Raw genomic sequence first — 115343 nt, 5'->3', positions numbered from 1 at the left:
TCCATTAACCGTTTATCTGGAAGGAAATCTTGTTCTGAACACCAGCGACTTCAACCGCTTCGCCGTTAACCACTCGAGGCTTGTATTTAAATTTAAGTGCAGCATCAAGCGCAGCTCTATCAAAAATAGCTTCAGGTTCGGCCGTCACTACTTTTGGATCTCTCACTGTGCCTTGCTTGGTTACCACAAATTCAACGATGACATACCCTTCTATGCCTCGGGATAAAGCGCGACGCGGATATACAGGTGCAACTTTAACGATTGGCAAATATTCACCATCACTAGATTCAAGCGCTAAACCCCCTGCTAAGTCGACTTCGGCTTCAACATTTGCACTAAAGTCAAAGTCTCCACCTGCAGCATCTAAGTCATTGCTTTGCATTTGCGGTGAGTCCATCGGTGGTGGCGGCTCTTTAGGTGTGGGTGGTTTTTGTGGCTTACGTTCTTTCTTTTGCACCGTTTCTTCTTTTTTCAAACGGACAAAATCCAGCACGTTACCTTTTACTGGTTCTGTCATAGCTCCTTCTCCACCTTGAATTAGCGCCTGCATACCCAAGAACAAGAAGAAAGTAACAACGCCAGCAATTATCAGTGCTATCAAATAACGCATATTGCTACCTATGATTCCTGTGCTGCAATTGAAACATCAAATGCACCTGCTGCCCTCGACGCATCCATCACCTTGATAAGCATTTCTGTGGTTGCCTTTTTGTCTGCTTGGATAACAACACTGCCTTGCGGGTTTTCAGCCTTCAAACGCTCAATATTTGCCTGCACTGCTCGAACATCTACCTGACGCTTGTTGATCCAAATTTCACCTTTATCAGAAATCGCAACCAAGATATTTGCGCGCTGCTTCTTTACAGCAGTTGCTGCTTCTGGTCGGTTAACATCTATTCCCGCTTCTTTGACGAAAGATGCGGTAACGATAAAGAATATCAGCATGATAAAAACCACGTCCAACATAGGCGTCATATTGATTTCTTCTGCTTCTTCTTCTTGAAAAACTTTCGCTAATGGAGCTCTCATAATTCTTTCCTCTGCTCATTCGACCTAGTGGTCAAGTAACATTTTGTCTTCTAACAGTTCTACTTCACGCTTCGTTTTACGCTGTAAATAGGTCGATGCGAACACCCCAGACAGAGCGCCAACCATGCCAGCCATTGTTGGGATTGTGGCCTTTGACACCCCTGATGCCATAGAGCGCGCGCTTCCTGTTCCAGTAATCGCCATCACATCAAATACTTCAATCATGCCAGTTACCGTTCCTAATAAGCCCAGTAAAGGGCACAATGCAACCATTACGTTTATGTATGGTAGATTCGCGTTGAGACGAATACCTGCGCGAGAGATCTGGGCTTGGCGAATTTGCTCAGCGTTCCAACTGTTTCTTTCGTCTCTTGCTTTCCAAAGTGTCAGCAACTCATTTTTGTACGTCTTATATCGTCCGAAAACGAACATAAACCTTTCGAGGATCAGCAACCACATCGCAAAGATGATTAGGCCGATGACCAGCAGAACCTGGCCACCTGTGTCTAAAAACTCTCGTAGCGCATTGATTGCTTCAATCAATAGCACCACGATTACGCTCCTTTTTCACTGCGCTCTGCGATAATACCCGCGCTTTGCTCTTGTAAAATCAACAGTAAATTGCGTGAACGTGTATTCAAGATTGTGTATAGAAATACGGTAGGGATAGCGACCACAAGACCTAACACAGTGGTTACCAGTGCTTGAGAAATACCACCTGCCATTAGTTTCGGGTCACCCGTACCAAACAAGGTGATTGCTTGGAAGGTATTAATCATACCCGTTACTGTACCAAGTAGACCTAGCAATGGGGCAACCACTGAAATTATCTTAATTAATGTCAGGTTGCGAGTAATCTTTGGCATTTCACGTAAGATAGCTTCACTTAGTTTTAATTCCAACGTGTCATACGCCACATCAGGATACTGATCTTTTACTTTCATAACGCGGCCCAATGGATTGTCATCACGTGCCGTGGTGTCTTTAAGCTGGCGATTAATTTTCGCGCCCATAAGCATCAGGGAAATAAAGCGTTCAAGGGCGATTAATAGCGCCAACACACCGACACCTAGAATCACGTAACCAACCGCACCACCTTGATGAACCTGTTCTTCTGTATTTGGTGCTTGAACAAGTAGGCCAAGAATTGAACCGCCCGTTGGGTCAAGGGCAAAGTCAACAACACCATTGCTTGCATTTTGTAGATCAGTAGCCGTGGCGGTGAAACGAGACACTGGCTGACGAGTTAGTTCAGACAATGTGTTGGTCGTTGGGTTGTATGATAAGTATTTACCATCTGAGATCAGGTTAAAAGCGCCCACTCTTAACACTTCTTTATTGACCTTTTCGCCACCAGCAACGATAACTTCTGTGTTGAATCGCGAAACTTTACCCTGCTCTGTCATTTCACGTTGCAGTTCATACCACACTTTTTCGATGTCTTCGATTGACGCCAGACGAGAAGTTGAGCCCATTTTCTGTGCCATTTCATCCATAAAGTCGCTACGGCCAGGGATTTGTGCCGACACTACTGACGTTTGAAACTTCGTGCTTGAATCTCCTGCAACCTGTTGTAGCACACCAAAAAGCTCTTTGAGTGAGCCCATACGCTTAGACAGGGTATCGGTTAGGTTTTGTAATTTGATTTCATTTTCTTCAAATTGTGTTTCTAAACGCTCAGAACGGGCTAACTCACCATTACGCTTTTGTGTAAGTGCGTTTAACATGGCAATTTGTTGATCCTGCTTGGCTTTAAACTCAGCTTCTCGTACTTGGTTTTGTTGAGTTTGAGCTACTTGACCTTGTTCAAGAGTTTTTAGCAGCGAATCTAAATCCAATGCTTGTTCAGCCATTGCTGAAGTAGACAATGCGAATGTTGCAGCCAAGATGGCCTTTTGACTAAATTGCTTAATAAATTTCATCTTGAACCTCTTACTCTGAAGCGTGTACTGGAAGCGTTAACATGTCTGGGGCTAGTTGCTTGCGTGCTATACGAAGCCCTTTGTTGATTTGGCTGATACTGGTGTCATCAAGCGCAACAAATTTCTTGCTTTCTTGGTTCCAGCTACCGGCTTGCGAGCCATCTCTTGTTACGTACAGTAATTCCATACGGCCGATGCGAAGAAAATCGACCTCTCGTTCTTTACCATCTATGTCGAGTAAAGCGGTATAAGCTTCAATAGTACGGCCATAGTCAACTTCAACTTGATATGCTTCAAGTACACGACGAAACTTTTCACTTGATGTAACATCCGCACGTTCCATCATTTCCTTTATTGATGCGATACGCGCTTGGCGTTCTTTTGGTAAAAATGGGATGTCCAGCGCCACAAACTGCTCGAGGCCGGTGATCATTCTTAGCATTAAAGGTGTGATTTGGCGTTCAATAACCGAAACCTGATCCATAGAAGCATTAATTGCGTTCATCTCATCAAGCTGATTACTGATTTGCTTGTCTAATTGCGCGTTGTAAACCGCCAGACCATCAATTTCTTTGTTGAGAGTTTTGAACTTTTGTAAACGCGACTGCATTGAGTCAGCTATCGAATCGATCTTTGTTTGAGTTTTCTGTGCAGATTCATTAATTGCACTACTTTTATCGATGACCTGGTTTAAGTCATTGGCTTGAACGCTGGTCGCTGTTGCAAGTAAACCTGCTAATAACAGGGGGTTAACGCACTTCATCGCATACACCTTAAGTTTTGCTAGTAATTAAATTGGGTGCAGTTTAAGGGGGTTTAATTACAAACGTGTTGCGCAAAAAATACAGAAAAATGACAACTGTAATAATTTATACTTCTTGAGAGGTAAAAATGTTTTATTACCACACTCGCAATAATGTATGAAGTTATAAAACGAAAAAGCCGAAGTCTCGCTGACTTCGGCTTATATGAACTTTAAGCAATAATGTTCATGAAATTTAAACTTTGAACTTCATGACCATCTTTTCCAGCTCATCAAATTGCGTTTGTAGCTGTCTGCACTCTCCTAGTGTTGCTTGAAGATTTTGTGACCCCTGTACCGACAAATCGCTGATATGATGAATATCGCTGTCTAATGATTGGATCACCGTATTTTGCTCCTGAGTAGCACTTGCAACTGCGTGGTTTACGCCGTCAATGGAATCAATAGCATGGCTCACTTCATGCATCTTTTCACCGGCTTGCGTTGCCTGAGATGCGCTTTTAGCTGAGTCTTCTAGCGATGATTTCATTACCGCAACAGCAGAAGCCGAACCTTGCTGCAATTCGATTATGGTGTTTTCTATTTCTTGTGTAGACTCTTGTGTACGCTGTGCCAATTGTCTTACTTCATCGGCAACAACCGCAAACCCACGACCCGCTTCACCAGCTCGAGCCGCTTCTATCGCAGCGTTCAGGGCCAGTAAGTTAGTTTGTTCACTTACTCCTTTTATCACTTCTAACACTTGTCCGATACTCGCCGAATGCTTATCAAGGCTATCAACCGTCGATTGCGCTTGTGCCATTTTGTCACTCAATGATGCTATTTCTGATATGTTGGCATTAAGTGCGGTTTGACTATCCACGCTCAATTTATTTGCTTCTGTTGCCAACTCAGAAGCATGGCTAGCATTGTTAGAGATCTCAACCGCACTGGAAGATAATTCGTTAATGGCCGTTGCAACATTATCAGTACGCTTAGTCTGGTCGCTGTACATGCTTAAGGTTGATTGGGTTTGGGCAATCAAGCTCTCGACAGAATGCTCAAGCGATATCGTTGAGTCTTTCACCTGTGATATGGAGTCATGGATCTTTTCTATGAAAAGATTGAAATAATTTGACAGTTCACCAAATTCATCATCGTTTTCAACAGCTAGCCTACGTGTTAAATCGCCTTCACCTTGAGCAATATCTTTAATTGCGTCGTTCAAGTGCACAACTGGTTTCATTAAATACTTGAGCAGCAGTTGTAGCATAACAATAATGACCACTACACCGAGCAGCATGTATATCGCAGCCATATTTCTAAATGACGACACAGATGAGTAAGCTATCTCCTTGTTGATCACAACACCTAAATACCAATCAACGTTTTTGATGCCTTTCATTTTTACGAAGGAGATCAGTCGCTCAGTACCGTCAATTTCTTCTTCTGTAAATGTTTCTTGTAAGGGCAGTGATTTACCAAACAAATCTGACATATGCTTGTCATTTAGCTTGGTATTGGGATGGGATAAAATACGCCCTTGAGAGTCCAATAAGAACCCGTAGCCGAAGCCCAAAAAGTCAATCTCATTGATGATATCGGTAATTGTTGCCATATCAATGTCACCACCAGCAACACCTAGAAGTTGGCTGCCACTACTAATGGGCACAACCGCTGAAATAGTCAATTCATTGGTTGTAACGTCAATATAAGGATTTGTAAATGCAGTGCCATTTTTTTCTTTTGCAAGCTGATACCAAGGGCGTGTCGTCGCGTCGTAGTCAGGTGGTAGTACGATACTTGGATCATCTAAAATAAACTCACCATCTCGCATTCCGATGTATACGTTCTTAAAATCCCCTGCGTTATCTGCCGTTCTCAAACGCCTCAATATTTGGTCGCGAGAGTCTGATGAGCGATGTCCACTGGCAACTGACCCCACAATATCCAATCTGTCATTGAGCCAATTTGCAATGTTCTGAGAGACCGATTGAGAAATTTCTTGTAATACCAGCGTGAGTTGTTGCTGAGTTTGGTTACGCATCACAATAAAATTGTTGATGGTAAACAGCCCTAATACCAACACCAAAATCAGCGAGGCCGCGATGGTGACTTTAGTGGTAAACTTTAACGATTTAAACATTCTGAGCCTATTATTATAAATTGTACGCCTAAACCCGTTGCTATTATCTATGTACAACGTCTGAGAATCACTCGAGCCTAGTCTCGCTTGCCCGAATTACTTCTGATCAAATCAGCTTGTGTTCATATTTAACAAAATTAAACTGGTTTGTCTTATCGTATCGGTCAGTATCTGAGATTATTTAGCAAATTTAGCCAAACAGTAAACAACCGATGAAAAATCCAACAACTTGTTCTGTGTTTTAGGATCGAACCGTAAGAGTATAGACGTAAAAGAAAACCTCAGCGTGACCTACTGCGCTTTACTTTAACAACTTTGAATACTACAAACAGACTCATATGCTGAATACCTAATGTTTGCAGCTAGCTGTTTTTACAACTGAGGCGTGTTTTTTGGCACTGAGATTGGTGAGCACAGGGTCGTGACTCGATTATATTTAAGGCATTTATAACTGCAACAATTAGAACGTTCCAATACATCAAACGACACTCTTGATATGAATACGTATTCATCAAACTTTCAAAGATATGTTTTTTGACAATAAAAAAGGCAAGCGAATGCTTGCCTTAGTTAGGGAGGTATTTTGTAATTAATTAACTTTAGTCTTCCACTGCTGCGCCCACTTCACAACATTTAAACCATACCAAGCGATGTACAAATAACACACTAGAGGAACGATAAAGCTGACTTGAATATTAATTGAATCTGCGAACATTCCTTGAAGTAGTGGCACAATTGCGCCGCCTACGATAGCAAGACATAGCCAACCTGAGCCTTTACTGGTCAATGAACCTAGCTCTTCAATCGCCACGGAGAAAATCGTGGGAAACATAATGGAGTTGAACAAGCCAATAGCAAGTACTGCCCACATTGCTAAATGCCCTTCAGTTAACATTGTGGTGCTCAGTAACGCTACAATACACAACGCATTAAACATCAGTGCCTTAGAGGGTGCTACTTTTTGTAATGCTGCTGAGCCGATAAACCTACCAACCATTGCACCACCCCAGTAATAGCTGATTAGCTTAGCAGCTGCATGCTCTTCAAGACCTGCAATATGCGGCTGTGCAAAGTAGTTGACTAGAAAGCTACCAATCGCAACTTCTGCACCTACATAACAAAAAATGGCACCAACACCCATAACTAAATGCGGTGCATCAAATAGGCTATGATCTTTAGCCTTGCAGCTTTGCTCTTGAGTATGGGCTTCAATGGTCGGTAATTTTAGAAAAGCAAATACGATTGCGATAGTTAACAAAGCGCCAGCAAGCATCAAATAAGGTACTTTGACAGACTCAGCGCCAGCTTCTGCCGCCATAGTACCTGCGGCTCCAAAAAACAATAACCCACCTACATAAGGTCCGACTGTGGTGCCCAAAGAGTTAAGCGCTTGTGCCAAGTTTAAACGGCTAGATGCGGTTTTAGCTGGCCCAAGTGCTGCCACATAAGGGTTTGCTGACACTTGTAATACAGTTATCCCTGACGCCAGTACAAATAGTGCACCTAGGAATAGCCAATATTCATGAACAGCTACAGCGGGGTAGAACAACATACACCCAACTGAGGCAACGACTAAACCCGTTAACACGCCGTTTTTATAGCCCAGCTTTTTGACCAATGCGCCAGCTGGTAAAGATACGATGAAGTAGGCACTGAAAAAGCAAAACTGGATCATCATAGCTTCGGTGTAGTTTAGGTCGAATACACTTTTTAATCTCGGGATCAAAACATCATTGAGTACGGTTATAAAACCCCATAGAAAAAATAATGTGGTCATTGCACTTAACGGTAACAAATAGTTTTTGTTTTCGTCATTACCTTGTGCAACAAAGCTTTGATTTGTGTTTATATCACTCACAAGAAAAACTCCAATAAAAGGGATAAATCGATTTTACACACTGTAACAACAAAATCACAAATGTTTTTCTGGACCGTTCCAATTTCAAAGTAGCTACATTCACGCCAATTTTATCCTTACCACTTTAAATTTTTGAACCGTGATCTGATGCAGCATTCCCTCTTAGCGAATAAAGCAAAGTGCTTTTTTGTCACATACAGTATGATAGAATCTCCAAATACTGTTGGTTTTATGACATTTTTCCTCGAATCGACTCGGTGTTCCTGAACAAAAGTATTTGTTATTGTCCATATACAGCGCTTTACCATAGCGTATGCTATCAAGCGCTGTGCATCGTCCTTTTATAAGAGCAATAAATATGAGTGTTATCTGTTTTGGTGAAGCCCTAATAGATTTACTGTCTGATGACAAAGCCCCTGAATCATTCACAAAATACGCAGGTGGTGCTCCGGCAAATGTCGCTGTTGCAGTGGCAAAACAGGGAATTAAGGCCAGTTTTTGTGGCATGTTTTCTAACGACAGCTTCGCAGAGTTTTTACTCTCTGAGCTTCACAATTATGGTGTCGATACTCAATATAGCCACCGTACAGATAAAGCAAAAACAGCGTTAGCATTTGTGTCTTTAGATGAGCGTGGTGAACGCAGCTTTAGCTTTTATCGCTCACCTTCAGCTGACTTGCTTTTTAGAGCACAAGACTTCACGCCCGAGGTTTTTATCAACCATCGCATCTTACATGTTTGTAGTAATAGCTTGAGCGAAGCCAATATTTATAAGGCAACCATCTATGCTCTTAGCCAAGCTAAAAGCCACAGTATGGTGTGTAGTTTTGATATAAACCTAAGACTTAACTTATGGCCATCGCAAAGATATATCATTGACCGCCTATGGCATGTCATTGCTTTATCGGACATTGTGAAATTATCGCAACAAGAGTTGGACTTTTTGCACCAACATAGCCACACAGAGCATGGGCAAAATAAGACTATTGACGCAATACTCGCTACCAACACCAAGTGTATCATCGTTACAGATGGTGCCAAACCAATCAAATGCTATACCAACTCATGTCAGTTTCAGGTTTTACCGCCCAAAGTGGAAGCAATCGATACAACCGCAGTTGGTGACGCTTTTGTTGGTGGTTTTCTAAGTCAACTTAGCAAACACGAAAGCCCCTCAATGGCACTGACTTGCGAACCCTTCTTAACCAGTGCGATTAACTATGCAAGTCGATGTGGCGCATACGCCGCAACTATAAAGGGCGCGTTTAGTTCAATACCAAGTGGTGAACAAATACTCGATGAGAGAACACCGTAATACTTGCTCTCGCAGACGTAATTATTTTAAGGGCAGCTTGTTAAGTTCAATCGCAGTCAAATGTGGGCCAATCGGCCACATAATCCTCAAACTCATGTTCCATATCAACTGTGTTGTCTTTAGTAACGCGGCCTCTTACGCTAATACCCTGTTCGTGCATTTTATCTTTACTGCCATTGTTGAGCAGTGGATGCCAGCTTGCAAGGCCCCTGCCCTCATGCAAGCGTCGGTAACTGCAACTTTGTGGCATAAAAAATATATCTTTTAAATTTTCTTTGGTAAGTTTTACACATGAGGGAACAAGCTGTTGGCGTTCACTATAGCGTGTACAACCACACGTGTTTTCATCAATGTATTGGCAAACGAGGCTGGTATAAATCAGGCTCTCACCTTCACGTAAAAAGTCGGTGCTCGCAAACGCTTCATCATCTTCGTGATCGCTATCAATGAAGGTATTTAGACAACATTTTCCGCACCCATCACAAATGGCTTCCCACTCCTGCTGGTTCATTTGCGCTAACGGTTTGGCCTGCCAAAATGGTTGGTTGTTCATACTAAATACTTCATCATTACAAGATCAATGCAAAGTTTACTTAAATCGTCGCTAATTAGCAAAGATCACGCAAATTCATAGGCAAATGATTTAGGCAATTTGAACTCTATCGTCACGCCTCCAAGTGCGCTGTTGTAAGATGTAATTTCGCCATGATGCGCGTCTATCAACTTTTTACATATAGCCAGACCCATTCCCTTACCACCTAGCGTACTGTTACGGGATGGTTCTTGACGGAACAAAGGCTCAAACAATAACTGGTGTGCATCAAAAGTGAGCGGCTCGCCTGAATTTTCAATACGTACAATTAGGTTTTTCTCAGTCTCTATAAAGCTCAATTGTATTTGTACTGAACTACCACCAAACTTTAGTGCGTTAGCAATGGCTTCATCGATCACTTGCTTAATTGCTTTTGTATCCATACTGATAGTGCTGTGGCCATTGAGTTCACTGTGTACGCTAAAACAGTGATGATGGCTGTCTATCGTTCTGCTACAACTGTCCGTAACTTGTTGAATAAAAGGCTCCAACTGAATAGGTTCAATGTTCAATCCATAGTGCAAATCTTTTGAGTCACTGACCAGCATCAAAGTATTAATAAACTCATTCAACTCATCGATTTTATCGTGTAGCTTTTTATATGACTCATGTACATTATCCACAATATTATGTTGTAAGGACTCAACTTGAATCTTCATTACCGTTAACGGTGTTCTCAGTTCATGGGATAAATCAGTAAACAGGCGCAGCTCATTTTTCTTACTTTGCTCGGAATTTTGTAATGACACCTGTTGCTCTTGCAATACAGTTTCATTAAGTGAACTCACTTGCTTTTGCAGGTGATAAACTAGTTGGTATTGTACTGACTTATGCTGCACCGCCATGGCAACCGTAAACAGACAGACCTCTATTAGATAGCCAACTTTGATATACGTCGATATATCAAAGTTGGCGAAAATATTACCAAAGCTCGCACCTAAGATAGCTAAAATATTCACAAACAGTACATGATTGAACAAGCTCACCGCAAAAATTTTGATGCCCGGCGCATGTTGCTTCATACACCAGTAACAAGTGTATAAAAATACCGGAATGATCAATGAACTAGCAAGAAGATTGTAGAAAACTGACTGTAGCCACAACGCAACAGGAACTAGGGCGCAGTAAATCAGCAATGATCCGATGTAAATTTTATCCAATGTCGGATGATGATACTTAAGCTGCAAAAAGCTACGTACAAAAAGAATATGGAGTATTGGTACTAACACCATCAAAACAATGGAAAACATGTTAGAGAACTGCCCAACTTCAGGCCAAAAGTACTGATATGTAAACCCAGCCATATCAATCACAATAAACAAAAACATACTGGTCCAAATCGCATAAAATACATTTGTTAAATTACGATTGAAGAACAGGTTTACAATAACAATCAATAGAATTGCTAAAACTATTCCTACGATTATGGCGTTGTTTAACACGCTCATTTGCATAGTCTGGATAAAGTTTTTGGGGCTATGAATGCGGATGTTTGCAGGTGCGTTTGCAAAGGTCTGGTACTTAATATAAAGCGTTTTGCTCTGCTTAGGGGAAATTTCTATTGGAATATACAGTTGTGGGTGCTTAAATGGCCTGTCAGTAAATTTACTTGATTCATTTAGACTTATTATCTCACCGTTTTGTGATTGCCAATACATTTCCAGCACCGGTAAACGGGCAAAGCCAAATGACACATACCAAGTTGGCTCCTGAGTATGATTAGTTATATCTACCTTAGCCCACTTCCAGTAACCTTTTGGGTTCGGCTTTTGTATCTCATACGGCTTTAGTAAATGAGATAGAGGCTGTAATTGCTCTACACTTCTAATTTGCTTGTTATAGTCATGAAAAAACAACCCATACTTTTTCAGCTCATACTCGCTTTGACTTGGGGACAGCTCTAACGCATCAGCCATGACCAAAAAACTGGTAAAGCAGTTGAGTAAAAGCAAAATAATATAACGTAGTTTCATACACTAAAGTAGATTAACTTGATTAAGCACAGCCTAACGAAAGAAAATGTAGTAAATATGGAGAGATATGTATTACTGATTAATATTTTACAAAACAAGTAATACTAAAGGACTATCCACGAACGAAATCTTGCTATTGTTATATACAAAAAAGGCGCGTATTTCACGCGCCTTGAGACAAACTTCATAATAACCGTTATTCCAATGTTACGCTTGCTGAGTCTGTTGGCATGATTGCTTGAGAGCCATCATCATCTACAACCGTAGCAGTCACGTTATTCACGTGAGGCGAGCTGGTCACAACTGCAGTGAATTCACAGCTATAGGTGTCTCCGGTTTGTGTAGCAGGTTGCATAACTTGTGGCACTGAACAGGTTGTTGACTGAATGCTACCTGCGACAACGGTAATATCACCAAACATATCATCTGTTAGTTGCGTTACCGTCAGTGCTTCTGAGTCAGAATCATTCGATACGCTAACCTGATATGTCACAACCGCTTGAGTTGCTGTTTTTACAAGGCTAGCCGCTGGCGGTGTATTGAGGATATTTACCGTTGCATCATCCACTGCAGATACAACTTCTCCATCGTCATCTAGGCCGGAAACAGAGACTACATTGGTAACAGATGTGTTGCCATTTCCAGCAACATAAGTGGTCAAGTTACACGAATATGAACCGCTTGGTGCAATAACTTGCGGTAAGCTACAAGTACCTTGACCTGCAATTGAGCCAAGCTTGTCATCATCAGCTACATCGATTGTTACTGAATCAACTAATGAAGTATTGTTGATAGTGTAAGTGTAAGTAACATTCGCCCCAGGTTCATCGAATGACGATGGAGAAGCCGTTTTAATCACTTCAATGCTAGATGGCGTATTGAGAATAATCACGGTTGCTGAATCACTCGCACTCACCGCATTACCTTCGTCATCTGCGCCAATTGCTGTGATCGTATCGGTTTCTGAGTCACCTGCATTACCGCTTACTTGAGCTGAGAATGTACAGCTGTATTGAGCCCCCACATTTATCACTTGCGGTACAGCACAGTCACCTTGACCATTTAAGTCACCATGAATGTTATCTACCAAAGATGTGATAGTGATTGGATCCGAACTTGCTGCACTGGTATTATCAATCACCGTTGTGAAGCTAACCAACCCTCCTGGTTCTGGTAATTGAGTAGGTGACGCAGTTTTTACTAATGTAATACTTGGTGCAGAATCAATAATAGCGACTTGCGCGGTATCGTCACCACTTAATGCATTACCGTTGTCGTCAACACCACTTGCTGTAACAACATCTATTTCCACATCGCCCGCGTTACCCACAATACTGGTTGTGAATTGACAAGTATACGTATCAATACCACCAGGGTTACGGTCATCCGATGGGATCACTTGAGGCACACTACATGTGGTACTCAAAATGTCATCGTGGCCTGCCGTCGTAATATCACCATAAATGCTATCCGTTAATACGTTTAGTGTTACATTATTTTGTGGGTCAATACCGACATTGGTTACAGATACAGTGAATGTAGCGTTACCGCCTGGCTCGAGCAAGGTTTCAGGGGTCACTGATTTGTTGACTAACAACTCTGCCGGTGGCACTGCGATTGGAATATTAAAGGTATTATCACACTTACATTTTGATGGAGAACCTGGATATGCGTCGCTTGGATTAACACACAGCTCGTTTGCACCAGACTGACGCCAACTCGTACAATAAGGCAGATTTAACTGACCATCATTATCTGGGTCCACACAGGTAGCTGTCAGCGTAAATGTCGGTGACAGTGGGTTGAAATCTGGCTTGCTGATATCGCCACACTCATCTTGTACACCCGATGGACCAGTGGTTCCCGGGAATGGATCATTCGTACCATCTAAATCAAGCCAAGGTGGAGTTGGTGCAAATGGCAAAGTTGAAATACTACATTGACCACTTTGTGCGCCGTCATTGTTTGGATCGCCGTCAGTTACAAAGTAAATACCTATGTCATGACGCTCTTTTGAAGTTGTTTCGATATCAAATGTTGCTGTGAATTGCACTGTATCTCCTTGATACGCACAGCCATCATCTAATATTTCCAACATCGGAGTACCATCTGGATTACTCGACACCCCAGCCACTTTTACGTCATTTGCTGTACATTGCACTGCAAAACCTGCGGTCTCTTCCATACAACCTGCAAACTCAGTACCTAAAGCATGCGCGCTATTAAAAGAAATAGCACTTATCAAAGCAAATGTACTTAATGCGACACTTTTCAGGCATGACCCCGATGTTGTCCACTTAGGCTTGCTCACAAAACAATTTATACCTTTAAACATTTCATATACTCCTTCACTAAACCATTTGTATACCAGACCTTTACCTCTGGTAGGGATCTTTAATGACCATTAAGCGGGATAGCTCAACAGCATCAAATATTCCCCACGCTCATAGACTCGACCACCAAACGCGCAGGAAACAATACTTTATTACTAACTGAGTGATTCTCTATGCTTTAACCCTCACATGCGAATAAAGAATTAGATAGCTTTGCTAACGCATTAGGTAAAAACAAAATATTCAGTTAGCGTTCATCTATATAAAGCATAGATCAACACACTATAAATACATTTTTTTTACATTTGGCACACAAAAATGAACAGAACTGCTGATAAACAAACAGAAATTTGAGATTAAAATGCTGTAAACTGAATAATGCTGCACTTTTTGCAACTCAATGTGCATAACTCAACACTTTGTTTTATCGCAGCAAACAACTTAATATTTACAATAAATTTATTTCGATAAACGATACGCTTGAAGACGCCTCTATGTGGTAACGCCCTATTTAGGGACAATGAAAATATTTATGTTTTTTTTGATTTAAAACAAAAATAACACTAAAGGATTAGAATTGATTATTAAAAAGGTACACCCAAGTACAAGCGCAAACCTTAGCCAACGCTTTTCATCAAATTAAAATAAGTCAAACGACTTTGGCGTTTCCGTACTTTGAGTACCTACTTCATTGAAAAAAACGCATAAGTGAAATATTTCTGTAACAATCTCATGTTTAAATCCGCGTCCTTGAAATAAAAACATCATCAAATTGTCATATTTGATGCAGGACAATGAGAAAATCTATGCGAAACTCCGCACACTCTGGCTTATATAAGTTCTTAAACTGGGCAGCTATCGTTTTATTGGTTTACGCCGTTTTGGTAGCCGTTGGTACAGTCAGCGGTGGCTTTAAGCTTGCCTCTGGTGGCAGCGATGGCGCCAAAGAAATCTTTGCATTTGCAACAAACCCATTTGTCGCACTACTGCTCGGAGCGCTTGCTACAGCTTTAGTACAGTCTTCATCGACTGTGACCTCTGTCATCGTTGGTTTAGTCGCAGGCGGCCTACCTATCGCTATCGCAATTCCTATGGTCATGGGTGCAAACATAGGCACAACCATCACAAACACGTTGGTTTCGATTGGTCACATCAGATCTAAAGATGAGTTTCAACGTGCTTTTGCAGCATCGACTGTTCACGACTTTTTTAACCTGATTGCTGTCGCTATCTTCCTACCGCTAGAAATCATGTTCGGCATACTACAAAAACTAGCCGCTAGCTTGTCTCATATGTTTGTTGGTGACGCGGACCTGTCGTTGAAAAGCTATAACTTTATCAAGCCTCTAGTTAAGCCGACTGTAGGTGTAATCAAAGATGCCCTGAGCTTTCTAGATGGTAAATTACTGGGTGTAGCGATGGTAATTGCAGGTATCGGCCTTATTTTATTCGCTGTAACTGCGCTTGGTAAACTGCTTAAAAAGGCGTTAGTAGGCCGTGCAAAAGACATACTTCATAGCGCATTAGGACGTGGGCCTCTTGCTGGTATTGGTTCAGGTGCAGCAGTTACAATAATGGTGCAATCGTCATCAACAACCACCAGCTTAATGATCCCGCTTGCTGGCAGTGGTGTATTCACTACGCGTCAAATTTACCCATTCACTTTGGGCGCTAATATTGGTACAACTATCACAGCTCTACTTGCAGCTACGTCAATCACAGGACCTGCAGCTGAAGTTGCATTAACTATCGCTTTAGTCCACGTGATGTTTAATGTGCTGGCAGTTGCGCTTATTTATGGCATTCCAGTGCTAAGAGAGCTGCCACTAACATGCGCAGAAAAACTTGCCCAAATTGGCGCTAATAACAAAAGTGCAGCGCTGGGTTATGTACTTGGGTCTTTCTTTATCTTACCTGGCATCATCATGATCGCCGTAAGATAACGCCAATTTAGCCAACTAACGCCGCGCTCTAGCGGCGTTTTTTAATCTTTCCTTACCTAATCTATATCCAGTTTTTATTTGTTCAAAAACAAAACCATGGTACTTTAGCCAGCCCGAATAATGGGACAATAAAATCATCGAAAAGGAAAAAAGAATGAACAAACACAAAGCCTTTGGATTTGGGCTAGTAGCCGTATGTGCATCGGTATGTAGCGCTAGTTTTGCACAAAGTTTGACGGAGCAATACCCTGTAAGTGAACACATCCAGCTAAGCGACGGTACGCTTGTGTCAATGCCTTTCCATGTGTCTGGCAATCTAACCACTGCATTTTTATCAATTATCAACACCAAACAATCAGCTAAATTTATAGCTAATAAAGCGTTCGAACCCATTGAGATAGAGTGCGATGGTAAGGGCACTAATCAAAGTATTGGTGTGCTATATTTCCAAGATATTACATCCAGCCCTGTTGGTGCATACGCTGAAACCGTCAATACAATTGCCGTAAAACGTAAATCAGCGCCTGAACTTGAGCTACCATGTTTACCTGTTTACGCCAGCAATCAAGAGAAGATGTCGTATTTATTGGCTGCACAACAGATCATGGCACAGGCAAATTCGGTCAATATGCAACAGAATTTACCCTCTGACTATGCAATGTATAATCAGGATCTAGAGCTCAATAACCCCTCGGCTATTCGTGCTGGTATCGAAATTTGGGGCTACCCCAAATCACTAGCCGATTTTAGTTATCGCATAAGCGAACATTATGTTGATCTACAAGTGACCAATATTCCTGATTACACTCCTGTCATCGAGTTAAGTTACTTGAGAAAGGTGGGCATGCAAACCCCACTTTATAGTGTTGGCGATAACGTTTTACCACAGCGTTTTCAACCAAGCAGTGATAAACATGCTCAATTGCCTGGTATTTTGAGTTCGGAATCTGGTTGGGTACAACCTTTCATTGGTTATTTCTGGGCAGGCCACTCTAGTAGTAAAACAGCCAAAGCACTCAGAAAAACTGAGTTTTATCCTGTCGCAGTCGTTGAATATACCCAAGTAAAAGGCACAGCTTTGCCGCTTTACACAAAATAATGATGCATTGGGACTTAAAACTTTAAGTCCCTTCTTTAAATATCCCGTTCGCCCATTCTTACAACTCTACCTCTTTTGCCTTGAATACTTTCCATAGCGCAAAAAATACTACTTGATCTCAATCAACGCTCTCTATATATTAAAGTTTCAATAATTACTGAAACTTTAGAAATATGATTTTATCTCCGAAAATTGAAAACTTTGTACTTCATTGCGGCGAGATGGGAAGTCGCTGGGGCTTTAACCGCACCATAGGACAAATGGTAGGCCTACTAGTCATTCACGAACAACCTTTGACCGCTAATGAGATAGCCGAGTCACTAAAAATCAGTCGAGGCAATGTCAGCATGGGTATCAAAGAATTGCAGTCTTGGCAGCTAGTCAAAGTGACACATATTCCCGGCGATAGGAAAGAATACTATGCGCCCAGTGGCAGTATCTGGGACCTTGCTAATCGTGTTTTTGAAGAACGCAGGAAACGCGAGATTGACCCAACACTTTCACTTTTACGCGATCAGATCCTTGATGGCCCCAACTCTGCGGAGGAGGAATACGCACAAAACCAAATCCAAGCTATTCATGACCTATTAGAGACCGTTACAAAATGGTCAGCAGAGTTACAACGTCTATCCCCAGAGCAATTGCAGACACTAATGAAGCTAGGTTCTTCTGTTGGAAAAGTGATTGATTTAAAGGATAAGTTACTTAAGAAATCTTAATCGCCGAGGTGCGTCATGCTTGATACCTTGCTGTTGTCGCGAATTCAGTTTGCTGCAAACATTAGTTTTCACATTTTATTTCCCACCATTACCATCGCGTTAGCATGGTTTTTAGTTTATTTTAAAATTAGATACGACCAGACCCAACACCCTGTATGGCTCCGCGCTTATCGCTTTTGGGTTAAAATTTTTGCCCTTACCTTCGCCCTTGGTGTTGTCAGTGGTATCACCATGTCATTTCAATTCGGCACAAACTGGCCAGGCTTCATGGAAAAGGTGGGTAATATTGCTGGCCCGTTGCTTGGCTATGAGGTGTTAACGGCGTTTTTTATGGAAGCCACATTTCTTGGCGTCATGCTATTTGGAATGAAACGTGTTTCTGCAAGAGTTCATACACTATCAACGGTAATCGTTGCAATAGGCACCAGTCTCTCAGCATTTTGGATTCTATCTCTAAATTCTTGGATGCAAACACCATCTGGGTTTGAGGTACGCGATGGTGTAGTATTCCCAACCGACTGGTTTTTGGTCATATTTAACCCTTCATTCCCCTACAGGCTTTCACATACGCTGCTAGCCAGTGGCTTAACCGCCGCATTTCTGATTGCAGGTGTTAGCAGTTATAGACTGTTAAAAGGTGATGATAAAAAAGCGCCTCAGCTGACCCTAAAAGTGTCATTAACTGTTGCTGCACTGCTTGCACCGCTACAAATGTTTGTCGGCGATTTACATGGTTTGAATACCTTTGAGCATCAGCCACAAAAAGTAGCTGCAATGGAAGGCGTTTGGGAAACTGAAAAAGGCGCCCCCCTCCTCCTGTTTGCTATTCCTAACGAACAAACCAAATCTAACAATTTTGAAATCGCTATTCCCAATATGGCGAGCATTATTTTAACTCATGATAAAAATGGTGAAATCAAAGGACTAAATGAATTTCCTGATGCGACTCCACCTGTAAAGCCTGTCTTTTTTGGTTTTAGAATTATGGTGGGCATGGGTATGTTAATGATTGTCGTTGCACTATATTTTCGCTTTACGCTGTGGCGTAATAATACGCTTGCGCCTTGGCAGCTTAAGACACTCATCGCCATGACCTTTTCTGGATGGATAGCCACACTGTCTGGGTGGTATGTAACAGAAATTGGTCGCCAACCCTACCTCGTATCTGGTGTGCTACGCATTGAAGAGGCCGTCACTCAAGTGGCCAGCGATAATGTGCTTATCTCCCTCATAGCTTATTTAACTGTGTATGTGCTGCTACTTATCGCCTACGTTCGAACGCTTTTCTACACTGCTGACAAATCTGTTGAAGTTGAAGAATACCAAAAACCCTCCATTGAGGAGAATGTTTATGCTTGATGCACAAATGCTGTCTTTCGTTTATGCCTCGCTGATGGCGCTGGCTATTTTACTCTACGCTGTATTAGATGGTTACGACTTAGGCGTTGGGATCTTACTGCCAACGGATAATGAGCACCATGCTGACTCAATGATTGCGTCTATTGGTCCATTTTGGGATGCCAATGAGACTTGGTTAGTGTTGGCAGTTGGCTTGGCACTTATCGCCTTTCCCGCTGCCCATAGCATGATACTGCAAGCGCTTTATTTGCCTATCACGGTTATGCTTATAGGTCTTATTATTCGTGGGGTTGCCTTTGACTTTAGAGCCAAAGCAAAAATTAAACGTAAGTCTATGTGGAACAAACTTTTTAAAATCGGCTCTATCATCAGCGCTTTCACACAGGGTTATATGCTAGGTTTGTACGTTATGTCATTTGAACAAAGCGTGCTTGCCTTTATATTCGCATGTCTCAGCGGTATTGGTGTAGTGGCTGCCTATGCTTTAATTGGCGCTGCGTGGCTCGTTTTAAAAACACAAGACGAATTACAACTAAAAGCCATCGCTTGGTGCCAGCTTGCAACACGTATGGCCTTTTTTGGTGTCATGGCAGTATCTGCAATCAATCCTATTATCAACCACAGTGTTTACGTACGTTGGTTTGAGTCAGAGATCCTACTGCTATTACTTCCTATGCCCATAGTCTGCCTTGTAATGTTTGTATTGCTTGACCGCGTATTATGGAAATTAAAGCACCAGCCTAGCGTTGGTAGTTGGCTGCCGTTTCTGATCTCTTGCGTGATCTTTATTTTATGTTTCTTTGGCTTACTTTACAGCTTCTACCCTTATGTTGTGCCGGGAAAGCTCACTATTTTTGAAGCCCTTGCGGCACCTGAATCTCTACGATTCTTATTCTATGGCGTTGTAGTAGTCGTTCCGACCATTTTGGCTTATACAGCGTTTTCGTACCGAGTTTTTTGGGGAAAAGTTCAACCACTTTCATATTACTGACATCGAAGCTTAGTAAAAGAACATATAGGAATTCATTACACACTTGTAGGCATTTAAGCCGTAACAAAAAGGCAGCATGTTGGAATGCTGCCTTTTTTATGTCAAGTGAGCGTACGAACAGGCCATACCGCGCCTGTGAGTTTTATAACTTCGGATACGCTATTCTGTCTGATAAGTATCCAACGCTTGTGGCGAAGTAGTATGAACGGTTCCAGTGCATTAATGCCTTGTAATTATCATACGCTAGATACATTCGACCATTGATATCATCAGGCATTACAAGTGCGGCTGTCACGTCGACTTTCGGTAAATCCGTGCCATCAGCGCGACGTAAACCCAATGCTTGCCAATCAGCCAAGTTACGCTCTGACTCTTTCCAGTAATCAAGCCACTCTTTGCGGGTTTTTGTACCACGTTTAAGAATATATTTATTATCAAAATCATCTGGAAGCTTAACCTGTCTACCCCAAGTCAGATTGTCGTCCCAACCAGCCTGTTTTAGGTAGTTTGCGATTGAAGCAAACGCGTCAACCTCAGTTGTCCAAATATCCTTTCTACCATCTTTATCGTAATCAACCGCATATGAATTGAAAGAGGTTGGCATAAATTGAGTTTGCCCCATTGCCCCGGCCCAAGAGCCTTTAAAATCTTCAAGAGTAATATGACCGGCTTTTAAAATGTCTAGCGCAGCCCATAATTGGCGCTTATACATAGCTTCACGACGGCCATCAAACGCCAACGTCACCAGCGCGCTGATAACAGGGTATCCACCTTGGATACGGCCGAAATTACTTTCCAGTCCCCATAGAGCAACAATAAAACGAGCTTGTACTCCATATTCGTTGGCAATTTTTTCTAGAATTTCTTGATGTTCTTTATATAGCTTACGCGCTTGATTTATTTTCCATTTTGGAACGCGTTTAGGTAGATAGGTTTCTAATGTTTCAACAACTTCAGGCTGGTTTTTATCATTGGTAATGACCTTCTTCTTAAACTTTGCTGTCGAAAATGCTTCGTCTATCAAAGCTTGATCATATCCTTTGGCTTGCGCTTCTACTTTTAACTCAGCGACGTATTTATCGAACTTCTCTTGTGTATTCGCCCAAACAGAGCTAGATAAGCACAATGCACTCACTAGCACAGTTAACTTTTTAATCACTGGACACTCCATTTTGTTTTTTAAATTGATCTAGAAGATTGTCTTCTGGTGGAGGAAGTTGTAAGTAAAATCCTTCACTACTTAACTTGTCCTTAACCAAGGCAATATCTGCGATGCCTAGCTTATCTCTTTTTGATAAATCAAACATCATAACAAACTGTGGACGGCCAAACATGTCCATTAATGGTTCTGGCACTTTAGTAAAATCATCGCGCTTTTCTACATAAAGGTAGGTATCAGCTTTTTTTGAGCTTTTATATACAGCAGTGAGCATTATAACCCTATAAATTCTTGCTTATGTCTAAACGGCACTATACCATGACACTCATTGTATTTGGAAAGTTTTGCGACTTACAAACGTTTATAATACGGGGCCAAAATAACAATTACGCCCTAACAGACTCATTTTTTATTCCACATAAAAAGAATTGATCAGAGACTGTTTAAAGTATTAAGTATGCATTTTATAGAGCGCTTATGTCAGAACAAACATTTGAGTTAAAAGGGAACCTTTTTACCCTGTCTGTGTTGCACTTGTTCTCGGTTGACATCCAACAACTTAGCAAGGCACTAGACGAAAAAATATCTCAGGCACCCAAGTTTTTTATCGGTGCACCGATAGTCATTAACCTCGCCAAATTACAGGATGCCGACGTTGACTTTGTAACGTTGAAACAAACACTGATTGACTTACAGCTCAATCCCGTGGGTATCTGCAACGGAACCGAACAGCACAATGAAGCAGCTAAAGCCGCCACATTATCAGTTTTAAATTACAGTAAAGATAATGCTAAGCCTATCGCTGACAAAACGAGCAACGCTGAAGTGGTAAAAGTTGAAAAAGAAGTTTATTTACCGCCACAAACCGTTCACGCCACCGTTCGTTCAGGTCAACAAATATATGCTAAAAACAGAGACTTGATAGTTATGGGTGCGGTAAGTCACGGTGCAGAAGTAATAGCGGATGGAAATATTCATATTTATGGTACTTTGAGAGGCCGAGCAATTGCAGGAGCTCAAGGATACGATGACGCAACAATTTATTGTCAGCGTCTTGAAGCAGAATTGGTTTCTGTAAATGGTAGCTACTGGATCAGTGATTCTTTACAAGGAGAACATTGGGGACAGGCAGCACAAGTAAAACAAAAAAATGATTCATTAGAAATAACAGCTTTGGTCAAAGGATAAATCACATGGCAAAAATTATTGTCGTAACTTCAGGTAAAGGCGGTGTAGGCAAAACTACGTCTAGCGCAGCTATTGGTACTGGCCTTGCACTTAAAGGCTACAAAACAGCCATCATCGATTTTGATATTGGCCTTCGTAATCTTGACCTGATAATGGGGTGTGAACGCCGAGTCGTTTATGATTTTGTAAACGTTATCAATGGTGAAGCAAATTTAAATCAGGCGCTGATCAAAGATAAGCGCGTTGAGAAGCTATACATACTTCCCGCATCGCAAACGCGAGATAAAGACGCACTGACCAAAGAAGGTGTTGAACGTGTTCTAGGCGAAATGAAAGACAACTTTGACTTTATCATCTGTGACTCGCCAGCAGGTATCGAAGCCGGTGCAATGATGGCGCTTTACTTCGCGGATGAAGCGATTGTAACCACCAACCCTGAGGTGTCATCTGTTCGAGATTCAGACCGAATTTTAGGTATTTTGCAAAGTAAGTCAAAACGCGCTGAGATGGGGTTAGATCCGGTTAAAGAGCATCTACTCCTTACCCGTTATAATCCTGAGCGTGTTGCAAATGGTGAAATGCTATCTGTAGAAGACGTGCAAGAGATCCTGGCAATCGACTTACTCGGTGTTATTCCAGAGTCAAAAGCGGTATTAAACGCCTCTAACTCGGGCCAGCCTGTTGTGCTTGATGGCGAATCAGATGCAGGTCAGGCATATAGCGATGCCATTAATCGTTTATTGGGTGAAATTATCGATTTTCGTTTTCTTGATGTCGAGAAAAAAGGTTTACTAAAACGGATTTTTGGAGGTTAACGTGTCTTTACTTGACTATTTTCGTTCGGAGAAGAAAAGTAGCGCATCGCTTGCCAAGGAGCGTTTGCAGATCATCGTTGCCCATGAGCGTTCAAAAAGAGGCACACCAGATTACTTGCCACAACTCAAGCAAGACATTCTTGATGTGATCCGTAAATATGTAAAAGTTGACTCTGATGCAGTAAACGTACAGTTTGAGCAAAATGAAGATGATTTAGCTGTTTTGGAGCTTAACGTCACATTACCTGATGACGATAAAGAATCGAAATAACCAGATGGTCATTTACAAAATCTACCTGCCGATGCGTTCGTCGTTATCAGCAGGTAGATATTAGGTCTGACGGATTGTTCAATTAAACATCCCAATCTTTGAGTTCTTCCTTAACTAATTCATAGCGCCAAGGCTGCAACAAATCAGGTTTTAGCAAGCAAGCTCGCTCTTCTGCTGTTTTTTTCCAGTTCCAGCTGATCAATTGATTGATTTGCTTTTTGGAAGCTAATACATCGGCTGGTATAGCATTATTCTGAGCAATGTGTTTAATCTTAGTACTTAGCTCTTTTGCCGCTTTTTTATAGTTTGGATAATCGATTAAACGTAATAATTTTTGCGGACACTGTGGCTCTGATATCGATTTTCCTCTTTCTATACACGCTAAGATTTCTTTTCCTGAGCGGTTTACTTCCATCGCTTCGATACCTGGAACATTGCGCAAACCATTAAGCGAAGTTGGGCGACGTTTTGCAACCTCCACCATATTATGTTCTTTAAGCACAAAACTCAGTGCTAAGTTTTTCCTCTCTGCCTTGTTACGTCTCCAAGCTGCTAACTCTTTTAGTACCGCTAAATCTCTCGGTTTCAACTGCCAAGCATTTTTTACATCTAGGTAGACTTGATCATCAGGTACCATAAAAGCACGTTTCTTGGCGACCAATTCACTTTCAGCTATCACAACGTCAATCAAGCCGCTTTCACTCACTTGCTTGTAGATGAATTCAAAACATGGCATCAAATAAAATACATCTGATGCAGCATAGTCCAATTGCTTTTGAGTCAAAGGCCTTTGCAACCAATTGGTGCGAGACTCACTTTTGTCTATTTCAACTTCCAAAATAGTGTTAACCATATTGGCAAACCCAACACAATTGCCCTTCCCTAACACTTGAAGCGCAAACTGAGTATCAAAAATTGGGGATGGCACAAATCCGGCAAACTTTTGAAATACTTCAATATCTTCGGAAGGTGAATGCAATACTTTTAGTATATTTGGGTTTTTGAACACCTCCCACAAAGCTCCTAAGTCCAACTCCAAAAGAGGGTCAATCAAAGCCAAGTGGTTTTGGGAAAATACCTGGATCAATGCAACTTCAGGGTACAAAGTTCGACGACGCATAAACTCCGTATCTAAAGCGACAACCTGGGCATTGGAGATACTATCGACAAACTTGTTTAGCTCATTTTGGGATTGAATAACTTGGTACTGCACTGCGTCTCCTAGACATATTTTTGTTATAAAAAAAGCCGGCTAATGCCGGCTATTCTTTATTCTTTTAAGGCCCTGCGTAGGATTTTACCAACGTTAGTTTTTGGTAGCTCATCTTTGAACTCCACCAACTTGGGTACCTTATAATTAGTCAGATTATCACGACAATGTTTAATTATATCCTTTTCCGTCAAAGAAGGGTCTTTTTTCACGACAAATACTTTAACTTGCTCACCACTGACATCGTGAGGAACGCCAACCGCAGCCACTTCCAACACACCATCATGCATAGCAACAACTTCTTCCACCTCATTTGGGAAGACGTTAAAGCCTGAAACGATGATCATATCCTTTTTACGATCAACGATATAGAAGAACCCTTCTTCGTCATAGGTCGCAATATCACCCGTTGCGAACCAGCCGTCTTTCAAACATTCGGCAGTCGCATCTGGGCGATTATAATAGCCAGCCATAACTTGTGGACCCTTTACGCACAGCTCGCCCGCTTCACCTAACGCAGCTTCCTCGCCATTTTCCAACACGATTTTTAGTTCCGTGCTTGGTGCTGGCAATCCAATCGAGCCATTGTAACCATCTAAATCATAAGGGCAAATCGTAACCAATGGCGCGCACTCAGTTAGTCCATAGCCTTCCATTAGTTTGCTACGTGTAACTTTTTGCCAACGCTCTGCAACTGGGCGCTGAACCGCCATGCCACCACCTAGTGACATTTTAAGGTGTGAAAAGTCTAGCTGGTCGAAACCTGGGGTGTTTAGTAGTCCATTAAATAATGTATTTACACCAGTGATTGCGGTAAACGGGTACTTAGCCAGTTCCTTAACAAATGCAGGCATATCACGTGGGTTAGTGATCAGGATATTGTGTCCACCGTACTTCATAAAGGTTAAGCAGTTCGCAGTTAGTGCAAAAATATGATACAGCGGAAGCGCCGTGATGACGATTTCTTTACCGTTATCCAACACTTTATCTAAACAGCCTGATACTTGCTCAAGATTGCCGACCATATTGCCATGAGTAAGCATTGCGCCTTTTGATACACCGGTTGTACCACCAGTATATTGCAAAAAAGCCAGATCATTTAAATTCACATCTGGTACTTGATATGCGTTAGGATCTGCATTAACAACATCTTTAAATGGAATCACCTGCGGTAAAGAAAACTCTGGCACCATCTTCTTAATGTGTTTAACAACAAAATTAACAAGGTGCTTTTTAACTCCCCCCATCATATCGCCTATCTCAGTTAACACAATGTGCTTAACTTGAGTTTTGGGCAATGCTTTTTCCAGCGTTTGTGCAAAATTAGCAAGGATGAAAATAGCTTTGGTTTCTGAGTCGTTAAGTTGATGTTCTAGCTCGCGTACCGTGTATAGTGGGTTAACATTAACAACCGTACATCCAGCACGTAAAATGCCTAAAATTGCTAGTGGTGTTTGCAGTAAGTTTGGCATCATTACTGCAACTTTATCTCCTTTGCCTAGTTTCAGTGTGTTCTGAAGATAGCTTGCTACAGCTTTAGTTTTTTCATCAACTTGTTTATATGTGAGTGTCTTTCCCATGTTGCTGTATGCGGGTAAAGATGCGAACTCGGTAAAACTTTTGTCAAACAATTCAAGCAATGAGTTGTAATGCTCTGGGTCAATAGTTTCAGGCATACCCTCTGGGTAGCGCTTTAGCCAGATTTTCTCCACTCTTAGCTCCTGTGTTTTAGTTATTTTTTTGATACGTTACCTTAATCTATATAAGGCGCTTTAACAATTGAGCAAATACTCTAATCCGGTGATATTCCCACATTTAGTCGAAATATACAATTATGTTAATGTATTTCTATTCAGATGCTGTTCAATCAAACTAATACATTCTTGGGGATTGTCCATATGGCAATGATGTCCCCCTGAAACTTCTTCAACCCTTATCTGTTTGAACCCATCCATGAATTGCCCACAATTATCTTTAACAAAATCATAGCCCTTCTCACTGACAATCAATAGGCTAGGGGTAACCACTTCTTCTAGCACCGCTTTGGCATGCGCCAAAGAAAATCGCATTGCCGAAGCAGTCTTAAGTCTAGGATCAATCGTTAAGTAAAACCCACCTTCCACTTGTTGTGAGTTTCTTTGCATGAGAAGCGCAGCATCTTTTTGATTAAGGCCCCCTGCTTTACTTCTGGCATTGACCAGTGTTGCAAAGTTTGCATAAAGCCGTTTTTTAAATTTATCACTTGCTTGGCGCTGCTCAAAGGCCTGCAAAATTTGCTGTTTGACTTCTTGTTCTGGTGTACACACCAGCCCAAAGCCTTCTATCATAGTTAAACTTTTAACCCGTTGTGGATACAAAGATGAAAACAATCCACAGATCATTGCTCCCATAGAATGCCCAACCAAGTGGCAACGCTCTAACTCTAAAACATCAAGTATATTCAATAAGTCATAAACATAGTCTACGAAATAATAATGTGCATCAGCAGAGCGCCATTGCGACTTCCCATGCCCTTTTAGATCAATTGAAACCCATTGATATGAATCACTCGCTTTATCAAGCATGGGTGTAAAACTGTTGCTGTTATCAAGCCACCCATGAATACAAAGGACAACTTCACCTTTGTTGTTTGTGGTTTGAGCCGCCATCCCTATTCTGTGTAAGGCATCTATCGCATTTTTCATCCGAGTCACATAAATCTAATATTGTATTGCATACAAATACTTTATCATTACAACTTATAATACGTACAACATTGAGATAAAGATATCTACTTCCATGTATCGATTAGTCAGCCATGCTCTGATGTGGCTGTCATTTTATCTCATTTGTGAATTTTTGAATTAGATCGTTGTATGATATTCAAGATAAACACGGGAATACAAAGGATATTTAAATGAAAAGATCACTCAGTGTGCTTGCCACAAGTATTGTTTTGAGTACCAATGCGTTTGCTGCATCAATGCCAAAGAATATCATTTATATGATCGGTGATGGTATGGGCCCAACCTACACTACGGCATATCGCTATTATATGGATGATAAGAAAACCAAAGAGGTTGAGCCAACCGTATTTGATTCGATATTAGTAGGCATGGCTCACACATATCCAGATGATGATACGGTTGTGACAGACAGCGCAGCCGGCGCAACAGCGCTAAGTACTGGTACAAAAAGTTACAACGGTGCTATAGCGGTAAATACTGAAAAAAAACCTTTAAAAACCATGCTAGAACTGGCAAAAAGTCAAGGTATGACAACGGCGCTTGTAGCAACTTCGCAAATTAATCACGCAACCCCAGCGAGTTTTGCTGCACATAACGAATCTCGTCGCAACTATGATGACATCGCTAATGATTATATTGATAACAAAATCTCCGGTAAGCTACCCGTCGACTTGATGCTAGGTGGCGGAACTAAGTATTTTATTCGTGAAGATAGAAACTTAGTTGAGGAATTTAAAGCCGCAGGTTACGCCTATAGCGACAATATTGATGAGCTTGCCAATATACAGTCCATTCCAGCTCTTGGGCTTTTCGCGCCTGTGGGTATGCCATTTGCGATTGACCAGCACCCTGACCGCTTAGAAAAAATGACTAGTAAAGCTCTGTCTTTGCTGAACAATAAAAACAAGCAAGGCTTTTTTGTCATGGTAGAAGGCAGTCAAATCGATTGGTGTGGCCACGCTAACGATATAGCCTGTGCTATGCACGAAATGCACGATTTTGCCAATGCTATAAAAGTCGCAAAGCGCTACGTTGACGAAAACCCTGATACATTACTCATCGTTACCGCCGACCATTCAACAGGTGGTTTGACGCTGGGTGCTAACGGTCAATATCGCTGGGAAAGTGATGTAATTAAAGGTGTAAGTGCTTCCGCAGAAACCATTGCGAAGCAAATGTTAGCCAGTGATGATATTGCGCCAATTTGGAATACGTCAACAAAGTTACCTTTTGATAATCAAAACAAACTATTGCTTGAACAAGCTAAATCTCAAGGGGAAAAAGAGCTCGCGCAAGCCATAAAGACTATTATTAGCAAAGCGAGTTTCACAGGTTGGACAACCAGTGGGCACACGGCAATCGACGTGCAAGTATTTGCTTATGGTAAAGGTGCAAGCCAGTTCATTGGCTCTCAAAATAACACCCATATTGCGGACAAATTAATTTCATTTATTGAAAAGTAACCAATGATTAGAGGCGGTTACTCAAATCGTCTCTGATTTTGCTAACAGCTCAATTGCCTCATCGATTGGCATTGCTTGGTGGTATAAGAACCCCTGAACACAATCGATATTGGCAGCTTTTACTACTCGTTCTTCTTCCCTTGTTTCAACGCCTTCTGCAACAGTTTTAAAACCTAGCTGAGTACATAGCTGAGCTAAATGTTTATACAAGGTTTCTGATTTAAGGTTATTAGACTCAGGTAATAAACTTCTATCTAGTTTGATGGTGTCAATATTGAGCTTTGACAGTACTGACAAACAAGAATAGCCTGTGCCAAAGTCATCCATTGCACAGCGAATATGATGCCGCTTTAAGTGATTAACTACCTCTATAGTTGTAGCGAAATCCTCAATATAGCTAGACTCCAAGAGTTCAACTTCAACTTGTTCTTCAAAACGAGAAAATGCTTTCACAATCCGTTTATATCCGCCGTTTAGTAGGTTGTCGGGGGATATGTTAAAACTAACCTTTGGCGCGTATCCGGCACTTGCAAACCGTTCAAGGTCAACTTCAAGCTGATCTATCACATAGTTATCGATGACATCTAGTAAATTATGCTTTGCTAACGTGTCTAAAAACCACGGGCCTTGCACTGAGCCATCGCTATAGGTTAGTCTTAACAGTGCTTCAAACCCTATGACTTTATTCGTTTTTAGTGCTATTTTTGGCTGGTAGTAAAGTGTTAACGCACCTTTATTCAACGCGTCCGTCACCTGTTTTAAGCTGTGATGTTCTAGCTGCTTTTCACTATGGTGAATGGCAAACATACTTTCTGCTTTGTCTTCGATTTGGCGTCCAGCCGAATAGCGTTTTACCAGCATATCCAATGCCTTCCCTGACATGCTTTGACGTTGATAGATTTTAAGAAAAGGATAATATATAGCGGCATTCGCAAGCACTAACACCAACTGTAATAACAATGCGCTATAGCTTTGCGTTAATAACCACGCGTTGATAAAAATGGGCGTAAACCAAGGAACTGATTGGTCTGGTATTACTGTAATCACTCCCAATGACAAACAGTAGTAAGCAACAATAGCGTTCAACATAGGTGCCAATAAAAATGGCAATAGTATATATGGGTTAAATACAATAGGCAGCGCGTAGATCATAACCTCACTGATATTGAATACCGCCAGTGGCAAAGATATTTTTGCAATATGCTGCTCATGACGAGCTTCTTTTAATAAAAAACTCGCAATGATAATCCCCCACACGCAGCCAGTGCCGCCAAGTAGAACAAAAACAGAGAAAAAATGATAGTTTTCGACCGATGACCCCAAAAGGTAATGCGTAAAATGAGTAGGAGCTAAAATTTGATAGGTATTATCTCCATGTACGCCTAAAAACCATAACATATGTGAGCTTAGCAGCTGCATAAACAGCTTACCCAGAGCGCTCAACTCTACTTGCGCATTTGATAGGGTTTGCGCAAACCACGTGGCAGTATTGTCAATATATGGATATAACATCAGCGTGATAGTGGTGACTGCCATATAGGGAAAGATTAAATTAATATGTTTTCTTAGGAATAAACTAATAGAACTGACATTAACGATTCTAAATAATTTTATTTGCATTAAATAAGACAATAAATAATTGCAAAATATTGGCATAAACAAGGAATATAATACACCTTGTGTATGGTCAATATGAATACTGTTATTCTCAATATACATGTAACCCGTTGTCGCGGTAAAACAAGTTATTACCAAAATAGGCGCTGCAATAGTATGAACTTTCAAGTTTTTAGCTAAATGGTAAGAGAATGAGATCAAACTAAGTAAAGGAAACAGCCCCCACACAAGTTGATTAAACTGGTTCAAGTATTGGTGTTCAAAACCTTTTGCCGCTATATCAAGCCATTGATTTAAAAGTGTGATTAAAGAGGCAACAATAAAGAAAGGGATGAGTGCAATATACCCCTCTCGTAACGACAATATCATGGTGTTAGCAGATATCTTTACTGCTAGGCGGTTAAACTTGTTTAGTATTGAAGTAGACAAATACAAGACTCGTTTTTTTCTTTAAACAATACCTAGTTTTTTAAAGAATACAAATAGAAGATTTCAATAAGCCTTGAATAATTTTCATTCGTTCAGGCGTATACATTTACGCCTATTAAGCTTTCAATATCGCTGCGACGCTGCTGATTATTGATTGCCATATATGTGCCTATTGCCTTACTGGTCTTAAAATTTGGTTGGTCATATATCGTTGAGGTAAATTCATTTTGCAGTTTCTTTGCAAGCTCAATACCTTTCTCAGATGTTTTGACAAAGCTTACATTTTCGACTGGGTTCGGTACAGACTCAGCCTGCTCACGGGCTTTTTTTATTGCCGGCTTAAGCTGATACGTGTGCTGATTTTGTAAAATTAGTTGCGTCTTCATTGTCTGCACCGAATTAACGACTACTTTAAAAATATAAGATTATTCGCGACCTGGCAACTTTTTCCAAGTTACAGTATCTCTTACATAGTGCGGTTGTGCATCGGCAGCCTTTACGGTCAAGCCATGACTAAACGCAATATCACCAAGTTCAAGCATATAAAAGGCATCTGGTAACCTAATGTCATTGCTAACGACAAGGTTGCAAGGCCCTGCAATTTCAGGATACGCCTGCCAAGCAGTACCCACGGCATTGATAGCGGTCTCGTAATGTTTCACATCCTCTGGGGAGCATACAACTTCGTCCCCAAGTAAATTGATACAACCATCGCTTGCGAGTTCGTACTGAGCAAGATATATCTCCCCCATCCGAGCATCAATACCACTTATAACCTGTTCGACTTTCAACTCACGCACAGCCTGTAGCGCCATTGCTTCTAGTGTTGACACACCCACTAGCGGTAAATCACACGAATAGGCCAATCCCTGCGCTATCGCTACGCTTATGCGAACGCCAGTAAAACTGCCTGGGCCGCGGCCGAATACAATGCCATCTAGGTCTTTTAATTGGCAGTTTGCTTTATCTAGCATCTGTTCAATCTGTGGGAGAATTTTTTGGCTATGCTGCTGCGGACATTCCTCAAAATAGCGATAGGTCTGTCCATTAAAGTACAGAGCCAAGCTCAAAGCTTCGGTTGATGCATCAATTGCTAACAAATTATGTTTCATATTATTTTATATTCTCAAGAAATGTCGTTGCGGTTTCCAGACTGCGTGTACGTTTCATCGCTGGTAAACTCTTTAAAAATGTCTGCCCGTATTTTCGCGTAACTAGCCTATTATCGCAAATGATCAGCACACCTTTGTCAGATTTATCACGGATCAGGCGACCAACACCTTGCTTTAAACTTATCACCGCTTGCGGCAGTTGGATGGTTGTAAAGGGCTCTTTGCCCTGCATTTCTGCATCAGCCATACGAGCTTGCAATAACGGATCATCTGGTGACGTAAAAGGCAACTTATCGATCATCACGCAACTGAGCGCATCGCCTCGTACATCAACACCCTCCCAAAATGACGCAGTGCCTAGCAACACCGCGTTACCATGTCTAACAAATTGCTCTAAGATAATGCGCTTTGACGACTGTCCTTGCATAAAGATAGGATACTCAAGTGCGGTACTGAGCCCTTCGTAAACCAGGTGCATCACGCGATAACTGGTAAAAAGCAAAAAAGTCCTGCCTTTTGCGGCATCAATAACTTGCTTAGCTATTTTCACCAGAGTGTGGGGCATCAAATCATCACCACTTTCGGGCAGATAACGGGGCAAACACAATATGGCTTGATTTTGATAATCAAACGGGCTGGCGACAATACTTTGATGTTGAGGCTTTAAACCCAAACTCGCGTTGAAATGCGCAAGTGAATCATCTACTGATAGAGTCGCTGAGGTAAACACAAAGCTTGCTTTGGTTTTTGCAACAATTTCTTTAAACTTAGCCGAAACATCAAGGGGCGTTATGTGAATCGCAATGTACCTGCGAGACGTTTCGTACCAATAGCTATAGCCTGTTTGCGACACATCAAAAGCGCGCTCCATCTGTCCTTTAAACTTCAATACACGCTCAAAAGGGTGTTCTATTTTATCACTGCGATCTAAGCAAGTTTTCAAGACCTGATATAAAAAATCGAGATCACTTATCACTCGATGCAACGCATCGCATACCGGCTTATTTGCTAAAGCCGCTCGCCAATCGCCTCGACCACCATCAGCTCCAAACGATATCCGCAGGTCTGCAACACTGGTTTCTAACTTGTTTAGTGTTTTACCAAGTTGCAGCATATCAGGTATATCTGATCTGTAAATGAGACGAATGTCATTGATAAGGTCACCAAGTTGTTTTGTACTAAATGACTCTCCGAAGTAATCGCTGGCTATCTGTGGCAACTGATGCGCTTCATCAAACACATAGTTATCCGCCGTTGGCATCAGCTCAGCAAAACCCGAGTCCTTGACCGCCATGTCAGCAAAAAATAGATGGTGATTTATCACCACCAAATCGGCTTCCATCGCTTTTATTCGCGCTTTTCGAATATAACAACTGTCAAAATCTGGGCATTCTTTGCCCAAACAGTTATCCGCTGTAGAATTGACATACGGCAGAACTTTCGCATCTTCCTCGATGCCAACACAATCAGCTAAATCCCCACTGTCAGTTTCAGTAGCAAACTTAGCGACCATTGCTAGCTGATGCATGATGTCTGGGTCGTCACTTGGCACATGCGCCACATGCTGAGATAACCGGTAGGTACATAGATAATTCGCTCGCCCTTTGAGCAAAGCCGTTGTCTTTGCAACTTTCAACGCTTTTTGTAAGGTAGGTAGGTCACGGTGATAAAGTTGCTCTTGCAGTGCTTTTGACCCTGTCGAAATGATTGATTTTTGTTTGCTTAACAGTAAAGGCGCTAAATAAGCAAACGTTTTGCCCGTACCTGTTCCAGCTTCAACAACACATTGACCATTGTCCGCAATGGTTTTTTCTATTGCCTGAGCCATTTCAATTTGCGGTTGCCTTGGCGTGTAGCCACTGAACTGCTGAGCAAGTGGACCTTGTTCAGAAAAAACGTGTTGAATAGACAAGATTAAGATTAATTATTGAATTTGCCACGATTGTAAAGAGTAAACACACTAAGGGCAAGCCACCAAGCTTTTTCAATGTTTGTAACTCATGCCCAAGTGTCTAAATGCTTCTCGTCATCGTCTTCTTGCTCATTCTTTTTGGCGCTTTTGCCTTTTTCAGCCAATTCTTGCTCTTTTTGCTTTTTGCGTTGCTCTTGCAGAGCAGCTTTGCGCAATTTGACTTTTTCGATCGCGCCATCTTTCACGCCCGCAATATAAAACATTGGCTTATGATCTACTTCTAAGCGAACGATGTTCCTTAGAAACGGTGTAAATACATCCATAACAAGTTACCTCGTCATCTAAAATCTACCTATATTATCGGCAGTTATAAGATATGCTTTAGCAACGTGTAAAAAGTGCTTGCACTGTGTTCTATTTTTATGGTTTGCTAATAGCACAATTTAAGCATAACTAATTTTTTAAGAGTTAACCATGTTCAATACACTGACAGCCGTACATCATCACCATCATTCAACGGGATAACCTGTCAGGTATTTCGCTGGTGGGTTATTCCCAAAAGGAACCTCCGGCGAGTCACACACAAAGTAATTTATTTTCGCCCCGAGGTTCCGCCTCGGGGTTTTTAGTTTTAAACATTAGGAAAATAAATTATGAATAACAACAGATTACGTATCGCAATTCAAAAGTCAGGACGCCTTTCTAAAGACTGCCAAGATTTACTCAAGCAGCTAGGTGTTAAACTCAACCTTCGTGAACAACGTCTTATAGCGCACTCCACTAACATGCCGATCGATGTACTTCGTGTACGTGATGACGACATTCCCGGCTTAGTCATGGATGGCGTATGTGATTTAGGTATCGTGGGTGAAAATGTGTTGGTAGAAGCACAGGCTGAACGTTCTGGCGGCACTCAAAACGCCGAAGTTATTAAACTGTCTAAATTAGATTTTGGCTATTGCCGCTTAGCGCTTGCGTGGCCCCAAGAGTTGGGCCCACAAGACAAATCATGGTTCGAGGGTAAACGCATCGCCACCACCTACCCAGAAATATTAAAGCAATACCTACAACGCGAGAACATTAATGCCAGCGCGGTCATGCTAACTGGCTCTGTCGAAGTTGCTCCTCGTGCAGGTTTAGCCGACGCCATTTGTGATTTAGTCTCAACAGGTGCCACTTTAGAAGCCAACGGCTTAATGCAAGGTGACACTATCTTAGAATCAAACGCGTGTTTAATTCAAAATCCTAACCTAAGCGACAACGATAAGTTAGCCCTGATTGACAAACTTATGCCGCGCTTAAAAGGTGTTAAACAAGCTAAAGAAAGCAAATACATCATGCTACACGCGCCAAAAAACAAGTTGGACGAAATTTGTGAATTACTGCCAGGCACAGGACAACCCACATTGCTCGCACTAGCTGGTAGCGATGAATATGTTGCCTTACACATGGTTAGCACCGAAACCTTGTTCTGGGAAACGATGGAAGAGCTCAAAGCGCTAGGCGCAAACTCTATCCTAGTTATGCCAATTGAAAAAATGATGGAGTAATATCGTGATCCGTTGGAATGAGGTCAGTCAACAAACGCAACAAGCGCTACTTACACGCCCTGCTGTGAATGCGAGTAAAGCAGTTGAAACAAGCGTGCTGGAAATAATTGACGAAGTGAAAACATGTGGTGATCAGGCATTGCTTAAATATGCTCAGCTATTCGATAAACGCACTAACGCGCGTCTTCGCACACCGATGCAGGAAATAGCAGATAGCGAAAAGCAACTAACGAGCGAACTGAAAGCGGCCATCGATCAAGCATACAGCAACATTAAAGCGTTTCACCAAGCTCAGTTACCGCAAGACATTAAACTGCAGACAACAACAGGCGTTGAGTGCGAACTAAAATATCAAGCAATCGACGCAGTTGGGTTATATGTACCAGGCGGTAGCGCCCCGCTGCCTTCTTCGGTGCTAATGCAAGGTGTATGTGCACAATTGTGTGGTGCGAAAACCATCGTTTTAGCAACCCCTGTTAATGGTGATAACGCCATTAACCCAGCTATTTTGTATGCCGCCAAGCTGTGTGGTATTTCCATCATCGTTGAAAGTGGTGGTGCAGGCGCTATCGCCGCAATGGCGTTGGGCACCGAAAGCGTACCAAAAGTAAACAAAGTATTTGGTCCTGGCAATAGCTATGTAACTATGGCGAAACAAATTCTCAGCCAAACACAAACTGGTTTTGCTATTGATATGCCAGCAGGTCCATCTGAGGTATTAGTCATTGCCGATGAGCGTGCGAACCCAAATTTTATTGCCGCAGATTTACTCTCTCAAGCTGAGCATGGCGCTGACTCGCAAGTCATCTTACTGACCAACAGTGCGCAAATAATTGAACAAACAAAAGCTGCCATTGATAAACAGTTACAAAATTTGAGCCGCCAAAGTATTGCAGCGGCGGCACTACAAAATAGCGCTCTCATTTTGGTTGAGTCAGTTGAGCAGGCTTTTGAAGTCTCGGCTCAGTACGGACCAGAGCACCTAATTTTACAACTGGAAGATGCAGCCCCATTTATGTCGTTAGTAAAAAATGCAGGATCTGTTTTTGTTGGTGACTACACACCAGAATCAGCAGGAGACTATGCCTCTGGTACCAATCACGTGTTGCCAACTTATGGATACTCGAAGGTGTATTCAAGTCTTAATCTATTAGATTTTTATAGAACCTATACCGTACAAAGTATTACCCCACAAGGGCTTAGAAACCTCAGTAGCGCTATCTTACCTTTAGCCAACGCCGAAGGGCTGGATGCACACGCAAACGCCGTGAAGGTTCGTTTGGAGACAATACAAAATGACTAAGCAAACATTTCCTAGTAGCCTGCTACCAGAAAACATAAATGCGTTAGCCGCATACAGTTCAGCGAAAAGCCAAAAGCTTACAGGCTCAACTTGGCTTAATGCCAATGAAAGTCCGTATTCAAAAACCATCGAGCTGAGCTTGTCTGATCTTAATCGCTATCCAGACCCACAGCCTGAATCTGTGATCCAAGCCTATGCACAATATGCTCAACTAGACAAAGATCAAGTCGTTATGACCAGAGGCGCTGACGAAGGCATCGAGTTGCTGGTGAGAACCTATTGTAAAAGTGGTGAAGACAGTATCGCGTTATTCTTGCCCACTTATGGCATGTATAAAGTAACCGCAGATAGTCACAATGTGACAATCAATGCGTTAACCCAAGAGCTGCTACTACAAGGCAGCAGCGAACAAATCGTTACCGCTGTGGGTAACAGTAAACTGGTGTTTATTTGTAACCCAAACAACCCGACAGGCAGTACTACTGAACTTAGTAAAATATCAGCTATTGCCAAGGCGCTAGAAAACAAAGCAATTGTCGTTGTAGATGAAGCCTACATAGAGTTCTGCCCTGAACAAACAGCATCCTCTTTACTCCAAGACTTCGACAATATCGTAGTGCTGCGTACCTTATCCAAGGCGTTTGCACTGGCAGGCCTCAGAACAGGTTTCATGCTTGCCAATACCAAGCTGCTCGCCCCTATTCGTAAAGTGATTGCGCCCTATCCTGTATCTCGTGTGGTTGCCAAAATTGCTGAACAGGCGCTTCAAGCGGATGCAATCACACAAATGCGCCGCCAAGTGACCATTTTAAACCGCGCTAAAACCACTTTGGTGCAATGGCTCAAAGAATGCTCGGCAGTGGATAAAGTACTTGATGGACAAGGTAACTTTGTCACCGTACAGCTTTCCAACAAAGCAGATATAGACAAAGCAATGCAAAGTGGGCTGATCATGCGACCATTTACCCTGTACGAGCAAGATAACTGGTTACGAATCTCCATCGGCAATGAGCAAGAACTAGAACAAGTAAAGAATTGGCTTGATGCGTTAAACGCACAGCAGTAGAGGATCAGATATGAGCACACCTTACCTATTTATTGACCGAGATGGCACTTTGATTGAAGAGCCGATTATTGATAAACAAGTTGATAGCTTAGAAAAACTCAGCTTACTCCCCAACGTTATTCCCGCATTGTTGCAACTACAGGCTGCGGGCTATCGACTGGTGATGGTATCGAATCAGGATGGACTTGGCACCGATAGTTTTCCGACTGCGGATTTTGATATCGCACAAGATAAGATGATGGAGATTTTTACCAGTCAGGGGATTTCATTCGACGACGTGTTGATCTGCCCTCACTTTGAGCAAGACAACTGCCAGTGCAGAAAGCCTAAAACTGGGCTGCTTACAGAACTGATGCGTTCCGGTAAAGTTGACTTAGCACGTTCATACGTCATTGGCGATCGCCAAACAGACATAGGACTCGCGCAAAACCTATGTATTGAAGGTATCTTGTATGAGAATAACTGGCCCGCTATTGTCACTAAATTGACCACCCAAAACCGCCGTGCCAGTGTCACTCGTGATACCAAAGAGACGCAAATATCTGTCGCTGCAAACTTAGATCAAAGCGCCAACGGGCAGATAAACACCGGCCTTGGTTTTTTTGATCACATGTTGGACCAAATCCGTACACACGCCAATATTGGTTTGAATATAACAGCCAGTGGCGACTTACACATTGATGAGCATCACCTTGTGGAAGATGTGGGCATCGCATTAGGTCAAGTATTAAAGAGCGCATTAGGGACAAAATCGCAAATCGCTCGATATGGTTTTTCACTGCCAATGGACGAATGTAAGGCGGAGTGTCAATTGGATTTGTCGGGTCGCGCTTCGTTCGTGCTCAACGCAAACTTCAGTCGTGACAAGGTAGGCGATTTAGATGTGCAAATGGTTGAGCACTTTTTTAAGTCGTTAGCAGAAAACGCTCAAGTCAGTTTAATTCTGTCAGTATCGGACGGCAATTGTCATCACCAAGTTGAAGGTCTGTTCAAAGCCTTCTCAAGGGCACTTAGAATGGCAATCGCAAAAGATTTACAACAGCAAACCGCAAGCTCTAAGGGGTGTTTATGATTGCCATTATCAATACTGGGTGTGCCAATATCAACTCCGTTCGATTCGCCTTCGAACGCTTGGGAGTGACACCTGAGGTGATCACCGAGCCTGCTCAATTGAGCCATTTTGAACGCGCCATTTTGCCAGGTGTTGGCCATGCAAAAGTCGCGATGGAGCGACTCAAACAAGGCGGCTGGCAACAAGCAATCGCAGAATATCAACGCCCTTTGATGGGAATTTGTTTAGGCATGCAGTTGCTATGCGAGCATACCAATGAAGGAGATGTTCCGTGTCTAGGTATGATCCCCGGCAATGTTGAGCTATTAGAAGTCGGTGATTTGACTTCACCACATATGGGGTGGAACAACCTAGCAAAGATAAAACCACATCCTTTAACTCAAGGACTCGACGAGACTCAACAAGTATATTTCGTCCATAGTTACGCTCACACAATCAACAACGCCACCTTAGTCGAAGGAGAATATGGTAATAAATTCTCTGCCATTGTCGCGAAAGATAATTATGCGGGTATGCAGTTTCACCCTGAGCGCAGCGCTAAAGTTGGCGCAAAACTTTTACAGAATTTTATAGATTGGCAACTTGCCTAAGGATTGTTGATGATAATTCCAGCATTAGATGTACTGCAAAACCAAGTCGTTCGATTGTATCAAGGCAAATACGATACCGCCCAATTTTATCCGTTTGAGCTGGCCTGTCGATTACAAGAATACCAAAACAGTGGCGCGCAAAAGCTTCACCTCGTTGATTTGGAAGGTGCAAGAGATCCAAACAAAAAGCAGTGGGAACAAATCCAAGCCGCAACTAAAGCATTGAATGTACCCTATCAAGTTGGTGGCGGTGTACGTCGATATGAAGACGTCAAACAATGGCTAGATGCCGGAGCTGCTCAAGTTGTTATCGGATCCATGGCGGTAGACAAACGCCAAGAAGTCGCACAGTGGCTCAAAGAATTCGGTGCAAAGCGTTTTGTTATTGCCCTAGATGTCAACAAAACAGAAACTGGATGGGCACCTGCAACACATGGTTGGCTTGCTGACGGAGAAGACAACTTATTTGAACTGGTAGACTTTTATGCGAACCTTGGCGTGATAGATTTTTTATGTACGGACATTAGTAAAGATGGCACCATGACAGGCCCGTCTTTTGAGTTGTACAAACAACTCATAGCGCACAACAGCGATATTAAGGTGCAAGCTTCAGGCGGCGTGAGTTCATTATCAGATATAAAAACGCTCGTAGAGATAGGCGTGGGTGGAGTTATTCTTGGTAAATCCTTGCTCGATGGAGTCTTCAGCGTTGAGGAGGCATTAGCATGTTGTCAAAGCGCATAATTCCATGCTTGGATGTTAAAAATGGTCAAGTCGTAAAAGGCGTAAAGTTCAAAGGCCATGAAGTAGTTGGAGACATACTAGAGCTCGCCCAACTATATAGTGAAGCGGGAGCTGACGAACTAGTATTCTATGAAATCAGCGCTAGCGTAGAAAAACGTCTATTGGACGTTAACTGGGTAAGCAATATCGCCAAGCACATCGACATTCCATTTTGTGTTGCCGGCGGCATAAAGTCTGTGGCAGATGCTGCTAAGGTACTAGAACAAGGCGCTGACAAAATCAGTATTAATAGCCCAGCAATTGCACGACCGCAACTGATCAAAGAGTTACACGATGAGTTTGGCAAGCAATGCGTGGTAGTGGGTATTGACAGCTTCTATGATGAAGCCACCGGAGATTATTTGGTTTATCAATTAACCGGCGACCCAAACGCATCTAGCAGAACGCGCTACAAAACCCAGCAGTGGGTTCAAATGGTACAAGACTTGGGCGCAGGAGAAATTGTATTGAACTGTATGAACCAAGATGGCGTGCGTAATGGTTATGACAATGCACAGCTAAGCTTAATTCGTCGTATCTGTGACATTCCATTGATTGCCTCTGGTGGTGCGGGAACTATGCAAGACTTTGCGGATGTATTTAAGCAAAGTGAAGTTGACGGCGCATTGGCCGCCAGCGTATTCCATAAAAACATGATTAATATTGGGCAACTAAAAACATTTTTAGCACAGCAACAGGTGGCAGTAAGACAATGCAATTAACTCCAGATAACTTAAGTAAACTAGATTTTGAAAAATGTCCGTTAATGCCAGCTATTGTACAAGACGCAGCAACAGGACAAATCCTCATGCAAGGCTTTATGAACGAAGCCGCTATCGCCGCAACGTTTGAAAAGCAACTTGTCACTTTTTACTCAAGATCCAAACAGCGGTTATGGACCAAGGGTGAAGAATCGCAAAATGTTTTACGATTAGTCAGTGCGCATACTGACTGTGATTATGATGCTATTTTGCTATTGGCGACACCCGAGGGGCCGACATGTCATTTAGGTACACAAAGCTGCTTTGGGGACGCAAAACCTGTAACCAGTTTTCTAGCGCAGCTAGAACAAGTGATAGTGTCACGTAAAACTGACGACCCAAATACCAGCTACACAGCCTCACTATTCGCAAAAGATATTAGTCGAAGTTGCCAAAAGGTTGGAGAAGAAGGTGTTGAGGTGGCACTCGCCGCCATGAAACAAGACAAGCTCGAACTTATAAACGAATCAGCGGACTTACTTTATCACCTGCTCGTACTGCTACAACGCAGTGATACCAGCTTACAAGAGGTTGTTGACTGTTTAGAAACAAGACACAAATCTTGTTAAATTCTGGTTATAATATTTTATCATGGTATGATTGTTACCCTAATAATAACAACAATCATACCGTGATAAAGCGTTTCGTTTCTTGCCATTTACATATCGGTTTTTAGGCAAATTCATTCGCTTATACATGGTTTGTGCAAACAATAGCACAATCTTGGAGAGGAATGAAATGACAGATCAGCCCCCTATTTTCCTGATTAATTTGGACCAAAGCCCTGATCGCTTAGAGAAAAGTGTCAGCCGGTTAGCCGAACAGAACCTCTCCTGTGAACGCATTTCTGGTATATATGGAAAAACTTTAAGCGATATAGAGCTCATTAAAAACTATCAGCCTTTATTGAATCGAAAACTATTCTACCGCCCTCTGACTAAAGGGGAGATTGGCTGTTATATGAGTCATAGAAAAGCCTGGAAGACGATCGTTGACCGGAAGTTACCCTATGCTATTGTGCTCGAAGATGATTTCAGGCTTACTGGGGATTTACAAAACGTCTTTGCTGCTATCGACAAAATCAAAGTGCCATGGCAATTACTTAAGCTCTCCGCTTACCAAAAGCGTACCCGCTCTATCGCATTTTCGTGCCCAATTGATACAACCTTTAATTTGGTAGTACACAAAAAAGCAATGACGGGTTGCTGTGCACAGGCCATCAGTTATGAAGGCGCAAAAGCGCTACTAGCAGCTACGGAACATTTTGCTCGGCCCGTGGATACCGACTTACAACACGTTTGGGAAACTAAGGTGCCCGTATACTCTCTCATGCCCTATTACATTGAACAAGACCTAGACTTTGCAAGCGATATTGAAGCTGCATCATCACAAGACAATATCAAAAAACGCTTTTTCAAACGCAAGCGCCTACAAATAAAAGAAAAGCTGCTCAATAAAAAGGCAACAGCAAAGATTATTAATTCACTTATCGAACAGGTTAATCAATCCACATAAGCTCAAAATGTAGTTAAACCTTAACTTGAGGTAAAAAATTTTTGACATAGAGGGAAAACATCAATACGCTTAACAAGGTCAAATATTTTTTACATCAGGTTAGGTTTTTATGACACGACAAACACAGATAAAAGACTTTCTGCAAAGTATCAGCTTTAGAGAGCTCACTTTAACTATCGATTTGCTGGTTAGCACTTATATCGGCTATTTCTATTTATCAAGCCTGTATAATGCAACGCAGGAACAACTGGCTTCAGCTTCTTGGCTATCTTCACTCTTACTACAGGTTGTGACCTACAGTGTCGTACTTATGGTGTTGAGTTATTTATTGCTGACATTTATCAGCGATAATGAACTAAACCAACCACTTGATGTGAGAGAAAAGCAAATAGATTTAGTGGGTTATAAATATAAAGCTCATATTCTACAAGCAGGTATTTGTATCGCTATTTTTCAATATCAAGCGCAGGTCAATGATTGGGGGCCAGCCATTGAATATAGCGTCCCATATTTACCCTTACATGTCATGGTCGCAGCGTTTTTACTTGCAGAAATCTGCAGTTACGTGATGCAACTATTCAAAGGACGCACCGGAGATATCTATGAGTAAATGTGCAATTACAAATTCTATTCGCACACTGCGCTTTTTGAATAATGAGATGACTCAAAAGCAATTGGCAGAAGCGATTGGCGTAACGAGGCAAACCGTTATGGCTATTGAAGCTAACAAGTATTCACCAACGTTAGAAGTCGCCTTCAAAATTGCAGCAGTGTTTAACTTGCCCCTTGAAGATGTATTTCAATATCATAAAACTGAGTGAGCTTTATTATTAATCCTTTACTGCGTTTAAACTAAATACGAATTTGCTGCGACTAAGTTGTTAAAACACAGAATTGTAACTTTATGAAAAGACAACTTTTATCACTTGGAATTGTACTCTCAGCAACTTTAACCGCCTGTTCAAAGCCCCCCGTTGATTGTGATGCTTTCACCTTACAAGAAAATTCAGACTACGTTTTGCCCTATCAAACTGGCGAATCATATGAAGTCTTAGTCTCAACAGGCCATTATACAAAAGCCAATCAGGGCGTAGGCCTATACGCTATTGATTTTGTAATGCCCATCGGCACAAAAATTGTGGCGGCAAGAGATGGTGAAGTAGTCTCTATACGCGAATTATACGAAGACTATAATGGTGAAGACCTTAAGGAAAATTACATTTTTATTCGTCATAATGACGGTACAGTTGCACGCTATTTCCACTTAACTCACAAAGGTGTGTTGGTCAATAAAGGCGATGAAGTAAAAGCAGGAGATGTAATTGGCCGAAGCGGAAACACGGGGCAAAGCGGCGGTCCCCACCTACATTTTGATGTACAAAAATGCGGTCCTAACCTTCCCCCTGAATACAACAAATTACCCTGTGGGCAAACGCTACCGGTTACTTTCAGAAACACTCGGCCTCATGAGTGTGGCCTGACCACAGGTGAACACTATCTTGCGCTAAAAGACTAACGTTGCTGACATTAAAACCCGTCGCAAATGTGATGGGACGCTTTGCAAAGGGATAGCTTGGTGATAATTGTCTATGTAGTTTCATACAATATGCTCACCAAGCTTAAAAGTTATTGCGCCTTGGGGTGAGTAATGCCTGTCCATGCTTTAAACAGACGCTGTTGCGATTCACTCGGTGAGGCTAACGCTTGAATACGTTTTTGCTTATCGAAGTCTTGCTCAAGCTTTACCTTGGTGCTCATCAACTTGTCACGGCGAATAAAGTCAACCTTAACCGTATCTCCCCCTTTAAAATACGCCAAAGAGTCAACTAAGCTATCTCTAACATGATGACCACCAAACGCCACAACTTTATCACCCGCGGTTAAACCTGCTTGCCATGCTGAGCTATCTCGCGCAACGTGTTGTAATGTGAGAAGTTGCCCTTCTGACTTGGCGATGACTGCTAGACTAGCAATAGTCTTAGCACCTTCAGGGTATGTAAATTCAAGTCCAACTTTATCAAGCAAGGTATCAAAGTCTAATTCAACTGGTGAATCAACATGTTGCTGCCACCACTGACCGTAGTCTTTGCCTGAAACTTGTTTAAGAATGTCTTTTACGTCCTTAGATGTAAATGATTTAGGCAGTTTATACTGATTGTACAACTGCTTATGGACATCACGATAGCTGACCTCACCATCTGAGTTCGCAAGCAAGTCTATATCCAAGGCCATTGAGATAAGCGAACCTTCTAGATAAATGTTAGTGCTGTAATTGAGACCATGATCACCTCCTTGATTGATCCATTTATCGAAGCTGGTATGTGCTGCCGATTGCACCTCTCGGCCCGGCTTATCTAGATGTCGATTAATGGTGTTCGAAAGGTTTTTGAAGAACTCATCGTGACTCATGATGTCAGCGCTCAGTAACAGATAGTCTTCCAAATAACTGGTAGACCCCTCAGAGAGCCACAGTAAATCACTGTAATTTGGATTTAAGTAATCGTAAGGAACCAAGCCCGCTGGACGATAGTTTTTTACATTCCAAGTATGAATAAACTCATGCGCCGCCGTGGCAATAAAACTTAGATAGTCTTCACGCTTGGCAAATGTATCTCTGTGGCGTTGAATAATGGTTGAGTTTAAATGCTCTGTGGCCCCTCTTGCGCCGCTCGTTGCGTGTACCATAAATACAAAACGCTGATAAGGGTATTCGTCCCAAATAAGTGAGCCAGTTTTTACCAACTTTTTAAGATCGTCGAGCATCTGTTGAACATCATAGTTACCTTCGCCCCAGATCACCAACTCATACTCTCGACCATCGACAGAAAACTTATGATGCTCATTAACTCCGGTTTCTATTGGTGAATCAACAAGTACGTCATAGTTTGCTGCGCTAAACGTGTGTTTGTTACCCGCAAATTCCATCCCAGAAATTGAGCGCCATTGCTTTGGTACATCCAATGCTACTTTAACAGGCTCTTGACGAAACGGGTCTGAAAACATAAAAAAGCCTGATGCATCAATAAACGCATGACTATCATCAATGTGACGTACACGTTTGGCCAGTTGATTTGCATAAACCTGATAAGTTACTTGTACTTGAGAAGGATCATCGAGATGAACGCGCCAAGTGCTTTTATCAATTTTGTGCCACTTTAACGCTTTGCCTTCATGATCTGTCGCATTGAAATAGCGAATACCGTTGGCTAAGTCCAATACTTCGTAGCGTCCAGTTCGCCAATCTGGTAGTTTAACATCCAAGTGGGCTTGAGCGGATTTTGGAAATAATACTGAAACGTTACCCAAATGATGGTCGGGCTGGTCTATGGTGAGTGTGTACTCAACATCAGCTAAAACACTAAGAGAAACTAGACTAACTGGCAATAATAGGTTTTTTAAATGCATCTTATAATCACGCTGTAACAAAGTTATGGCCAGCATAACAAAACTATTACGCAACATATTAAAAACTCGGTGAATACACAATTTGCTTCGGTAACATGGCCCTAGCTCAAAATTCATGAACATGAAATAAAGAATTGATGTAAACTTAGGTTAAAACCCTGTGAAGATGGAAGTGGTTAAGATTGGTGACTAAAAACTCTGCACTATTAGAAAAAAAATTAGAACAAACTATCAAAGCCCGCAAAGCGCTTGAAACCGCACGCAAGCATCAGGTAGACGTACTGACACAATTTGCAGCCAAGCTGTCGCTTAGCTGTAAAGGGCAAGATGTAGCTTTAGACAACCAGTTGGCTAAGTTTCGTAGTGCACTACAAAAAGGTATGGACTTTATAGAAGTTGAACCTTTAATTGAGAGCATGAATGAAACACTCAAGAATCAGGAGGCCGTAAACTCTGCGAATAGGCGTGCACTCGAATTGAGCATAATGACAGCTGGCAAACAATTACAAAAAGTCAAAGGGCTACCTGATGATGGCCGTAGAAAGTTGCGTCACTTACTCGACCATGAACTTAGCAATATTAATACAACCAATGACTATATCCCGGTACTTGAGAAGCTTTCTGAGCTATATCAACAGGCGCTACAGTTAAAGTTGTCACAGGCAAATGTTACTGACGATACTAGGCAATCACAAAAGAACCCTGAGTTCGCTACCGAGCTGCTTAATTTAGCCAATGAGCTCACCTTTGATGAAGATGTTTCTCAAGAAGTCACCGCGATCAAGGGTAATATTACTTTAACTGACGATATCGATTCCTTGCTGAACGCAGCGCTTAGTATTATTCGGGTTATTGTGAAAAGCATTGCCCGTGAAAGGCAATCGGCGCAAGGGTTCTTAGTCTCTCTCAATCAAACATTAGAAGAGCTTAATACGTCAATCGTTGAGACGACTAAACATTCTCAAAACGTCAATAAGCAGATCACCAATCTAAACAAACGAATTGAAGCTAAAATCAATAGCCTAAACTCGCAGACTCAAAAAGCCACTTCCATAAGTGAGTTAAAGAGTTTAGTAGATGGTGAACTAAAGCTCCTCAGTCAAGACTTAATTGAGCGTGAGCGCATTGAAAGTGAGGATAAAAAAGCACTCTACGAGAGCTTTGAAAAAATCAATGACCGTATCAATGTACTTGAGGGCAAAGTTAATACCTATAAAAAGCGGTTATCTGAGCAACGCTATAAAAGCCTGCTGGATGGATTAACCAAGTTACCCAATCGCACCGCATTCGATGATAGGTTTCATCAAGAGTTTCATTTATTTGGAATTAATAAAAGCGATATAACCTTAGTCGTCATTGACGTTGACCACTTTAAATCAATCAACGATAAATATGGCCATAGTGCGGGTGATAAGACCCTACAGGTTATTGCTAGGGCACTCAAAAAAGCAATACGCAAAACTGATTTCATTGCGCGTTACGGCGGTGAGGAGTTTGTTCTACTGATGCCAGGATTACATTTGGAACATGCCAAGCAACCGCTTGAGAAAGTGCGTAACACTATTAAATCGATCCCTTTTAAATTTAAAGAGACGCAAGTACAAATCACCATATCTTTAGGCGCAACACAATTTAAAGAGGGTGATACCCCGCTCTCCGCTTTTGACAGAGCAGATAGCGCACTTTACGAGGCTAAAAATAGCGGCCGAGACCGGTTATGCCTTCGTGAATAATAAGGAGAAGCCTATGCAAGTACAGTTAAACCCAACTGGCGTACTAAATTTACTATCTCAATTAGAGGTAGACTTACTACAGCAATCTTCAAATAGCGAACGGTATAGGTTATTTCGCAACTGCGCGTTAGCAGTACTAAACGTGGGGAGTCACACTGACTCAAGTTCAGAAATTTATAATAAGTATCAAGATTTTGATATCAAGCTAATCGCCAGAGAACGGGGTATTAAGATAGCGTTGGATAACCCGCCAGAAACGGCGTTTGTTGATGGTGAGATTATTTCGGGTATTCATGAACATATATTTTCAGTCATTCGAGACATTCTGTTTATCTGCCAACGGCATCAGGAACAAATTAATACACCCCGTGAGATCACCCATATGGTGTTTGATATGTTACGCAACGCGGATGCGCTTGAAGTCAACAGTGATCCTAATATCATTACCTGTTGGGGTGGTCACTCAATTAATGAAACCGAGTATCAATACACCAAAGAAGTGGGCTATCAGTTAGGACTGAGAGGACTAAACATTTGCACAGGTTGCGGACCCGGTGCTATGAAAGGCCCAATGAAAGGCGCAACCATTGGTCATGCCAAGCAGCGGATCAGCAGCAATCGCTACCTTGGGCTAACAGAGCCAAGTATTATCGCCGCAGAGCCACCCAACCCAATTGTTAATGAATTAGTCATTTTACCTGATATCGAAAAACGGTTAGAAGCATTTGTGCGTACAGCGCACGGTATCATTATTTTCCCCGGAGGCGCTGGCACCGCCGAAGAATTACTTTATTTATTAGGCATTCTGCTACACCCCGAAAATGCGAAGCAGTGCTTGCCTGTGATACTCACGGGTCCAAAAGAATCCGCGGGATATTTTGAGGAAATCTGTGCCTTCATAAACAGTACATTGGGTGAAGCCGCATTAGAGAAGTTCGAAGTAATCGTTGATAATCCTGAACTTGTTGCGCAAAAGCTCAAAGCTGGTGTCAAAGAGGTTAGGGAGTACCGCAAAGAGCGTGGTGATGCATATTACTTCAATTGGACATTAAAAATAGACAATGAATTTCAAATGCCTTTTGCGCCAACACATCAAAATATGTCAGCATTAGATTTACATTTGGATCAACCGACACAGCAACTTGCGGCCAACTTACGTCGCGCTTTCTCAGGGATTGTAGCTGGAAACGTCAAAGACGAAGGGATCCAAGCCATCAAACAACATGGACCATATACTCTTTCTGGCGATACATCTCTGATGAAAGACATGGATAAATTATTGCGCGCATTTGTTGAACAAGGAAGAATGAAACTACCAGGCAGCAAATATATTCCCTGTTATCAAATAAAAGCATGAATCAAAAATTAGTACTTATAGATGCGCTGAATTTAATTCGGCGCATCTATGCCGTTGATGAACAACAAAGCCACCGCAGCGAAAAGCAAACCATACTGTCATGTAAGAGCCGTGTCAGTCATGCAACCCGTAAATTGCTCAGTTTGACACAAGCAACACATGCCATTGCAGTATTTGACGGGCAAAAAAGCTGGAGGTATCACTACTATCCCAATTACAAACACAGCCGTAAGCCCATGCCAAGCCTCCTCTTTGATAATCTAGTCACGATTAGCGAAGCATTTTGCGACTTGGGCGTCACAGTTTATAAGCCACAGCAGGATGAAGCCGATGATGTCATCGCAACCCTTGCATGCAAGGCCAAAGCAGCTGAAGTTCAATCTGTTATTGTATCTACTGATAAGGGGTTTATGCCGCTACTTGATGAGAAGATTGAAATTTATGACTACTTTAAGCGCCAATCGCTTTGTGACCAAGACATTATAGATCGCTTTGGTGTGAGCAAACATCAGCTTGTAGACTTTTGGGCACTGTGCGGAGACAAAACTAACGATATTCCAGGTATTGCTGGTATTGGTCAAAAATCGGCTGCCCAATTGGTCAAGCAATACCCAGATATTTCAACTGCACTTGAGGATCCTGATTGTAAAACAGCACTTAAGAACAAACTCACTCACGGTATGGGAGACTATGTTACCAGCAAACATTTGGTTACGCTTAGGACCGATATACATTTGGGTTTTAACATGAAACAGCTCAGACTCACACACCATGATGTTGATTAGTCGCAACTTGGGTTGTCGTCTGTTAAGCTTTGCTATACTCTCTGCCCGTTATTCAGTGAGTTGTTTATGATCAAAAAAGTATTGCAGTACATCGTATTGGGCCTTGCGGTTTATGCAGCAATTGTGATGTTGGTTATTAATTTTTATAAAGATGACCCTCAGGCCATGATATGGCAAGACAGGGAGGCATTTAACAATCGCTATATCAATAAACTGAAACCTGACCAAGACATCAGTATAAATGATGTGCTTGAAACCTTGGGCAGCCCCGATCTGACATACGTTAAAAAACAACCTGATAAAATGCTGCAAATCGTTTATTACAGAACGCAGCTCGTAAAACCTGATGGTATTACCACACAAGATGAATGCACAGGACTACTATTTGAAGATGGTAAATTAATCCTCTGGGGACCTGCTGCGAGTGTTGCCTACGAGAAGGCTTTGTAAAATGTCTGAGTTTAAGCCTAGCCCAGCGCATTTAAAACGCCTTTTTGAGCACACCCATCAGGCGCTTAGACTCTATTACAACAAGCAAAAATGGCCAGCAATTTACCCAACATTAAGCCAGCTCGCAGAACGTTTTGTACAAAGCTATCATCATCAGCCAAATGCTTTACATGCTCATTTACAGTTCTATGCCTCTGATCATGGCTATGCCACTAACCTGACAGTTAACCAATGCATTTTAGTGTGTGCTTTTTGCAGCGCTAATGGCTATGATGAAGACTTCACTGAAGAGTTAGTTATAGCAGCGTTAAGCGATCATTTATGCTGCTCAAATGAAACCAATAAAGCAGCCAGAGGTGAAGTACTTAGCGCACAGGAAACCAAGCTGGTTAAGCTTAGGCATCAGTTTGCAATTACCATGTTAGACACCGCGAACGTGCCACAAGGTCAACTACAGCGTATTCTGTCTCGGCTAGACAAATACACCACCGCTATTACTGGAAACAAGTCAATTCCCCTGTATGACAACACCAGCATTTTAGTCACGCTGGCAAAACGTATCGCTAAAGCCATAACGCCTCGGCCAAAAATAAAAACCTTTACAATAGTGCAAGCGCTTAAATCTCTGTATCTAGGAACGTATAATGAATTCGCGCAACTTTCATTATTGGCACTTGCAAGGCAAATCACCATCTATCCTGGGGGGTCTTTGGTGAACTACAAGGGTCAACATGCATTAGTGCTATGCGCTACTCATGATGGTTTCTTGTTGGTATTGCTAGATAACAACAATGCTGTAGGGATGATAAAAACCAGCAAACGCTTCATCCCACACTACCGCCCTATATCAACATCTGACCGAAAATTACTTTTTTCCATTTGGTTTAATGAGCAAATACCAAAGCCGATTCGAACGCATCAAAACCATGATGCAATTTGGCAAGCGATAAGCAACTTAGGTCAGCAACAATTTTTGGAATTTAAAGCGATAGAAAAGACTATCAAGCCATTTTCGCAGATCACCTATGCACTGCAACAGGCAGCTAGACAGTATAATCGGCAGGGACAAAAAGCCAGCACCGTACGTCATTGTCTAACCATGGTAGGACTTGATACAGCCGGTTTGCTTTGTCAGCGAGTGCTATTGGAAACGCTTATTTCCCAACTTCGCCACCCTTTTGCTGGAGACATATGGCATAAATACAATTATCTCAACAAACTTATCATGACGTTGTTAAGCAACGAGCATTCGGAACAATTCGAGCATTTTTTGAGTCCGTTTACCGCTGCTATATACTTTATCCTCGCCAAACATAGCTGTGCCATCCGCAGGCTCGTCAAAGGTAGCACTGAGGAGCTGAATGACAAGAGTATATCAATCGCCCATCTATTCGGCTTTGACCGATTAGACGAGATACAGTTCAGTGAGTTTACCAACAGATACTTTGCTAACTCACCGTCCCATCAGGTATTTTTGGAAACAGAAAAAGCAGAAAAAAGCACTCTTAGCAATACAGCTCGAACTCTGGTTGCAATAAAACTATTGGCAACCTATACACTGGGTGAAACTCAGGCTCTCAGTGCATGGCAAACGCAACTGCTTAATGAAGTGCTCAAAGAGTTTCAGTGGCTCTCCTTAGAACAATTTTGTGATGCTTTCATTGCTCACGGCCCCAGCTGCAGTATCGACTAAACTTGCTCTACAACCTCGCCTATTATTTACGCAATAAATAAAACATATAACAAGCATAAATGTTATGTATACCCTATTTGTCATTCCGTACTGGAATATATAGGCATAAATTGTTATAAAACGCGCTTAAATTTTCAAGCGAACACACGCCCTCCCTCTTTGTTTACTAAACTTCTCAGTAGTGCCCAATGGGTGTGGTGTATTATTTATTTTTGATAAAGGAAAAACCAGAATGGCTAAGCAAACCATTACCGTGATTAAAGGTGACGGCATCGGTCCAAGCATCATTGACTCAGCAATTGAGATCCTAAATGCAGCGGGCTGTGACTTCGACTATGAATTCGTAGATGCAGGTCTAGCTGCGTTAGAAAAAACTGGCGAGCTTCTGCCAAAAGAAACTCTAGATGTGATCGAAAAAAACAAGATCACACTTAAAGGTCCTCTAACGACTCCTGTTGGTGAAGGTTTTACCTCTATCAATGTAACGCTGCGTAAACACTTTGGTTTATACGCAAACGTACGCCCAGTTAAATCTTTTGCTGGTACTAAAGCGCGTTATGACGACATTGATATCATCACGGTACGTGAAAACACACAAGGTATGTATTCTGGTCTTGGTCAGGTTGTATCTGATGATGGCAATGAAGCAGAGGCGATGTCAAAAATCACCCGCGAAGGTGCACAGAAGATAGTAACATTCGCCTATGAGCTTGCGCGTCGTGAAGGCCGTAAGAAAGTAACAGCGGTTCACAAAGCAAACATTCTAAAATCAACTTCTGGCCTATTCTTGAAAGTGGCTCGTGAAGTAGGTGAGCGTTACCCTGACATTGAGTCAGCAGAGATGATTGTTGATGCAACATGTATGAAGTTGGTTATGACGCCTGAAGAGTTTGACGTAATTGTTACTACAAACTTATTCGGTGACATCTTATCTGACCTTTGTGCAGGCCTTGTTGGTGGCCTTGGCATGGCGCCAGGCGCAAACATCGGTGAAAACGCAGCCATCTTTGAAGCAGTACACGGTAGTGCTCCTGATATCGCAGGTAAAAACCTAGCTAACCCAACGTCTGTTATTCTTGCTTCAATTCAAATGCTTGAGTACTTAGAAATGGGTGAAACAGCTAACCGCATCAGAAGTGCTGTAGCAGACGTGATTAAGTCTGGTGACCGTACGACACGCGATTTAGGTGGCAACCACGGCACAACTGATTTCACACAAGCTGTGATCGAAAGACTATAATATCCAGTCGGGGGCTAACTTCTTTGGCCCCCTGTATTTGCACCTGTTAATGAGACAGACTTTTGTCTAAATCAATTGACTCCTTCTTGAATAAATAAATCCCACCGCCCAAAATACAGCATAATACATTCCGCACAAAGTTTAAAAACCACAATAAATACGCAAAATAATTCACATAACACCAAAAAATGCGTTTTTTATGCACATTTAAAGAACTCCCCTTGACATGGGTTGTAAAACAACATTTAATAACTTGCGTAAATTAACAAATAAAATTAACACCAAAATGAAACGTATTTTATCTAACCTACATGTCCTAGTCCTGGTCTTTATCTTAAGTCCAGCGGGGCCGTGTTGAGCAAATTTACGCTTTAACCCCGCAATTGCGGGGTTTTTTTTTGGAAAATTATCAACAGTGACAGCTAAAAACTGAGGAATGAGGATGAAAACAGAGCAATACAATGGCTCCGAGCTCGTTGTAAAAGCACTCGCAGCACTTAAGGTTGAATATATATTTGGGTACCCTGGTGGCTCAGTTTTGGATTTGTATGACGCGCTATTTCAGCAAAGCGACATTGAGCATATTTTAGTACGCCACGAACAAGCCGCTACTCATATGGCAGATGGCTATGCCAGAGCAACAGGCAAAGTGGGTGTAGTATTAGCAACTTCGGGGCCCGGTGCCACAAACTGCGTAACTGGTATTGCTACTGCCTACATGGATTCAATCCCTATGGTAGTGTTATCAGGTCAAGTTCCCTCGAACCTGATCGGTGACGATGCGTTCCAAGAAACAGATATTGTTGGGTGTTCAAGGCCTATCGTTAAGCACAGTTTCAATTGTCGTGACGCCGAGCAGATCCCGAACGTGTTAGCAAAGGCGTTTTATCTGGCCAGTACTGGTCGTCCTGGCCCCGTTGTTGTAGAACTCCCTAAAGACATTCTAAATCCATTACAGAAGTTTAACTATTTGATGCCACAAAGCATCGAAATGCGTACCTATAACCCAAGCGTTAAAGGTCATTCCAAACAAATCAAAAAGGCCGTAGAGGCGATTTTAGGCGCTAAGCGGTTAGTAATCTACTCAGGTGGTGGTATCGTATTATCTAATACCTCTGCACAGCTGACAGAACTTGTAGAAACACTTAACGCACCTATTACCAACACCTTAATGGGATTAGGGGGAATTAGCGGTACCCATCCAAACTTCATTGGTATGCTTGGTATGCACGGTAGCCTAGAGGCAAACAAAGCTATGGCCAATGCTGATGTGATTCTGGCGCTTGGTGCACGCTTTGATGACCGAGTTACAAATAATGTTAAGAAGTTCTGCCCAGAAGCAACGATAGTCCATGTAGACGTTGACCCTACGTCTATATCTAAAACTATCAAGGCTCATATCCCAGTGGTTGGCTGTCTTGCATCAGTATTAGAGCAATTGCAAGCGGCCATCGACAAAAGCCCTAGTCGTATCGATCGCAGTGCTCAGGAAGAATGGTGGCAGCAAATTACACAGTGGCGAGAACAAAAATGTTTGTCGTACGACTTGGGCGTAGATGTTATCAAACCGCAAACCGTTATTGAGAAAGTTTATCAGATCACTCAAGGTGATGCATATATCAGCTCAGACGTAGGTCAACATCAAATGTTTGCCGCTCAGTATTATCCGTTCAAAAACCCTCGACAATGGATCAATTCTGGTGGCCTTGGCACTATGGGGTTTGGCCTGCCTGCGGCTATGGGAGTTAAACTCGCTTTTCCTGAACAACATGTAGTCTGTGTTACAGGCGACGGTTCTATTCAGATGAATATCCAAGAGCTCTCTACCTGCTTGCAATATGGGTTGGCGGTAAAAATTGTCTCTTTGAATAACCGCTCTTTGGGCATGGTAAGACAATGGCAAGATATGATGTATGGCGGCAGGCACTCTAGTTCATACATGGAATCATTACCTGACTTTGTTGCTCTGGCGCAAAGCTATGGCCACATTGGGATCCGCGTTGATCATCCAAGTGAACTAGATGACGCGTTAGAAAAAGCGTTTGCTATCACAGATAGACTGGTGTTTTTAGATATTCGTGTCGACGAAAAGGAACACGTATATCCGATGCAAATCAAACTAGGTGCCGTTGATGATATGTGGCTTAAAAAAGGAGTAAAAGCATAATGCGTAGAATACTGAGTATCTTATTGGAAAACGAACCTGGTTCTTTGTCACGCATCGTGGGCCTCTTTTCCCAGCGGGCCTATAACATCGACAGCTTAACAGTTGGCACCACGGCAGATCATACACTGTCGCGGATCACCATCACCACGCATGGTGACGACAGAGTTGTGGAACAAATTACCAAACAAGTTAACAAGCTCGTGGATGTGCTTAAGATTATTGACTTAACCGAAGTGCCGCATATTGAGCGCGAACTCTTGCTCGTGAAAGTATTTGCCAAAGATGAAGCCACAAGAGCTGCGGTTACACGCATCGCTGATGTCTATCAAGGCTCAATCATAGATATGGGTAAGCAAAGCTATACGTTACAGTTATTGAGCAATGCAGAGCGATTAGAGTCGTTTTTAGACATGCTGCGTCACGAAAGCGACATCATCGAATTGGTTCGTTCAGGAGCTGTTGGCATAGGACGTGGTGATAAAGCGCTAAAAGGCTGATAGTTTAGCAAAAACAAAGGGACCAATCGGTCCCTTTGTTATATCAACTTGTAACCTTATTAAGGGTTAACTTGGTCTTTCAGTCCTTTACCCGCTTTGAAGCTTGGAATATTTGCCGCTGCGATTTGGATTTCAGCACCTGTTTGTGGGTTACGGCCAGTACGTGCCGCACGCTCTTTCACTGAGAATGTACCAAAACCAACCAGTGCAACTGAATCACCTTCTTTCAAAGAATTGGTTACGGCACCAGTAAATGCTTCCAGCGCACGCGCCGCTGCTGCTTTAGAAATTTCAGCATCTGCTGCCATCTTTTCAACTAGTTGAGCTTTATTCATTATTAGATTCCTATTCATTGAACATTTTGCCTAAGCAAAACCTATGTTTATGCATTTTAGCCAGATGTGCAACCATTTCCTGAAAAATTTAACTAAAATTTGTTAAAAGCCAGTAATGGCGCGCTTTCATAGCGCATTCCGCACTAATCTTACTAAACTTTTACAAACTAGCAAGCGCAATCAAAATACGCAATACCTTGTGAGTGATAAATTAACTTTTCGCAAATAACCAATCATAAATGATGATCATAAATAAGGTACAAACGAGCCAAAGTACACCAAATGTCGGGTAAAATTGCTCGACTGGAACACCTATCTTAAACACGCCAAAATTACCCGCGAAAATATAACTTAAAGGCGCAAGTACACCTAGCACCACCGCACCAAGCCTCCTGGGCAGGGTGAAAATAGCCCTTAGTGAGCTGTCAAATGTTAAAATCAAACCACCCCAAAGAACCACGAGCCATAACGGTAACGTTTGTTGGGGATGAACAATTAATCCCATACCAATTGCTGATGTTTCCAAAATGATTGCCAAAGGCAAACAGCTCAGCAACAGATAAAGCTGCTTAACCTTGTTTGAGAGCGTCAACAGCAGCAATAAGCATAGAAACAACATAAGCCATAGCGCTTGCCCTTGATAGAGCAAGGCACAGAACCAACACGCCTGAAAAAGCGCAAAGTTAGTAATTAAGCGTGCTACAGCACTGTGACGATACATAATTTGGCTTTCTCGCAACAAGATGCACCGTACTCGTTGCACGTTGTTTGAATGCACCTTCACAATAGCAAAGGTAGAACTCCCAGAGGCGATAAAAACGTTGGTCAAATTTACCGTGATCTAGTGTTGGCCATGACTGTTTAAAGCGGCGATACCAATCATGCAAAGTTCTCGCATAGTGTAAGCCAATGTCGCTGATGTTATGCACTACCATATTGGTATTGTTACACAATTGTTTATTCAATTCGGTTATAGAGGGTAAACAACCACCGGGAAAAATATATTGCTGAATAAAGTCGGACTTTTTCAAGTAATGTGGGTACCTCTGACAGGCTATTGTGATAGCTTGGATAAGCATCGCGCCGTTGTCTTTAAGTAGGGCGTCACACTTTGCAAAAAAGCCAGCCAGATACTCATGCCCTACCGCTTCAATCATTTCGATAGAGACTAATTTATCAAAACGCCCCTGTAACTCTCGATAGTCCTGCTTGAGCAATGTAATTCTACTTTCTAACCCTAACTCTTTGATTTTCTCACTTACATAAGTAAATTGTTCTTCAGAAATAGTGGTAGTCGTAACATGACAGCCATATTTTTGTGCTGCGAAGATTGCAAAAGCGCCCCACCCAGTGCCTATCTCAATTACTTGTTCACCCGGTTTTAGGTCGAGCTGCGTACATATGGTTTCTAATTTGTGCTGTTGTGCCTGCTCTAAGGTGCTTGTTTTATTTGGATAGATAGCGCTTGAATAAAGCATTTCTTCACTTAAAAATGAACTGTACAACTCATTACCTAAGTCGTAATGTGCAGCGATGTTCTTTTTCGAACCTTGCTTTGAGTTTTTGTTACGCAGATGGCGCAAGTTGTTTGCAAAGCCAGTGATAAATGCAAATTTTTTCTCAAAGGCATCAAGCTGAGACTGATTCAGAGCAAATATTTCTATGAGAGTGGTCAAATTAGAACAGCGCCAGTAGCCTTCGATGTAAGCCTCTGCAGCACCAACACTGCCTCCCAAAGCAAACAGTTTAAACATAGCTGGGTCAACAATGGTGACAGTGCATTGGTATTCGCTACCTGTTTCTCCAAACTCATAAACCTGCTCCCCCATTATCACTTTTAAATGACCTGTTTGAATGCTTTCAAATGCAGAAAAAACCAGTCTACGATAGAGTTTCTCTATCCAGGAAAGGGAGATTTGTCTTTGAATTACTGTGGTATTTTCCATTTTAACGTCCCGGGTGTCCCACAAAGGGCACTTTTTTTAGAAACAACTTTAAAGCTTGCCAATAAATACTTTTGAAAATTGACAAAGTCATCACAGGAAAACGCATTAACAAGGCAGTTATATTTTTTTGAACCAATGCTTGCTTTTTAAGTCGCAAGGTCGCCTCAAACAGTAACTGTTGCTCTTGTTTGTTTTCGATATGGATCAAGGCCTTATCATTTTGGATTTTTACATACCAATGATAGTTCATGTTTAAATCCATAAATGGTGATACGTGAAAAGCTTTTTTAAAGTTCACTTTTTGGTTTAATTTCACCACATAACAATGCCGTTCATTCCACGGCGTGTTGCTTACCTCGGCCAACATGTGGGTAAACTCGCCTTGGCTGTCTAAGAAGAAGAAAAAATTCACTGGACTAAAATACACACCAAAACAACGTAACTGACAAAGCAGCATTACTTTGTCACTACTGCTACTTTCTCCAAGCGTCATACTGGCTTGTAAGGCCCGTTCCTTTAGAGGTCCTGTGTAGTGGGTCAAATAGTCATCTTGGTTGAACTTTAATAGCTTTACACCCGAAGTGCCAAACAATGGGTGGATATCGTTTAATTGTTCAACTTCATCTAAGTCTATCCAAGCCATATAGAGTGGATAATTAAATTGATGTTCTATCGGTGTATGCCTTTTGTGCCTGATGTCACCTACAAACAGGCCACTATTTAAACTTTGCTTCAAAACTCAACACCCAGTTGCCTAGCAACATCAACGGCGCTGCGTACACCGTCTTCATGAAAACCATTAAACCAATAAGCACCACAAAAATAGCTGTGGCGTTTGCCGTCAATCTGTGGCTTACGTTTTTGAGCTGCAATACTTTTTCGGTTAAACACGGGATGATGATAGGTAAAACGCCTCAGTATCTTCATCTCGTCAATCCCTTGGTCATAATTTAGGGTGACACAAAACGGTTTAGGACTACTTATTCCTTGCAAAATATTCATTTGATAGGTGACCACTGCAGCTTTGTCTGTTTGCTTATCCAACAAGTAATTCCAGCTGGCCCATGCGGCTTTTCTCTCTGGGAGCAAACTGTCATCTGTATGCAGCACTACCGAGTTTTCAGTGTAGGGGATCGCACCTAATACTGATAACTCATCTTCACTGGCATCTGCCAATAAGGCTAAAACCTGATCAGAGTGGCATGCAAAAACCACTTTATCGAACCGATGTGTCTCACCACTGTGCATGTGTATTTCAACGCCTGTTTCATCTCGTACTACAGCGCTGATATTAGCTTTAAGATGAATTTTGTCTTTAAACGCAGCTACCAAAGGTGCTATATATTCACGAGATCCGCCCGGAATAACGTACCATTGCGGTCGATTGGTAATGTCCAACAAACCATGGTTATAGAAAAACTTAACGAAAAACTCCACTTCAAACTGAGCCATTTCTTTGATGCTGGTTGACCAAATAGCTGCGCCCATTGGCAAGATATAATGAAGTTGAAAGAATTCGTTAAAGCCATGAAGTTGCAACAACTCACCCAAGGTAGTGTAGCGACTGTAATCTTCGTTTTGGTGAATGCGCTTGCAAAGTTTGTTGAATCTGACAATGTCATAAAGCAAGCGCCAGAATTTAGGCCGAAACACGTTACGTTTTTGCGCAAACAAAGTAGAAAACGTATGACCATTGTATTCAAAGCCTGTTTGCGTGTTACGTACGCTAAAACTCATTTGCGTTGCTTGACGTTCAACATTCAATTGCGCAAGTAGCTTTTCAAAGTTCGGATAGGTTCTGTCATTAAAAACGATAAACCCCGTATCAACAGCGTAACTTTTGCCATCAAGCGCTACATCGACTGTGGCAGTATGGCCGCCAATGTAGTCATTTTTTTCAAATACGGTTACATCGTATTGCTTATTTAGCAAATACGCAGTTGTCATACCTGAAATACCTGAGCCAATCACAGCTATCTTTTTCAACGTTTTATTCCTTTTGATAAAAACAGCCATACGTTCACAGGTAACAGCTGTAACAGTTTGAGTATCAAGGTAAACCTTTTCGGGAAATGGATATCTTTGCGTCTTTTACTAATCCCCTTTGTTATCGCTTTGGTTGCTTGCTCAACAGATACAGCCATGGGCATTGGGAAATCGTTTTTTGCGGTCAGTGGAGTTTTAACAAAACCAGGATGCACCACACTGACGTCTATATCTTCTAAATCAACCGCAAGCGACTGAGCTAAGTAACTAGCCCCCGCCTTTGACGCGCCATAAGCCTGAGCTCGTGGAAGCGGTAAAAACGCCGCGCTAGAACTAACAATCACAAGCTGCCCACCCGCTTTAACTTTAGGTAGCAGCGTTTCTAAGCAGTAGCCAAGTGACAATAGGTTCGCCTCAATCACCCGTTTGAATAATGCCCCATCAAAATGTTTAGCATCATCTATATATTCACAATTACCCGCATTGAGAATTAATATGTCTAAGGTTTCAATATGTTGGCACGCGGATGCGATAGATGCAGGTTCTGTGACATCTAGTTTGAGCGCTATCGTATTATCTTTTCGCGCCAAATCCTCTAGTGCCTTGTCATTGCGACCACATGCGTATACAAAGCACTGTTGGGCATAATGCTCGGCTAGACCTCGGCCTATACCTGATGTCGCACCGGTAATAAGTACCCTTTTCATGAGTTTGCAACCCGTTTGTCTATGAGTTTAATCATGTGTTTCAAAACAGGAATGTGCCGATATAGCATCGCTGCTGCATCGAAATAATCGTGATGATAAATGACTTTATTATCACTAAAGCGCAAATGACTATGACCCTTAACCCAAACGTCTTTCCCTTGGTTCAAATGCTTATGTGTAAAGCGCATATCCCAATACACAAATGCGTTATCGTTTACATCAAAGGTATCCAATATTTGAAATTCGATAGAACTTACATTGGCGTACATAGCCGCAAAATAATCTTCAAGTTTATCCAAGCCCTGTAGCGCATGTAGGGGGTCTGTAAAATGAACTTGTGGGTGATATACCTGCTTCAACACTGACAAATTATCTTTACCAAGTTGCTGGTACATATCAATAAAACGCTCAGTTAAAGTGTGCATGTTTAAACCTTAAATGCTGCCAAAGCCCTCGCTCTGGCTTCCTTATGATCAACAATGGGGGCCACATAATCAGAGCTTTGCTTGAGTGCCAAGTAATCGTGTGGAAAATGAATATGTTTATCTGGTACTTCATTAAGCTCTGGCACATATTTACGGATGAAGTCCCCTTGGGGATCAAACTTTTCGCTCTGAGCTATTGGGTTAAATATTCTAAAATATGGCTGCGCATCACATCCTGTGCTTGCTGCCCATTGCCACCCTCCATTGTTACTAGCCAAGTCCCCATCAATTAAGTTTTGCATAAAGTACTTTTCACCACGACGCCAATCAATTAATAGGTGTTTAGTAAGAAAGCTCGCCACTATCATACGTAATCGATTGTGCATCCATCCTGTTTGGTTTAGCTGGCGCATGGCCGCATCCACTATCGGATAGCCCGTCCTTCCCTCGCACCAGGCCGAAAACTGCTGTTCATCCTGACGCCAAACAACCTCATCATACTTTTCATTAAAGTTTCTGTGGCGACACAGCTGCTCAAAACTAATGATAAGATGCCGATAAAACTCTCTCCAAATCAACTCATTCACCCAGCAAAACTCTGAACTACTGGTGGTATGTAAAATGTCTGGGTAGTAAAGCTGTAACTGTGCTAACAGTTGTTTCACGCTGATAATGCCAAGCGCCAGATAAGGACTCAACCCAGACGTACCTTTCACACTGGGAATATCCCTTTGTGCTTGATACTTGCCACATTTATACTCGATGAAATGATTAGCTATTTGCGCAATATTCTCATCATCTACTGGCCACTTACTCGAACTACCATCGCTTGTTAGGCACTTAGCTACTTGCCAGGTGGTGTAATTGGCACTTTTCTCTTTCGGCCAGCTGGGTATATAAAAGTGCGTTTGTTCATATTGCTTTAACCACGCTTTTTTGAATGGCGTAAAAACCTTGAACATTTCGCCACTTTTGGTTTTAACACTATGTGGCGGTGCAACTAAGTCACCATCATAGAGCTTTAATTCAAGTCCTTGAGTTTGGCATAGTCTATCTCGCTCACGTTCATTCACTTCGTATTCCGTGTTGGCGTAGACTAAATTTGTGCTTCGCTCATCACAAAAATCTTTTAGTGCTTTTGGTATCTCAGCAAAAGTATCAACTTCTACAATGTGTAACGTAATAGCGTACTGCGCCAACGCTTCTCCCAACCATGCTACTCTACGCTTGAGTAAATCAATTTGAATGGGTGCTACATCGTGCTCGCGCCATTGCTTTTCGCAAACAAAAAAAAGTGCCTCGCTGGCACCATTTTCAACCGCAGCTATCAGTGCTTCATTGGCAAAATAGCGAAGGTCTCGTCGAAACCAAAATATCGGAGTCATTAAATTCCAAACCTCAACTTAAGTTCATTTGGGTAAGGGTCAAAATACACTTGCTGTGCTAGGTATTCATTTGGATGTACTTTAAGGTGATGCTTTAGTAATGTAAGTGGTACATACAAAGGCACCAGTCCCTTACGGTATTCATCGATTGCGCTACATAACTCCTGCTTTTCAATCTTCGAAAGGTCGTTTTTAAAGTATCCCTGCAAATGAGTCAGCGTATTTGTTTGATTCTTCCTAGATGCAGGACTAGACAGCGCATTCATTAAACCCGAAATATAATTGTCTTTTACCTGTTCGATTGGCTCAGCCGCAGCTTGCGCCAAATATCTACCAAGTGCTCTGTATGACTCATAGTTGTGACTCATCACCAAATATTTGTGCTTAGCATGAAATTGTGTCAGCTCATGTAGACCTACAGGAGAAGCAACCAGCTCTTGCCAGCTTTTGAACACATAGACACGCATCACAAAGTTTTCACGCAAATGTGGATCGTTCAAACGGCCATTTTCCTCACATGGCAACAAAGGGTTGTGGGTCATAATCTGTTTTGCAAAAAAGCCTATGCCTTCCGAGGTGTTACCAGTGCCTGCTTCGTTGTATATTTTCACCCGCTCCATGCCACAACTTGGGCTTTTGGCGCAAAACACAAACCCTGATAAACTTTTTGCTTGCTCAGTGGCGACTCGCTTACCATATTCCGTCAGTTGCTCCCCTACGTCACCACTGCCATCAGGTCGACAGACTTTAATCGTATCTCCAACTTTCACCTGCCTAATCGTTGGCCTTGGAATAGGCAAGCCAACAGCTACCTCTGGGCAAAACTTTACATACTCAACGTGATGAACCAATTCATCCATACAGAAATTTGAGCGTTTATGGCCCGTATCAAACCTAACCTTGTCACCTGCTAAGCAGGCGCTAATACCTATCTTTATTGATGATGTTATTTGCATTGCTACCTTGCCTAGTAAATTAGGTTACCAATTGGATTCAGAAGTTTGCTTAGCCCTTTATTGAAATGCAGAGCGCTATTTACCACAGTAAAGCACAAGCAACCCGATTCTGTTGCTGGAGAGTGATGATGACGGCCATCGAGCCAAATAAAATCCCCTGGTACATAAGCGCCACTTTCATCTGAAAATTCACCATCTAACAATAGCGTAAGTTCAAAACCAGTATGGGTGTGGTGAGGGATCTCGCCACCAGCAGCGATTTGTAGCAAGCTTGCACGTAATTCCCCATCATCCACTTGTAAGCGAGCGCGAGCAAGTTTGCCCAGCTGCACAAAGCTGCTAAGTTGTGAGTTAGCAATAGCGCGCGGCAATTCAATTGTCTTATTTTGATAATTGAGTGTTTGTGGTGCGTTGCCTTTGGGCATGTCTATGTCATCATTGGCGGTGATCTGCTCAAAAAGATTGGCAAACTCGTCTTGTGCCATATCATCCTCAAAGTCTGTAAATAGCGCTTCAGCGTTCGATTGTTCAAGGTTTTGCACCTTGATGCGACAACACTCACACAACTCTAAATGTGCAGCAACAGCAATGCTCAGTGTCGCTGGAAGCGCGCCTTGACTGAATTGAATTAATAACTGCTCAGTTGGATGATGTTTAATCATTGCTATCTCCTATTTCTGCTCGGAGCTTTTGTAATGCGAGTCTTAATCTAGACTTGACCGTTCCAACTGGAATACTCAAATGCTCTGCTAACTGCTCTTGGGACATTTCTTGAAAGTACACTCCTTTTACCACCTCTTGTTGAGCAAGTGGCAATTTACTAATGTAGTCTCGGATTTGTTTGCTCTGCAGGTGATCTTGAAAGTCAGGGTCTGCCATCTGCTCTTCTTGAAGCAACGGCCAAATATCTTCGCTTATATGTTCTTCTTTATTACTTTTCATTTTTCTAAGCGCATCAAAAGAGGCGTTGCGCATAACAGTGTAAACCCAAGTTGTGGCTGCTCCCCGATCTGGGTGATATAAATGCGCTTTTCGCCACACTGAAGTCAATGTTTCTTGAACAAGTTCCATTGCCAACGCCTCGTTGCCAAATTGTTTAACTCCAAAGCGCTTTATTTTTGGCGCAAAATACTCAAACAACTGGGCAAATGCGCGCTTGTCTCTGTGCTGTGCGACTTTACACAATGCGTCCGTTAACGCTTGTGTTGGTGCTTGTTCCATGTTGGTTTTGTTTCCCGCAACTGCGCGTGAATCGCATCGAAGTGCATGGTCGACCATAGCTAGGTTCTCTTCATACTATCTATAACTAAATTCTACGAAGGTGTGCACGTGATGGATCACTCTGATTGATATAAAACAGTATGGAGGAAATCAACCACTTGTTCAAAGTTTCCATTCGCACGAAGCTTATGTTTTTCAGCAATATTTATGGGCAGTAGCTCCAACCAGCGACTGGCGACCCAAAGCGGATCATGAAAATGTTTCTCTCTATATAATTGGTCTAAATGGGGGTGTTGCGAAAACAGCTCAGCAAGCATCTCACTCATATCACTGATGAAGTGAGTTGCTTTTATCTCATTACGATCCCAAACATACTCGTCAAGCACAGTAACATCCGCATGACGTAATTTTTGTTCGTCTTGAAAGGGTGCTGACAGGCGCACACGATGTTTAGCATAAACGTCAATTAAAAGCTGACCATCCTGATCCTGAGAGAAATCAATAATATCAACAAGCACACCTTCGTTTGGTACGTTAAGCACAGCCTGCTCAACATACTCACACAAAACAAAGCCTTGTGTGTTTTTTAGCGCTTCACCTACCATGCTAAGATATCTTGGTTCAAAAATCCTGAGCCGGGTATACCCGCCCGGTAGTAAAAATATTGGCAAAGGGAAAATGGCTCGTTTCATAATTACCCAGTTATGCGTTAAAACATGTATTAGGGTACGCAGCGCTTTGCAATTACGATCAGCTGTTTTCTAACCATTGGTATTTTTTCATGCTGACTTTATTGTTCTTAAAGAATACACCTTCTGATTCAAGTAACCGACGCTGTTGAAAATGCTTTTCAGATTCCTCGGGAAACGAAATCTTTCCTTGGCTATTGATAACTCGATGCCAAGGTAGTGAACTTTGCTCGGGTAAGTTTTTTAACAAACGGCCCACAGCCCTTGATTGATTGGCAAAGCCAGCCAACTTTGCCAATTGTCCATAAGCGGCAACCTGACCCGCTGGTATCGAACCAATTAAGGTGTACACGCGCTCTTTAAATGCATCATCAATATTACTGCTTGGCATATTGTTTTCCTATCGCTTTAAATCTTTGCCAAATAGCTCTGGCCACAGGTCCGTGGTGTCTCGCTAACTTTCTAAAAGCATGAATCTTTGCGGTAAAGGTACTTTGTCTATCACTCACCGCTATCTGTTGTAACAGGCCACTGTCCAACTCTGACCGACAGTGGCTTAGACTTATCATCGCAAACCCTGTACCAGTTAGCAAAAATGACTTGATTGATGCAATATCATCCAGCTTCATCATACCCGCACCTTTGGCATATGAGAGCCTATCGCTATCAAAGTTAAAGCCGCTTTCAAACATTGCAAGACAAGGGTACTTCGCCAATTCTTCGTAACTTACACTCGGCGGAATCAAACCTGTTTTAGCAACCAATCCTAGGCGAATTTCACCTATTTCAATCGACTCCAAGTCGCCCGTAGCATGAAACAAATCAAACCATGGTCCAATACCGATGTCAGCAACACCACTATTTACCTGTTCAAGCGCTACAAATCGCTTACCACTTGTAATCGCCATTTCGGTATGCGGGAATTGTTTAAATGTATCTCCGATAGCCGTGTTGTATTGATCCTGATAACACAGTGGCTCATAACAAATATTAAACTTGGCTTCATTTCCGGCTGAAAACTCGTTCGCTAACGTTTGTAAATCATCTCTCAAAACTAACAGCTTTGATGATTCTTCACAGAACCTTTTACCCTTTTCAGTTAAAGTCACACGATAGCTACTTCTATTAATGAGTGTAAAACCGAGTTGTTCTTCTAGTCTTTTTAATGCTTGTGTCACGGCTGGCTGCGTTTTAAACAACTGTTGAGCAGCTTCACTTAGACTGGCCGTTTTACCGACCACATGCAATATTTCTAGGTCTGAAATCTTCATAAACAAATTTTATATAGATTCTAATTTTATATAATTTTTATTTTATATGGATTTTATATACTCTGCACCCCAAGTTTGCTTATAAATCGGTTAGATGGAGTTATTACATGTACAGAATCACCGCCTTTGCAACAGCACTGCTTTTGCTCTTCGGCTGCCAAGACCATGACGTGGCAACTGATAAAGATGCGCCTATTCGTCCGGTAAAATTAATTACCGTGACCAATAACACCCAAGGAGATGTAAGAAGTTTTCCCGCTGAGGTTGTCGCTAATCAAGGTTCATATTTGGCATTTCGAGTCAACGGTGAATTGATGGAATTTCCTGTACTGGCGGGTCAGCAAGTCGTAAAAGGTCAGTTGCTTGCCAAGCTTGACCCCGAGGATTTTATACTGCAACTAGAACAACGCAAGGCACAGTACGAACTTGCTTCATCACAGTTGTCTCGAATTGAATCGCTTTATAAAAAGTCCATAGCTAGCAAATCTGAATATGATCAAGCGCTTGCCAATAAGCAAGTGGCAGAGTCGGCACTTAAAATTGCGCAAACGAATTTGCAAAACAGTGAATTACGCGCACCATTTAGCGGCACCATAGCGAAAGTCTTCGTCAAAAACTATGAGAACGTCGTAGCCAAGCAGAATATATTAAGATTGGAAACCCGCGATATGATGGATGTGGTGATCCAAGTACCGGAAAAGCTCGTTGCCCGCGTTGATAAAGACCTAGATTATCATCCAAGTGTTGTATTTGATGGCTATCCTGATAAGTCATATAAGCTAACCATTAAAGAATGGGATACTCAGGCCGACCCGGCCACATTGAGCTACAAAGTGGTGTTCACGTTACCTATCCCTGACGACTTCAACCTGCTAGCAGGTATGACCGGTCACGTGTACATCGACCGCAGTAAAATTACGCAAATGACTTCTCATCAAATCACTGTACCCGTATCTGCGGTCTTCTCTGATCAAACAAAACCACTTAACAACGATTCATATGTATGGCTTTACGATGAGGCAACCCAAACCGTCAGTAAACAAGCTGTGAAAGTCGGTAAAATGCGTGAGCAAAGCATTGAAATTACCGAAGGCCTTTCTGGTGGTGAAATTATTGTTGCAGCAGGTGTTCATCACCTTCATGAAGCACTAAAAGTGCGTCCATGGACTAAGGAGCGAGGGCTGTAACTATGAGTCTGGCAAAATGGTCTATTGAAAATAAAGTGATCAGCTGGATGTTTGCTCTGCTGCTACTGCTTGCTGGAACTGTTTCATATTTTGGCTTAGGACAGCTTGAAGATCCTGAGTTTACCTTAAAAAAAGCGATGGTCGTCACCCTCTACCCTGGCGCCTCCCCGCAGCAGGTTGAAGAGGAAGTAACTTTTGTTATTGAAAATGCAATACAACAACTCCCTTATGTGGACTATGTAACTTCGATTTCATCAGCTGGGAAGTCACAAATCACCGTTGAAATGAAGAGCTCTTATCGTAAAGAGGACCTCAGACAGATCTGGGATGAACTTAGACGAAAAATAACCGATCTTAAACCAAACCTACCGCCTGGTGTTTATTCACCCAAAGTGATAGACGACTTCGCAGATGTTTATGGGGTGATGTATGCGGTTACGGGTCAAGGATACTCTTACGACGAACTAAAAGATTATGTAGATTACCTTAAACGCGAACTAGTACTAGTCGATGGTGTGAGTAAAGTAACTGTTGCAGGTGAACAGCAAGCGCAAGTTATTGTGGAGATCTCTACGCAAAAACTATCACAGCTTGGCATTGCACCCTCATACATTTTTAACCTATTACAGTCACAAAATAGCGTTTCAAACGCAGGAAAAATACGCGTCGGTGATGAGTCTATTCGTTTACACCCTACCGGTGAGTTTCAAGATGTCACTGAGCTTGAACATTTACTGATCTCTAAACCCGGCGCAAAAGAGCTTATTTATTTAGGTGATGTGGCTCGCGTCAGCAGAGAATATGCCGAGATCCCCTCGCATATCACTCGCTTCAACGAACAGCGAGCGTTGTTGGTGGGTGTTTCGTTCAGCTCTGGCGTGAACGTGGTTGATATAGGTAAAGCTATCAATAAACATTTGGCGTCACTTGAGTATCAGCGTCCACATGGCATTGAAATAAACACGGTTTACCATCAGCCGAATGAAGTTGAAAAGTCGGTAGATGGCTTTATCGTGAGCCTGCTTGAGGCAGTCGCTATTGTTATCGTGGTTTTGCTGATTTTCATGGGTGTTAAAAGCGGCATACTGATAGGTGCGGCGCTCTTACTTACCGTGCTGGGTACGTTCATATTTATGAAGATATTTGCAATTGACTTGCAAAGGATTTCGCTTGGCGCGTTGATTATTGCGCTAGGTATGTTGGTCGATAACGCCATTGTTGTAACCGAAGGCATACTCATCAATTTAAAGCGTGGTCAAAGCAAACTACAAGCCGCTGTGAATATTGTTGAGCAGACTAAATGGCCACTGTTAGGTGCAACCGTTATCGGTATCACGGCGTTTGCTCCGATTGGTTTAAGTAGTGATGCCAGTGGTGAGTTTGCAGGTTCACTCTTTTGGGTATTACTGATCTCACTCTTACTAAGCTGGATCACCGCAATTACACTCACACCATTTTTTGCTGATTTGCTGTTCAAAACATCTCAGCAAAACGGTACTGATGGCTCTGATGACGATCCTTATAAAGGTGCTATTTTTACCGTGTATAAAACGTTGCTGTCGTATTCACTCAGACACAGAGCCATAACGATCGGGTTTATGGTATTACTGCTTGGTGTTGCGTTAGTTGGCTTTAAACAAGTTAAACAATCGTTTTTCCCTGCATCAAACACGCCCATGTTTTATGTAGATTACTGGCATTATCAAGGCGCAGATATCAGAAGCACCGCTGATAATCTCGCTGCAATAGAAACATTTTTAAAACAAGACCCGCTTGTTACAGAAGTCACCGCCACGATTGGTCAAGGTGCGCCGAGGTTTATGCTCACCTATGCGCCTGAAAAGCAATATGCGGCATATGGGCAACTTATCGTCAGGGTGCAAGATAGAGAAGCGGTAACAACCATGATAGCCAAACTTAGAGAGTACGAGGCCAATAGCGCTATCTCGGGGGAGCTAAAAATAAAACGCATGGAAATAGGCCCATCAACCGATGCCAAAATTGAAGCGCGTTTTTCAGGCCCCGACCCAGTCGTACTCAGGCAGCTCGCAGCGCAGGCTAAAGCTGTGCTCGCGAAGGACGAAGGCGCATTTAACATCAAGGATAATTGGCGACAACGCACCAAAGTATTGAGACCTGAATTTAATGAGCAAAAAGCACGCCGTTTGGGGATCAGTAAAACAGATTTGGACCAATTGCTGCTAACGAGCATCAGTGGCAGTAAGGTTGGCCTTTATCGAGATGGTACACAACTACTGCCTATTATCGCGCGCTCCACTGAAGAAGAGCGTAAGAATGTCGAGAACCTTAGCGATCTGCAGATATTCAGCCCAGTGCTTGGCCTGTATGTGCCAATAACACAAGTGGTTGACGCATTTAATGTGATGTGGGAAGACCCATTAATCATGCGTCGCGACCGCAAACGTACCATCACAGTAATGGCGGATCATGATGTGATTGGCGATGAAACACCTGCGAAGCTTTTTGCACGCATACGCAGTGACATTGAAGCTATAGAGTTACCCCATGGCTATGAAATGCAGTGGGGTGGTGAGTTTGAGTCATCTTCAAAGGCTCAAAAGGCCATCTTTGGTTCGCTTCCAGTTGGCTATCTTGCTATGTTTATGATCACCGTATTACTCTTTAACTCTGTGAAAAAGCCTTTGGTTATTTGGTCTACAGTACCGTTGGCTGTAATTGGTGTTACGGCAGGCTTGGTGTTATTAAATGCACCATTTAGCTTTATGGCTTTGCTTGGACTGTTGAGTTTATCAGGTATGCTTATCAAAAATGGTATTGTGTTGATGGATCAGATCAATTTAGAACTGGAGCAAGGTAAAGTCCCCTATCAGGCGGTATTTGACTCAGGCGTTAGCCGCGTCAGGCCTGTTTCAATGGCAGCTATCACCACTATTTTAGGTATGATCCCTCTACTATTTGATGTGTTTTTTCAGTCGATGGCAGTAACCATTATGTTTGGTTTGGGCTTTGCGACAATTCTAACGCTTATTGTTCTACCTGTTATGTATTGTCTGGTGTTTGGTATCAAACAGCCGAAGAGCTAACTTATAAAGGCCCGAAAGGGCCTTTAAACTTCTAGTTTCACGCAATGTAATCCCCCTTTACATCCAAGTAAAAATAGCGCTCAAGCATAGTGATTAGCATTTTTTACACTTTCAAAGTCATTAAACCTAATACCGTGTTGCTTTAAGATTGGTAGAATTTTCGGACTCAGCCACTGACGAACATAAAACGGCTGATTTGGCACAAAATGATGGATGGTGTGTGTTGCACCAAAGTTGAAACAAAATAGCTGTAACGGTAAGGCAAGCTTGTGATTAATCACATGTGTTTGCTCAAGTAAGTTATTAACACCACCATAATAATGCATGGACGACGTTATCAGATTTAAGCTAACAGACCTGATAACATTCGGGAATATCAATATCACCATAAGTAAGTTCACCCAGCTCATATACTCAAGCAGCCACAATGGATAACTATACCCACCCCCGCTTAGCAAACTAAACCCATGGTAAAGGAGTGCACTATACAATACGATAAAGTAGCCCGTGGTCAGTGGAAACCCTGCGTTAAATACTGTGAAAAAGCGAAAGTCGCTAATATCTCTCGCCAACGCTTTACGAAAGATAATAAGCCCCAACAACCCATCAGCTATCACAATTAGCCTCAAGAGTGGGTTGCGAATGCCATTGCCCACTAAGCGCTCTTCCAAGTCCTCTTTTGTCCCGGAGGTTTTGTGATGGTGCAGGTGAATTTTGCGTCGATACCACGGGTTGACAGTATTAGGTCGCATTAACCACACCACCAGCATCATCAGGTTGTGAAGCAGAGCATTTGAGCGAAAATATTGCTTATGAATAAGATCATGTTCTAGTTCATGTGACAAAGAAGCAAAAAAGGCTGCAGCAATCACACAAATAGGTGCGCTGATTTCTCCAGCATAATACAACCAACCCACGCCAGTCATACCAAACAGAGCACATACTAAAATAACTAGCCCTATCAAATCTTGATAATATAAAAAGCGGTATCGCTCACGTAACTTAGTTTCTTCGTTCCTTATTTCAGAAACGATGGTTTGAATGGCATTTCTGACCTGATGGTGAGACATAGTCATATCGGTGATAGTATCTAGTTGAGTACAGAGCTACCACGGTAGCTCTGTGAATAGCACAGCTAGCTTATAAGCTTTCTAAAATAGCTTCTGCTTTGCTGACTTCAAATTGCTTCGGTGCTTCGACATTGAGTAGTGTCACAACGCCATTGTCTACAATCATCGCATAACGAGTTGAACGAACTCCACCAAAGCTCTGGGTATCCATTTCAAGTCCTAAAGCTTTGGTAAAACTGGCATCACCATCAGCCAACATGCGGATCTCTTCGGCATTTTGGGCCTCTCCCCATGCTTTCATTACAAATGCATCGTTTACAGATACACAAGCAATCATATCTACCCCTTTAGCTTTGATCTTGTCAGCTAACGCAACAAATCCAGGTAGGTGAGACGCCGAACAGGTGGGAGTAAATGCGCCTGGTACTGCAAATAATACAACTCTTTTATTGGCGAAAAGCTCTTTAATATCGTGGTTTATCATACCATCTGCGCCAAGTTCGCTCAGCGTTGCCGCTGGTAAAGTTTGTCCTTGTTCTATCATCTTGTTCATTCCTCTATGCGGAGTTAAAAACCCAGTGTAGCCTTAAATTTGACTATTAAACACTGACAAATCTAAGGGTTATTATCTTGATCGAAAAATCGTGAAGCGACACTGTGCTCAGGCTTAAGTTGTAGTAAATCCCATAAGTTTCCATATAAATCCTGAAACACCGCAACCGTACCATAGTCTTGCTCACTGGGCGGCCTTACAAACTCAACCCCTTGATTACACATATTGCCGTAATCTCGCCAAAAGTCATCGGTACATAAAAACAAAAATACTCGACCGCCAGTTTGTTTTCCTATGTATTGTGCCTGCGCTTCATTTGAGGCTTTCGCCAGCAAAATACTGGCTCCTTTGGAGCCTGGTGGCGCAATCACGACCCAGCGTTTGTTTTGTTCACTTTGATAACTGTCTTCGAGTAGCTCAAAATTAAGCTTGTTAACATAAAAGTCTATCGCTTCATCGTAGTCACGAACAACTATAGCCACATGAGCAAGTTCTTGTCTCACAACAATTCCTTCTATCACTTTTTAAGAGAGAGGGTTCCTGATTTTCTCTTGGGCCCTGACGACGGCTTACCAACAGGCTTGTTTTCAGTCCGTTGTATACGTCCCTTCTCCCTCGGTGGTTTGTTCGAGTTAGCTGCTTTTCGTGGCTTTGAATTGCTGTCTAAGCGCTTATTTGGGTCAATCGAACCTTCTTCAGTTTTTGCCGAATCCGAAATTGAGTCATTGATTTCACGCATTTCAGCTTCAGTTAAATGACGCCACTGTCCCGGTCTTAAGCCGTTCAAATTCACATTCATAATACGAACACGTTTAAGCGTCGTTACTTCATAGCCCAAGTATTCACACATTCGGCGTATCTGCCTGTTCAACCCTTGAGTTAACACTATGGTGAAAGTCCGCTCACCGGTTTGTTCAACAAAGCATTTTTTTGTAACCGTGTCCAAAATTGGTAAGCCACCAGCCATACGCTCTATAAAGCGCTTATTAATTGGCCTGTCGACCCCAACCACATATTCTTTTTCATGGTTATTGCCTGCACGCAGGATCTTATTGACGATATCGCCTTCGTTAGTCAAAAAGATTAACCCTTCTGAGGGTCTATCTAAACGTCCGATTGGAAAAATACGTTCAGGATAATTTATAGCGCTGACGATATTGCTCCTGATCTTACGCTCAGTTGTACAGGTAACACCGACCGGCTTGTTATAAGCGATATAAACCCTTTTCGGTTTAGCTTTGAGTGGTTTATTGTCTATTAAAATAACATCGTTATCACTGACCTTTAACCCCATTTCAGGCAAATTACCATTTACCTTAACTCGGCCTGCTTCTATGAGTTTGTCAGCCTCACGACGCGAACAAAACCCTGTTTCGCTGATATATTTATTTAGCCGTGTTAATTGCGTCACTGATAACCCTTTTTGACATAGTAAAAAAGCGCATTTTAAACGATTGACGCACAAAATGCTTAATTTTCTGTCGCACAATTCGTGTATTTGAAGCGTATTTGATTTTTAATGACCATACTTTCTTAACAGCCATTCAAACGGCCCTTGCTGAAAGCATTTCAGATATATGGGCGCAAAAAGCAGCTGTAAGCCAATTCCAACCAAGGCCACTTGTAAATAATCTACACGGTTAAATGTAGCGCGAGCCTCTGGTGCTATCCATACAAAAAATGTAACGAGTACCAATGATTGTAAGAGGTAACAGGTAAGCGCTAGCTTTCCAATTGCACCTAACCAGTTGCTGAACCAGGACATAGGCGAAAGCCAAGTATTAAGGTGAGTGATAAGCAAAGCTCCGAACACAGCATTTACCCAAACAATACCATCGTTTAGCGCTGACAATTGTTTGGGCTCAAAGTAAAGCACCAAGGTGCTTGCTAAGGACATCATGCCCACAATAGCAATCACCCGAAGCAAGTCAGACTTGGCTAAACCGCCGCTGAAAACACCTGCTCGGTAACAATATACACCTATCAACATCACTCCTAGGGAGTTCCAAATGGTTAGAATAGGTAGCATCAAGATCATAATGGCAAACATTGATGCATTGTGAATTAAAAGGCTGATTAAATCTGTAGGTGCACGTAGTAATATGTCGTTAAAGGCGCTGCTGTCACGATAAATTGTTTCACCATCGCCAAATAGCATAAACGCTGCAAGTAATGCGCTGCTTACTAGCACCATTGCTAAACCGTGAAACAGCACAGTTGCTTGGTCTCTGTGTAAATATCCCAATGCCAATAACCCAGCCAAACCATAACTGAGCAAAATATCGCCGGGCCAAACTAAAAAGCCATGTAATATACCAAATACAATTAAGCACTTAAGCCTTGGCTTGAGGGCACTTACATCTTTGCTTTTTTCATATTGTATGACCAATGCCGCGCCAAATAGCATACAAAATAACGAGCGAAACCTGCCATCCAATAGCAACACGTTAATATATTCAATTACTTTATCGCCAACATGTGCCTGTGATAAACCTACATACCCTGTTTCGAACAATCCAAAGTAATAGACATTGAGTAACAGCAACCCTAAAACGGCTATTCCTCGCAGACTGTCTAACTGTTTTATCCTCATGTTTAAAATAGGGTTTCGTTGTACATATCAGCCCAACGGATGGCATCAGCGTGAAATTCAGGCAGGCGCTGATCGTTGATGTTAAGTAAACTGCAAGCCTCTTGCAATTGCCACCAACTTCCGCTCTCGTAAGCTTTCACAACATTCAATATGTAATACAACAGGTTATGCTTTCCCATTAGGGCATCTTGAAGTTCTTCAGGGAACGGTAATCGAGAAACCACTTGATCCATGGGTCGGTCTAAAATTGCATCTAGCAGCGAAAATAGTCCGGTTAAAAAACTCATTCCCTTAATATTTGGGTTTAGGCTCTTCGCTATCAGTTCACAAAAGCGCGAGCGAACAATACTTAATCGGGTCAGTTCTGTTGGTTTGCCTTCGGCAATATGTGCAGTCATTATCAGACCCACAAACTTTTTCACCCGTTCATCACCCAAGTACACCAGCGCTTGTTTTAAAGATTCTATACGTTTTTTCAGCGGGAATACGCCTGAGTTAATTAAGCGCAGCAGCTTGTATGCAAGCGCCGTATCTTGGGCAAATAACCGCGCTATTTTATCTATACTCAGATGTGGCTTTAATACCTCAGCATAAATAAGCAGTACAATGGCATGGTTGATTTCAATATCATTTTGCTGAATAACTCGGGGCTTAGCGAAGAAGTATCCTTGGAAAAAGTGAAACCCCATTTCTTTGGCTTGTTCAAATTCAGCTTCTGTTTCAACCTTTTCCGCCAGCAATTTCATGTTTTTTCTTTGTCTAAACTCTTCAACAAGCTCTTCAATTTGATCTAACGAGTTTTGTTGTATATCGAATTTAACCAAACGGATCAGTTTTAAAAATGGCTCCCACTGCTTAGTGTATTCAAAATCATCCAGCGCCAGACGATAATTTTGATGAAATAGTGATTTTACCTTTTCATAGTTCTGCGTAGTGGGAGATACTGTTTCAAGTAATTCAAGAATCACATCCTGACAGGGTAGAAAATGCGCCAGCTCCTGATTAAGGGAATCAGGACCAATATTGATGAGTGCCTTCTTGCCGGAAGTTAAATAGCGAGTACCCAAGTTTAGTTGGTTGTCCATGATAAGCTTTGCAGTCGCTGCATCGTCAGCAATGTTAGGAAAACTATTGCTTGTTCCGTCACGAAATAACAACTCGTAAGCCACCACCTGCTTACGGCGGTTGAAAATAGCTTGTCGAGCAACAAAAACCTTCAAATGTTGACCCCTCAGTGTAGCCACTTCCAATGTAGCACTTTATTATCTACCAAAAACGCAATTCTAACCCTAAATAGCTATAATTAATATAGAACTAAGCTATTAATACTTGAGAAATTTAGCTTGATAACTATAGCACCTGTATATGAAAAAGCAGACCAGGGGCCTGCTTATGGCAATGAAATTGTCCGACTCATATCTCGACAGCTATTGATAAAGTTGTTCAATATACAAACTCGCACTGTGTAGCCATGTAAAACGAGCCGCCGCCGCGTTACTAGCAAGTTGCTGATATTGTTCTTGTTTATCAACATACATACTAGTGGCAAAGTCAAATTTTTCAAGTAGTTGAGACACTTGCTCTGGTAAGTCTTCTCCAGAAAATGAAAATCCATTTTCAAGGTCTTTAACCGTATCGGCTAGGCCACCTACCTGATGAACAAGGCAAGGCTGCCCCGCCCTCATTGCCAACATTTGACTAATCCCACAAGGTTCAAAAGAGCTTGGCATCAAAAACAAATCACCTAATTGATAAAGCATGTCACCAATACTCTGTCCATAACCGCATAGATAAAGCAGGTTGTCATTTCTTGCCATCACCTGTGTAAACAAGCTTTCAAGATACTTATCACCTGAGCCTAAGATGACGATCCGAGCCCCTTTTGCTGCGGCCATTTTAGCCAACTCATCCAGTAGCAATGTACTACCAATTGGCTGGCGTAACAACAGTGCTTTCTGATCGGTCAAGCGCCCCACGCTTGTGATAAGAGGTCCTTGCCATGAAGAGTCTAACCACGCACGTAATCGCTGATGCGCAATATAATGACTTGACTGAACGAGTGTTTGTTTACTCATCCAGATCAACAGTTCAGACTCAACCTGATGCAGATAATCTTGTAAAGGCATTTTATTGGTTTCTACATTGGGATATTCACAACCATTAAGAATGCCAACTAACTTGCCATGACGCTTAGCTATTTGCATATCATGCTCAAGTCCTTCGCCACCAAAGAAGCCTCTATCCGGTTCACTGGTATGCAGTACTTCTTCACCGTAAGTTGGCGATACTACATGGACTTTATCGGCGAGTGCAATCGCACTTCTCATCGGGTTAAAGCAATGTGGATGTTGATGATCACATAATATTTGACCGTCATAGCTTAAAGTTGGAAACCAAGCTTCTAAACTCGATTCATCATGATTAAACGGCCGTATACCTTGTAGCGCTAAGTTATGAACTGTGTAGATAGTTTTCAGTTGCTTTAAGTACACAAACCTTGGGCTGAATTTTTTTAATACCGCAACACAGGCCGCATGCCAGTCATGAAGATGAAGCACATCTAACTGTGCAAACATCTTATGCTCAATCGCTTCACTCACCGCTGCGCTAAAGAACGCAAATTTGGTTGCGTCCGTAGCAAATGGACGATGGCCTTCATCGTTGCAGTAGATCTCTCCATGGTGCTGGCTGAACAATGAATGAGAGATCACATACTGGGTCACACCATCTTGTTGCTCAACCTGCCACAGGGTTGCTGTTTCCAAGTGCTGTCGAAATGGCACAGCAATATCTGAGACAAAGGTTCTATTTAGGTGGCTCTGACCATAATCAGGTACCACCACACTGACTTCAACACCTTGATTACTCAAAGCGTATGGGATGTCTCGGATCACATCCGCTACGCCCCCAACTTTACAATTTGGCAGCCGATCGTTTTCGGCCGCAACCATTAATACCCGCATGTTACGCCTTATTATGCAGTTTGGAGTTTTTGTTTGGTTCTTTGTTGATTTTGATTATACGCAAGCAACATTTCTCTTGTGACCAACACTATACCCTTATTCGTTACCCTAAAGCCATTTTCTCTATCTAAATCAGGGTCAAAGCCGATTTCTAGGCCTGCTGGAAGATGACAACCCCTGTCTATAATGGCATTTCTGATGTTGCAGTTGCGCTCAATGACCACACCGGGTAATACAACCGAACTTTCTATTTTACAATAAGAGTGCAAATGTACATTTGAGAATAGCAGAGACTTTTTCACCGCCGAGCCGGATATAATACACCCACCTGAAACTGTTGAGTCTACCGCCATACCACGGCGGTCATCATCATCAAAGATAAACTTGGCAGGTGGTAGTTGCTCTTGGTAGGTCCAAATTGGCCAGCTTGGGTCGTACAAGTCAAGTTGTGGTTCTGGTGATACTAGCTCCATATTGGCCTCCCAAAATGAATCCAATGTTCCTACATCACGCCAGTATGGTTGCCCTTCATGGCTGGGATCACGAAATGGAAACGCAAACACGTTGTGCTCTTCAATAATCGCTGGAATAATATCGTGACCAAAGTCTCGACCCGACCCCTCTCGTTCTGCATCTTGCTTTAATTGTTCAAACAAAAACTCTGTATTGAACACATAATTACCCATCGACGCTAAACAAATACCATCTTTGCCTGGAATTGAAGTGGGCTGTGCTGGCTTTTCGTCAAAACGACGTACTCGTTTGTCTCCATCAACCGTCATAACTCCAAATGTATTTGCAGCCTCCTCACACGGCACTTCAATACAACACACTGTCATATCCGCACCCGTTTCAACGTGCTTCGCTAGCAACGCACCGTAGTCCATACGGTAGACGTGATCGCCAGATAGAATCATCACATATTTAGGTAGTTCATGACGGATAATATCCATATTTTGAAATACCGCATCAGCCGTTCCACAATACCATTCATCACCGTAACGCTGTGACGCTGGTAATATCTCTACCGATTCACCCAGTTCCTTTTTAAAGTGGCCCCACGCACGATTTACATGGCGGATCAATGAGTGAGACTTGTATTGAGTGGCTATACCAACTCTTCTTATTCCTGAGTTGATACAATTTGATAAAGGAAAATCGATGATCCTGTGTTTACCACCAAAATATACTGCCGGCTTTGCTCGCCAATTGGTTAATTCATGTAAACGAGACCCTCGACCACCGGCCAAAATTAAAGCATAAGTTTCTCTGGTTAAGCTACTTATGTAGCGATTTGCGTAACTGGGCATAACTTTCTCCAAATATCCTTGTGAGGTGCTCTATTGCATTGGCGCTAAACGCCAAATCTCATCGCAATATTGTTGAATGGTTCGGTCACTGGAAAAACTTCCACTGGCCGCAGTATTTAAGATGCTGATTCTGGTCCATGTTGATGAGTCTAAATACGTGTCCGAGGCCTTTTGCTGTGCTTCGACATAACTTGCAAAGTCGTGCGCGATTAACCATTGATCGCTAGGACTTTTAATTGCGCTAATGATGTCGTCGAAAATATTCGGCTCAAGTAAATTGAAATGACCGCTTTGTAATAAGTTCATCACCGCTTTTAAATTCGGGTCTTGCGCAATCAAATGCTCTGGATTGTAATGACTGCGAATAGCTTCCGTTTGCTCAGCATGCGCACCAAATAAGAAGAAGTTATCGGCACCAACATTGTCTCTTATTTCAATATTGGCACCATCCAATGTGCCGATTGTGATCGCACCATTCATCATAAACTTCATGTTACCTGTGCCTGAGGCTTCTTTACCCGCCGTTGAGATCTGCTCCGACAAATCTGTGGCGGGGCAAATCGCCTCCATTGCTGTCACGTTGTAATTTGGGAAAAACGCGACTCTAAGATATGGCTTGGCTTTTTCATCACTGTTGATCACATCGGCAACGTTATTGATGAGCTTGATGATCTTCTTCGCCATGTAATAGCCCGGCGCAGCTTTACCACCTATCAGTACACAGCGCGGAGCCATGCCCTCGACATCGCCTTTAAGAATACGGTCATAAAGATGAATAACATGCAATACATTTAATAACTGGCGTTTATACTCATGAATTCGCTTTACCTGTACGTCAAACATCATGTTCTCGTCAAAATCTACGCCACAACGCTGTTTGACCATTGCACACAGATGTTGTTTGTTCGCTCGTTTAACTTCTTGCCATTGTTTGTGAAATTCAGGGTCGTCGTAATAACGGCGCAGCTTTTCTATTTGACTAAAATCAGCCACCCATTGAGTGCCAATCTTAGTGCTGATCAACGCGCTCAATTTAGGATTACAATGTGCCAGCCAACGCCTTGGAGTAACGCCATTGGTTTTGTTGTTAAATTTTTCAGGCCACAATTCATAGAAGGTTTTAAACAGCCCTGATTTAAGTAACTCAGTATGTAAAGCCGCAACACCGTTTACAGAATAGCTGCCAACAATGGCTAGATATGCCATACGGATCTGCGGTACATCGCCTTCTTCTATCAAAGAAAGTTCTCGTTGTTTGTTTACATCCCCAGGCCAATGAAGTGCAACTTGCGCTAGAAACCTCGCATTTATCTCGTAAATTATTTCAAGTAGCCTGGGTAGCAGTTTTTGAAACAAAGGTACCGACCACTTCTCCAGTGCTTCAGGCAATAAAGTATGATTAGTGTATGCCATTGTTTTTGTTGTGATCTGCCAAGCGTCATCCCAATCCATTTCATACACATCGACAAACAAGCGCATGAGTTCCGCCACAGCAATACTCGGGTGAGTATCATTAAGCTGAAACACATGATATTGCGCAAAGTCACTGAAGTTAGCTCCGTATTGCTCCACCCATTGAATTAACACGTCTTGTAAACTGGCACTGGAAAGAAAGTACTGTTGGCGTAAGCGTAGCTCTTTACCATTTTCACTGGTGTCATTTGGATATAGCACCATAGTGATTTGTTCGGCAAGGTTTTTTCTGGCAACCGCTTCCGAGTAACTACCCGCATTAAATTCTGATAAATCGAATTCATCGGTTGCTTCTGATTTCCACAAACGTAGCGTGTTAACCACACCATTTTGATACCCAGGTATTGGTACATCATAAGGCACAGCGAGCACATCTTGTGTGTCAATCCACTGCCTGTGCTCACGGCCGTTTCTGTCACGAAATGTCTCAACATGACCAAAAAACTTCACTCTTTGCGCTTGCTCCGGCGCACTTAGCTCCCACGGATGACCTTCGCGCAACCAGTTATCTGGTTGTTCCACCTGATGACCATGTTCAATCATTTGATTAAACATGCCGTATTCGTAGCGAATGCCATAGCCCACCACAGGCAGAGCTAAACTGGCACAGCTATCCAAAAAGCATGCGGCTAATCGACCTAAACCGCCATTCCCAAGGCCTGCATCATGTTCCGCCTCACCAACTCGCTCCAGCTCAGTACAGTACTGTTCAAGCGCTTGCTGTGTGCCCTGCTGTAGATCCAAATTTAACACCGCATTACCTAAGGCTCGCCCCATCAAAAACTCCAACGAAAGATATGCAGCTTTACGGGTTTTCTTTTCTTTTAAATACTGATTTGTAGCTCGACACCTTGCCACCAGACGATCTCGAATAGTCAGCGCCAAAGCGTGATATAAATAAAGTTGGGATTCACCCACTTTATCCCGACCCAAGGTGTAATAGAAATGACGCATCAAGTCGTCGTTTAAGGTGCTTTCGTCAAGTTTTGGTGCATCTTGCCAATGTTTCACTACGCACACGTTAGCGCTCTTTTTAGCCATGTGTGATTCCTTCTTTTACTGATGTAAAAACCCAACTGGATTGGGGGGAAATTGCAACTGAATTTGTAACGGTTTTATCGGCTTTACAACTAGAAATGGCCAATTGCCAATGTTGGGTAAACGGTGGCTCTGGTAGAGTTATATGTAACAACTCAGTGCTGGCATTCAGAATAATTAACAGCGCTTGTTGTTGTTGCTTGTCGAGCAAGGTATAAATTAGCCAACGCCTTGGCTCCTCATGCCATTGCTGCGGACTCATGGCCTCACCTGATTCATTTAACCAACGCACAGAAAAGCGACTGTCGTTTGCATGTATATAAAACGGATGAGAGAACGCGCTGAACTGTCTACGTAATGCAACCAGCTCTTTAATAAAGAACGTTAAGCTGTGATTGAACTGGGAGGACTTCCACGCTAACCAATTGCTGCGATTATCTTGGCAATAGGCATTATTGTTACCGCCTTGAGAGTGCCCAAACTCACTACCAGCCGCTATCATAGGCACTCCTTTGGATAAAAAGAGCGTCAACAACGCATTTTTCTGCATTTGCAAGCGCAGCGAAGTAATTTCGGGATCAGTCGAAAACCCCTCCTGCCCACAATTCATAGAATGATTAGCGCTATGGCCATCACGGTTTTGCTCACCATTTGCTTCATTATGCTTGTATTCATAGCTGACCCAATCAGCTAAGGTAAAGCCATCATGACTGGTAATAAAATTAATTGAACTAAGCGGTCCTCGCAGATTATGTTCAAATAAATCATGAGAACCATGTACGCGTTTCGCAAGTTCTGGTAAGACGCCTTGTTCTCCGAGCCAAAAGCGCCTTAACGTATCTCTATATTTATCATTCCACTCGCGCCATGGAACGGGAAAAGCACCCAGTTGATATCCCCCGGGGCCGATATCCCAAGGTTCAGCAATCAGCTTTGCACCTTGTAGTATGGGGTCTTGAAGCACCGCTTGTAAGAACGTATGACAACGATTAAAACCATCTGCATTTCTTGCCAAAATAGAAGCCAAGTCAAATCGAAAGCCGTCTACTCCCATCACTTCGACCCAGTAACGCAAACTGTCTAGTACCAGTTGCAGCGTATAAGGGTCGTCGATATTTAAAGTATTTCCACACCCTGTGTCATTAATGTACACATCTGGGTGTTGCGCAACACTGCGATAATATCCCTTGTTGTTTAACCCCTTAAAAGACAGCACGGGCCCATCTACACCGGCCTCCGCCGTATGGTTATAAACCACATCTAGAATGACTTCTATGCCCGCTTCGTGCAGACGCTTTACCGTTTCTTGAAACTCGCTCACATCACCACTTCTTAAGTAGGCCTTGTGAGGCGTAAAATAATTTAGCGTGTTGTAACCCCAATAGTTGGTAAGTCCTTTGGTGGTAAGAAACTGTTCGCTCACAAAGGCATGTACAGGCAATAACTCCAAGGTTGTCACGCCTAGAAATTGTAGGTGACTAATAAACGCGGGCTCCGCTAGCGCCAAAAACGTCCCTCTTTTCGACTCTGATATTTCAGGGTGCCTGAATGTGGCCCCTTTTACATGGCATTCGTAAATAACCGTTCTCGACCATGGAACGTTGGGCTTAGTACCTTCATACTTTGGCACATCAACCACTTTAGATTTAGGCATATCTATCGCATTATCTAAGTGGCTTAGTGTACCAACCGGCATATGACAAAAATGTCGTTCGCTCCAAGTAAACTCTCCGTGTAAATCCTTCGCATAAGGGTCTAACAGTAACTTGTTGATATTAAATAGCTTGCCCTTTTGCGGATTATAATCGCCATCAGCTCGGTATCCATACAAACATCCCACGGTTAGCGGAGATACGAAGACGCTCCATATCCCCCCTTCATGGAAGAACATTTCGATACGCGCCACCTCCGAATGGCCGCTGTTATCGAATAAGCACAAACTAAGCGCCTTGGCTTGTGGCGCATAGACCGCAAAATTCACACCCTCATCAACCAATGTACTGCCAAGCGGGCGACAGCTACCCCGTCTCGAATGCAACATGGCTTACCCAGTTATCCAACGTAAATACACAGTAGCTAAAGCCGGAATACTTATTTCAATGCTTTGTGTAAAACCATGTGCTGGCTTATTTACTGCTTGCACAAGCTTTTGTTTACCACCAACTACCTCAACGCCGGAACCAAACAATGCTTTATCATCTGTATTGAGAACGACCTCATACACACCAGCTCTGGGCACACCAATACGATATTGGTGAAAGACTTGTGGAGTAAGGTGGCAAATGACCACCAATAACTCTGTATTCTTTTTACCAAAACGCGCAAAACTGAATAAACTTTGCTCTGCGTTATTGCAATCAATCCATTGAAACCCAGCGGGGGTGTTATCACATTCATATAAAGCAGGCGTAGTAGTATAGATTTCGTTAAGCTTTTTAACGGTTTTCTGAATGCCAGCATGCGATTCATGGGCCAATAAACCCCAATGCAAACTCTGGTTATGGTCCCACTCGCTTCTAGGAGCTAATTCGCTACCCATAAATAATAATTTTTTACCTGGGTGCGCATACATAAATGCAAAATAGGCGCGCAAATTAGCAAACTGTTGCCAATCGTCCCCAGGCATTTTGCTAAGCAATGAACCTTTGCCATGCACAACTTCGTCATGACTCAATGGTAGAATGTAATTCTCTGAATAGGCGTAGGCCATAGAAAATGTCATTTCATGATGATGATGTTGGCGATAAATTGGGTCTCGGCTCATGTAGCCGAGGCTGTCATTCATCCACCCCATATTCCATTTGAAACCAAAACCGAGACCATTATTATCAACGCTATTGGTCACCCCCGGCCACGCGGTAGACTCTTCCGCCACCATCATGATACTCGGGTCATTGCCGTAACAACGCTTGTTTACTTGTTGCAAACAGTCGATAGCCCCTAAGTTCTCTCGGCCGCCATACTTATTCGCGACCCATTCACCGTCTTTGCGGCTGTAATCCAAATAAAGCATCGAAGCGACGGCATCAACCCGTAACCCATCTAATTTGAATTCATCAAGCCAATACATAGCATTGGCCAGCAAGAAACTTTTTACTTCTGGGCGATCATAGTTATAGATATAAGTATTCCAATCTGGATGAAACCCTTGCCTTGCATCCGCGTGCTCAAATAAATGTGTACCATCAAATTTGTGTAAACCATGGGGGTCCGACGGGAAGTGTCCTGGCACCCAATCTATCAACAAGCCAAGGTTTAAATCATGACAACGTTCCACAAAATAAACAAAATCTTCGAAGCTGCCAAAACGGCTAGTGGGTGCAAATAACCCCACGGGCTGATATCCCCATGAGCCATCAAATGGATATTCACTAATTGGCATAAGCTGCAAATGTGTAAAGCCCATTTCACAGACATAGGGAACAAGATCGTCCGCCAGCTCTCGATAAGTTAGATAGCGATTGTGCTCCTGAGAGCGGCGTTTCCACGACCCCAAATGCACTTCATAAATGCTCACAGGTGCACTAATGTGGTTGCGCTTAGCCCGTGCAGCTTGCTGTTTTTGAGTAATAGTCTTGCGTCTAACAAGAGGTTGTAATACTGACGCCGTACCAGGTGCCTGTTGCATTTTAAATGCAAAAGGATCGGCTTTATCTTGAACGTTGCCGTAATTATCAACAATGCTGTACTTGTAACATTGATCTGCCTTTAGCTCAGGTATAAAAATTTCCCAAACGCCACTTGCAGGATGAAGTCGCATAAAATGTTCACAACGCTGCCAGCAATTGAAGTCTCCAATCACTGAAACACTCTGAGCATTTGGCGCCCAAACAGCAAAACGCACACCTTTTATACCTTCATGCGTTACAAAATGTGCACCTAAGTGTTGGTAAGCATGCTCAAGCGTCCCTTCATTGAATAGGTAGAGTATTTGTTCATCCAACTGGCAACCAAAACGATAAACATCATGTTTGACCTGTTTTGACTTTCCATAGGAAATACTCAATTTATCTTGATGAGAGAGAGTCGCCCTAGTGGTCGCCAGCAGATACAAATCACTGTTTAAATAACGTTTAAGAACATGCTCCTGACCTTCAATGAGAATACTTACGGATGTAGCCCCCGGTAAATACACTCTTAACTCATACTCTTGATCTGACACCAAGTGTAGGCCCAAAAACGAAAAGGGATCTGAAAAGCAACCATTTTGTAATGCATGAAGCTGTATTGAATAATCTCTAATGGGCTTATTTGCTGATACTACACTATTCATATTCCTTTCCTGCTTTGTGTTAAAGTGGCGATAAAATCGCCTTTATGTTCGAATATTTTACCTGTACTACGAGATAACCTACGTCGCCAATTAGGGTATTCCAGATAAGTACCGGGAATATTTACAGGCAAAGTTTGCTCATCAAGATCATCCAGCTGCATGCATAACATTTGTGTTGGGCAGTGCGACAACGCCAACATCAAACTTTCGTACACATCGAACGCGCGGCTGTTTATGTCTAAATGAGATACGCCAGCATCGGCTAACCAGCTAAGCAATTTATGCTTTTCGTTTTCACGCTTGAGTCGCTCACTTTTAAGTTCACTTTCTTCAAGTAATTGATACTCGGCGCGTAATAACAAATCGTCTCCTTGCCACCACGCAACAAACGGCGGTACATCATGGTTAGCAACCATGAGCAGTGCTTGGTGTCTTAACTCTGTTTGTGGAACAAACTCGTCGTTATAGTCCTTTTCAAAATAAAACAACACATTGCCAAGCATATTCGCTTCTTGCATCACGGCTTTAATTTCGGGTGGTACCACGCCTAAGTCTTCACCGATAACGAGCGTTTGCTGTAACTGTGATTCAATTTTTATCAATGCCATCAAGTGTTCAAACGGGTAATACACATAACAACCTTGCCGTTTGTCCCCAACTTCAAAGCACCACCACAAGCGACGTATTGCCATTACATGATCGATTCGAAGACCCCCAACAGCACGCATATTGTTACGCAGCAACTGCTTAAAAAACTCATATCTACGGCGTTTTATTTTTTGTGGGTTTAGCGCGGGCAACCCCCAATCTTGACCACTTTCAGCCCAAGGATCGGGTGGTGCACCAACATGGGCATTTTGCGCATATAGGGTATGGTTGGCCTGATACTCTAAGCTGTCATCTGCGCAACCCACTGCCAAATCGTTGATCAGCCCAATATGCATGCCCATCTTGAGCGCTAACTGTTGGCAGCTTTCCAATTGCTGCCATGCCAGCCACTGCCAATAAATTGCCTGTTCATCCCCGTCGAGGGCTTCAAGGGCCGTTGCAAAATCCTCTTGAAAAGCAATAAATTGCGAAACTTCTTGCGCAGACCGACGTGTTTTGAAGTGCGCATAAAGTGCGCTGAGCAAACCATATTTTTGCTCACTTACTTGAGCGTAATCGATATAGGTTTTCGATTTTTGGTCTTGTAATTGTAATAACGTTTGTTGGTACAACTCGGTTAGCGCTTGGTTGTCTGCAAAGCCATCACATAAATCAACAGCAATGTATAGCGGGTTAAGTAAGCTGCGGTGATTCGGACTATACGGGCTGACTCTATGTTGCTGATCAAAAAACAAAAGGTGTAGAGGGTTGAGCAAGATATAATCACACTGCAATTGCGCACTGTGCGATATTAGGTCTTGTAGGTCACCAAAATCCCCTATCCCCAAATTTCTATCGCTACGCAAAGTATATAATTGTATCGACAGACCCACGACTTTGGACTGCAAAGGGTTATAGCACTGTGTTGGCACCGACCAAACTTGTGTCTCATACTGCCCACTAGGTAACGACAATATCGCTGAATAATAGCCCGTTGAAATAGGTGCCACCTGAAAAGCGACTTCGACGTAACGCACTCCCAAGTGCTGATATTCACCAACAACCACACCACTTGTTAGCTCGAATTTATGAGCATAATCTAGCGTTTGTATTTTTAAACTCGCTAGACCATCTAATTGATGATCGGGTAACTTAAACTTTAGCAGCGAGTCATGCTGTTCAATTAAGCACACATCTTCTACAACACGCTGCCATGGGGCAATATCCAGCTCAAAGTTCAGCTGCTCTATCAAAGCGGAATCAGCCGTTTCAATACCACAACAACGTAATGCCTCAGCTCTGACTCTTTCTTCGAACACCACATGCTCACCGGTATACTTCGTGTAGTCATAGCCAATGCCATGCAAATAATAAAGCTGAGATAATCCCTTCATAGATTAAGCTACACGAGACGCTGAGTGTTAACTACGCTGTTGTCTGTACCAAAACCATTTGGTACATAAGCATCCGCATTATGGTCATTGTCCCATTTGGTTCCATCTATGAGATATTTGAAATGATATTGTTTATCGACGGGCAGCCTCTGCTTCAATTTGAATGCACCATCTTTTTTAACAAACCTCATTGCTAAAGGCTGCCAGTTAGTAAACTCAGCAACGAGCTCAACCTTCTTGGCTTGAGGGTGTGAAAATTCAAATGTGACTTCGGCTTCATCTTTCGTTTTAAAAAAGCGTTTGGTTAACATAGCAGGCTCCAAATAAACCATTCTGATGGTAATTTAATCCTTGCCACAGTGCCGTGCCTTCAACTGCTTAACAATCGGAAACAGTGGTAGTCATAATAAGAGTAAACCAAATAAGTATTTACGCTTTATGACAGTGCATTTTCAACATGTCATTGCACTTTTTTTGTGCAAAACATCTCTTATTGGCCTGTGTTTAGGGTCCAGTGTAGATACAGCAAAACACACACCAATATTTTGAAGATTAAAGTAAGATGTACAGTTATTTCTGTAAAGTGAATAAAATTAATACTTACGTCAATGACTTACAAACACTAGACACATATAATTTACATTTCTGCACTGTATTGAACAAAAAAGTGTTAAGTACCGAGTTGTTCATTTCTTTTCTATGCACAATACTTACATATTGACTTGCTAAATAAGCAGCTATATGGACGTATTTTAGTAATGAATAACCCCCTGAAAAAACTATGCCTTTGTATTCTTAGTTTGCTCGTACTTGGGTACGTCACCAATCTGTTGTGTATCAAGGTACTGCACAACTTACATCATCAAACTGATGTAAAACTTGAGACAATCGAATCCAAGTTTATTCATCCAAGCGAAAACTGGGGGTTGCGTATCTTTTTATTTAATTTGCCCATTGTCAGCGCAAATGATAAAGATTATGTAGAAATTTCTAGTTCTGAAGGCCTCACAGCATTAGTTGAAACCCGTTCAGTGCTGTATCACGCGCTCACTAGTACAGAAGCAATTGGCGCTTTTGCCATCATTGTTTTGACCATAGCGCTATATTTGCACCGTCGCCGTAAATCTTCTCAGCACGATAAAGATTTAGGTGTGATTGAACAGCAGGTCATCAATCTCATCAATAACATTTCATCCTCATCAAAAGGCAATACTTCAGCTGGCGACACGCAAAACAGAATCGCTACATTGCTTGAGCACGCAAAAGAATTACTCGCCGATTCACAACAAAAACATGCCAGCTTGGCATTTCAGGATAAGCTCACGCTATTAATAGACCGACACGCTTACTTACAACACATCGAAAAGAAACTAAAAGCCGCGGCAGAAAACAATGAGCGGTGTGGACTACTGTTTATTGATTTAGATGGTTTCAAACAAGTCAATGACGCATTTGGCCACAGTTTTGGCGATGATATCCTCATTCAGGTGGCGCATCGTTTAAAAGGTATCGTAAAGCAATATCAGCTTGAAGACATTGAGCCAAGTCTGGCACTTGAGCGTAACCTTTCACGGTTGGGTGGCGATGAGTTTTCTATGTTTATTCCTCACTTAAAGCATCCAAGTGTCTGTAATGATATCGCTCAAGCGGTACTCAATGAAATTGAGCGAGACTTTCACCTTGGTAATAAGCTAATAAAAATCGGTGCAAGCATAGGTATTGCTATCTACCCAGAAAGTGCAGCCAGACCACATGCGCTTTTACAAATGGCAGATGTCGCCATGTATCGAGCCAAATCAGATGGTCGAGGGATATTTCGAGTATATTCACCAGAAATGGGTAACAAAATGCGCCGTTACCATTATTTACTGGAAGAGCTCAGAACCGCAATCTGTGAAAATAACTTTCATTTGTCGTTTCAACCTATTGTTCATGTGGAAGACTGCGCCATTGATTACTTTGAAGCATTGGTAAGGTGGCATCACCCTGTTGAGGGAATGATAGCCCCCGATGAGTTTATTCCTATTGCAGAGGAAACCAACCTAATTCTTGAGCTGGGCGACTGGATTTTAACCACCGCCTGCAACCAAATGTACTCTTGGTATAAAGCGGGTATGAAACAAGTGAGAATTTCTGTGAATGTTTCAGGTGTACAACTCAAACATCGAGATGTGTATGAATGGGTTAAAACAACATTACACACAACACACTTACCCGCCCACGCCTTAATGCTAGAAATCACTGAATCAACACTTATTACAGCCAGTCAAAAAATCATCAACCAGCTTGAAGCGTGCAGAAAAATGGGCGTAACCATCGCTATTGATGACTTTGGAACGGGGTTTAGCTCTTTAAGTACACTGGCCGACCTACCGATTGACGTGTTAAAAGTTGATAAGCACTTTATAAACCAAGCCAAAAGCAACGAAAAGTATCAGCAAATACTTCGTTCTATCAGTGAGTTGGGAAATCAACTTTCATTACGCGTTATCGCAGAAGGCGTAGAAGAGCTAGAGCAATTTGAACTGGTCAAAAGCATGGGGATCCGATGCGTCCAAGGCTACTTGGTCAGCAAACCCCAAAGCTCACAAAGCGTGTGCAACAAGGTACTTAGATCGGGCATGAATCAAATGGCCGCCACTGGCACCGGCGTGTGGCTACCTGATGATACTGAGCAGAATCAATCTAAGCATTAGGCCTTAACGACTTGCTCAGCTTCCTCTGTTTTTACCATTAAAAAGCAGCTCAAATAACTGGCTCAGACTATGAGTTTTCTAACAATATTTGTTATCTGCAAGTGCGCATAATGATACCTTCTTGCTTTGTTATTCAGATCAGAGCTGACTAAAGCCTGCGCTGAGCGTTTACATAGGCATAGAAACCACAGTCAGCACATATGCTCACATTGACAACTATTTAGCCTATTTGACCAATTTATTCGCCTTATCGTATAGCACTTCGCTTGCTTTTATAGCCATAAGAATATAACAAACTGATTTATATAGCTTTATAAAGTTGGCTCAAGTTATGCCTATATCAGCAAACTGATAGTGACCATAACAATAAGATTAAGGAAATAACATGGGTATTAAAACCGTTCACAAACAACAGTACTGGTTAGTCGCAATCGTCGCGGCTTTTGTCGGGGCTACACTTACTTGGGAGCATTTAAATGGTGGGGTTATAAGCCATTACTTACTTCATAACCCTAATTACCCAAGTATTTCTAATTACTGGGGCATGCTAGTGCTCCCTACTCTTGCTTGGTTCGCCGCACACAGAGTGATAAAAAGAATGAAGCTTGAAGACGAAGAAAATAAAAACGTGGCAGTAACAATACCCAAGCACGTTAAAATGGGCTTCGCTATTATGTTTTGTGTGACTGCTCTGCAGTCCATAGCATGGGTTTTAGGGCACCAAGACATCACCATGTATCTCGCGCTGGGTATGCTGGTCGCAGGACTGTTTGTACCAATTTATCGTTCCGAATGCATTCTGGCACATGTTTTAGCCTCCTCAATTATATTTGGCGCGGTGATCCCCCTGCTTGGCATGCTAATAATGGCGTCTATTTCAGCGGTGTCTAACTTAGTCATAAAGCCTGTAATTGTTAAATTATCAACACGCCTAAGTACAGTAAAAGCGATACAATAACATCGAGCACTCATCAAGTTCACAGTGCGTGCTCAGCACGCACTGCACCTGCCTTTTCACACCAGTCCGTATAAATTCAATCAATTAGACAGTACTTATTGCATGCTTTTAACGCTTGAACTTGGTCTCTAAGATCACCGATGAATTTGTGCGCTCTACCCCTTCTAAATTACCAATATCATCCAAAATTGTACTTAGCTGTTGCAGACTTTGTGCTTCAACGACCGCTATCATATCGTACTCTCCACTGATGGCATAAAGCGCACTGATGTGGGTAATATGTTTTAAAGCAATATTGGTTTTGGTCGTCAACTTTTGTTTGACCTTAATGGATACATGAGCTTCTACCAGCTCCGACAAATAGGCTTCGCCAAATTCAACACTGTACCCTTGGATGACTCCTGATTGCTCAAGTTTTTGCAGCCTACTTTGTACGGTAGAGCGCGACAAATCTAAACTTCTAGCGAGATCGGAAATACTTGCACGGGCGTTACTTCTCAGTAACGCAATGAGCTTTTCATCTTGTAAAGTTATCATTTTGGTAAATCACTTCATTAATTTGACTTTTATTTTAATCATTTTGCACATTTTTGCACTGCAAATTTACTTTGATCACCGTGATAATGAGAAACATCAAGCACCTTTGCAATCGTTTAGAAAAGGTGCAAACAAGTTGAAGTAAAATATTAAGAGGAAGTCGTCATGCAAACTAACCGCGAATTATTCGATCAGGTTATGGTACCAAACTACAATCCATCTGAAGTGATCCCAGTAAAGGGTAAGGGTTCACGTGTATGGGATCAAAAAGGCGACGAGTATATTGATTTTGCAGGTGGTATTGCCGTTAACTGCCTTGGCCACTGTCACCCTGCGTTAGTAAACGCGTTAACTGAGCAAGGTCAAAAGTTGTGGCACCTATCAAATGTGATGACCAACGAGCCTGCACTTCGTCTAGCAAAGAAAATTACCGATGCAACATTTGCAGACAAAGTTTATTTTGCCAACTCTGGCGCAGAAGCGAACGAAGCGGCGCTAAAATTAGCGCGTCGTTTTGCTCTAGATAACTACGGCGAAGATAAAACACAAATTATCGCATTCAATAAAGGCTTCCATGGCCGTACGTTCTTTACAGTGACGGTTGGTGGTCAAGCTGCATATTCAGATGGCTTTGGTCCAAAACCTGCCGATATCGTACATTGTGACTACAACGACCTTGCGGCATTCGAAGCGTTGATCAGCGATAAAACTTGTGCAGTGATGATGGAACCACTACAAGGTGAAGGCGGGATCATCTCTCCAACGCAAGAGTTCGTAAAAGGCGTTCGCGCACTGTGTGACAAACACAACGCGCTGCTAATTTTTGATGAAGTGCAATCAGGTGTTGGTCGCACTGGTGAACTATATGCGTACCAAGGTCTAGGTGTAACGCCTGATATTCTAAGCACAGCAAAAGCGCTAGGTGGCGGTTTCCCTATCGGTGCTATGATCACGACAGATAATATTGCTAAGCATTTAAAAGTCGGTACTCACGGCTCTACGTACGGCGGTAACCCGTTAGCGTGTGCGGTTGCAGAAGCGGCATTTGACACGGTAAATACCCCTGAAGTGCTGGCTCAAGTAAAGCACAAAGAACAATTATTTCGCGATGCACTAAATGCTATCAACGAAAAATACAAAGTTTTCGCACAAGTGCGTGGTAAAGGCCTGTTAATCGGTGCGGTATTAAATGATGACTACAAAGACCGTGCACGTGACTTCTTAGTCGCTAGCACTAAACACGGGTTAATGACACTCGTAGCGGGTACTAATGTGATTCGTTTTACTCCTTCATTAGTTATTCCTGATGAAGATATTGCAGCAGGTATGGCAAGGTTTGAGCTAGCTGTTGCTGACGTGGTTAACGGTTAATCGAGCTAGGGAGGCCTTTGTGCCTCCCGTAGGTTGCAATTATGCAGATACTAAGACCAATAACCAGTAATGATTTTGCTGCATTTAAGCAAATCGCCATCGAATCAGGTCACGGTTTTACCTCATTACCTGTCGATGACCAATTGCTGCAAGATAAGATTTCTCGCTCCGAGCGTAGCTTCAGCAAACAGCTAGATAAGCCTTTTGATGAAGGTTATGTATTTGTACTTGAAGACAGTGAAACCGGCGAAATCATGGGAACCACGGCAATAGAAGCCGCCGTCGGTATGCAAGTGCCATTGTATCACTATCATATGGGCAAAACCGTACATCATTCACGTACTTTGGATGTTTATAACACAGTTGAAATTCTCAGCATGTGTAATGACTATACGGGGTGCAGTGAGATCTGTACTTTGTTCCTACGAGAACCATTCAGAAAGGGCCTTGCAGGTAGATTCTTAAGTCGTTCACGCTTTGTCTTTATGGCAGACCACGAAGCGCGTTTCAGCGATACAGTCATTGCCGAAATGCGTGGTGTGAGTGACAGTCAGGGTAACTCTCCCTTTTGGAAGTGGCTACAAGAGCACTTTTTCAGTATCGAGTTTCCCCAAGCTGATCACTTAGTCGGTTTGGGTGATAAAGTCTTTATCAGCGAGCTGATGCCAAAGTACCCGATTTATGCCAACTTGCTCAGTCAAGACGCTCAAGCGGTAATAGGTAAAGTACACGAAAAAACCAAACCTGCACTAAAGCTACTTGAAAAAGAAGGTTTTGAGCATCGCGGCTATATTGATTTATTTGATGCAGGCCCTACGGTTGAAGCCAAACTGAAGAATATACGCACTGTACAGCGCTCAGTTGTCGCAGCGGTGAATATCACCAGTGATGTTTCTGGTAAAGCGCGTGCAATCTCCAACCAAGGGTTAGCCAACTTTAGAGCTACATTTACAGATAAATGTTCGTACGACAGTACCACGAATACGCTCAACTTAGAGCCATGCGTCGCGCAGGCACTTGAGCTGAGTAATGGTGACTTGGTCAGAACATTTACGTTATAAACTTGCTGCGTCGAGCTTAATCGCACCAAGTTAACGCGGGTAATCCGCAAAATTAAGGAATCCATTATGCACAACAATGTTGATCAATTATTTGACGAACTTTGGAATAACTACCTATCTGTTACTCCTTCAGCGGTAAAAGTTCATGAGCTGCTAGGCTCTACTCAGCAGGACGATGTGATCAATGACCATATTGCGCTTCGTACTTTTAACCACGAAAAAGTAGGCCTTGAAAAGCTCGCTGCACACTTTAAAGCGGTTGGTTACAAAGAGTGTGGTGAATACCACTTTGAAGCTAAAAAGCTATATGCAAAACACTATGAGCACTCAGACCCAACTAAACCTAAAGTATTTATCTCTGAGTTGTTGGTAGAGAAATGTTCAGAAGAGCTACAAGCTATCGTCAATGACATGGTTTCTCAAATTGATGAGAATGCTGTGACAGCCGATAACTTCCTATATTCAGGCACACACTGGCAGGTAAGCCACGAGACTTACCAGCAACTATTAAAAGAAAGCGAATACGCTGCTTGGATGTCTGCTTGGGGCTACAGAGCAAACCACTTCACAGTAAGCATCAATTACTTGGCTAACTTCACAACGATTGAAGCTGTTAACCAAGCGCTTAAAGATGCAGGCTTTGAACTAAATACATCAGGTGGTGAAATTAAAGGCTCTCCTGAAGTGTTGTTAGAGCAATCTTCCACGCTTGCGGATCACCAACCTGTGGTATTCAGTGATGGTGAATTTAATATCCCTAGCTGTTTCTACGAGTTTGCGCTTCGCTATAACAAACCAGACGGTGAAATTTATACTGGATTTGTTGCAGCATCCGCTGACAAAATCTTTGAAAGCACTAACGCGCGTTAAGCTGCGAAAAAGTTAATTAATCCCAAAGATAAAAGGCCTGACTTATTACTTAAGTCGGGCCTTTTTAATGGGCACGTACCGTACCTCACGCCGCAACCGCCCCCAGAGATACGCATGACCCTTGAGGTTCCAGCGAGCTGAAAATAGCAGCTGTCCTCATTTAATTTCCAGCAAATACTGCTAATACAATACACGCTGATTGACCGTCTCGATCAATACCCATTTCTCTCAAAAGCTTTAAATGACTTTCCTCTACACACCTATGTAACACATTTGTCATTTAGTTTCGTTAGCGTTAGTTAATCGTCATCTTATTTGGTAACTCATAGTGAGTGTGTTTAGGCTTTAGGAGATACATTTATCTGTGAGTGCAGCCAATGCAAGGGAAAAATATGAATAGAATAGAACAGGTAGAAAGTATATTAATTCACATTGATGGAGATTTGCCTATTGGCACTTTGCCAAAGCACCAGAAAATGGCAAGCAGCCCCTTTCTATTTCTGCGTGGTAGTGCAGCATTGATGTACCATGACTTTGCCACCAACCGTATCAACATACCCGATGCGCTATTTAATATTCCTCTAACGCATATTATTGGTGATTGTCATACCGGCAACTTTGGCTTTATCAGCGAAGAAGGTTCACATGGCGATACCATTATATTTACCCCCAATGACTTTGATGATGCCTGCGTTGGACATGCAATCTGGGACCTGTTTCGATTTATAACCAGCCTATTTTTAGCACGTCTCCACGCCAGCGAATTACAAATGAGTACCGATGATCTCAATATTCGGCAAAAACCTTTAGTTTCGAGTGAACAATTGCTTGAAGGGAGTAAAGAGTTTGTTCGCGCATACTTAGACGCATGTCATGGCTCTGTTCAAGATACACTGACCACACGCTCAGCGTTAACAACCTTTGATAAAGAGCACATTTTGTATAAACGCTGGCAAAAAGCGATACAAAGAAAGGCTGGGGGGGCAGCATTCACAACCAATAGCACACTGGCAAAAGAACTCGATTTTTCGCAATCTACGCTGGCATTTAAAAATGATCAAGAACGTTTCAAACGTCTTCCTCAAGGGCTTTATGATGAAATACAAACACGGTTTGCACCGTATGTGGATGATAAGATTTTAGATATCGTGGAGCGTTTGAGTGCAGGGACTGGCTCTCATAACCTCACTCGTTACTACTTACTTGTAGGCCCAGAGTCTGCAAAAACACAGGGACGAGATTTCCATTTGTGTCACATCGTTGAAATCAAGCAGCAACGTCTTGCGGCCCCCCTCCACTATTTTGCAAACCTAAGCCCTATAAATCAACTGAACCCAGCCCACCTGACGGTGAACTGCCAGCGTAAAATGCAACGTCGCCCAGACTTGGTGCTCGATGATGTTATCTGGCAAGACAAGCACTGGCTCGTACGCTCTCGTCATCACGCCAGAGTGGGATGCGATCCCGAAGATTTTATGCTTGGTAAACGTGCTGCCCTCAAAGGTGGTTTGAGTCAGTATGCTGCTAGCTGCGGTCATAGTTTGGCGCTGGCACATATGCGCGGAGACAGGCGCTCTATACTGTTTCAGCAAGCTTGTTTAGACACCATAAGTGTACATACTGAAGCGCTCGTTAATGCAGCTCAAGCGTATGCACAGCAAGTTCAAGAAGACCAAGAGTTACTAGTTTCGCTGCTTAGGAATGCTCAAACTGAGTAAGTCTTCTGCAAAATAAAGCAGCCCTTGGTAGTGCTCGTTGGCTTCACTTTTTAGCGCCTCAAGCATGCCGGGCCCATGGTAGCGCACGCTAAAATGCGTGAGTGCGAGCATAGGAATATGATGCTTTTGGGCAAACTCTGCGATGCGTTTTGCATCGGAGTGCCCAGTGTGCGTACCAACACGGAGCAAATCTGCATGGGTAAAAGTTGCCTCATGTACTAACAGGTCTATGTCATCCACGTCATTTTGCAGTTTTGCTGGCTTTTCGTTATCACCACAAATTATGATTTTCCGAGGACGCCAGCTATCAAAAGTATACTCTGTTGAGCGTAGCTTTTTACCCTCATAGGTTACATCCTGCCCTTTTTGCAGTGCGTTATAGTGTGGTCCGCTGGCAATGCCATCTGCTTCGAGTTTGGCAATTTCTAGCTTTTTAGGCACCCCGCATTCGGTAATTTGATAGCCAAAACTTGGCACTCTATGCTTAAGCTCTATCGCTTTTACTCGACAAAATGATAGCTCTAACTCCCCCGCCAATGATTCAACTGCATGGCACTGTAAGTCAAAACCTAGCTTAACATCGGTCAGGCCAAGGCTTAAGTGAATAAATTGAATAAGCTTTTGAGGCGCGATTAAGGTGACAGGCTGCGTGCGCCCATGTAAAGACATACTCGACAGCATACCTGGCAAACCATAGCAATGATCACCGTGAATATGGGTAATACAGATCACAGCCACTTTCGCTGGTGACAAAGATGTCGATAGCAGTTGATGTTGCGTCCCTTCGGCACAGTCAACTAATAGCCACTGTTTGCTCGTTTCAAAACTCACCGCGGTAGCGGACATATTTCTAAATCGGCTGGGGCTGCCCGATGACGTGCCTAAAAATTGTACATCCATAATTTTACATCGATAAAACTTGTGTTCTGATGATCCTACCCTAATTCTAATACGTAACGGAATAACAAAGGTGAAAGTGCAATGAAAAACGAACTCGATAGCAAAACAATACTCAGCGTGTACGAATATATTCAAAAACACGGCGATGTGGCAGAAGAAGGTAAGTTGTATGGGGGCATCACCGCGTTTTCAGATATTGATGGTTACACAGTGTATTTAAAAGGCAGTGGTGTGCTAATGCGCTTTGGCTTTCACAACACTTATCATCTTGATTACGAGCACGACAAACACAAAGACGACTTTATTCGCAAAATTGAGCAAATCAAAAAGCAATTAAATGACGACTAACAACACTATGTTTTTATGAGACGAAGCAGAGCAAGACGACCAACAAAACGCGATGATAGCAGACATAAAGCGTTTATCATCGCGGCCCTTAATGAGCTTAAAACCCACCCGAATAAGCTCACCATCATTAAGCAAAATTGCCAACTTTATAAACAACAGGCCCACCTTAAAAGAGGCTTCTTAACAGCCATAGAAAGATTTGAATGGGTGCTGGAAGTTGACGATGACATCGACAGAATAATCGTTCAAATCCTCGCTGAAGATTATATTGGCAACCGACTTCGTCGCTATCCTTTATTGTTTAAAGGGGTTGTTGATGATTAATCTAGTTTGGCTAAAACGAGATTTTCGCGTTGATGATCATGCTCCACTTTATTACAGCCAACAAAACAATCGTCCAACATTATTTGTTTATGTGATTGAACCCGATTACTGGCAACTTCCAGACACAAGCGCACGACAGTTTGAGTTTATAGCTCAAAGCTTACATTCTTACACAAAGACACTTGAAAAACGCGGTGGCTATTTGTGCGTAAGAACGGGCGATGTGGTGGAGCTGTTCAGCAAAATACATCAAAAATACCCAATAAATACGCTCTACTGCCACCAAGAAACCGGTAATGATTGGACGTTTTCCCGTGATACTCGGGTATTTAACTGGTGTCGAAGCCAACAAATCTCAATTAACCAATACCCTCAGCAAGCCGTTTTTCGGGGAAAACTCAATCGCGACCATTGGCAACGCAAAGCCGCTGACTGGCTCGATAGCCCAGCCCTGAGCGCACCTTCAAAGATTAATTCCTTGCTCAATCATCACAGCGGCTTAGCACTACTTGATGACTATCTGGGTAACGACAAATTCACGGCCAAAGCAATGCAACTGGGTGGGTTACTTGCAGCAAACAACACACTGGAGAGTTTTTTTAATCACCGTATTAATCAATATCTCTTTGGGATTTCTAGCCCTTTAACATCCGTAACCAGCAGCTCAAGACTCAGTCCTTACATATGTTATGGCGTATTGAGCCTAAAACAAGTACTTAAACAAGCCATTTCATTACAAGTGAATAAACGTCAAAAGGCGGGGTTCATTGCCCGCTTGCATTGGCATAGTCATTTTGTGCAAAAGCTGGAGTCTGAACCGCGCTATGCTCGACAGGCTATACACAAGTCGCTAATTAATATGCGTACCAATGAATTTGATACACACTTATTTGAACGTTGGAAAGCGGGCTGTACGGGCGTGCCTTTTGTTGATGCTTGTATGCGTATGCTTAACCAAACAGGTTGGTTGAACTTTAGAATGCGCGCCATGTTAGTCTCCTATGCAAGCTATCATTTGTGGCTTGATTGGCCACAAACTGCCGCTTACTTGGCCAGCACTTTTATCGACTATGAGCCTGGTATTCACTACCCGCAGATACAAATGCAATCAGGCACTACGGGTATCAATCCCTTTCGTATTTATAACCCCGTCACCCAAGGGCAAAAGTATGATGCCGACGGCACATTTATTCGAAAATACCTACCAGAGCTTGACCATGTACCAAACAGCTACATCCACACGCCATGGTTATATAGCGGCTTAAAAACAGACCGATATGAAAAGCCAAATAGAACCCCAGATGACGGAGCTAGGCGCGCCAAGGAAAAAATTTCACAGTACTATAAAAACCATATCGACAGCAGTGAAACACAAAGAGTTATCAGAACGCATGCTTCTAGGCAAAACCGCAAGCATCGCAAGCCCACTACCTCTTCGTCGGTGCAACTGCGCTTACTTTGATTTCCCCGAAAAAGGGTATAGTGCAAACCTTCCAATAAATCCGCTGAGTATAGTTTGCGTAAAAGTTAAACCCTTCGAATAATAAACGCTCAAAGCACAATAAACATGGTTACTTCATCCCAAGATTAAGGTTAATTAACGAATCTCTGTGACCAAAAAGATAAAAAATGTTAAATTACGGCAATTTTTTGAATATTAGAGATTGTTTGCTATGTCAAATGCTGTAGAGACACAAGCGCAGGAGCAACCTGATAATCAACAGGGCAAAGGTTGGTTTAATCGATTTTTAGCCACTGTTGAGTTTTTAGGCAACATGCTTCCCCACCCGATTACATTGTTCGCTATGTTTTGTATTGCCATCGTGTTGTTCAGTGGTATCGCTGACTGGATGGGATTGAGTGCTATTGACCCTCGCCCCGAAGGTGCTAAAGGACGTGATCCAGATGGTGTTATAGAGGTCGTGAGCCTGCTCAGTGCCGAAGGTCTACAAAAAATCGTAACAGGACTGGTAACAAACTTTACTGGCTTTGCGCCACTTGGCACCGTGCTCGTTGCCCTACTTGGTGTCAGTGTTGCCGAACATTCTGGCTTACTCTCAGCGGCAATGCGCGGCATGGTAATGGGCGCATCAAAGCGCTTGGTAACCTTTATGGTGGTCTTTGCTGCAATCTTATCGAATACTGCTTCAGAACTTGGCTATGTGGTACTTATCCCATTAGCGGCTATGATTTTTCACAGTTTAGGACGCCATCCTCTAGCGGGTCTAGCAGCGGCTTTCGCCGGTGTATCTGGCGGGTATAGTGCCAACTTATTGTTAGGTACAATTGACCCACTACTTGCCGGTATTACCACGCCTGCAGCGCAGATGATAGACCCAAGTTATCAGGTAGGCCCAGAAGCAAACTGGTATTTCATGATGATTTCGGTGTTTTTAATAGCCATCGTCGGTACTTTAGTCACTGAAAAGATCGTAGAGCCTCGCTTAGGTAAATATAACCCAGATGAAGCCAGTATCGATTTAGGCCAAAACAACATCGAACACTTAAGTGCCACAGAGAAGTCTGGCCTGAAATGGGCAGGTGTTACATTACTGATTGTATCTGCACTCCTAGCACTCACCATTGTGCCAGAGAACGGCATTTTACGTCACCCAGAGACTGGCGAAGTGGCAGGTTCACCATTCCTTAAAGGCATTGTAGTATTTATTTTTGTCACCTTTGCTATCCCAGGCTTTGTTTATGGTCGCGTTGTAGGCACCATGAAAAATGACAGAGACGTCATTGATGCGATGAGCAAATCAATGAGCTCAATGGGTATGTACATCGTTCTGGTATTTTTTGCTGCGCAGTTTGTGGCGTTCTTTAAGTGGACAAACCTAGGAACCATCTTGGCTATCAATGGTGCGGCTTTGTTACAAGCGTTAAACCTAACGGGCCCTGAAGTATTTGTACTGTTTATTTTTATGTGTGCTTTGGTAAACCTAAGCCTTGGCTCTTCATCAGCACAATGGGCTGTAACAGCCCCCATCTTCGTTCCTATGCTGATGTTGGTAGGTTATGCGCCAGAGACCATTCAGGCCGCTTATCGTATCGGTGATTCCGTCACCAACTTGATCACCCCCATGATGAGTTATTTTGGTTTAATTCTTGCCGTCGCAACCAAATACAAAAAAGACATGGGGATCGGTACACTCGTAGCAACTATGCTGCCATACAGTATGTTCTTCTTCATTGGTTGGGTTGCGCTGTTTTACATTTGGGTATTTGGTTTCGGGTTACCAGTAGGACCCAACTCACCCATCTATTACACGCCTTAACGTGTTAAAAAACGCCAGCATCCGCTGGCGTTTTTAGTTTCAGGGCAAATAAATTCGGTACAACAAATTATAAAATACTGACATAATGACAAAATTAGAGTTGTTAAAAGGCAATCGCTCACCTACAGTTCAGTAGAACTTGCCAAAAAAGGAGCTTAGGTTTCTGACGAAACATTCATTATTCAAAAGGTAGTTTATGTATACACTCTTTTATTACCCACGCAATGCGAGCCTTGCACCGCACTTCGTGTTGAAGGCACTAAAGGTGCCGTATCAGTTAGAGCTTGTTGATCGCAAGAAAGTCGTACAAAAATCTGCTCAATATTTAAAATTAAACCCCACTGGCCGCATTCCCACTTTGGTTGACGATGACTTTGTTCTGTTTGAAAGTGCTGCTATCTGCTTATATTTATGTGAAAAGCACCCCGAAGGTCATTTGATTCCTGAAGCGCCTAAAGCCAAAGCCGAGTTTTACCAATGGCTGATGTATTTAACCACCACCTTGCAAAATGAACTTATGGTGTATTACTACCCAGAGCGCCACACGCAAAGTGCGATTATGTACGATGACATTGTCAATACTCAGCAATCTAGGATCTCTGAATGCTTAGAGCTGCTGAACCAACATATTGGTGACAAAACTTATATGGTCAACGATCAGTTTACTGTGTGTGATTGCTATATGTTTATGCTTTGTATCTGGGCCGATGAGCTTAAAAAGCCGCCCTTGAGTTTCCCAAACTTAAACCGCTACCTAAAAACCTTAGCCAAACACTCAGCCATCAAAGCAGTGTGTGAAGAAGAAGATACCGACTTAAGCGCATATAAATAGCCTCTAGCCGATTACCATGGGGATGAACACTTGTACCCCATGGTCTGAAACAACCTACAATTACTTTGTCATTACAACCTCAATACCAAACAATAAAGTTGCTAACGAAACACAGTTTAATAATCCTCCCTTTGAGCCTTAGCGGTTAGCTTGTTAAAATTGGATATGCTCTAATACCACAAAAATCATTCATTTCATTTATGCTTTCTCAATTTCAACAGTTACTAGAGAACAATACTCTAAGCCATGATATTGCGCAGCAACGCGCACTACATGCACTTGCGCAACTACAGGCAGGCTTAGCACACGGCCACGCTTGTAAGGGTATTTATTTACATGGGCCTGTTGGTCGCGGAAAAACGATGCTGATGGACCTGTTCTATCGTACTTTGTCTGACGATATACCCAAACAGCGACTTCACTTTCATCACTTTATGACTCAAGTACACAATGCGCTCAATGCGATTCAAGGCCAAATTAACCCGCTCGCGCAGATAGCTAAGCGCTGGGCCGATAAAGTCAACGTGCTATGTTTTGATGAGTTCCATGTCAGTGATATTGGCGATGCCATGATTATGGCAAGGTTATTTGAGCAACTTTTTACGCATGGCGTAACACTGGTCGCAACTTCTAATTGCCACCCACAAACGCTTTATCGCAATGGTCTTCAACGACAACGGTTTCTCCCCACCATTGACCTACTTGAGCAACATTGTGACATTGTTAATGTCGCTGGTGATGTAGACCACCGTTTTGCTAAAGGTTTTGATAGTAAATATTATTTTGTAAATGAACGCACCTCATTTGAAAGTCTATTTACACAAGTTCAAGGCCAGCTTTTTGATCATCACATCACAATATGTAATCGCCCCGTTGTAGCGATGGGCACCGCTCAAAACGCCATTGCTTTTGATTTCTATGCGCTGTGTAGTGCACCAAGGGCCACCGCTGACTACATAGCACTGACACAGCAATACCGCGCTATTTTTATCGCTAATGTGCCAGTGATGGGTTCAAAACCGTTGCAGCACACTACAACACAAGGGGTTGAAGACGGTTATCAGCGTGAGTCTCACCTAGATAATAGCCATCTACTGGACGATCATGCTCGACGCTTTATCGCGCTTATTGATGAATGTTATGAGCAGAAATGTCTAGTCGTGGTACACGCTCACGCTCAATTACAACAGCTTTATATGGGTGAGCAACTGGCTTTTGAATTCGAACGCACCAAAAGCCGACTGGTTGAAATGCAACAGTGGACGTTAGATTAAGCCGCTTTACCAGCTAATTAGTGAATATCAGGCAGAACATCTAAGCCGTTTGCGCTTAGATGCTCTATTTAGTGTTAAAAGTAGTGTTGGTGTTGGGCTGATAGTTTTAAGTGCGGTGGTCGTAAATAACTGCGATATAGATAGCGATACTCTTTGTTAATGCGCGCCTGTTTACTGGTTTTTTGTTCGCCCTCACCGGTGAGCAATGACGTCAAAAACGACTTAAAGTTGTCTTTATGCTGCGCAGCCAGTTGCGTGAGCTTGTCATTGTAACCGTCATAAAAATCTGAGCGCAAGTTGCGTGAGCTTGTCATTGTAACCGTCATAAAAATCTGAGCGCAAGTTGCGTTGTAATGCTCTAAGACCAGCAAGATCATGTTGTGATAAGTACCTGATTGCCAGATAAGACCATTGATATATTTGCTCATTGCTTTGCCCATACTTGGTTGCAAATATACTCTCTAAATCAAGCCACTGATCTTGATTGGTATCACGCAATACTTGAATGGCCTTGAGATTTTCATCGCCTTTTGCAATCAGCTCAGCCAATCCCTCGCTCCACCATACTAACTTCTGCGGAAAGTGCCCAAAGGCCCCATATTTGTTAAAACGCCCATCCAAGTAATGTACATACTCATGGTTTAGATTCCACACCTTAAACTTATCATCGGTCCAAAACGCCTGAAAGCTATAAAATGTTGCTTGATTATTTGGGTCGCTCGGCGTGCCTTCAATGTACATGCCGCCGTTGTCGGTGTGAATATCAAATAATAGTTGGCCATAGCGATTGTAGTCGCTGTAGTTATCGAAAATCACAACCTGCAATGCGTGGTTGTAATCATTTGCCACACTGCGCATTTTGGTGGCAAACAATTGATGAAAGTCTTGCTCTTGTGACGTTAGCCTTTTACAGGAATAGGCTAGCTGTTCATCATCCAAAGACGTAGCGCGGATCCACAGCCTATCTGAGCATTTGTGTTTAATCGGCAACACGGTATCAATATCAAAACTAATGCAACGCCCTTGCTGGCTTTCATTGCATTCACTCAAGCCACGAAAGCTATTCACTAAGTAGTTGCTGGCGTACCAAGTTTGCTTATCCTTTGTCGAAGCCCCGCTGATACTTTCAAGCTTTGACCACACTCTCTCATCAAGTTGTTGTTGCTGGGTTTGTGGTATCAGTTGATGAATGTAGCCAAGGCTCCACAGCGCGTGATCTCTGCGCCATGATGACTGAGATATCTCATCCACTAAGATATTGATAAGCGCCGATTGGTTTGCAAATAGCGTTGATAACTCAGGCTCTCTGCGCGCCATAAAAGCGCTAAAACCAATTGCTCGATAGAGTTCCCATCGCGCATAGTCATGCCCTAACCCTTCAACATCACCAAGGGTTTTGAACAACGTTACCAATGCTGTCAATTGCTTTGGCCAGTCTGTTAGCTCTTTTTCTTGGGTGAGCAAACGATAGACCAGTACCGCATAATTCTCAGCAAAGCGGGTTTGGTCAGCTTCATTAGGCGCATTTTTGAATAACTTTAACAGTACGTTCGACAAAGATTGATAATCATCGGTATTAAGGCTATCTAAATCTGCAAAATAACTAAACCCGCGCAAATCGTACAACACGCTATTGATTGCCTTCCAGTCGGGGTGCTTGAGTGTAGTTTGATAATCTAGATAACTGAGTGCCTGAGCGAAATGTTGTTTATCTATATTGTGTTGCCACCAGCCGCCTGCTGGGCCAACGGGTAAAGTTTCACTCATTGAGGAGGCAGGTTTAACACTGTTACACGCACTTAATATGGCTATCGACAGTGAGATAAAAACGATTTTGTTCAACATGGCATGACAGGCTTTATCACCTGCTCCTTATTATTACTTTAAAATAATATACAATATACCAAATGTACTTTCAATCTTAGTTGTTGTTTTTTGCCTATTTAAGTTAAGGTGGGTTGCTTAACGTATAGAGGTCACTTGATGAAAAAAATCGCTTTGTTTGTAGATGTGCAAAATATTTACTACACCTGCAAGCAGTCTTTGGGAAAGAACTTTGATTACAACGCCTTTTGGGCACACGCCAAGCAACTAGGCGATATTGAATATGCTTATGCCTATGCCACCTATCGCGGTGATAATAAGCAAACGCAGTTTCAAAACATTCTTCGAGCAATTGGCTTTGAGGTTAAGCTCAAACCTTACATTCAACGCGCTGATGGGTCTAAAAAAGGTGATTGGGATGTGGGGATCACCATAGATATGATGGAAACAGCCAAACAAGTGGATGAAGTTATACTGCTATCTGGCGACGGAGACTTCGCCATTTTGCTTGCTCACTTGCGTAATCAATACGGTGTCTCAAGCCGCGTATACGGCGCACCTAAGCTTACCTCTCAATTACTTATGGATAGCTGTGATGTATTTAGCGCAATTGATGATGCATTATTGCTCTCATAAACCCGCAGCTAGATACACATCATTGATTTAAACGATAGGTAAAAAACCGCAAGTATCGCGGATCACGAGCAATTATGTGTTGTGGTGGGATTATTAAGGCAGTTTGACTGTCGACTATGAGCATTCAAGAGACGGTCGCCAATGTTACCTTCATTCTACAAAGCGGTCGTTCAGCCAACTCATTTCTGCCCCAAAATGGGTTAATGTAAATGCTCTAAGGGCGGCTTTGAGCGAGGAACGTCTGTAGAGATATTAATTGCCTGAAGATCTGCTTCAGCCAAAAGCGACTTTGAAAGTTCCTGTAGGTTTGTTATACCCTTTGGTCAGCCCTGACTTATGAATCCATACTGGGAAGGATGCTTGGTTGCTGACGTCAACACTTTGATCTTTTTCGCCACTTTCGCCTACTGCTCGATAACTTTTTAGGTGTTTCCATCGCGCTGGTTTGTTTCGTATCAAATTGTTTAACCGCCACTTTTATTCTTATATTTATAATAACTACGATGTTAAGCTCCACCATTACTATTTACTTTTTGGTCTTATTGGGACTATTATTGACCTACTCTTTAGCGATTTTGGGCTTTGACATTCTAGCCTAGTCGGGCGATTAGCCAGACTCTAACTTATTGAGCACATCTAGGGTTGCGTTATATAAATTTATACCGATCCTTCGTGCCTCAGGAGCGGCATAAATTTATATAACGCTTCCTCTAGTAAAGAGTATTGATAATGCGGGCTTTGCCCGCTTTTCTTTATTTATATTTCTGTAGGCTAGATTTTTGACACAAGGATATGAAAACACTATACAAGAGCAGTTTTCGCAACTAATACATGATAATTTTCATGTTCAGCTAAGTGTGAAGACTTTGTTTGTGTGCGGAGGCGAAGTTGACCCACGAAGTGTCGTTCCTAAAAGCTATAGAGATAACCTTCTACATTACACCGCTTCCAAAAACATTGAATTCCACGATTCTATAGTTCGGGCAGAAGAGTTTAAGGACTATTACAAGGATGATAATTATAGCGACTTACTTACCTTTGAAGATGACATAGCCTATCTGTCTACTTTAGTAATTATATTTTTAGAAAGCCCTGGTTCTTTGGTTGAACTGGGATTGTATTGTTCCCGCCCCCAGTTTTATAAAAAATTACTTATTGTTGCTCCAGAAGAAGAAGTTGCAGGTGAGGATTCATTTATCTATTTGGGGCCACTGGAATACATTAAAAAGAAGTCATCTGATTCGGTGTTGGTATACCCCTTCCCAAAGAATGAAGAAGAGTATGACGAATTATCCTCACAAGATTTATGTAATGAAATTCAGGCCAAAATAGACAAATCCAATGACACTGAAAAATTCGATTTAAACAACTCAGGTCACCTTTCACTTATAATTGCTGAGTTAATTAGGCTTTGTTATCCAATACAAATTGGCGAAATTGAAATTTGCTTCGAGTCTTTGGGGATTGAGATTCGACAAGGTCAAGTTCGACGTCTTTTGTATTTGTTACAAAAAATGGGGTTTGTTGCAAAGAAAAGTTATGGCCGTAATACATACTATTATCCATGCTTGCCAGAACAGAAACTAGTCAACTTTGGTAAAACAAAAAAAGGTAAAACACTGGATAGCCAAACATTATTCATGGACGTGCGGCAGTCGTTTGTTGCTATTGACGATGCTCACTCAAACAAAAGAAAAGGTGCTCTTCGTCAAATCAACGAGCTTATGGAAGGGGGAAGGTGAATGAATTTCCTAAGTAAGCTAAATGATGCATTAATGATTGGTGAAAAGGCTTTACTGTCTTTTATTCTTACCTCTCCACATAGATATAAAAAGTATGAAATTAATAAACGAAACGGCAAAGGTAAGAGATTAATTGCTCACCCGTCAAAGCAGCTTAAATATATTCAACGGCTTTTAGTTAAAGAGCTAGAAGAACAGTTGCCTGTTCATGAATCTGCTATGGCATATAAAAAAGGGGTTGGTATAAAAAACAATGCGTTAGCGCATAAAGATTCAAAGTATTTACTTAAAATGGATTTTAAGGACTTCTTTTATAGCATCACCCCTGAAATGTTTTTTAAAGCCACTGCTTCAAAAGGGTTACATTATTCTGAGAGCGATAAACTAGTCTTGTCACATCTGTTGTTTTTTAGGCTTAACCGAAACAGTCCTTTAACGCTTAGTATTGGTGCGCCTAGTTCACCTTTGATTTCTAATTTTTCAATGAATCTTTTTGATGAAGCAATAAGTAATTATTGCGCAGAATTAGAAGTCACATATACACGTTATGCAGATGATATTGTGTTTTCTACAAACTCAAAAAATGCACTATTTTCAATACCTAGCAAAGTTGAAAAAACGTTAAAATCTGAGTGCTTTGGCTGTGTTAAGGTCAATACTGGTAAAACGGTATTTTCATCGAAAGCACACAATAGGCATGTGACGGGTATAACTATCTCAAATGAGGGGAAACTTTCCTTGGGAAGGGATCGTAAACGAAAGATATCTTCATTGGTTCATAAATTTGGCCTGGGTTTATTAAATGTTCGCGAAATCAATGAACTTAGAGGGTTATTGGCATTTGCGAGCGATATTGAGCCTCTATTTTTAGCAAGGCTTCGCGGAAAGTATGGGAGCAAATGTCTAAGTTCCATTAGTAACTATAAGCAAGAAGAATAATTGTCGTAAGGTTGCCGACACCTTTTGTATCTAACTTAAAGGCCCGCTTGTAGCACAAAACCGACCTTAAGCACACGAACTCCACTCATTCCTGTCCAAATACGAGTTGGGCGAACGTCTGTTATTGCAATTAGATTTAAGATATTAAGCTGCTGTTGGACGGCCGAGTTTGACACTTAACGAAACTAACCACTTGAATTAGATGATAAGAAAATGAACACAAGCTTGTATTTGTATGATGTGTAAAACCCACTTTTAAGACAATTCAATAGATATCGACCGTTCGTGACGCGACGATGATCATACCCACGGTTTGCTCTCCTTTTCTTTTGCTCGAATCTGAATTGATTTGATGTATATATGAATAACTTAACGACGCACGCAGCGCAAAAGAGCATGCCACTTTGAGTTCATTCATGACTTCTTTTATTTTGCTTTGTACATCTTTCGTTTCAATTACTTTCTTTTCTGGTGCGAGCAAGAACAACGCGATAAGTCGTATTACAATCATTTTTGTCGGATGGCGGCGCTGCGCGCCTTATACCGAGCTACGCCAAAAGGTAGGTTGGTTAAGCCGAAGGCGCCACCCAACAAAGTACCTTTTTGTTTTTTATGTAGGTTTGGTCAACATTCTCAAGCACGTTTATAACCAGTGGCCTAAATAGCTTGGTTTAGAAAAGTTTGGGGAGGTGATCGATATATTACTCGACGTTATATTTTATCCTTAAATACAACTTAGTTAAGTAACTGGGTTTTTAGTAAAGCTGGCGGCAGTATGTGGCTCTATTTATTAAGAGCCACACCATGTTTAAACCGTAATTACTTATCAAGGCCTAATTTCTTGCCCTTAATCTGCTTGCGCACATTGGCAATACGAGCACGGTTTTTGGCTCTTGCTTCACCGCTTGCTTGGTTGCTAGGACGGTTGCTGCGTGGCTGACGACGCTGGTGGGCGGGCTTTTTCGTCAACTTTTTGATTAACGTATCGCGGCTGCTGACTTCGTAGCCCGGTAGGTAGTAGCGTTTGATCTGTTGCTCTATCAACTGCTCAATGTGGATAAGCACTTGCTCTTCTTCACGAGAAACAAAGGAAATTGCCTGCCCTTGATTGCCCGCACGACCTGTACGACCAATGCGGTGTACATAATCTTCCGCAAGATAAGGTAAGTCAAAGTTCACCACGCGAGGTAGACCTTCAATATCGATGCCTCGCGCTGCGACTTCTGTAGCTACCAATACGCGATATTTACCTTCTTTGAACTCTCGTAATGCGCGGCGACGAGCACCTTGCTTTTTATCGCCATGACAAACAATCGCAGGAATACCATCAAGGTTAAGTTCTTCTACCAGTTCATCGGCAACATCTTTCATGTTGACGAACACCAGTACCTGTTGCCAATTTTTCTTACCAATTAGTTCTGAAAGCAGCTCTCGCTTGCGCCCTTGCTCAACTGGGTACACTACGTGGCGTACCGTCTCTGCGGTGGTATTCTCAGGCGTAACCTGTACGTATTTAGGGTGACGCAATACGCGGCTGGCAAACTGTTTCATCGCCGGTGGGAACGTGGCCGAGAACAACAACAACTGGCGTTCATCATCCACCAAATCAATGACCTGCTGCATATCGGTGATAAAACCCATATCGAGCATACGGTCTGCTTCATCCAGCACAAGATGCGTTACTTTTGCCAAACTTAAATTACCAAGACGAATATGGTCAAGTAAACGGCCCGGTGTTGCCACCACAATGTCAGCACCCTGAGCCAGCGATTGCGCTTGGCCTTCAGCACTTACACCACCAAATAAAGTGACTGTTTTTAACTGGGTGTGTTTGCTAAAAGCACTGCAATTTTGACCTATTTGCTCAGCCAATTCACGTGTTGGTGCAACAATCAATGCACGCGGCTGACCTGCCTCTTCGCTTTCATTTTCAAGTAGCTTTTGAATAATTGGTAAAGCAAATGCAGCGGTTTTACCCGTCCCAGTTTGCGCAGTTGCCAGCACATCATGCCCTTTGCGAACCACAGGGATTGCGGCTTGTTGTATTGGAGTTAGGGTATGGAAATTTAATTCGTCTAATGCTTGTAACAGCAAAGGTGAAAAGCTAAAAGATTTAAAGTTCATGGTAAAAAACCTGCGGCCAATACTTAAGGGCCGCAGATTATACGTTATTTGTGCAAACCTAACAAAGCTTTAATAATGTTTCGTCAATTGCCTGTGCTTTACCGCCGACGATATCCGCTTCACTGAGCTGGTTAATAAGCGCCATACCCGTTGCTTGCTGCTCACTGTTAAGCGGTACATAGGGCAGACGGAACACAGGGTTAACCGCGCCAGTCATGATAAGCGCCGTGTTAATCGCAATCGGGTTGGGTTCGCAGAACAGCCATTGCATCAATGGTTGTAGCTGAGTATTCAACTCTTTGTTTTCTTTATCCATTAACCGGCGGAATAAGCCTGGGATCAAGTTTGAAGTCACCGATATTACACCGTGAGATTGATAAATATGACGGCTATCATGTGCTTCATCATCATTACCTGACCAACAAGCAATACCTTGTGCTTCATAATGTGCGATACGCTCATTGCCGCCACATTCTTTCACGCCAATGAAATTTTCATGTTTTGCCATTGGTTCAATGATATCAGGGGTAAGATCTTGACCAGTACGACCTGGTACGTTGTAAATAAATGCAGGACCGATGTCTAACACACGCTGAAAATGCGTTTTCAGTCCATCAATTGAGGTACGACCGTAGTATGGGTTGATCTGCAGTGCAGCATCCATACCCGATGCAAAGCCATATTCAGTGGCTTTAATGGCTTCACGAGTATTATTGCTACCGGTATTGCCCACAATAATCAGTCTATCTGAAAATTTATTAACGCTATGGGCGATGAGCATTAAATGCTCCTCCCAGTTCATCAATTGGCCTTCACCCGTTGTACCACCAACAATGATACCGTCTACACCCGCTGCTATCTGCGCCTCAACCAACGCATCATAGGTTTGCAGGTCAATATCTCCCGCCATAGTGTAAGGCGTTTTAATTGCCGTAATTAGGCTCGCTTGTTTTATCGTTTGAATCGTACGCATTGTGCTCAAATCTTGGTGTTTTCAAAGTTGCGCACTGTTTTACCATAAATGACGATATGATCCGAGGGAAAAGCCGATTAAATTTGCAAAAACAGTAAAGTCTAGACAACAAACTAGTCCGATTGATTTACAGCTAAGCCTGTGTATTGCAAAACAATAAATAAAGCCACAGCGTTTAAACCGTGGCTTTAGTGCTTATCACAACGGGGAGGTGTTTTAGAAAGAACGACTTAACCCTACGTAGTAGAATCGTCCTCTAAATGAATACAGATTGTCGTCTGTAGATGTGCCGTTCGCTTTTAGGAATGGCGGCTCTTTATCAAACAGGTTTTGCACACCAAAATGTACATCTGTTTGCAGCTGGTCGATGAAATAGCCCAATTGGATATTGTGGAACACTGTTGCGTCCATCACATCATCCTCAGCAGCTGTGATCTTGGAGTTATAAGCTGCATCCCAAGTAACTCGATAATTGCCCTGTTCCCAATCCAACTGAAGGTTAGCTTTGTATTCAGGAATACTGCCAAACGCGCTATCGTAAGTACCGACTACATCTCTAAATGGTGTATCACTCGTGTCTTGCACCTCAAAATCTGCCATATACGTCGCATCTAAATTAAAGCGCCAAGTGCCAAGGTTGTTTTCATGCAAGTAATTGATGTTTAGGTCATAACCTGACAGATTACGCGCGGCTATATTGTTTGACGATGAGAATATTGTTTGAATATAACCCGTGCCGTTGTTGCTGCGGATCACCGCATTGGCAAATTCAGGGTTACCGGCCACATATTGATCAACCACATAGCGCGAACTTGAAAACACTACATTTGACTGTTCAATGTCAAAGTAGTCTAACGTTACGCCAAGCCCATCAAGCGGCTCCATAACGAGACCTAAGGTCATGTTATCCGCTTCTTCTGGTTTTAAGTTAGGGTTGCCGCCGCCGATAATGTCGTTACTTTGAATTTCATTTTTACTAAACGCAGGGTTAAGCCCAGCACAACCTGCTATCGACGTGTTGAAGTAGTTGGCATCATTGTTTGGGTTACATGGGTCGTACATATTGGTGTTGATAGACGATGTGCGCCCTTGATACATCTGTGCCATTGTCGGCGCTCTAAAACCAGTGCTATAGCTGCCGCGAATTTTCACCGATTCTAACGGGCGGTAAATAATGCCAAACTTAGGGTTGGTTGTTGTTTGGTCGATGTCGCTATAATCGCTGTATCTTACTGCGGCTTCTACATCTAAGTTTTCAAGCACTGGGATTGCCAGCTCTAGGTAGTACTCAGAAATTTCCCGCACTGGCGAAGTAACTGGCGTTACCGAGCCACCCCAAGAAACGTCAAATGTAGCGGTTCGCTGTGCCTGATCGACACTCAGTGACAACTGATCTTCTCGATACTCTGCTCCTGCTGAAAACATCATCTCACCTGCATCTAACTGCATCACAGGCCCTGCAATACTTGCTTGAATAAATGACAAGTCATTTTTGTTGGTTTGCGATGGTGCGGTCGTATTGATGAAATCGAGCATGTCTTGAGTAATTGACCCTTCTGGACCAAACACGTTAAGCGCCACACAATCTGGGTCCGCAGCCGTTTCACATTCATCTGATAAGGCTCGCTCAATTTGAATAATTGACGGTTGCGCGCCACCTTCTTGTACCAATTTTGCGCTTTGGCTGGAGAATAACACTTCCCAATCATACTCATCCGCCAGCATACCTTGCAGACCTAGCGTATAACGGGTAATAGTATTGTTAGACTGATAAATTCGCGAGCCATATTCACTGAATCGTTTACTTACGTTACCGGCCTCACCAAATGGGTTATATTTTTGATTTGGGCCAACACCAAAGTTATTGCCGTCTGCATCAGGATAGCGTTTAAACGCGTTAGGTGTATCAACGCTGTCTCCATACCACCCTGTATCTGTGCCTGGCGGTGCCTGATTGCCTTGCACAAAGCCATCGTGGAATGACAATTCAGTAAAAAAGGTTAGCTCATCGGCAAGTTCATATTCACCAAACACGAACACACTGGTGGTTTTATTGTCGTTAGCGCCCGATTGTGCTGCGCGGTAGTTATAACCCTCTTTATCATAATCCCAAGCAATAACCTGACTTGGATTACTTGCATCAGGCACAGTCCAAGTACCTTCTCCTAACCCAAAGCCAGTTAATTTCGGATTAGGTGCTGTTCCAGAGCGCCCATTTCCACCACCAAGATACGTTTGGTCCGCATCTTTGGTCATGTAGCGGTCTTTTTCTTCCCAACCAGCATTGTTACTGGTTGACGCTGCAACCATAATGCTCGCTTTATCTGTGCTCACACCTGTAACAAAACCCACTTTTCGCTCATCAGCATCACCACGGGATGATCTGCCATAGTGCGCGGTAACTTTGAATCCCTCAAAATTCTTGCGAGTGATAATGTTGATAACTCCCGCAATAGCATCAGACCCATAAATTGCGGATGCCCCATCTTTGAGTACTTCAATCTGAGAGATGGCTTCAAACGGGATTGAGGATAAATCGACCAGTCCATCTTCATCAGAGCCAACTAAGCGGCGGCCATTAAGCAGTACCAGAGTATTGGTCGCTTCAATACCACGTAAC

At 42.5% G+C, this 115343-nt stretch carries 103 protein-coding genes (1 of these 103 cut by a window edge); 47 read left to right on the top strand and 56 right to left on the bottom strand.

Annotated elements, in window-relative coordinates:
• Positions 1 to 4: 4 nt before the first annotated feature.
• From L1070_RS02750 to L1070_RS02720, 7 genes are all read right to left on the bottom strand, one after another.
• Positions 5 to 610 carry an energy transducer TonB gene (locus L1070_RS02750; protein WP_070982911.1) on the bottom strand — a complete coding sequence of 202 codons (606 nt, stop codon included), beginning with the start codon at positions 608 to 610 and terminating at the stop codon, positions 5 to 7.
• An 8-nt stretch (positions 611 to 618) separates the two neighbouring features.
• Entirely contained in the window at positions 619 to 1029 is a 411-nt protein-coding gene (locus L1070_RS02745) for a biopolymer transporter ExbD (protein WP_070982912.1), read from the bottom strand.
• 24 nt (positions 1030 to 1053) lie between these two features.
• Complete coding sequence (locus L1070_RS02740) at positions 1054 to 1581, bottom strand: MotA/TolQ/ExbB proton channel family protein (protein WP_070982913.1); 528 nt, start codon at positions 1579 to 1581, stop codon at positions 1054 to 1056.
• Between the two features lie 2 nt (positions 1582 to 1583).
• Positions 1584 to 2951 carry a MotA/TolQ/ExbB proton channel family protein gene (locus L1070_RS02735; RefSeq protein WP_070982914.1) on the bottom strand — a complete coding sequence of 456 codons (1368 nt, stop codon included), beginning with the start codon at positions 2949 to 2951 and terminating at the stop codon, positions 1584 to 1586.
• A gap of 10 nt (positions 2952 to 2961) precedes the next feature.
• Entirely contained in the window at positions 2962 to 3714 is a 753-nt protein-coding gene (locus tag L1070_RS02730) for a DUF3450 domain-containing protein (RefSeq protein ID WP_237124385.1), read from the bottom strand.
• A 235-nt stretch (positions 3715 to 3949) separates the two neighbouring features.
• Complete coding sequence (locus tag L1070_RS02725) at positions 3950 to 5839, bottom strand: methyl-accepting chemotaxis protein (protein WP_237124384.1); 1890 nt, start codon at positions 5837 to 5839, stop codon at positions 3950 to 3952.
• A gap of 589 nt (positions 5840 to 6428) precedes the next feature.
• Complete coding sequence (locus tag L1070_RS02720) at positions 6429 to 7697, bottom strand: glucose/galactose MFS transporter (protein ID WP_237124383.1); 1269 nt, start codon at positions 7695 to 7697, stop codon at positions 6429 to 6431.
• 358 nt (positions 7698 to 8055) lie between these two features.
• On the opposite strand from L1070_RS02720, the gene L1070_RS02715 reads away from it, so the two are divergent.
• On the top strand, positions 8056 to 9012 hold the full coding sequence (locus L1070_RS02715) for a carbohydrate kinase (protein ID WP_237124382.1): 957 nt from the start codon (positions 8056 to 8058) through the stop codon (positions 9010 to 9012).
• A 46-nt stretch (positions 9013 to 9058) separates the two neighbouring features.
• Here L1070_RS02715 and L1070_RS02710 read toward each other — a convergent pair whose 3' ends face one another.
• The 3 genes from L1070_RS02710 to L1070_RS02700 all read right to left on the bottom strand — a co-directional run bounded on the left by L1070_RS02710 (position 9059) and on the right by L1070_RS02700 (position 13912).
• Positions 9059 to 9565: a YcgN family cysteine cluster protein gene (locus L1070_RS02710; protein WP_070982919.1), complete on the bottom strand. Its 507-nt coding sequence runs from the start codon at positions 9563 to 9565 to the stop codon at positions 9059 to 9061.
• A gap of 65 nt (positions 9566 to 9630) precedes the next feature.
• Entirely contained in the window at positions 9631 to 11520 is a 1890-nt protein-coding gene (locus L1070_RS02705; RefSeq protein ID WP_237124381.1) for a sensor histidine kinase, read from the bottom strand.
• A gap of 253 nt (positions 11521 to 11773) precedes the next feature.
• Positions 11774 to 13912 carry a hypothetical protein gene (locus tag L1070_RS02700; protein WP_237124380.1) on the bottom strand — a complete coding sequence of 713 codons (2139 nt, stop codon included), beginning with the start codon at positions 13910 to 13912 and terminating at the stop codon, positions 11774 to 11776.
• A gap of 792 nt (positions 13913 to 14704) precedes the next feature.
• Between L1070_RS02700 and L1070_RS02695 the strand changes: the two genes are divergently transcribed.
• The 5 genes from L1070_RS02695 (at position 14705) to L1070_RS02675 (ending at position 20021) form a co-directional block, all read left to right on the top strand.
• Positions 14705 to 15853: a Na/Pi symporter gene (locus L1070_RS02695; RefSeq protein ID WP_237124379.1), complete on the top strand. Its 1149-nt coding sequence runs from the start codon at positions 14705 to 14707 to the stop codon at positions 15851 to 15853.
• Positions 15854 to 16007: 154 nt separating this feature from the next.
• Positions 16008 to 16952 carry a hypothetical protein gene (locus L1070_RS02690; RefSeq protein ID WP_237124378.1) on the top strand — a complete coding sequence of 315 codons (945 nt, stop codon included), beginning with the start codon at positions 16008 to 16010 and terminating at the stop codon, positions 16950 to 16952.
• A 173-nt stretch (positions 16953 to 17125) separates the two neighbouring features.
• Positions 17126 to 17671: a MarR family transcriptional regulator gene (locus tag L1070_RS02685; protein ID WP_070982924.1), complete on the top strand. Its 546-nt coding sequence runs from the start codon at positions 17126 to 17128 to the stop codon at positions 17669 to 17671.
• 15 nt (positions 17672 to 17686) lie between these two features.
• Positions 17687 to 19030, top strand: a complete 1344-nt coding sequence (locus L1070_RS02680; protein WP_237124377.1) for a cytochrome ubiquinol oxidase subunit I — start codon at positions 17687 to 17689, stop codon at positions 19028 to 19030.
• Positions 19023 to 20021 (top strand): cytochrome d ubiquinol oxidase subunit II, encoded by a 999-nt coding sequence (locus L1070_RS02675; RefSeq protein WP_070982926.1) that lies wholly within the window; start codon positions 19023 to 19025, stop codon positions 20019 to 20021. Before L1070_RS02680 ends, L1070_RS02675 begins: the two co-directional genes overlap by 8 nt.
• Before the next feature lie 142 nt (positions 20022 to 20163).
• On the opposite strand, the gene L1070_RS02670 is transcribed toward L1070_RS02675, so the two are convergent.
• Both L1070_RS02670 and L1070_RS02665 read right to left on the bottom strand, forming a co-directional pair.
• The gene (locus tag L1070_RS02670; protein ID WP_237124376.1) at positions 20164 to 21180 is read right to left on the bottom strand and encodes a lytic murein transglycosylase; all 1017 of its coding nucleotides are present in this window, start codon (positions 21178 to 21180) and stop codon (positions 20164 to 20166) included.
• Positions 21173 to 21454: a YcgL domain-containing protein gene (locus tag L1070_RS02665; protein WP_070982928.1), complete on the bottom strand. Its 282-nt coding sequence runs from the start codon at positions 21452 to 21454 to the stop codon at positions 21173 to 21175. The genes L1070_RS02670 and L1070_RS02665 overlap by 8 nt, the downstream gene beginning before the upstream one ends.
• A gap of 203 nt (positions 21455 to 21657) precedes the next feature.
• Between L1070_RS02665 and minC the strand changes: the two genes are divergently transcribed.
• From minC to minE, 3 genes are read left to right on the top strand one after another with little or no spacing between them, the layout of a single operon-like run.
• A complete protein-coding gene (gene minC / locus L1070_RS02660; RefSeq protein ID WP_237124375.1) occupies positions 21658 to 22368 on the top strand; it encodes a septum site-determining protein MinC in 711 nt (236 codons plus the stop codon).
• A 5-nt stretch (positions 22369 to 22373) separates the two neighbouring features.
• Positions 22374 to 23183 carry a septum site-determining protein MinD gene (minD, locus tag L1070_RS02655; protein WP_237124374.1) on the top strand — a complete coding sequence of 270 codons (810 nt, stop codon included), beginning with the start codon at positions 22374 to 22376 and terminating at the stop codon, positions 23181 to 23183.
• Position 23184: 1 nt separating this feature from the next.
• The gene (minE, locus tag L1070_RS02650; RefSeq protein ID WP_070982931.1) at positions 23185 to 23454 is read left to right on the top strand and encodes a cell division topological specificity factor MinE; all 270 of its coding nucleotides are present in this window, start codon (positions 23185 to 23187) and stop codon (positions 23452 to 23454) included.
• 82 nt (positions 23455 to 23536) lie between these two features.
• Here minE and rnd read toward each other — a convergent pair whose 3' ends face one another.
• From rnd to L1070_RS02635, 3 genes are all read right to left on the bottom strand, one after another.
• Entirely contained in the window at positions 23537 to 24667 is a 1131-nt protein-coding gene (rnd, locus tag L1070_RS02645) for a ribonuclease D (RefSeq protein ID WP_237124373.1), read from the bottom strand.
• Between the two features lie 56 nt (positions 24668 to 24723).
• Entirely contained in the window at positions 24724 to 26376 is a 1653-nt protein-coding gene (gene fadD / locus L1070_RS02640) for a long-chain-fatty-acid--CoA ligase FadD (RefSeq protein WP_237124372.1), read from the bottom strand.
• A 120-nt stretch (positions 26377 to 26496) separates the two neighbouring features.
• Complete coding sequence (locus L1070_RS02635; protein ID WP_237124371.1) at positions 26497 to 27348, bottom strand: alpha/beta hydrolase; 852 nt, start codon at positions 27346 to 27348, stop codon at positions 26497 to 26499.
• A gap of 212 nt (positions 27349 to 27560) precedes the next feature.
• Between L1070_RS02635 and L1070_RS02630 the strand changes: the two genes are divergently transcribed.
• Positions 27561 to 28853, top strand: a complete 1293-nt coding sequence (locus L1070_RS02630; protein WP_237124370.1) for an alkaline phosphatase — start codon at positions 27561 to 27563, stop codon at positions 28851 to 28853.
• Between the two features lie 21 nt (positions 28854 to 28874).
• Here the strand turns inward: L1070_RS02630 and L1070_RS02625 are convergent, their stop codons facing one another.
• The 5 genes from L1070_RS02625 to L1070_RS02605 all read right to left on the bottom strand — a co-directional run bounded on the left by L1070_RS02625 (position 28875) and on the right by L1070_RS02605 (position 34246).
• Complete coding sequence (locus L1070_RS02625; RefSeq protein ID WP_237124369.1) at positions 28875 to 30899, bottom strand: EAL domain-containing protein; 2025 nt, start codon at positions 30897 to 30899, stop codon at positions 28875 to 28877.
• A gap of 92 nt (positions 30900 to 30991) precedes the next feature.
• A complete protein-coding gene (locus tag L1070_RS02620; protein ID WP_070982936.1) occupies positions 30992 to 31285 on the bottom strand; it encodes a hypothetical protein in 294 nt (97 codons plus the stop codon).
• Between the two features lie 39 nt (positions 31286 to 31324).
• Positions 31325 to 32011: a tRNA (adenosine(37)-N6)-threonylcarbamoyltransferase complex dimerization subunit type 1 TsaB gene (tsaB, locus tag L1070_RS02615; RefSeq protein ID WP_237124368.1), complete on the bottom strand. Its 687-nt coding sequence runs from the start codon at positions 32009 to 32011 to the stop codon at positions 31325 to 31327.
• Between the two features lies 1 nt (position 32012).
• Complete coding sequence (locus L1070_RS02610) at positions 32013 to 33839, bottom strand: ATP-dependent DNA helicase (protein ID WP_237124471.1); 1827 nt, start codon at positions 33837 to 33839, stop codon at positions 32013 to 32015.
• Positions 33840 to 34009: 170 nt separating this feature from the next.
• Positions 34010 to 34246 (bottom strand): hypothetical protein, encoded by a 237-nt coding sequence (locus L1070_RS02605; RefSeq protein ID WP_237124367.1) that lies wholly within the window; start codon positions 34244 to 34246, stop codon positions 34010 to 34012.
• A 327-nt stretch (positions 34247 to 34573) separates the two neighbouring features.
• Between L1070_RS02605 and hisG the strand changes: the two genes are divergently transcribed.
• The 12 genes from hisG (at position 34574) to L1070_RS20310 (ending at position 44079) form a co-directional block, all read left to right on the top strand.
• Positions 34574 to 35473: an ATP phosphoribosyltransferase gene (gene hisG, locus L1070_RS02600; protein ID WP_237124470.1), complete on the top strand. Its 900-nt coding sequence runs from the start codon at positions 34574 to 34576 to the stop codon at positions 35471 to 35473.
• A gap of 4 nt (positions 35474 to 35477) precedes the next feature.
• Positions 35478 to 36776: a histidinol dehydrogenase gene (hisD, locus tag L1070_RS02595; protein ID WP_237124366.1), complete on the top strand. Its 1299-nt coding sequence runs from the start codon at positions 35478 to 35480 to the stop codon at positions 36774 to 36776.
• Complete coding sequence (gene hisC, locus L1070_RS02590) at positions 36769 to 37842, top strand: histidinol-phosphate transaminase (protein ID WP_237124365.1); 1074 nt, start codon at positions 36769 to 36771, stop codon at positions 37840 to 37842. Before hisD ends, hisC begins: the two co-directional genes overlap by 8 nt.
• A 10-nt stretch (positions 37843 to 37852) precedes the next feature.
• Positions 37853 to 38914, top strand: a complete 1062-nt coding sequence (gene hisB / locus L1070_RS02585; protein WP_237124364.1) for a bifunctional histidinol-phosphatase/imidazoleglycerol-phosphate dehydratase HisB — start codon at positions 37853 to 37855, stop codon at positions 38912 to 38914.
• Positions 38911 to 39504 carry an imidazole glycerol phosphate synthase subunit HisH gene (gene hisH / locus L1070_RS02580; protein ID WP_237124363.1) on the top strand — a complete coding sequence of 198 codons (594 nt, stop codon included), beginning with the start codon at positions 38911 to 38913 and terminating at the stop codon, positions 39502 to 39504. The genes hisB and hisH overlap by 4 nt, the downstream gene beginning before the upstream one ends.
• A 9-nt stretch (positions 39505 to 39513) precedes the next feature.
• Positions 39514 to 40248: a 1-(5-phosphoribosyl)-5-[(5-phosphoribosylamino)methylideneamino] imidazole-4-carboxamide isomerase gene (locus L1070_RS02575; protein ID WP_237124362.1), complete on the top strand. Its 735-nt coding sequence runs from the start codon at positions 39514 to 39516 to the stop codon at positions 40246 to 40248.
• Positions 40230 to 41009, top strand: a complete 780-nt coding sequence (gene hisF, locus L1070_RS02570) for an imidazole glycerol phosphate synthase subunit HisF (RefSeq protein WP_237124361.1) — start codon at positions 40230 to 40232, stop codon at positions 41007 to 41009. The genes L1070_RS02575 and hisF overlap by 19 nt, the downstream gene beginning before the upstream one ends.
• Entirely contained in the window at positions 41000 to 41617 is a 618-nt protein-coding gene (gene hisIE / locus L1070_RS02565; RefSeq protein WP_237124360.1) for a bifunctional phosphoribosyl-AMP cyclohydrolase/phosphoribosyl-ATP diphosphatase HisIE, read from the top strand. Before hisF ends, hisIE begins: the two co-directional genes overlap by 10 nt.
• A gap of 169 nt (positions 41618 to 41786) precedes the next feature.
• Positions 41787 to 42563, top strand: a complete 777-nt coding sequence (locus tag L1070_RS02560; protein ID WP_237124359.1) for a glycosyltransferase family 25 protein — start codon at positions 41787 to 41789, stop codon at positions 42561 to 42563.
• A gap of 109 nt (positions 42564 to 42672) precedes the next feature.
• Entirely contained in the window at positions 42673 to 43173 is a 501-nt protein-coding gene (locus L1070_RS02555) for a hypothetical protein (RefSeq protein ID WP_070982950.1), read from the top strand.
• Positions 43166 to 43384: a helix-turn-helix transcriptional regulator gene (locus L1070_RS02550; protein ID WP_070982951.1), complete on the top strand. Its 219-nt coding sequence runs from the start codon at positions 43166 to 43168 to the stop codon at positions 43382 to 43384. The genes L1070_RS02555 and L1070_RS02550 overlap by 8 nt, the downstream gene beginning before the upstream one ends.
• 83 nt (positions 43385 to 43467) lie before the next feature.
• The gene (locus L1070_RS20310) at positions 43468 to 44079 is read left to right on the top strand and encodes a M23 family metallopeptidase (RefSeq protein WP_275423228.1); all 612 of its coding nucleotides are present in this window, start codon (positions 43468 to 43470) and stop codon (positions 44077 to 44079) included.
• Positions 44080 to 44189: 110 nt separating this feature from the next.
• Here the strand turns inward: L1070_RS20310 and L1070_RS02540 are convergent, their stop codons facing one another.
• Complete coding sequence (locus tag L1070_RS02540; protein WP_237124358.1) at positions 44190 to 45968, bottom strand: PDZ domain-containing protein; 1779 nt, start codon at positions 45966 to 45968, stop codon at positions 44190 to 44192.
• A gap of 185 nt (positions 45969 to 46153) precedes the next feature.
• Here L1070_RS02540 and L1070_RS02535 point away from each other — a divergent pair, with 185 nt between their 5' ends.
• The 8 genes from L1070_RS02535 (at position 46154) to ilvN (ending at position 55890) form a co-directional block, all read left to right on the top strand.
• Entirely contained in the window at positions 46154 to 47701 is a 1548-nt protein-coding gene (locus tag L1070_RS02535; RefSeq protein ID WP_237124357.1) for a diguanylate cyclase, read from the top strand.
• A 13-nt stretch (positions 47702 to 47714) separates the two neighbouring features.
• Positions 47715 to 49058, top strand: a complete 1344-nt coding sequence (gene ppnN / locus L1070_RS02530; protein ID WP_237124356.1) for a nucleotide 5'-monophosphate nucleosidase PpnN — start codon at positions 47715 to 47717, stop codon at positions 49056 to 49058.
• On the top strand, positions 49055 to 49843 hold the full coding sequence (gene xni, locus L1070_RS02525) for a flap endonuclease Xni (protein ID WP_237124355.1): 789 nt from the start codon (positions 49055 to 49057) through the stop codon (positions 49841 to 49843). Before ppnN ends, xni begins: the two co-directional genes overlap by 4 nt.
• A 66-nt stretch (positions 49844 to 49909) precedes the next feature.
• Positions 49910 to 50293: a DUF3192 domain-containing protein gene (locus L1070_RS02520; protein WP_237124354.1), complete on the top strand. Its 384-nt coding sequence runs from the start codon at positions 49910 to 49912 to the stop codon at positions 50291 to 50293.
• A 1-nt stretch (position 50294) separates the two neighbouring features.
• Positions 50295 to 51986, top strand: a complete 1692-nt coding sequence (locus L1070_RS02515; RefSeq protein WP_237124353.1) for a hypothetical protein — start codon at positions 50295 to 50297, stop codon at positions 51984 to 51986.
• A 232-nt stretch (positions 51987 to 52218) separates the two neighbouring features.
• A complete protein-coding gene (locus L1070_RS02510) occupies positions 52219 to 53226 on the top strand; it encodes an isocitrate dehydrogenase (RefSeq protein ID WP_070982958.1) in 1008 nt (335 codons plus the stop codon).
• A 442-nt stretch (positions 53227 to 53668) separates the two neighbouring features.
• Complete coding sequence (locus L1070_RS02505) at positions 53669 to 55393, top strand: acetolactate synthase 3 large subunit (RefSeq protein ID WP_070982959.1); 1725 nt, start codon at positions 53669 to 53671, stop codon at positions 55391 to 55393.
• On the top strand, positions 55393 to 55890 hold the full coding sequence (gene ilvN / locus L1070_RS02500) for an acetolactate synthase small subunit (protein ID WP_070982960.1): 498 nt from the start codon (positions 55393 to 55395) through the stop codon (positions 55888 to 55890). Before L1070_RS02505 ends, ilvN begins: the two co-directional genes overlap by 1 nt.
• 59 nt (positions 55891 to 55949) lie before the next feature.
• Here the strand turns inward: ilvN and L1070_RS02495 are convergent, their stop codons facing one another.
• The 14 genes from L1070_RS02495 to L1070_RS02430 all read right to left on the bottom strand — a co-directional run bounded on the left by L1070_RS02495 (position 55950) and on the right by L1070_RS02430 (position 66811).
• A complete protein-coding gene (locus L1070_RS02495) occupies positions 55950 to 56225 on the bottom strand; it encodes an HU family DNA-binding protein (RefSeq protein ID WP_070982961.1) in 276 nt (91 codons plus the stop codon).
• Positions 56226 to 56436: 211 nt separating this feature from the next.
• Positions 56437 to 56946 carry a DUF2878 family protein gene (locus L1070_RS02490; RefSeq protein ID WP_237124352.1) on the bottom strand — a complete coding sequence of 170 codons (510 nt, stop codon included), beginning with the start codon at positions 56944 to 56946 and terminating at the stop codon, positions 56437 to 56439.
• Positions 56909 to 58171, bottom strand: coding sequence for a cyclopropane-fatty-acyl-phospholipid synthase family protein (locus tag L1070_RS02485; protein WP_237124351.1), 1263 nt, complete (start codon positions 58169 to 58171; stop codon positions 56909 to 56911). The genes L1070_RS02490 and L1070_RS02485 overlap by 38 nt, the downstream gene beginning before the upstream one ends.
• 1 nt (position 58172) lies before the next feature.
• Positions 58173 to 58907: a DUF1365 domain-containing protein gene (locus L1070_RS02480; RefSeq protein WP_237124350.1), complete on the bottom strand. Its 735-nt coding sequence runs from the start codon at positions 58905 to 58907 to the stop codon at positions 58173 to 58175.
• Entirely contained in the window at positions 58904 to 60157 is a 1254-nt protein-coding gene (locus tag L1070_RS02475; protein WP_237124349.1) for an FAD-dependent oxidoreductase, read from the bottom strand. The genes L1070_RS02480 and L1070_RS02475 overlap by 4 nt, the downstream gene beginning before the upstream one ends.
• Entirely contained in the window at positions 60154 to 60864 is a 711-nt protein-coding gene (locus L1070_RS02470) for an SDR family NAD(P)-dependent oxidoreductase (protein ID WP_237124348.1), read from the bottom strand. The genes L1070_RS02475 and L1070_RS02470 overlap by 4 nt, the downstream gene beginning before the upstream one ends.
• Complete coding sequence (locus L1070_RS02465; protein ID WP_070982967.1) at positions 60861 to 61289, bottom strand: nuclear transport factor 2 family protein; 429 nt, start codon at positions 61287 to 61289, stop codon at positions 60861 to 60863. The genes L1070_RS02470 and L1070_RS02465 overlap by 4 nt, the downstream gene beginning before the upstream one ends.
• Positions 61290 to 61291: 2 nt before the next feature.
• Entirely contained in the window at positions 61292 to 62674 is a 1383-nt protein-coding gene (gene phrB / locus L1070_RS02460; protein WP_237124347.1) for a deoxyribodipyrimidine photo-lyase, read from the bottom strand.
• Complete coding sequence (locus L1070_RS02455) at positions 62674 to 63630, bottom strand: DUF523 and DUF1722 domain-containing protein (protein WP_237124346.1); 957 nt, start codon at positions 63628 to 63630, stop codon at positions 62674 to 62676. The genes phrB and L1070_RS02455 overlap by 1 nt, the downstream gene beginning before the upstream one ends.
• 11 nt (positions 63631 to 63641) lie before the next feature.
• Positions 63642 to 64292 (bottom strand): ChrR family anti-sigma-E factor, encoded by a 651-nt coding sequence (locus L1070_RS02450; protein WP_070982970.1) that lies wholly within the window; start codon positions 64290 to 64292, stop codon positions 63642 to 63644.
• On the bottom strand, positions 64285 to 64908 hold the full coding sequence (locus L1070_RS02445; RefSeq protein WP_237124345.1) for a sigma-70 family RNA polymerase sigma factor: 624 nt from the start codon (positions 64906 to 64908) through the stop codon (positions 64285 to 64287). Before L1070_RS02445 ends, L1070_RS02450 begins: the two co-directional genes overlap by 8 nt.
• A gap of 59 nt (positions 64909 to 64967) precedes the next feature.
• A complete protein-coding gene (locus L1070_RS02440) occupies positions 64968 to 65543 on the bottom strand; it encodes an LON peptidase substrate-binding domain-containing protein (protein WP_237124344.1) in 576 nt (191 codons plus the stop codon).
• Positions 65544 to 65601: 58 nt separating this feature from the next.
• Complete coding sequence (locus L1070_RS02435; protein WP_237124343.1) at positions 65602 to 65931, bottom strand: MGMT family protein; 330 nt, start codon at positions 65929 to 65931, stop codon at positions 65602 to 65604.
• Positions 65918 to 66811, bottom strand: a complete 894-nt coding sequence (locus tag L1070_RS02430; RefSeq protein ID WP_237124342.1) for a LysR family transcriptional regulator — start codon at positions 66809 to 66811, stop codon at positions 65918 to 65920. The genes L1070_RS02435 and L1070_RS02430 overlap by 14 nt, the downstream gene beginning before the upstream one ends.
• 107 nt (positions 66812 to 66918) lie before the next feature.
• Between L1070_RS02430 and L1070_RS02425 the strand changes: the two genes are divergently transcribed.
• Together L1070_RS02425 and L1070_RS02420 are read left to right on the top strand one after the other, a co-directional pair.
• Positions 66919 to 67998, top strand: coding sequence for an efflux RND transporter periplasmic adaptor subunit (locus tag L1070_RS02425; RefSeq protein ID WP_237124341.1), 1080 nt, complete (start codon positions 66919 to 66921; stop codon positions 67996 to 67998).
• A gap of 2 nt (positions 67999 to 68000) precedes the next feature.
• Positions 68001 to 71063, top strand: a complete 3063-nt coding sequence (locus L1070_RS02420) for an efflux RND transporter permease subunit (RefSeq protein ID WP_237124340.1) — start codon at positions 68001 to 68003, stop codon at positions 71061 to 71063.
• A gap of 80 nt (positions 71064 to 71143) precedes the next feature.
• On the opposite strand, the gene L1070_RS02415 is transcribed toward L1070_RS02420, so the two are convergent.
• From L1070_RS02415 to L1070_RS02355, 13 genes are all read right to left on the bottom strand, one after another.
• Positions 71144 to 72133 (bottom strand): fatty acid desaturase, encoded by a 990-nt coding sequence (locus tag L1070_RS02415; protein WP_237124467.1) that lies wholly within the window; start codon positions 72131 to 72133, stop codon positions 71144 to 71146.
• 70 nt (positions 72134 to 72203) lie between these two features.
• Complete coding sequence (locus L1070_RS02410) at positions 72204 to 72677, bottom strand: peroxiredoxin (RefSeq protein ID WP_237124339.1); 474 nt, start codon at positions 72675 to 72677, stop codon at positions 72204 to 72206.
• A gap of 71 nt (positions 72678 to 72748) precedes the next feature.
• Positions 72749 to 73189: a VOC family protein gene (locus tag L1070_RS02405; RefSeq protein ID WP_237124338.1), complete on the bottom strand. Its 441-nt coding sequence runs from the start codon at positions 73187 to 73189 to the stop codon at positions 72749 to 72751.
• A 14-nt stretch (positions 73190 to 73203) separates the two neighbouring features.
• Positions 73204 to 74097: a 23S rRNA pseudouridine(2604) synthase RluF gene (gene rluF, locus L1070_RS02400; RefSeq protein WP_237124337.1), complete on the bottom strand. Its 894-nt coding sequence runs from the start codon at positions 74095 to 74097 to the stop codon at positions 73204 to 73206.
• Between the two features lie 105 nt (positions 74098 to 74202).
• Entirely contained in the window at positions 74203 to 75279 is a 1077-nt protein-coding gene (locus L1070_RS02395; RefSeq protein WP_237124336.1) for a DUF418 domain-containing protein, read from the bottom strand.
• A gap of 2 nt (positions 75280 to 75281) precedes the next feature.
• Positions 75282 to 76499: an HDOD domain-containing protein gene (locus L1070_RS02390; protein ID WP_237124335.1), complete on the bottom strand. Its 1218-nt coding sequence runs from the start codon at positions 76497 to 76499 to the stop codon at positions 75282 to 75284.
• Positions 76500 to 76706: 207 nt separating this feature from the next.
• Positions 76707 to 78242: a glycogen/starch synthase gene (locus tag L1070_RS02385; protein ID WP_237124334.1), complete on the bottom strand. Its 1536-nt coding sequence runs from the start codon at positions 78240 to 78242 to the stop codon at positions 76707 to 76709.
• 11 nt (positions 78243 to 78253) lie between these two features.
• Positions 78254 to 79552 carry a glucose-1-phosphate adenylyltransferase gene (glgC, locus tag L1070_RS02380; RefSeq protein WP_237124333.1) on the bottom strand — a complete coding sequence of 433 codons (1299 nt, stop codon included), beginning with the start codon at positions 79550 to 79552 and terminating at the stop codon, positions 78254 to 78256.
• Between the two features lie 30 nt (positions 79553 to 79582).
• Entirely contained in the window at positions 79583 to 82066 is a 2484-nt protein-coding gene (locus L1070_RS02375) for a glycogen/starch/alpha-glucan phosphorylase (RefSeq protein WP_237124332.1), read from the bottom strand.
• Positions 82059 to 84104 carry a glycogen debranching protein GlgX gene (glgX, locus tag L1070_RS02370; protein ID WP_237124331.1) on the bottom strand — a complete coding sequence of 682 codons (2046 nt, stop codon included), beginning with the start codon at positions 84102 to 84104 and terminating at the stop codon, positions 82059 to 82061. Before glgX ends, L1070_RS02375 begins: the two co-directional genes overlap by 8 nt.
• Before the next feature lie 3 nt (positions 84105 to 84107).
• On the bottom strand, positions 84108 to 86336 hold the full coding sequence (gene glgB, locus L1070_RS02365) for a 1,4-alpha-glucan branching protein GlgB (protein ID WP_237124330.1): 2229 nt from the start codon (positions 86334 to 86336) through the stop codon (positions 84108 to 84110).
• Positions 86333 to 88318, bottom strand: a complete 1986-nt coding sequence (gene malQ, locus L1070_RS02360; protein ID WP_237124329.1) for a 4-alpha-glucanotransferase — start codon at positions 88316 to 88318, stop codon at positions 86333 to 86335. The genes glgB and malQ overlap by 4 nt, the downstream gene beginning before the upstream one ends.
• An 8-nt stretch (positions 88319 to 88326) precedes the next feature.
• The gene (locus L1070_RS02355) at positions 88327 to 88629 is read right to left on the bottom strand and encodes an isoamylase early set domain-containing protein (RefSeq protein ID WP_237124328.1); all 303 of its coding nucleotides are present in this window, start codon (positions 88627 to 88629) and stop codon (positions 88327 to 88329) included.
• Between the two features lie 447 nt (positions 88630 to 89076).
• On the opposite strand from L1070_RS02355, the gene L1070_RS02350 reads away from it, so the two are divergent.
• On the top strand, positions 89077 to 91014 hold the full coding sequence (locus L1070_RS02350; protein ID WP_237124327.1) for an EAL domain-containing protein: 1938 nt from the start codon (positions 89077 to 89079) through the stop codon (positions 91012 to 91014).
• A gap of 385 nt (positions 91015 to 91399) precedes the next feature.
• Positions 91400 to 91972, top strand: coding sequence for a hypothetical protein (locus tag L1070_RS02345; RefSeq protein ID WP_237124326.1), 573 nt, complete (start codon positions 91400 to 91402; stop codon positions 91970 to 91972).
• Positions 91973 to 92080: 108 nt separating this feature from the next.
• On the opposite strand, the gene L1070_RS02340 is transcribed toward L1070_RS02345, so the two are convergent.
• Entirely contained in the window at positions 92081 to 92509 is a 429-nt protein-coding gene (locus L1070_RS02340; RefSeq protein ID WP_070982990.1) for an Lrp/AsnC family transcriptional regulator, read from the bottom strand.
• 165 nt (positions 92510 to 92674) lie between these two features.
• On the opposite strand from L1070_RS02340, the gene L1070_RS02335 reads away from it, so the two are divergent.
• The 4 genes from L1070_RS02335 (at position 92675) to L1070_RS02320 (ending at position 97529) form a co-directional block, all read left to right on the top strand.
• Positions 92675 to 93880: an aspartate aminotransferase family protein gene (locus L1070_RS02335; RefSeq protein WP_237124325.1), complete on the top strand. Its 1206-nt coding sequence runs from the start codon at positions 92675 to 92677 to the stop codon at positions 93878 to 93880.
• A 41-nt stretch (positions 93881 to 93921) separates the two neighbouring features.
• Positions 93922 to 94941: an arginine N-succinyltransferase gene (gene astA, locus L1070_RS02330; RefSeq protein ID WP_237124324.1), complete on the top strand. Its 1020-nt coding sequence runs from the start codon at positions 93922 to 93924 to the stop codon at positions 94939 to 94941.
• A gap of 66 nt (positions 94942 to 95007) precedes the next feature.
• Positions 95008 to 95811: a DUF1338 domain-containing protein gene (locus L1070_RS02325; protein WP_070982993.1), complete on the top strand. Its 804-nt coding sequence runs from the start codon at positions 95008 to 95010 to the stop codon at positions 95809 to 95811.
• A gap of 392 nt (positions 95812 to 96203) precedes the next feature.
• Complete coding sequence (locus L1070_RS02320) at positions 96204 to 97529, top strand: DUF2252 family protein (protein WP_237124323.1); 1326 nt, start codon at positions 96204 to 96206, stop codon at positions 97527 to 97529.
• Here the strand turns inward: L1070_RS02320 and L1070_RS02315 are convergent.
• Positions 97494 to 98429, bottom strand: a complete 936-nt coding sequence (locus tag L1070_RS02315; RefSeq protein WP_237124322.1) for a ribonuclease Z — start codon at positions 98427 to 98429, stop codon at positions 97494 to 97496. The genes L1070_RS02320 and L1070_RS02315 overlap by 36 nt on opposite strands.
• An 81-nt stretch (positions 98430 to 98510) precedes the next feature.
• Here L1070_RS02315 and L1070_RS02310 point away from each other — a divergent pair, with 81 nt between their 5' ends.
• The 6 genes from L1070_RS02310 to zapE all read left to right on the top strand — a co-directional run bounded on the left by L1070_RS02310 (position 98511) and on the right by zapE (position 104485).
• The gene (locus L1070_RS02310; protein ID WP_237124321.1) at positions 98511 to 98777 is read left to right on the top strand and encodes a DUF3081 family protein; all 267 of its coding nucleotides are present in this window, start codon (positions 98511 to 98513) and stop codon (positions 98775 to 98777) included.
• A gap of 15 nt (positions 98778 to 98792) precedes the next feature.
• Entirely contained in the window at positions 98793 to 99101 is a 309-nt protein-coding gene (locus L1070_RS02305; RefSeq protein WP_237124320.1) for a hypothetical protein, read from the top strand.
• Positions 99094 to 100563 carry an FAD-binding domain-containing protein gene (locus tag L1070_RS02300; protein ID WP_237124319.1) on the top strand — a complete coding sequence of 490 codons (1470 nt, stop codon included), beginning with the start codon at positions 99094 to 99096 and terminating at the stop codon, positions 100561 to 100563. The genes L1070_RS02305 and L1070_RS02300 overlap by 8 nt, the downstream gene beginning before the upstream one ends.
• A 211-nt stretch (positions 100564 to 100774) precedes the next feature.
• Positions 100775 to 102379, top strand: a complete 1605-nt coding sequence (locus tag L1070_RS02295; RefSeq protein WP_237124318.1) for an AbgT family transporter — start codon at positions 100775 to 100777, stop codon at positions 102377 to 102379.
• Between the two features lie 196 nt (positions 102380 to 102575).
• Entirely contained in the window at positions 102576 to 103211 is a 636-nt protein-coding gene (locus L1070_RS02290) for a glutathione S-transferase family protein (protein ID WP_237124317.1), read from the top strand.
• A 200-nt stretch (positions 103212 to 103411) separates the two neighbouring features.
• Entirely contained in the window at positions 103412 to 104485 is a 1074-nt protein-coding gene (gene zapE, locus L1070_RS02285; protein WP_237124316.1) for a cell division protein ZapE, read from the top strand.
• Between the two features lie 74 nt (positions 104486 to 104559).
• On the opposite strand, the gene L1070_RS02280 is transcribed toward zapE, so the two are convergent.
• Together L1070_RS02280 and L1070_RS02275 are read right to left on the bottom strand one after the other, a co-directional pair.
• A complete protein-coding gene (locus L1070_RS02280) occupies positions 104560 to 104799 on the bottom strand; it encodes a hypothetical protein (RefSeq protein ID WP_237124315.1) in 240 nt (79 codons plus the stop codon).
• The gene (locus tag L1070_RS02275; protein ID WP_237124314.1) at positions 104762 to 106330 is read right to left on the bottom strand and encodes a collagenase; all 1569 of its coding nucleotides are present in this window, start codon (positions 106328 to 106330) and stop codon (positions 104762 to 104764) included. Before L1070_RS02275 ends, L1070_RS02280 begins: the two co-directional genes overlap by 38 nt.
• Before the next feature lie 138 nt (positions 106331 to 106468).
• Between L1070_RS02275 and L1070_RS02270 the strand changes: the two genes are divergently transcribed.
• From L1070_RS02270 to L1070_RS02260, 3 genes are all read left to right on the top strand, one after another.
• Entirely contained in the window at positions 106469 to 106945 is a 477-nt protein-coding gene (locus L1070_RS02270) for an NYN domain-containing protein (RefSeq protein ID WP_237124313.1), read from the top strand.
• Positions 106946 to 107724: 779 nt separating this feature from the next.
• Positions 107725 to 108687: a retron St85 family effector protein gene (locus L1070_RS02265; protein WP_237124312.1), complete on the top strand. Its 963-nt coding sequence runs from the start codon at positions 107725 to 107727 to the stop codon at positions 108685 to 108687.
• On the top strand, positions 108688 to 109626 hold the full coding sequence (locus tag L1070_RS02260) for a retron St85 family RNA-directed DNA polymerase (protein ID WP_237124311.1): 939 nt from the start codon (positions 108688 to 108690) through the stop codon (positions 109624 to 109626).
• Between the two features lie 265 nt (positions 109627 to 109891).
• Here the strand turns inward: L1070_RS02260 and L1070_RS02255 are convergent, their stop codons facing one another.
• From L1070_RS02255 to L1070_RS02240, 4 genes are all read right to left on the bottom strand, one after another.
• On the bottom strand, positions 109892 to 110137 hold the full coding sequence (locus L1070_RS02255) for a hypothetical protein (protein WP_237124310.1): 246 nt from the start codon (positions 110135 to 110137) through the stop codon (positions 109892 to 109894).
• A 308-nt stretch (positions 110138 to 110445) separates the two neighbouring features.
• A complete protein-coding gene (locus L1070_RS02250) occupies positions 110446 to 111750 on the bottom strand; it encodes a DEAD/DEAH box helicase (protein WP_237124309.1) in 1305 nt (434 codons plus the stop codon).
• A gap of 58 nt (positions 111751 to 111808) precedes the next feature.
• Positions 111809 to 112723, bottom strand: a complete 915-nt coding sequence (dapA, locus tag L1070_RS02245) for a 4-hydroxy-tetrahydrodipicolinate synthase (protein WP_237124308.1) — start codon at positions 112721 to 112723, stop codon at positions 111809 to 111811.
• A gap of 216 nt (positions 112724 to 112939) precedes the next feature.
• Positions 112940 to 115343 carry the 3' portion of a TonB-dependent receptor gene (locus tag L1070_RS02240; protein WP_237124307.1) on the bottom strand. Its footprint extends 311 nt past the window's final position, so only the last 2404 of its 2715 coding nucleotides appear in the window; the start codon falls outside the window, past its right edge; its stop codon occupies positions 112940 to 112942.

The sequence above is a fragment of the Pseudoalteromonas sp. MMG022 genome (assembly GCF_021654245.1).
GTDB classification, from domain to species: Bacteria; Pseudomonadota; Gammaproteobacteria; order Enterobacterales; family Alteromonadaceae; genus Pseudoalteromonas; species Pseudoalteromonas amylolytica.
The sequence above is the reverse complement of the archived record's forward strand: the minus strand, read 5'-3'. Positions and strand labels throughout refer to the sequence as shown.

Bases quoted from the DNA above. Each gene is read 5' to 3' on its own strand.
- L1070_RS02355 (WP_237124328.1), bottom strand. From the start codon at position 88,629: ATGTTAACCAAACGCTTTTTTAAAACGAAAGATGAAGCCGAAGTCACA.
- L1070_RS02470 (WP_237124348.1), bottom strand. From the start codon at position 60,864: ATGAAAAGGGTACTTATTACCGGTGCGACATCAGGTATAGGCCGAGGT.
- L1070_RS02375 (WP_237124332.1), bottom strand. From the start codon at position 82,066: ATGGCTAAAAAGAGCGCTAACGTGTGCGTAGTGAAACATTGGCAAGAT.
- L1070_RS02575 (WP_237124362.1), top strand. From the start codon at position 39,514: ATGATAATTCCAGCATTAGATGTACTGCAAAACCAAGTCGTTCGATTG.
- L1070_RS02385 (WP_237124334.1), bottom strand. From the start codon at position 78,242: ATGCGGGTATTAATGGTTGCGGCCGAAAACGATCGGCTGCCAAATTGT.
- L1070_RS02630 (WP_237124370.1), top strand. From the start codon at position 27,561: ATGAAAAGATCACTCAGTGTGCTTGCCACAAGTATTGTTTTGAGTACC.
- L1070_RS02395 (WP_237124336.1), bottom strand. From the start codon at position 75,279: ATGAGGATAAAACAGTTAGACAGTCTGCGAGGAATAGCCGTTTTAGGG.
- L1070_RS02420 (WP_237124340.1), top strand. From the start codon at position 68,001: ATGAGTCTGGCAAAATGGTCTATTGAAAATAAAGTGATCAGCTGGATG.
- tsaB (WP_237124368.1), bottom strand. From the start codon at position 32,011: ATGAAACATAATTTGTTAGCAATTGATGCATCAACCGAAGCTTTGAGC.
- L1070_RS02520 (WP_237124354.1), top strand. From the start codon at position 49,910: ATGATCAAAAAAGTATTGCAGTACATCGTATTGGGCCTTGCGGTTTAT.
- L1070_RS02690 (WP_237124378.1), top strand. From the start codon at position 16,008: ATGAACAAACACAAAGCCTTTGGATTTGGGCTAGTAGCCGTATGTGCA.
- ppnN (WP_237124356.1), top strand. From the start codon at position 47,715: ATGCAAGTACAGTTAAACCCAACTGGCGTACTAAATTTACTATCTCAA.
- L1070_RS02705 (WP_237124381.1), bottom strand. From the start codon at position 11,520: ATGGCTGATGCGTTAGAGCTGTCCCCAAGTCAAAGCGAGTATGAGCTG.
- hisB (WP_237124364.1), top strand. From the start codon at position 37,853: ATGAGCACACCTTACCTATTTATTGACCGAGATGGCACTTTGATTGAA.
- L1070_RS02680 (WP_237124377.1), top strand. From the start codon at position 17,687: ATGCTTGATACCTTGCTGTTGTCGCGAATTCAGTTTGCTGCAAACATT.
- L1070_RS02345 (WP_237124326.1), top strand. From the start codon at position 91,400: ATGGGTATTAAAACCGTTCACAAACAACAGTACTGGTTAGTCGCAATC.
- L1070_RS02675 (WP_070982926.1), top strand. From the start codon at position 19,023: ATGCTTGATGCACAAATGCTGTCTTTCGTTTATGCCTCGCTGATGGCG.
- L1070_RS02695 (WP_237124379.1), top strand. From the start codon at position 14,705: ATGAGAAAATCTATGCGAAACTCCGCACACTCTGGCTTATATAAGTTC.
- ilvN (WP_070982960.1), top strand. From the start codon at position 55,393: ATGCGTAGAATACTGAGTATCTTATTGGAAAACGAACCTGGTTCTTTG.
- L1070_RS02490 (WP_237124352.1), bottom strand. From the start codon at position 56,946: ATGTATCGTCACAGTGCTGTAGCACGCTTAATTACTAACTTTGCGCTT.
- L1070_RS02505 (WP_070982959.1), top strand. From the start codon at position 53,669: ATGAAAACAGAGCAATACAATGGCTCCGAGCTCGTTGTAAAAGCACTC.
- L1070_RS02455 (WP_237124346.1), bottom strand. From the start codon at position 63,630: ATGCAAATAACATCATCAATAAAGATAGGTATTAGCGCCTGCTTAGCA.
- xni (WP_237124355.1), top strand. From the start codon at position 49,055: ATGAATCAAAAATTAGTACTTATAGATGCGCTGAATTTAATTCGGCGC.
- L1070_RS02295 (WP_237124318.1), top strand. From the start codon at position 100,775: ATGTCAAATGCTGTAGAGACACAAGCGCAGGAGCAACCTGATAATCAA.
- L1070_RS02325 (WP_070982993.1), top strand. From the start codon at position 95,008: ATGCACAACAATGTTGATCAATTATTTGACGAACTTTGGAATAACTAC.
- L1070_RS02340 (WP_070982990.1), bottom strand. From the start codon at position 92,509: ATGATAACTTTACAAGATGAAAAGCTCATTGCGTTACTGAGAAGTAAC.
- L1070_RS20310 (WP_275423228.1), top strand. From the start codon at position 43,468: ATGAAAAGACAACTTTTATCACTTGGAATTGTACTCTCAGCAACTTTA.
- L1070_RS02730 (WP_237124385.1), bottom strand. From the start codon at position 3,714: ATGAAGTGCGTTAACCCCCTGTTATTAGCAGGTTTACTTGCAACAGCG.
- L1070_RS02415 (WP_237124467.1), bottom strand. From the start codon at position 72,133: ATGTCTCACCATCAGGTCAGAAATGCCATTCAAACCATCGTTTCTGAA.
- L1070_RS02495 (WP_070982961.1), bottom strand. From the start codon at position 56,225: ATGAATAAAGCTCAACTAGTTGAAAAGATGGCAGCAGATGCTGAAATT.
- L1070_RS02605 (WP_237124367.1), bottom strand. From the start codon at position 34,246: ATGGATGTATTTACACCGTTTCTAAGGAACATCGTTCGCTTAGAAGTA.
- zapE (WP_237124316.1), top strand. From the start codon at position 103,412: ATGCTTTCTCAATTTCAACAGTTACTAGAGAACAATACTCTAAGCCAT.
- L1070_RS02270 (WP_237124313.1), top strand. From the start codon at position 106,469: ATGAAAAAAATCGCTTTGTTTGTAGATGTGCAAAATATTTACTACACC.
- L1070_RS02280 (WP_237124315.1), bottom strand. From the start codon at position 104,799: ATGACAAGCTCACGCAACTTGCGCTCAGATTTTTATGACGGTTACAAT.
- L1070_RS02435 (WP_237124343.1), bottom strand. From the start codon at position 65,931: ATGCCAAGCAGTAATATTGATGATGCATTTAAAGAGCGCGTGTACACC.
- hisIE (WP_237124360.1), top strand. From the start codon at position 41,000: ATGCAATTAACTCCAGATAACTTAAGTAAACTAGATTTTGAAAAATGT.
- L1070_RS02335 (WP_237124325.1), top strand. From the start codon at position 92,675: ATGCAAACTAACCGCGAATTATTCGATCAGGTTATGGTACCAAACTAC.
- hisH (WP_237124363.1), top strand. From the start codon at position 38,911: ATGATTGCCATTATCAATACTGGGTGTGCCAATATCAACTCCGTTCGA.
- L1070_RS02350 (WP_237124327.1), top strand. From the start codon at position 89,077: ATGAATAACCCCCTGAAAAAACTATGCCTTTGTATTCTTAGTTTGCTC.
- L1070_RS02510 (WP_070982958.1), top strand. From the start codon at position 52,219: ATGGCTAAGCAAACCATTACCGTGATTAAAGGTGACGGCATCGGTCCA.
- L1070_RS02305 (WP_237124320.1), top strand. From the start codon at position 98,793: ATGAGACGAAGCAGAGCAAGACGACCAACAAAACGCGATGATAGCAGA.
- L1070_RS02610 (WP_237124471.1), bottom strand. From the start codon at position 33,839: ATGGCTCAGGCAATAGAAAAAACCATTGCGGACAATGGTCAATGTGTT.
- phrB (WP_237124347.1), bottom strand. From the start codon at position 62,674: ATGACTCCGATATTTTGGTTTCGACGAGACCTTCGCTATTTTGCCAAT.
- glgB (WP_237124330.1), bottom strand. From the start codon at position 86,336: ATGAATAGTGTAGTATCAGCAAATAAGCCCATTAGAGATTATTCAATA.
- L1070_RS02555 (WP_070982950.1), top strand. From the start codon at position 42,673: ATGACACGACAAACACAGATAAAAGACTTTCTGCAAAGTATCAGCTTT.
- L1070_RS02440 (WP_237124344.1), bottom strand. From the start codon at position 65,543: ATGAAACGAGCCATTTTCCCTTTGCCAATATTTTTACTACCGGGCGGG.
- hisC (WP_237124365.1), top strand. From the start codon at position 36,769: ATGACTAAGCAAACATTTCCTAGTAGCCTGCTACCAGAAAACATAAAT.
- astA (WP_237124324.1), top strand. From the start codon at position 93,922: ATGCAGATACTAAGACCAATAACCAGTAATGATTTTGCTGCATTTAAG.
- glgX (WP_237124331.1), bottom strand. From the start codon at position 84,104: ATGTTGCATTCGAGACGGGGTAGCTGTCGCCCGCTTGGCAGTACATTG.
- L1070_RS02735 (WP_070982914.1), bottom strand. From the start codon at position 2,951: ATGAAATTTATTAAGCAATTTAGTCAAAAGGCCATCTTGGCTGCAACA.
- L1070_RS02715 (WP_237124382.1), top strand. From the start codon at position 8,056: ATGAGTGTTATCTGTTTTGGTGAAGCCCTAATAGATTTACTGTCTGAT.
- L1070_RS02290 (WP_237124317.1), top strand. From the start codon at position 102,576: ATGTATACACTCTTTTATTACCCACGCAATGCGAGCCTTGCACCGCAC.
- L1070_RS02725 (WP_237124384.1), bottom strand. From the start codon at position 5,839: ATGTTTAAATCGTTAAAGTTTACCACTAAAGTCACCATCGCGGCCTCG.
- dapA (WP_237124308.1), bottom strand. From the start codon at position 112,723: ATGCGTACGATTCAAACGATAAAACAAGCGAGCCTAATTACGGCAATT.
- L1070_RS02540 (WP_237124358.1), bottom strand. From the start codon at position 45,968: ATGCATTTAAAAAACCTATTATTGCCAGTTAGTCTAGTTTCTCTTAGT.
- L1070_RS02430 (WP_237124342.1), bottom strand. From the start codon at position 66,811: ATGAAGATTTCAGACCTAGAAATATTGCATGTGGTCGGTAAAACGGCC.
- L1070_RS02485 (WP_237124351.1), bottom strand. From the start codon at position 58,171: ATGGAAAATACCACAGTAATTCAAAGACAAATCTCCCTTTCCTGGATA.
- L1070_RS02620 (WP_070982936.1), bottom strand. From the start codon at position 31,285: ATGAAGACGCAACTAATTTTACAAAATCAGCACACGTATCAGCTTAAG.
- L1070_RS02410 (WP_237124339.1), bottom strand. From the start codon at position 72,677: ATGATAGAACAAGGACAAACTTTACCAGCGGCAACGCTGAGCGAACTT.
- L1070_RS02745 (WP_070982912.1), bottom strand. From the start codon at position 1,029: ATGAGAGCTCCATTAGCGAAAGTTTTTCAAGAAGAAGAAGCAGAAGAA.
- L1070_RS02320 (WP_237124323.1), top strand. From the start codon at position 96,204: ATGAATAGAATAGAACAGGTAGAAAGTATATTAATTCACATTGATGGA.
- L1070_RS02700 (WP_237124380.1), bottom strand. From the start codon at position 13,912: ATGTTTAAAGGTATAAATTGTTTTGTGAGCAAGCCTAAGTGGACAACA.
- L1070_RS02685 (WP_070982924.1), top strand. From the start codon at position 17,126: ATGATTTTATCTCCGAAAATTGAAAACTTTGTACTTCATTGCGGCGAG.
- malQ (WP_237124329.1), bottom strand. From the start codon at position 88,318: ATGAAGGGATTATCTCAGCTTTATTATTTGCATGGCATTGGCTATGAC.
- L1070_RS02250 (WP_237124309.1), bottom strand. From the start codon at position 111,750: ATGAACTTTAAATCTTTTAGCTTTTCACCTTTGCTGTTACAAGCATTA.
- minD (WP_237124374.1), top strand. From the start codon at position 22,374: ATGGCAAAAATTATTGTCGTAACTTCAGGTAAAGGCGGTGTAGGCAAA.
- L1070_RS02315 (WP_237124322.1), bottom strand. From the start codon at position 98,429: ATGGATGTACAATTTTTAGGCACGTCATCGGGCAGCCCCAGCCGATTT.
- L1070_RS02515 (WP_237124353.1), top strand. From the start codon at position 50,295: ATGTCTGAGTTTAAGCCTAGCCCAGCGCATTTAAAACGCCTTTTTGAG.
- L1070_RS02425 (WP_237124341.1), top strand. From the start codon at position 66,919: ATGTACAGAATCACCGCCTTTGCAACAGCACTGCTTTTGCTCTTCGGC.
- L1070_RS02300 (WP_237124319.1), top strand. From the start codon at position 99,094: ATGATTAATCTAGTTTGGCTAAAACGAGATTTTCGCGTTGATGATCAT.
- L1070_RS02635 (WP_237124371.1), bottom strand. From the start codon at position 27,348: ATGAAAAATGCGATAGATGCCTTACACAGAATAGGGATGGCGGCTCAA.
- L1070_RS02255 (WP_237124310.1), bottom strand. From the start codon at position 110,137: ATGATTGTAATACGACTTATCGCGTTGTTCTTGCTCGCACCAGAAAAG.
- hisF (WP_237124361.1), top strand. From the start codon at position 40,230: ATGTTGTCAAAGCGCATAATTCCATGCTTGGATGTTAAAAATGGTCAA.
- L1070_RS02310 (WP_237124321.1), top strand. From the start codon at position 98,511: ATGAAAAACGAACTCGATAGCAAAACAATACTCAGCGTGTACGAATAT.
- L1070_RS02665 (WP_070982928.1), bottom strand. From the start codon at position 21,454: ATGCTCACTGCTGTATATAAAAGCTCAAAAAAAGCTGATACCTACCTT.
- minC (WP_237124375.1), top strand. From the start codon at position 21,658: ATGTCAGAACAAACATTTGAGTTAAAAGGGAACCTTTTTACCCTGTCT.
- L1070_RS02275 (WP_237124314.1), bottom strand. From the start codon at position 106,330: ATGTTGAACAAAATCGTTTTTATCTCACTGTCGATAGCCATATTAAGT.
- L1070_RS02560 (WP_237124359.1), top strand. From the start codon at position 41,787: ATGACAGATCAGCCCCCTATTTTCCTGATTAATTTGGACCAAAGCCCT.
- L1070_RS02550 (WP_070982951.1), top strand. From the start codon at position 43,166: ATGAGTAAATGTGCAATTACAAATTCTATTCGCACACTGCGCTTTTTG.
- L1070_RS02750 (WP_070982911.1), bottom strand. From the start codon at position 610: ATGCGTTATTTGATAGCACTGATAATTGCTGGCGTTGTTACTTTCTTC.
- L1070_RS02260 (WP_237124311.1), top strand. From the start codon at position 108,688: ATGAATTTCCTAAGTAAGCTAAATGATGCATTAATGATTGGTGAAAAG.
- L1070_RS02710 (WP_070982919.1), bottom strand. From the start codon at position 9,565: ATGAACAACCAACCATTTTGGCAGGCCAAACCGTTAGCGCAAATGAAC.
- L1070_RS02445 (WP_237124345.1), bottom strand. From the start codon at position 64,908: ATGGTCGACCATGCACTTCGATGCGATTCACGCGCAGTTGCGGGAAAC.
- L1070_RS02450 (WP_070982970.1), bottom strand. From the start codon at position 64,292: ATGATTAAACATCATCCAACTGAGCAGTTATTAATTCAATTCAGTCAA.
- L1070_RS02465 (WP_070982967.1), bottom strand. From the start codon at position 61,289: ATGCACACTTTAACTGAGCGTTTTATTGATATGTACCAGCAACTTGGT.
- glgC (WP_237124333.1), bottom strand. From the start codon at position 79,552: ATGCCCAGTTACGCAAATCGCTACATAAGTAGCTTAACCAGAGAAACT.